At 47.8% G+C, this 115,343-nt stretch carries 93 protein-coding genes, 1 riboswitch and 1 other annotated feature (1 of these 95 only partly in view); of the genes, 74 read left to right on the forward strand and 19 right to left on the reverse strand.

Annotated features, from left to right (window positions below; all coding sequences use genetic code 11):
* The 4 genes from erpA to sda form a co-directional block, all read left to right on the forward strand.
* Positions 1-211: the 3' portion of an iron-sulfur cluster insertion protein ErpA gene (gene erpA, locus BP97_RS0100545; protein ID WP_269321897.1), read on the forward strand. It extends 167 nt beyond the left edge of the window; 211 of the gene's 378 nt are visible here — the last part of the coding sequence; its start codon lies off the left edge, out of view; its stop codon occupies positions 209-211.
* Positions 212-403: 192 nt separating this feature from the next.
* On the forward strand, positions 404-745 hold the full coding sequence (locus BP97_RS34720; protein WP_036745297.1) for a YolD-like family protein: 342 nt from the start codon (positions 404-406) through the stop codon (positions 743-745).
* A gap of 293 nt (positions 746-1,038) precedes the next feature.
* Positions 1,039-1,329, forward strand: a complete 291-nt coding sequence (locus tag BP97_RS0100555) for a hypothetical protein (RefSeq protein ID WP_028547368.1) — start codon at positions 1,039-1,041, stop codon at positions 1,327-1,329.
* Between the two features lie 264 nt (positions 1,330-1,593).
* Positions 1,594-1,746 carry a sporulation histidine kinase inhibitor Sda gene (gene sda, locus BP97_RS0100560; RefSeq protein ID WP_028547369.1) on the forward strand — a complete coding sequence of 51 codons (153 nt, stop codon included), beginning with the start codon at positions 1,594-1,596 and terminating at the stop codon, positions 1,744-1,746.
* A gap of 37 nt (positions 1,747-1,783) precedes the next feature.
* Here the strand turns inward: sda and BP97_RS34725 are convergent, their stop codons facing one another.
* The gene (locus BP97_RS34725) at positions 1,784-2,773 is read right to left on the reverse strand and encodes an aldo/keto reductase (protein ID WP_051620248.1); all 990 of its coding nucleotides are present in this window, start codon (positions 2,771-2,773) and stop codon (positions 1,784-1,786) included.
* A gap of 267 nt (positions 2,774-3,040) precedes the next feature.
* Here BP97_RS34725 and BP97_RS0100570 point away from each other — a divergent pair, with 267 nt between their 5' ends.
* Both BP97_RS0100570 and BP97_RS0100575 read left to right on the forward strand, forming a co-directional pair.
* Positions 3,041-4,153, forward strand: a complete 1,113-nt coding sequence (locus tag BP97_RS0100570) for a Gfo/Idh/MocA family protein (RefSeq protein WP_028547370.1) — start codon at positions 3,041-3,043, stop codon at positions 4,151-4,153.
* 16 nt (positions 4,154-4,169) lie between these two features.
* Positions 4,170-4,478: a Dabb family protein gene (locus BP97_RS0100575; protein WP_028547371.1), complete on the forward strand. Its 309-nt coding sequence runs from the start codon at positions 4,170-4,172 to the stop codon at positions 4,476-4,478.
* Between the two features lie 74 nt (positions 4,479-4,552).
* Here BP97_RS0100575 and BP97_RS0100580 read toward each other — a convergent pair whose 3' ends face one another.
* Positions 4,553-5,539, reverse strand: a complete 987-nt coding sequence (locus BP97_RS0100580; RefSeq protein WP_028547372.1) for an NAD(P)/FAD-dependent oxidoreductase — start codon at positions 5,537-5,539, stop codon at positions 4,553-4,555.
* Between the two features lie 412 nt (positions 5,540-5,951).
* Here BP97_RS0100580 and BP97_RS0100585 point away from each other — a divergent pair, with 412 nt between their 5' ends.
* Together BP97_RS0100585 and BP97_RS0100590 are read left to right on the forward strand one after the other, a co-directional pair.
* The gene (locus BP97_RS0100585) at positions 5,952-7,142 is read left to right on the forward strand and encodes an NAD(P)/FAD-dependent oxidoreductase (protein WP_028547373.1); all 1,191 of its coding nucleotides are present in this window, start codon (positions 5,952-5,954) and stop codon (positions 7,140-7,142) included.
* 2 nt (positions 7,143-7,144) lie between these two features.
* Positions 7,145-7,414: a hypothetical protein gene (locus tag BP97_RS0100590; RefSeq protein WP_028547374.1), complete on the forward strand. Its 270-nt coding sequence runs from the start codon at positions 7,145-7,147 to the stop codon at positions 7,412-7,414.
* Positions 7,415-7,603: 189 nt separating this feature from the next.
* On the opposite strand, the gene hemQ is transcribed toward BP97_RS0100590, so the two are convergent.
* The gene (gene hemQ / locus BP97_RS0100595) at positions 7,604-8,350 is read right to left on the reverse strand and encodes a hydrogen peroxide-dependent heme synthase (protein WP_028547375.1); all 747 of its coding nucleotides are present in this window, start codon (positions 8,348-8,350) and stop codon (positions 7,604-7,606) included.
* Positions 8,351-8,564: 214 nt separating this feature from the next.
* Here hemQ and BP97_RS0100600 point away from each other — a divergent pair, with 214 nt between their 5' ends.
* The 5 genes from BP97_RS0100600 (at position 8,565) to BP97_RS38535 (ending at position 12,295) form a co-directional block, all read left to right on the forward strand.
* Complete coding sequence (locus BP97_RS0100600; protein WP_028547376.1) at positions 8,565-8,849, forward strand: YuiB family protein; 285 nt, start codon at positions 8,565-8,567, stop codon at positions 8,847-8,849.
* A gap of 27 nt (positions 8,850-8,876) precedes the next feature.
* A complete protein-coding gene (locus BP97_RS0100605) occupies positions 8,877-9,074 on the forward strand; it encodes a YwbE family protein (protein WP_028547377.1) in 198 nt (65 codons plus the stop codon).
* 128 nt (positions 9,075-9,202) lie between these two features.
* The gene (locus BP97_RS0100610; protein ID WP_028547378.1) at positions 9,203-10,711 is read left to right on the forward strand and encodes a replication initiation and membrane attachment family protein; all 1,509 of its coding nucleotides are present in this window, start codon (positions 9,203-9,205) and stop codon (positions 10,709-10,711) included.
* 24 nt (positions 10,712-10,735) lie between these two features.
* Entirely contained in the window at positions 10,736-11,686 is a 951-nt protein-coding gene (dnaI, locus tag BP97_RS0100615; protein ID WP_028547379.1) for a primosomal protein DnaI, read from the forward strand.
* Positions 11,687-11,887: 201 nt separating this feature from the next.
* Positions 11,888-12,295 carry an ester cyclase gene (locus BP97_RS38535; protein WP_051620249.1) on the forward strand — a complete coding sequence of 136 codons (408 nt, stop codon included), beginning with the start codon at positions 11,888-11,890 and terminating at the stop codon, positions 12,293-12,295.
* A 71-nt stretch (positions 12,296-12,366) separates the two neighbouring features.
* On the opposite strand, the gene BP97_RS40050 is transcribed toward BP97_RS38535, so the two are convergent.
* Positions 12,367-12,513 carry a YqzM family protein gene (locus tag BP97_RS40050; protein ID WP_156043104.1) on the reverse strand — a complete coding sequence of 49 codons (147 nt, stop codon included), beginning with the start codon at positions 12,511-12,513 and terminating at the stop codon, positions 12,367-12,369.
* 256 nt (positions 12,514-12,769) lie between these two features.
* Here BP97_RS40050 and trxA point away from each other — a divergent pair, with 256 nt between their 5' ends.
* Both trxA and uvrC read left to right on the forward strand, forming a co-directional pair.
* A complete protein-coding gene (trxA, locus tag BP97_RS0100630) occupies positions 12,770-13,087 on the forward strand; it encodes a thioredoxin (RefSeq protein ID WP_028547380.1) in 318 nt (105 codons plus the stop codon).
* A 140-nt stretch (positions 13,088-13,227) separates the two neighbouring features.
* The gene (uvrC, locus tag BP97_RS0100635; protein WP_051620310.1) at positions 13,228-15,204 is read left to right on the forward strand and encodes an excinuclease ABC subunit UvrC; all 1,977 of its coding nucleotides are present in this window, start codon (positions 13,228-13,230) and stop codon (positions 15,202-15,204) included.
* 53 nt (positions 15,205-15,257) lie between these two features.
* Here the strand turns inward: uvrC and BP97_RS0100640 are convergent, their stop codons facing one another.
* Positions 15,258-16,907 (reverse strand): CPBP family intramembrane glutamic endopeptidase, encoded by a 1,650-nt coding sequence (locus BP97_RS0100640; RefSeq protein WP_028547382.1) that lies wholly within the window; start codon positions 16,905-16,907, stop codon positions 15,258-15,260.
* A gap of 259 nt (positions 16,908-17,166) precedes the next feature.
* Positions 17,167-17,316, forward strand: a riboswitch (cyclic di-AMP (ydaO/yuaA leader).
* Between the two features lie 64 nt (positions 17,317-17,380).
* On the opposite strand from BP97_RS0100640, the gene BP97_RS0100645 reads away from it, so the two are divergent.
* From BP97_RS0100645 to BP97_RS34735, 3 genes are read left to right on the forward strand one after another with little or no spacing between them, the layout of a single operon-like run.
* Entirely contained in the window at positions 17,381-18,733 is a 1,353-nt protein-coding gene (locus BP97_RS0100645; RefSeq protein WP_028547383.1) for a TrkH family potassium uptake protein, read from the forward strand.
* Between the two features lie 14 nt (positions 18,734-18,747).
* Complete coding sequence (locus BP97_RS0100650; RefSeq protein ID WP_028547384.1) at positions 18,748-19,410, forward strand: potassium channel family protein; 663 nt, start codon at positions 18,748-18,750, stop codon at positions 19,408-19,410.
* 51 nt (positions 19,411-19,461) lie between these two features.
* Complete coding sequence (locus tag BP97_RS34735; protein ID WP_051620250.1) at positions 19,462-20,736, forward strand: cation:proton antiporter; 1,275 nt, start codon at positions 19,462-19,464, stop codon at positions 20,734-20,736.
* Here the strand turns inward: BP97_RS34735 and BP97_RS0100660 are convergent.
* Complete coding sequence (locus tag BP97_RS0100660) at positions 20,720-21,616, reverse strand: LysR family transcriptional regulator (RefSeq protein WP_028547385.1); 897 nt, start codon at positions 21,614-21,616, stop codon at positions 20,720-20,722. The two genes, BP97_RS34735 and BP97_RS0100660, sit on opposite strands and share 17 nt — an antisense overlap.
* Positions 21,617-21,914: 298 nt before the next feature.
* Here BP97_RS0100660 and BP97_RS0100665 point away from each other — a divergent pair, with 298 nt between their 5' ends.
* From BP97_RS0100665 to BP97_RS0100685, 5 genes are all read left to right on the forward strand, one after another.
* A complete protein-coding gene (locus BP97_RS0100665; protein WP_028547386.1) occupies positions 21,915-22,565 on the forward strand; it encodes a succinate dehydrogenase cytochrome b558 subunit in 651 nt (216 codons plus the stop codon).
* A 16-nt stretch (positions 22,566-22,581) separates the two neighbouring features.
* Complete coding sequence (gene sdhA, locus BP97_RS0100670) at positions 22,582-24,339, forward strand: succinate dehydrogenase flavoprotein subunit (protein WP_028547387.1); 1,758 nt, start codon at positions 22,582-22,584, stop codon at positions 24,337-24,339.
* A 2-nt stretch (positions 24,340-24,341) separates the two neighbouring features.
* Positions 24,342-25,106: a succinate dehydrogenase iron-sulfur subunit gene (sdhB, locus tag BP97_RS0100675; RefSeq protein WP_028547388.1), complete on the forward strand. Its 765-nt coding sequence runs from the start codon at positions 24,342-24,344 to the stop codon at positions 25,104-25,106.
* Between the two features lie 174 nt (positions 25,107-25,280).
* The gene (locus BP97_RS0100680; protein WP_028547389.1) at positions 25,281-26,333 is read left to right on the forward strand and encodes a LacI family DNA-binding transcriptional regulator; all 1,053 of its coding nucleotides are present in this window, start codon (positions 25,281-25,283) and stop codon (positions 26,331-26,333) included.
* A 57-nt stretch (positions 26,334-26,390) separates the two neighbouring features.
* Positions 26,391-27,521, forward strand: a complete 1,131-nt coding sequence (locus tag BP97_RS0100685; protein ID WP_036745298.1) for a glycoside hydrolase family 88 protein — start codon at positions 26,391-26,393, stop codon at positions 27,519-27,521.
* A gap of 124 nt (positions 27,522-27,645) precedes the next feature.
* Here BP97_RS0100685 and BP97_RS0100690 read toward each other — a convergent pair whose 3' ends face one another.
* A complete protein-coding gene (locus BP97_RS0100690; RefSeq protein ID WP_028547391.1) occupies positions 27,646-28,608 on the reverse strand; it encodes a cation diffusion facilitator family transporter in 963 nt (320 codons plus the stop codon).
* Positions 28,609-29,331: 723 nt separating this feature from the next.
* Here BP97_RS0100690 and BP97_RS0100695 point away from each other — a divergent pair.
* From BP97_RS0100695 to BP97_RS0100755, 12 genes are all read left to right on the forward strand, one after another.
* Positions 29,332-30,219: an ABC transporter permease gene (locus BP97_RS0100695; protein WP_081823893.1), complete on the forward strand. Its 888-nt coding sequence runs from the start codon at positions 29,332-29,334 to the stop codon at positions 30,217-30,219.
* 43 nt (positions 30,220-30,262) lie between these two features.
* Positions 30,263-31,138, forward strand: coding sequence for a carbohydrate ABC transporter permease (locus BP97_RS0100700; RefSeq protein ID WP_028547393.1), 876 nt, complete (start codon positions 30,263-30,265; stop codon positions 31,136-31,138).
* Positions 31,139-31,167: 29 nt separating this feature from the next.
* Positions 31,168-32,718 (forward strand): extracellular solute-binding protein, encoded by a 1,551-nt coding sequence (locus tag BP97_RS0100705; RefSeq protein ID WP_028547394.1) that lies wholly within the window; start codon positions 31,168-31,170, stop codon positions 32,716-32,718.
* 144 nt (positions 32,719-32,862) lie between these two features.
* On the forward strand, positions 32,863-33,942 hold the full coding sequence (locus BP97_RS0100710) for a PD40 domain-containing protein (RefSeq protein ID WP_028547395.1): 1,080 nt from the start codon (positions 32,863-32,865) through the stop codon (positions 33,940-33,942).
* Positions 33,943-33,987: 45 nt separating this feature from the next.
* On the forward strand, positions 33,988-35,016 hold the full coding sequence (locus BP97_RS0100715; protein WP_028547396.1) for a Gfo/Idh/MocA family protein: 1,029 nt from the start codon (positions 33,988-33,990) through the stop codon (positions 35,014-35,016).
* Positions 35,017-35,025: 9 nt separating this feature from the next.
* Positions 35,026-36,018 carry a Gfo/Idh/MocA family protein gene (locus BP97_RS0100720; protein ID WP_028547397.1) on the forward strand — a complete coding sequence of 331 codons (993 nt, stop codon included), beginning with the start codon at positions 35,026-35,028 and terminating at the stop codon, positions 36,016-36,018.
* Positions 36,019-36,020: 2 nt separating this feature from the next.
* Positions 36,021-37,067 (forward strand): oligogalacturonate lyase family protein, encoded by a 1,047-nt coding sequence (locus BP97_RS0100725; RefSeq protein WP_028547398.1) that lies wholly within the window; start codon positions 36,021-36,023, stop codon positions 37,065-37,067.
* A 76-nt stretch (positions 37,068-37,143) separates the two neighbouring features.
* Positions 37,144-39,468 (forward strand): AraC family transcriptional regulator, encoded by a 2,325-nt coding sequence (locus BP97_RS0100730; RefSeq protein ID WP_028547399.1) that lies wholly within the window; start codon positions 37,144-37,146, stop codon positions 39,466-39,468.
* Between the two features lie 82 nt (positions 39,469-39,550).
* Positions 39,551-42,784 (forward strand): alpha-mannosidase, encoded by a 3,234-nt coding sequence (locus tag BP97_RS0100735; protein ID WP_028547400.1) that lies wholly within the window; start codon positions 39,551-39,553, stop codon positions 42,782-42,784.
* Positions 42,785-43,123: 339 nt separating this feature from the next.
* Positions 43,124-48,925, forward strand: coding sequence for a pectate lyase family protein (locus BP97_RS40880; RefSeq protein WP_231506179.1), 5,802 nt, complete (start codon positions 43,124-43,126; stop codon positions 48,923-48,925).
* 106 nt (positions 48,926-49,031) lie between these two features.
* Entirely contained in the window at positions 49,032-50,852 is a 1,821-nt protein-coding gene (locus tag BP97_RS38540) for an S-layer homology domain-containing protein (protein ID WP_197035391.1), read from the forward strand.
* Between the two features lie 78 nt (positions 50,853-50,930).
* Positions 50,931-52,643, forward strand: coding sequence for a dockerin type I domain-containing protein (locus BP97_RS0100755; RefSeq protein WP_028547401.1), 1,713 nt, complete (start codon positions 50,931-50,933; stop codon positions 52,641-52,643).
* A 36-nt stretch (positions 52,644-52,679) separates the two neighbouring features.
* On the opposite strand, the gene BP97_RS0100760 is transcribed toward BP97_RS0100755, so the two are convergent.
* Positions 52,680-53,285: a pentapeptide repeat-containing protein gene (locus tag BP97_RS0100760; protein ID WP_028547402.1), complete on the reverse strand. Its 606-nt coding sequence runs from the start codon at positions 53,283-53,285 to the stop codon at positions 52,680-52,682.
* 183 nt (positions 53,286-53,468) lie between these two features.
* Here BP97_RS0100760 and BP97_RS0100765 point away from each other — a divergent pair, with 183 nt between their 5' ends.
* Positions 53,469-54,200 carry a DUF1906 domain-containing protein gene (locus tag BP97_RS0100765; RefSeq protein WP_028547403.1) on the forward strand — a complete coding sequence of 244 codons (732 nt, stop codon included), beginning with the start codon at positions 53,469-53,471 and terminating at the stop codon, positions 54,198-54,200.
* A gap of 57 nt (positions 54,201-54,257) precedes the next feature.
* Here BP97_RS0100765 and BP97_RS0100770 read toward each other — a convergent pair whose 3' ends face one another.
* On the reverse strand, positions 54,258-54,458 hold the full coding sequence (locus BP97_RS0100770; RefSeq protein ID WP_028547404.1) for a hypothetical protein: 201 nt from the start codon (positions 54,456-54,458) through the stop codon (positions 54,258-54,260).
* 317 nt (positions 54,459-54,775) lie between these two features.
* On the opposite strand from BP97_RS0100770, the gene BP97_RS0100775 reads away from it, so the two are divergent.
* Positions 54,776-55,966, forward strand: a complete 1,191-nt coding sequence (locus BP97_RS0100775) for an MFS transporter (protein ID WP_028547405.1) — start codon at positions 54,776-54,778, stop codon at positions 55,964-55,966.
* 189 nt (positions 55,967-56,155) lie between these two features.
* Positions 56,156-57,382, forward strand: coding sequence for an RtcB family protein (locus tag BP97_RS0100780; RefSeq protein WP_028547406.1), 1,227 nt, complete (start codon positions 56,156-56,158; stop codon positions 57,380-57,382).
* Between the two features lie 139 nt (positions 57,383-57,521).
* Here the strand turns inward: BP97_RS0100780 and pdxK are convergent, their stop codons facing one another.
* The gene (gene pdxK, locus BP97_RS0100785) at positions 57,522-58,331 is read right to left on the reverse strand and encodes a pyridoxine/pyridoxal/pyridoxamine kinase (RefSeq protein WP_028547407.1); all 810 of its coding nucleotides are present in this window, start codon (positions 58,329-58,331) and stop codon (positions 57,522-57,524) included.
* Between the two features lie 320 nt (positions 58,332-58,651).
* On the opposite strand from pdxK, the gene BP97_RS0100790 reads away from it, so the two are divergent.
* From BP97_RS0100790 to BP97_RS0100800, 3 genes are read left to right on the forward strand one after another with little or no spacing between them, the layout of a single operon-like run.
* Positions 58,652-59,680 (forward strand): Gfo/Idh/MocA family protein, encoded by a 1,029-nt coding sequence (locus tag BP97_RS0100790; RefSeq protein WP_028547408.1) that lies wholly within the window; start codon positions 58,652-58,654, stop codon positions 59,678-59,680.
* A 31-nt stretch (positions 59,681-59,711) separates the two neighbouring features.
* Complete coding sequence (locus BP97_RS0100795) at positions 59,712-60,626, forward strand: Gfo/Idh/MocA family protein (RefSeq protein WP_028547409.1); 915 nt, start codon at positions 59,712-59,714, stop codon at positions 60,624-60,626.
* Positions 60,627-60,660: 34 nt separating this feature from the next.
* Positions 60,661-61,548 (forward strand): sugar phosphate isomerase/epimerase family protein, encoded by an 888-nt coding sequence (locus BP97_RS0100800; RefSeq protein ID WP_028547410.1) that lies wholly within the window; start codon positions 60,661-60,663, stop codon positions 61,546-61,548.
* A 60-nt stretch (positions 61,549-61,608) separates the two neighbouring features.
* Here BP97_RS0100800 and BP97_RS0100805 read toward each other — a convergent pair whose 3' ends face one another.
* The gene (locus BP97_RS0100805; protein WP_028547411.1) at positions 61,609-63,891 is read right to left on the reverse strand and encodes a helix-turn-helix domain-containing protein; all 2,283 of its coding nucleotides are present in this window, start codon (positions 63,889-63,891) and stop codon (positions 61,609-61,611) included.
* Between the two features lie 255 nt (positions 63,892-64,146).
* Here BP97_RS0100805 and BP97_RS0100810 point away from each other — a divergent pair, with 255 nt between their 5' ends.
* The 4 genes from BP97_RS0100810 (at position 64,147) to BP97_RS0100825 (ending at position 69,883) form a co-directional block, all read left to right on the forward strand.
* On the forward strand, positions 64,147-65,058 hold the full coding sequence (locus BP97_RS0100810; RefSeq protein ID WP_028547412.1) for an ABC transporter permease: 912 nt from the start codon (positions 64,147-64,149) through the stop codon (positions 65,056-65,058).
* A gap of 15 nt (positions 65,059-65,073) precedes the next feature.
* The gene (locus BP97_RS0100815; RefSeq protein WP_028547413.1) at positions 65,074-65,940 is read left to right on the forward strand and encodes a carbohydrate ABC transporter permease; all 867 of its coding nucleotides are present in this window, start codon (positions 65,074-65,076) and stop codon (positions 65,938-65,940) included.
* A 52-nt stretch (positions 65,941-65,992) separates the two neighbouring features.
* Positions 65,993-67,543: an extracellular solute-binding protein gene (locus tag BP97_RS0100820; RefSeq protein ID WP_028547414.1), complete on the forward strand. Its 1,551-nt coding sequence runs from the start codon at positions 65,993-65,995 to the stop codon at positions 67,541-67,543.
* Between the two features lie 72 nt (positions 67,544-67,615).
* Positions 67,616-69,883, forward strand: coding sequence for an Ig-like domain-containing protein (locus tag BP97_RS0100825; RefSeq protein WP_051620252.1), 2,268 nt, complete (start codon positions 67,616-67,618; stop codon positions 69,881-69,883).
* A gap of 120 nt (positions 69,884-70,003) precedes the next feature.
* On the opposite strand, the gene BP97_RS0100830 is transcribed toward BP97_RS0100825, so the two are convergent.
* Both BP97_RS0100830 and BP97_RS0100835 read right to left on the reverse strand, forming a co-directional pair.
* A complete protein-coding gene (locus BP97_RS0100830; RefSeq protein WP_028547416.1) occupies positions 70,004-70,489 on the reverse strand; it encodes a hypothetical protein in 486 nt (161 codons plus the stop codon).
* Between the two features lie 67 nt (positions 70,490-70,556).
* A complete protein-coding gene (locus BP97_RS0100835; RefSeq protein WP_028547417.1) occupies positions 70,557-71,210 on the reverse strand; it encodes a TetR/AcrR family transcriptional regulator in 654 nt (217 codons plus the stop codon).
* 410 nt (positions 71,211-71,620) lie between these two features.
* Here BP97_RS0100835 and BP97_RS34755 point away from each other — a divergent pair, with 410 nt between their 5' ends.
* From BP97_RS34755 to BP97_RS0100860, 4 genes are all read left to right on the forward strand, one after another.
* A complete protein-coding gene (locus BP97_RS34755; protein ID WP_064745651.1) occupies positions 71,621-72,352 on the forward strand; it encodes an EAL domain-containing protein in 732 nt (243 codons plus the stop codon).
* Positions 72,353-72,364: 12 nt separating this feature from the next.
* Positions 72,365-72,718, forward strand: a complete 354-nt coding sequence (locus BP97_RS0100850) for a hypothetical protein (RefSeq protein ID WP_028547418.1) — start codon at positions 72,365-72,367, stop codon at positions 72,716-72,718.
* A gap of 14 nt (positions 72,719-72,732) precedes the next feature.
* The gene (locus tag BP97_RS0100855; protein ID WP_156043106.1) at positions 72,733-73,506 is read left to right on the forward strand and encodes a diguanylate cyclase domain-containing protein; all 774 of its coding nucleotides are present in this window, start codon (positions 72,733-72,735) and stop codon (positions 73,504-73,506) included.
* A gap of 187 nt (positions 73,507-73,693) precedes the next feature.
* Positions 73,694-75,205, forward strand: coding sequence for a sulfatase family protein (locus BP97_RS0100860; protein WP_028547420.1), 1,512 nt, complete (start codon positions 73,694-73,696; stop codon positions 75,203-75,205).
* Here BP97_RS0100860 and BP97_RS0100865 read toward each other — a convergent pair.
* Positions 75,202-76,059: an AraC family transcriptional regulator gene (locus BP97_RS0100865; protein WP_028547421.1), complete on the reverse strand. Its 858-nt coding sequence runs from the start codon at positions 76,057-76,059 to the stop codon at positions 75,202-75,204. The genes BP97_RS0100860 and BP97_RS0100865 overlap by 4 nt on opposite strands.
* A 210-nt stretch (positions 76,060-76,269) precedes the next feature.
* Here BP97_RS0100865 and BP97_RS0100870 point away from each other — a divergent pair, with 210 nt between their 5' ends.
* The 9 genes from BP97_RS0100870 (at position 76,270) to BP97_RS0100910 (ending at position 88,729) form a co-directional block, all read left to right on the forward strand.
* The gene (locus tag BP97_RS0100870; RefSeq protein WP_028547422.1) at positions 76,270-77,448 is read left to right on the forward strand and encodes an ROK family transcriptional regulator; all 1,179 of its coding nucleotides are present in this window, start codon (positions 76,270-76,272) and stop codon (positions 77,446-77,448) included.
* A gap of 282 nt (positions 77,449-77,730) precedes the next feature.
* Entirely contained in the window at positions 77,731-78,864 is a 1,134-nt protein-coding gene (locus BP97_RS0100875) for an extracellular solute-binding protein (protein WP_028547423.1), read from the forward strand.
* Between the two features lie 182 nt (positions 78,865-79,046).
* Positions 79,047-80,129: an ABC transporter ATP-binding protein gene (locus BP97_RS0100880; protein ID WP_028547424.1), complete on the forward strand. Its 1,083-nt coding sequence runs from the start codon at positions 79,047-79,049 to the stop codon at positions 80,127-80,129.
* Between the two features lie 16 nt (positions 80,130-80,145).
* Positions 80,146-81,876: an ABC transporter permease gene (locus tag BP97_RS0100885; protein ID WP_028547425.1), complete on the forward strand. Its 1,731-nt coding sequence runs from the start codon at positions 80,146-80,148 to the stop codon at positions 81,874-81,876.
* Between the two features lie 173 nt (positions 81,877-82,049).
* Positions 82,050-84,596 carry an NEW3 domain-containing protein gene (locus BP97_RS0100890; RefSeq protein WP_028547426.1) on the forward strand — a complete coding sequence of 849 codons (2,547 nt, stop codon included), beginning with the start codon at positions 82,050-82,052 and terminating at the stop codon, positions 84,594-84,596.
* Positions 84,597-84,679: 83 nt separating this feature from the next.
* Entirely contained in the window at positions 84,680-85,456 is a 777-nt protein-coding gene (locus tag BP97_RS0100895; RefSeq protein ID WP_028547427.1) for a creatininase family protein, read from the forward strand.
* Entirely contained in the window at positions 85,443-86,951 is a 1,509-nt protein-coding gene (gene argH, locus BP97_RS0100900; protein ID WP_028547428.1) for an argininosuccinate lyase, read from the forward strand. The genes BP97_RS0100895 and argH overlap by 14 nt, the downstream gene beginning before the upstream one ends.
* The gene (locus BP97_RS0100905; RefSeq protein ID WP_028547429.1) at positions 86,951-87,949 is read left to right on the forward strand and encodes an N-acetylglucosamine kinase; all 999 of its coding nucleotides are present in this window, start codon (positions 86,951-86,953) and stop codon (positions 87,947-87,949) included. Before argH ends, BP97_RS0100905 begins: the two co-directional genes overlap by 1 nt.
* 30 nt (positions 87,950-87,979) lie before the next feature.
* The gene (locus BP97_RS0100910) at positions 87,980-88,729 is read left to right on the forward strand and encodes a PIG-L deacetylase family protein (RefSeq protein ID WP_028547430.1); all 750 of its coding nucleotides are present in this window, start codon (positions 87,980-87,982) and stop codon (positions 88,727-88,729) included.
* Between the two features lie 82 nt (positions 88,730-88,811).
* On the opposite strand, the gene BP97_RS38545 is transcribed toward BP97_RS0100910, so the two are convergent.
* Positions 88,812-91,835 carry a fibronectin type III domain-containing protein gene (locus BP97_RS38545; protein WP_028547431.1) on the reverse strand — a complete coding sequence of 1,008 codons (3,024 nt, stop codon included), beginning with the start codon at positions 91,833-91,835 and terminating at the stop codon, positions 88,812-88,814.
* A gap of 321 nt (positions 91,836-92,156) precedes the next feature.
* On the opposite strand from BP97_RS38545, the gene BP97_RS0100920 reads away from it, so the two are divergent.
* From BP97_RS0100920 to BP97_RS0100965, 10 genes are all read left to right on the forward strand, one after another.
* Complete coding sequence (locus BP97_RS0100920) at positions 92,157-92,570, forward strand: BlaI/MecI/CopY family transcriptional regulator (RefSeq protein WP_028547432.1); 414 nt, start codon at positions 92,157-92,159, stop codon at positions 92,568-92,570.
* Between the two features lie 3 nt (positions 92,571-92,573).
* Entirely contained in the window at positions 92,574-93,443 is an 870-nt protein-coding gene (locus BP97_RS0100925) for a M56 family metallopeptidase (RefSeq protein WP_036745300.1), read from the forward strand.
* A 239-nt stretch (positions 93,444-93,682) separates the two neighbouring features.
* Positions 93,683-94,393: a DsbA family protein gene (locus BP97_RS0100930; protein ID WP_051620254.1), complete on the forward strand. Its 711-nt coding sequence runs from the start codon at positions 93,683-93,685 to the stop codon at positions 94,391-94,393.
* 8 nt (positions 94,394-94,401) lie between these two features.
* Entirely contained in the window at positions 94,402-94,842 is a 441-nt protein-coding gene (locus BP97_RS0100935) for a disulfide oxidoreductase (protein WP_036745301.1), read from the forward strand.
* Positions 94,843-95,182: 340 nt separating this feature from the next.
* A complete protein-coding gene (locus BP97_RS0100940) occupies positions 95,183-97,414 on the forward strand; it encodes a heavy metal translocating P-type ATPase (RefSeq protein WP_028547436.1) in 2,232 nt (743 codons plus the stop codon).
* Between the two features lie 212 nt (positions 97,415-97,626).
* Positions 97,627-97,830 (forward strand): winged helix-turn-helix transcriptional regulator, encoded by a 204-nt coding sequence (locus BP97_RS0100945; protein WP_028547437.1) that lies wholly within the window; start codon positions 97,627-97,629, stop codon positions 97,828-97,830.
* Between the two features lie 129 nt (positions 97,831-97,959).
* The gene (locus BP97_RS0100950) at positions 97,960-98,433 is read left to right on the forward strand and encodes a hypothetical protein (protein ID WP_028547438.1); all 474 of its coding nucleotides are present in this window, start codon (positions 97,960-97,962) and stop codon (positions 98,431-98,433) included.
* A gap of 247 nt (positions 98,434-98,680) precedes the next feature.
* Positions 98,681-99,388, forward strand: coding sequence for a metal ABC transporter ATP-binding protein (locus tag BP97_RS0100955; protein WP_028547439.1), 708 nt, complete (start codon positions 98,681-98,683; stop codon positions 99,386-99,388).
* Complete coding sequence (locus BP97_RS34765) at positions 99,334-100,224, forward strand: metal ABC transporter permease (protein WP_064745643.1); 891 nt, start codon at positions 99,334-99,336, stop codon at positions 100,222-100,224. The genes BP97_RS0100955 and BP97_RS34765 overlap by 55 nt, the downstream gene beginning before the upstream one ends.
* A 23-nt stretch (positions 100,225-100,247) precedes the next feature.
* Entirely contained in the window at positions 100,248-101,288 is a 1,041-nt protein-coding gene (locus BP97_RS0100965) for a metal ABC transporter substrate-binding protein (RefSeq protein ID WP_028547440.1), read from the forward strand.
* Positions 101,289-101,415: 127 nt separating this feature from the next.
* Here BP97_RS0100965 and serS read toward each other — a convergent pair whose 3' ends face one another.
* Positions 101,416-102,726, reverse strand: a complete 1,311-nt coding sequence (gene serS / locus BP97_RS0100970) for a serine--tRNA ligase (RefSeq protein WP_028547441.1) — start codon at positions 102,724-102,726, stop codon at positions 101,416-101,418.
* A gap of 394 nt (positions 102,727-103,120) precedes the next feature.
* Here serS and BP97_RS34770 point away from each other — a divergent pair, with 394 nt between their 5' ends.
* The 3 genes from BP97_RS34770 (at position 103,121) to murC (ending at position 108,717) form a co-directional block, all read left to right on the forward strand.
* On the forward strand, positions 103,121-105,427 hold the full coding sequence (locus BP97_RS34770; protein WP_036745302.1) for a glycoside hydrolase family 95 protein: 2,307 nt from the start codon (positions 103,121-103,123) through the stop codon (positions 105,425-105,427).
* 327 nt (positions 105,428-105,754) lie between these two features.
* Entirely contained in the window at positions 105,755-107,098 is a 1,344-nt protein-coding gene (locus BP97_RS0100980; protein ID WP_028547442.1) for an ArsB/NhaD family transporter, read from the forward strand.
* Between the two features lie 323 nt (positions 107,099-107,421).
* Entirely contained in the window at positions 107,422-108,717 is a 1,296-nt protein-coding gene (murC, locus tag BP97_RS0100985) for a UDP-N-acetylmuramate--L-alanine ligase (protein ID WP_028547443.1), read from the forward strand.
* Positions 108,718-108,793: 76 nt separating this feature from the next.
* Here the strand turns inward: murC and BP97_RS0100990 are convergent, their stop codons facing one another.
* A complete protein-coding gene (locus BP97_RS0100990; protein WP_028547444.1) occupies positions 108,794-109,735 on the reverse strand; it encodes an aldo/keto reductase family protein in 942 nt (313 codons plus the stop codon).
* A 302-nt stretch (positions 109,736-110,037) separates the two neighbouring features.
* Between BP97_RS0100990 and BP97_RS0100995 the strand changes: the two genes are divergently transcribed.
* Positions 110,038-110,232, forward strand: coding sequence for a CDGSH iron-sulfur domain-containing protein (locus BP97_RS0100995; RefSeq protein ID WP_028547445.1), 195 nt, complete (start codon positions 110,038-110,040; stop codon positions 110,230-110,232).
* A gap of 56 nt (positions 110,233-110,288) precedes the next feature.
* Here the strand turns inward: BP97_RS0100995 and BP97_RS0101000 are convergent, their stop codons facing one another.
* Complete coding sequence (locus BP97_RS0101000; protein ID WP_081823862.1) at positions 110,289-111,233, reverse strand: DNA-3-methyladenine glycosylase family protein; 945 nt, start codon at positions 111,231-111,233, stop codon at positions 110,289-110,291.
* A gap of 143 nt (positions 111,234-111,376) precedes the next feature.
* Here BP97_RS0101000 and BP97_RS0101005 point away from each other — a divergent pair, with 143 nt between their 5' ends.
* Both BP97_RS0101005 and BP97_RS0101010 read left to right on the forward strand, forming a co-directional pair.
* The gene (locus BP97_RS0101005; protein ID WP_028547447.1) at positions 111,377-111,922 is read left to right on the forward strand and encodes a bifunctional transcriptional activator/DNA repair enzyme AdaA; all 546 of its coding nucleotides are present in this window, start codon (positions 111,377-111,379) and stop codon (positions 111,920-111,922) included.
* 96 nt (positions 111,923-112,018) lie between these two features.
* Positions 112,019-112,234: a binding site (T-box leader), on the forward strand.
* A 72-nt stretch (positions 112,235-112,306) separates the two neighbouring features.
* Complete coding sequence (locus BP97_RS0101010) at positions 112,307-114,166, forward strand: arginine--tRNA ligase (RefSeq protein WP_028547448.1); 1,860 nt, start codon at positions 112,307-112,309, stop codon at positions 114,164-114,166.
* 30 nt (positions 114,167-114,196) lie between these two features.
* Here BP97_RS0101010 and ald read toward each other — a convergent pair whose 3' ends face one another.
* The gene (ald, locus tag BP97_RS0101015; protein WP_028547449.1) at positions 114,197-115,333 is read right to left on the reverse strand and encodes an alanine dehydrogenase; all 1,137 of its coding nucleotides are present in this window, start codon (positions 115,331-115,333) and stop codon (positions 114,197-114,199) included.
* Between the last annotated feature and the right edge of the window lie 10 nt (positions 115,334-115,343).

The following is a 115,343-nucleotide window of genomic DNA, read 5'->3' on the forward strand; positions in this document are numbered from 1 at the left end:
CTTTGAAATCAACGGCTTGAAAGTCGTTGTTGACGCCGACAGCTCCAAATATTTATATGGCGTAGAGATTGACTTCAAGGAATCCGGTATGGGCGGCGGCTTCACCATCGATAACCCTAACGCGGTAGCAAGCTGCGGCTGCGGTTCTTCCTTTAAAGTGAAGGACGAAGAGGGCGCTCCGGAGAAATGCGACGATAAGGTAGAAGCTTAATAGAGTTTTGGTATTTTAAGCTGTTGGATGACAGCCTCCTCTACGGATCTGCCGAAGAGGAGGCTTTTTATTTTTCTATCGAATAAACATCGACGGGTGAAAGGGCTGGAAAGGACTTTACGTTAACATTTGCTTTTATACTTGGTTAACTCTATAATAATAGAACAAATGTTCTTATTTAGAGGTGAGGTAATGAAAGCAAACAACCAATTTCTCAAACTCGATGACCCTACATACATAAATAAACAGCAGTATAAAAGAAAACGTCCCGAGAAAGATGAACGGGCACTGGAATCGCTCATACGAACTTTAGCGGTAGCTATTTTTACCGAGAGGCAAAATGTAGTGACTGTCTGGAGTGAATACGAAGACCAGACGTTTCGAGGCAAAATAACCGAGTTGGACAAGGTGCATAGAACGATCCGAATCGAGAATGAGGAAGAGTACACCTGGATTCAATTTGACGATGTCATTGATATTGAGATTATTACAAGCGACTTAACGGCTGAAGGAGCATACCCCTTCGGAGTATAATGGCAATATTTCGAGTTGCTTCATTGGTTTCTCGGCATTCTGTGAACCTCATCATGAGGTTCTTTTTCGTAGGATCAACATTTCCCGATAACAAAAGCGGCTGAAGCCTGCGTAAGGCGTCGTTTTTTCTCTTTTGTAAGAAGTTCTCGTCAAGCTTTGGAGCATTCCAGAAAACAATACAAAATTTTTACTTTTTGACTTCAAATTTCGAGTACCTTTTTACTTCAGATACTTTATAATCCAACGTATCAGCCATAATACGATGAAAATTCATCAGGAATAGGGAGATGCGGATGACCTTTATCAATCACATTAATTTAGCCAATACAAATGGGAATGTCTATTGCTGCCTGCGCAATAAGGTTGTGAGATTGAATGAATCTCAAATTACGGACTATTGCAGCGGCTGCAAGATGAATAGAGGGGCAGAACAAGGAAAGAGCGTTCAATGTTACTGGAACGACGTTCGGGATATCGCTAATCCGCACATTGTTGTTGACCCACAACTGGAGTTTCTTAGTATGCAAAATAGAAAGCTTAAGATAGAGCTTCCTTGGGGTCATGCCGGAAATGCGCTTGCATAACAAATATGCAGCAAAAAAGGCAGTCTTTCTGATAAGGAAAGACTGCTTTTTCCATTTTTTGAATTAATTTTTTTTATCAGTGTGAGGGTGGATAACCTGTGAATAACCTTGTCCACACTATTCACCCCATAATCATACAGGATTTTACACTTATTAACAGTGTACGCACAGGTTATACACAAAAAGCTGTGGATATTAGAACGCTTGTTCTATTTTTCTGGGCATGATACTATAATTTTACTTTAACGAAGTTAGGTGATCTAAATGAGATTGATGAGCAATGAGATTTTAATCGATTCGTACTTCAAGGCACTGAACTTGCAGCTAGAACAGGAGTTTGTCGAATTGTTGTTGGAAGAGATCAGACGTCGTCAGCTTAATTTGGAATACTTTCATAGAGAAGCTCAGGTCAATTGACCTGGCTCTTTTTTTTGTCGAGTTAGGGCGATCCATCTCACTTCGAATCGGAAGATGAGGTGATATTTCTCAGCTCCTCGAAGGCCTCCCTGTCCAACACCACGTCGCCGGCTGCGCAGGAGTCGTCAAGCTGGTCAGCGGTTTTACAGCCGGATATCGGGAATACCGGGAAAGGATGAGCAAGCATATACCCAAGAGCTACTTGAGACATTGTCAGATGAAGCCGCTCCGCAATGCTCTTAACCGACATCAATTTACGAAGGTTGTCTTCGTTGCACAGCTTCCATACTTTTTTATTCTCCGCGGTTGGCTCCTGCAGCATTTCAATAGTATAGCGCCCACTGAAAAAGCCGTTTGCCTGAGCATTGTAAGGGATAGCAGGCAATCCTGTACGTTCATGATATGCCAGCTCCTTATCGTCCATGGTCACCATTGTAGGATCATTACCTGGCCGATAGGAGGCCAAACTCCATTTGGTTTGGCTCGCTGCAAAGCCCTGCAAGCCGTTGGCCCTGGCATACTGCTGAGCGGCTTCTATTCGTTCCGAGCGCCAATTGGAGCATCCGAAGTACCGGATTTTTCCCTGACGGACATATTCATTCAACACATTGATAATTTCATCAACTGGTTGCTGAGGATCATCCCTGTGCAGCCAATACAGATCAATATAATCCGTTTGCAAATTCTGTAAGCTCTGCTCAAGATCGTAAGCGATATCCTCCTTGAACAAACGAGCGATATGCATGGTATCTAAATCAGGGTGAGCCCCTTTAGTAGCTAGGATGATGCGACTTCGGTTATTTCGCTGTTTCATCCACTGGCCAATGACTTTCTCGCTTCGGCTTCGCTCTCCGGGCACCCAATCACTATAAACCTTGGCTGTGTCCAGAAAATTGCCTCCATACTCCAAAAAACGGTCCATAAGCGCATAAGAATCCTGATGATTAATCGTCTCGCCGAAACTGGACGTGCCTAAGCAAATGACAGAAGGCGACAATTCCGTATCGGGAATGTTTCTAGTTTTCATTGATATGAACCTCCCATGCAGCATTTTTTTCTAGTCTATTAAACTGTAGGATACTACCCGTAATTATAAGGAAACCTAGTCGCTATTGTAAGCAGTTACATTTAGTTGTATTAGTATACATAGAGTAAGGAGCTACTTAACTAAACGAAACTAAGTATCCTAATGGTCAGTCATTTTCACCCTGTGGAATGTGGCTTATAATGGGACGAGATATCAAAAATGCAGTATGAATTAGATGCGTTGTCATTTATTGAAGGAGGACATGATATGAAACCAATCAGATTAGGGATGGTAGGGAGCGGGGATATTAGCAACCGCTTTTTCGAACAAACGGCTCGGTTGGAACAGGTCTCTTTCGTAGCAACCTGCGCAAAGCATTTAGACAATGCCGAGAAAAAAGCCAAGAAGTACGATGTGGCTCGTTGGTATGACGATTATATTCAAATGATGGATAGTGAGGAGCTGGATGCGGTTGTCGTCACGACTCCACACTCTATACATGCGGAAGTTGTCTTGGCAGCGCTGGAAAGAGGTCTTCATGTCCTGAATGAGAAGCCGATGGCGACTAGCTTTGAGGATTGCAAGAAAATGGTCGAGCTGGCCGAGACAAACAATAAAATATTGATGAATTTACCTTATGACCTTAATCCAAGCTTCATTTCGGCCATTCCGTATGTGAGCGAAGCGGTAATAGGTAAAATTACGGGAGCGGAAGCTCAGCTTAACATACCCGGACCAGGCCGAGATAACTGGTACTATAAGAAAGAGATTTCCCATGGTGGAGCCATTCTCGATTGCATGGTGTATCCCGTAAGTCGGCTGATCTCCATGCTCGGACCGGCGATAAGCGTCATGGCTGAAGTAAATACGATTATTCCTAACCGAATAGTTAACGGCGGCAAGCCTATTCAAAGTGATGTAGATGATAACGCTACGGTCATTCTGACGTTCGCCTCGGGCCAACATGCTACTATTCGGACGCTGTGGGGTACCTCTTTCAAGCAAAATAATACATTGATTTACGGCCGCAAAGGTACGGTAGCGATCAACGATGGCGGATTTCCGCTCGTAATTCACTCTCCCCAAGCACCGATTGAGGGTGCAGAACCAGTTACATGGCGTGGCTATTCGGACTGCTATGCACCGAAGCTGCTGCCATCGCTTAGCTCGGAACAGGACATTATGAGCCATTTTGTTCACAGTCTCCGTACAGGGGAACAGCCAAAGCCTTCAGGGCGACTTCAGCTTCACGTGCATGAAATATTGTTCGCCGCTTATCGCTCGGCCGAAACAGGACAGCGCTGTTTGCTAACGACCACTTTTGAGCCTTGGAATAAGCTGGATCAGGGTATCTTTGATACCAAGAGTGATTTTATATAAGAGAGGAATGGACAATATGAGTGAGCAACGCGTTCGACATATGGTTATATTCTGCCTTCGGCATGATAGTGGATCTCCAGAATCGGAGACATTTCTACACGATGGTCGAGCGATTCTTACTGCAATCCCGCAGGTGGAATGTTTTGAAGTACTAAGGCAGGTGAGTCCCAAGAATGACTACGATTTTGGCTTCTCTATGGAATTTGCCAATCAATCGGCCTATGAGGCGTATAACGAGCATCCAGCTCATGGCCGTTTCGTTCGGGAGCGTTGGGAAACGGAAGTGACGAGGTTTCTTGAAATTGATTTAGAAGTTATGAACTAAGACCAATAAGAGATTTGTAAAAAGACGCTTCTCGCTGACTAAGTCAACGAAGAAGCGTCTTTTTAACGTAAATGCTATAGTTTCATGTTACTACTGTGTCCAGGAGACAATTTCGCATTCGGATCAATGTATACCTTAGCATTGTTGATCGCTGTCGGAGCTTCACCGAAGCCTACGGCAATAAGCTTCAGCTTGCCAGGGTACGTTGTGATGTCACCGGCAGCGAAAATACCTGGAATGCTGGTTTCCATACGTGAATCAACTATGATAGATCCGTTATCGATTTCAAAGCCCCACTCTGCAATTGGACCGAGGGACGAGATGAAGCCGAAGTTAACGATAACCGCATCAACGTCCAGATCGAATGTTTCGCCGGACTTGCAATCCGCAAGCGTTGATTTTGTGATGGTATCTTCACCATGAAGGGCCGTAATTTCTTTAGGTGTAAGCACTTCAACCTTGGAATTCATCAAATTCTCAACACTATGCTCATGCGCGCGGAACTTGTCTCTACGATGAATCAAAGTTACTTTCTCAGCAATAGGCTCGAGCATAAGCGCCCAGTCTACAGCGGAGTCACCGCCCCCGCTGATGAGAACCTTTTGGCCTGCGAACTTGTTCAAGTCACTGACAAAGTAGTGCAGATTTTTTTTCTCGTATTTAGCTGCTTCAGCTAGCTCAAGACGTCTTGGCTCAAATGCGCCGACGCCTCCGGTAATAATAACGGCTTTGGATAGATGAACGCCTTTATCCGTCGTAACTTCAAACAATCGTTCGTCTTTCTTTTCAACCTTTAGCACTTTTTCTTCCAAATGGATATCGATAGGGAAATGCTGCATTTGCCGATCCAAATTGTTGACCAGCTCTTGGGCTGTCACCTTCGGAAATCCGGCAACATCATAAATATGTTTCTCAGGGTACAAAGCAGCCAACTGACCACCCAGTTGAGGCATGCTTTCGATAATTTTTACGGACGCTTGACGCATACCGCCGTAAAAAGCGGCGAACATACCGGCCGGACCGCCACCTACAATAATGATATCAACAACTTCGTTTTGCATAGTTCGTTAACACCTCCGGGGCATATTAACAATCGAATTATATTATAAAAATTTATGGAAAGAAAGTGAAACTGTTCCAGTTGATATGCGTAAAAAAAATAATGATAGTAATAAACCTTATTTAGCAGGGACTCAAGATGAGAGGGACACGTGCTAATACCTTATGTAGTCTCGGTTTATTCCGTTATTTTTAATCAAATAATACTTGCTATTTGTCAATATAAATTATATTATGTCTTGAGAAACTGAATATGGCTTACTGTAAATAAAGAACAAAAATGTGTTTGTTTTCAAGGTTTTCTTTGAAATCAAGGTGTGGAAATCGAATTTTAGTTTACTTTGTGTAATTTTTCACAATCATTTTTGTACTATCATACAATACAGAAAATAACGTGATGGAAGGGATTAAACCATGAGTCGAATACCAAGAATAGTCATTTTGGGAGCAGGATACGGCGGCATCGTAACGGCTATTCGCTTACAGAAGGAATTAAATTATAACGAAGCTGACGTTACGTTGGTTAACAAACATGACTACCATTACATTACGACCCATCTGCACATGCCGGCTGCAGGAACGGATAATCCGGAGAACGCACGGGTCAATATTCTTAAGCTGATCGACGAGTTCAAAATTGATTTTGTCAAATCGACCGTCGTACAGATCCGACCTCATGAAAAGAAAGTAATTCTGGAGGAAGGAACGTTGTCTTACGATTATCTGGTTATCGGCTTGGGCGGTGAGCCTGAAACCTTCGGTATTCCAGGATTGAAAGAATATGCGTTAAGCATCCGCAGTATCAACAGCGTTCGTTTTATCCGTGAACATATTGAATATCAATTTGCTAAGTTCAAGCGGGAGCCTTCCCGTACGGACTATTTGACTTTTGTAGTGGGCGGCGCAGGGTTCACCGGAATCGAATTTGTAGGAGAACTAGCTGACCGTCTTCCGCAGCTTTGCAAGGAATATGACGTAGATCCTTCATTGGTCAAAATTTATAACATTGAAGCGGCACCTACGGCACTGCCAGGGTTTGATCCAGAATTGGTGGAGTATGCAATGAAAGTGCTTGAGAATAAGGGCGTTACTTTCAAAATTGCGACAGCCATTAAAGAATGCACACCGGAGGGCGTACTGCTAGCTACAGGCGAAGAGATTAAATCGACAACCGTAGTTTGGACCGGTGGTATTCGCGGTAATCATATGCTGGATGAAGCGGGCTTCGAGACGATGCGCGGACGCATTAAAGTCGATGAGCAGCTTCGTGCTCCGGGCTACGACCATATTTATGTCCTTGGTGACTGTTCTATTGTAATGAATCCCGAAGGGCGTCCATACCCGCCTACAGCGCAAATTTCCATGCAGCAAGCCGACGTATGTGCTCACAATCTGGTAGCTTCCATACGTGGAGAGCAGCTTAAAAGCTTTGAATACCAAAGCAAAGGAACCGTTGCATCCTTGGGACGCGGCGAGGCTATAGGTATCGTTGGCTCACGCAAAATTAAAGGTGGAGCAGCAGCTGTTATGAAAAAGATCGTTGATATGCGTTACTTGTATATTATCGGCGGCATTCCACTAGTATTGAAGAAAGGTCGATTCTAAACATGAGGCACTGCAGCGTACAGGTACGCGGATTGCTGACACGGGACGAACTCGATCGCTATAATGCTCTCATGGAAGTGGGGCATTTTCTCGAGACCCAAACCCGTTACGATTTGGTATATACAGTGCAAAAGGAAATCGATACGCTAATCATCCCTGCTATCGAACGGCTGAAGGAGAAATCCCGTCAGCGCGATCGCGATACGGAAGCATATTTGGCTCAAAAAGCCGGGGCTGCCGTTGGGTTCGACGATGATGAAGATGATGACTAATATATAAAACAACTCACCCTGAGGCTTAAATCAATACGATTTGCCAGCAGGGTGTTTTTATTAGGGTGGGACCTTGGGAACGCGGCTTGTATGATAGGGTAAGAAGGACCCCATACACTATTAAAGAAAGAAAACGAGCCGCCGGATTCGTAATCCGGTGGCTCGTTGTTGTTTAAAAGGCGGGCCTGCTTACAGCTTAAGCATAGCTTCCATCTTGGTACGGTCTAGCAAATTGCCGACATAGAAGTCGCCGAATTCGCCAAAGCGTGCGCTGGTTTCATCAAAACGCATTTCATGAACGATTTTCTTGAATTGCAAGGCGTCGTCTGCAAACAGAGTAACGCCCCATTCCCAGTCGTCCAAACCGATGGAGCCGGAAATGATTTGTTTGATTTTACCCGCATAGTTGCGGCCGATCATACCGTGGGCACGCATGAAATTGCGACGCTCTTCCGTGGAGAGCATGTACCAGTTATCGTTGCCTTCACGGCGTTTATCCATCGGATAGAAGCACACATGCTTAGCTTTAGGAAGAATCGGTTTCAAGCGGGCCAGGATATCTGGATCCTGCATCGGATCAACGCCCGGTTTAGCCATGTAGCCGCCAAGCTCAACGATCGAAACATAGGAGTAAGTTGGAACTGTCACTTGAGCAAACAAAGTTTTGTTGAAAGCAGTCTCCAGCTCGTTCAGCTCTTCCAGTGTTTCACGCAGATGCATGAACATGAAGTCGGCTTTTTGTCCTACGATGCTGTAGAAAGCGGTGCTGCCGAGCTTCTGGTCTTCTGTGCTTTGATATTGTGCCAGCAAGCTGTACAATTCGTCCTCGGCACGGTTTCTTTCCTGGTTCGTCAAGCTTTTCCATGCAGTCCAATCAATGGCACGAAAATCGTGCAGAACGTACCAGCCTTCCAATGTGTTTACCAAATCGCTCATGGGGTACACTCCTTTATATGTAAAATATTTCGTTAACAACTTGTTTCATTGTATCGAAATCAAACCTAAAGGGCAAATGAATGCAGCGGTTTTGAACAGAAAGCAGACTCAAAAGAAGTCTCATGTTCATGAAGCGTTCACTTTACCAGACGACAAATTTTATATAAAATAAACATAACTATATCTAATGTTTTGATTAAAGGAGTTGGCCGACTTGCTGCAGTTGATCATCGTAACGGTACTGTTGTTCGTGTTATTTTTCGGACTCGGTTTTATATTGAACATGCTGATGAAAACAACGTGGTTCCCTATTTACGGATACATTGCTCTCGTTATTGGTCTGGTTATTTACTGGGGTTGGGAAACAGGATCGCTGACGACTAATCTTTCTGAATATTCATTCGCGGATTATATCCCGGCTATCGGCGGTTTAATTGGTGCCATATTGAGTGGCTCGACGATTAAATCGCTTCGTGAAAAAGGCTTTAGAATGTTTTAAAAATCACCATAGAAAGGTGTGCTGCTAATGAACGGCCAGCTACGCAAAGACGTGATACCAGGCATCAAGGTTCAAATCGTTCAAAAGCAGGATCAACGTACGGGGAAGCTCACATCGGGCATAGTAAAAGATATTTTGACCAATTCTCCAAGCCATCCGCATGGAATTAAGGTTCGACTTACGGACGGAACCGTCGGCAGGGTCAAAGAAATCAACGCGGAATAATTTCGTGAAAAACATGGTGGCGGAAGCATCCGTTTACCATGTTTTTTTCTTTTCTACTCATCGCGCAGCTGTCGATTTATGTGGTAAAATGGAGGTTAATACGTTAGACCAAAGATGGGATTGAGTAAATGCGGATTACGAATTTGCTGCACTTTTCGGAGTATCATCGTTATTATGTTATACGTGATTTTTCATTAAGCAGCTTGGATTTGAAGATGTTATCGACCATCTATCAGCCTATGGTCGGCGCGTTCGCGATAAGTCTGTATCATACGCTGTTTCAGCAGCTGCCTGCCGACAAGGTAGGGTGCTCCTTGATGGAGCAGCAGCGCAAGCTGTTCTTGGCGTTAGAGCTGGAGGGCGGAGAGCGGGGACGCAAGTTTTTCATCGAACAAACGTCCAAGCTGGAGGCGATAGGGCTGTTGAGAACGAACCGGAGGTTCGTTGAGGCATCGGATGATTATGTGTACGAATACACGCTGTATGCTCCACTTTCGCCAAATGAGTTTTTCAAAAACCAGCATCTGACGCTGCTTTTACGCGATAAGGTTGGTAAATATATGGTATTTTCGTTGAAGGATGAGCTTGTGCTTCCGGATCTGGACGAGCTGAGACAAGCTAACTCGGAAAATTTGTCGGTACCGTTCTATGAGCTGTTCCGCTTGAATACCCAAGTTGTAGATTACGAGCTGGAGCAGGCCTTGTTCGAATCGGCTGCCTCTAAGCCTGCGGAGAGACCGGAGGTCGTCATTAAAGGATTCCAGTATTCGGATATTATTATGCATTTTCCGAGAGGGTCTGTGAATCGGGCGTATGTGGAGAGGCTCAAGTACGAGCCTGAGCAAATGGCCAAAATTAATTTTGTAGCCAAGAAATACGGTTTGTATTTAACGGACATGTGCCGGTTGCTGGATGAGGACGGCGTGTTTGACCCGGATGGAGAAGTTGCCCTAGAAGTGCTTCAGCATAAAGCGAACGCCGTGTTTCGTCAGGATAAGAAGCGCACCGAGGAACGCACACGCTATATGGCTCGTGTTGAGCAGGGACGGGCAGCAGCGTCAGCGGAATCGGCAGTACCGTCTGAAGAAGCAGGGGACAAGGCGGTCGAGATGGAATTTTATCTGGAGGTACCGGATATATTCCAAGGAGAATGCAACCAGCATCAATATAATTACATTTTGCGAAATGAGCCTTACACATTTCTTTTGGAAAAGATTTTCTCCAAAGGAACAGTTCCGGACGGCTTGCTGGATACTTTATCCAAGGTGGATCTGAACTACCGGTTAAGTGAAGAGGTAATCAACGTTCTCATTCATTATTTATATGTAAACAAACGTTCCTGGTCCAAGGCATCCATTGAGTTCAGTGTTACGGATATGCTGGCGAAGCAGGTTGGCACATACGAACAGGCTGTACAGTATATTCGAGAGCAGAACAAGTATAAGGAAACCAAATCATCGCGTGGAGGAACAAGACCGGCTGCTGCGTCAGGCAACCAGCGTGGTGGCGTACGTGGAGGCAAGCAGAAGCCGCAGCTTCCAGTTGTGGGAGACAATCCGGTAACGGCGAACCAGCGTACGGCAGAGGAACGAGAAGCAATGCGCCGCAGAGCACAAATGCTCGACGGCAAGCTATAAGACGGGGAAGGGGTGCAGCATGGCATGGAATCACTCGGCGAAATGTTGAGGTCGTTGCCTAATCCTAAATACCGCCAGCAGGCGGAAGAGAAGATCAAGCAGATCATGGCTGATCCATTGGTGCAAAAGTTTCGCGCCAAATATCCGATGCTCGATGACTACACGATAAAGATCAATATGAACCGACTGTATCAATATGTGACCGAGCATAACACATGCTCCCGCTGCCCGGGGCTGGACAAATGTCCGAATGATTTCACAGGACACTATACGATGCTGTCCGTAGAGGAATCTGACAAAGGACCTCGGCTGTACGACTATAAAGTATCCTGCAAAAAGTTTGTGTCCCAGCAATCGCAGGACGCGATTCGAAGCCGTATTCGCAGCTTCTATGTAGACGAGCAGGCGCTTTCTCAAGGATATTCGTCAACTGAAATTTTTGATAAAGATCCGAACCGGGAGGAAGCGGTCGACCTGTTGATCAGCTATATTTTGCAGACGAAGCAGGAAGGGCTGCAGAAGAAGGGCTTATATTTGGCTGGCAGCTTCGGAACCGGCAAAACGTTTCTTATGTGCTACATGCTTCATGAGCTGGCGAAGAGCGGGTATACAGGAGCAATCGTCTACATGCCTGATTTTGCCGAGGATTTAAAGGCGATGTTCCAGGACCCAATGAAGCTAAAGGAAACGATTGATGTTCTAAAGGAAACGGATCTGTTGGTGTTTGACGATATTGGGGCTGAGAATTTGAACCCGTGGTTACGCGATCACGTCATGGGGGCCATATTGAATTACCGGATGAACAGGAAGCCTACTTTTTTCACATCGAACCATGATCTAAAAGCACTGGAGCAGCATTTTAGCTTCACCAGCAAGGATGGGGACGAGGAATTCAAAGGGCGGAGAATTATGGATCGTATCCGGCCTTTTGTCGATGTCGTCCTGGTTAATGGATATAACAAGCGCGGCAGTTAAATAGAAGTGAAGAACCGGTCTTGTCGGCATCAGCTGCAGATCGGTTTTTTTGTTGTGTAAAAAAGGATGTTTTTGGAAGTTTGTTGAATATGTAGCAGAGAGGAAGTATCAAGCTAAAGATATTTATTGTCCTGTCAAAATGGTCCATTAATGGGTAATTAATAACTAGGATTCTAATGGTCAAAATAGGGGAGGGAGCGTATGACGGATAAAGGCGATCAAGTCATTCAAAAGTACATAGAAGCTTGGAACCGGCATGATGAGGATGAGTTAATCAGACTTTTTATTGAGGGCGGGAGCTATCAGGACAGCGCTACAGGTGTCCCCTTGATAGGTAAGGCGATAGGCATGTATGCCAAAAGCTTGTGGATGGCCTTTCCTGACCTGCGCTTTGAACCTGGCAGATTGGGCGTTCAGCCGGAGGGAATAGCGTTTACCGAGTGGGTGATGAGTGGGACAAACCAAGGTCCATTTAATGGATTTCCGTCTACGGGAAATCGATTCTCCATTGAAGGTGTAGATATATTTACGATTCAAGAAGATAAAATTGCTTCATTGAGAGGTTATTTCAATGTATATCACCTCATGCAGCAGTTAGAAATGCTCTAAGAGTAACTATAATTTGAAATAAAAAAGCCTGCCCCGCTGCTTCAGCAGCAGGACAGACCTTTGATAACCTCTTAGCGTGTCATAACCTGAATAACAGTTGCGACTACAGCAATCAGCAGAAGAACACCGAAAAATGCGCCGAATGCGAGTGCAACGTCCAGAAAGTCGTTGGTGGGTTCTTCCATAACGTGAAGTTCTGGGTGTTTTGGATCGCTCATTATTGATTTCCTCCTTAAGAGTTTCCGTAGGAAAGTCTTGTGCATAGTCCTAATTACGAATAGTATACCCAAAATCGAAGATAATTGTAAAGCATGTGAAAGTGACAATTATGCGACGTTTTTTCAAATTTGATATGGATTTACTATCGACAGATGGAAACAGATGGAGGGTGTGATGAGCGGTTGAAAATGGGGGGCATTGTGGTATACTTTACATGTTGACAACATTTTATCCGGTGGAAGGAGAAGACATACAATGGCTATCGTTAATGTAACGGACCAATCTTTCAAGAATGAAGTTGAAGGATCCGGTACGGTTCTTGTTGATTTCTGGGCCCCTTGGTGTGGACCTTGTAAAATGATCGCGCCTGTATTGGAAGAGCTTGATCAAGAAATGGGGGACAGCGTGAAAATCGCTAAAGTGAACGTGGATGACAATCCGGAGTCCGCTTCCCGTTTCGGAGTCATGAGCATTCCTACATTGATCGTGTTCAAAGATGGACAACCGGTAGATAAAGTAGTAGGTTTCCAATCGAAGGACGCTTTGAAAAACGTTGTAACTCGCAATCAATAATCAGTTTCTAACGAAAACTGTTAATGAGAAAAAGCTCTTTTTCTGCTATGCTGAAAAAGAGCTTTTTTGTTGCTAATTTAAGAATGGATACGCCCGTCATGTTCATGGGAGTTGGCTGTTGGAAAGGGGTTATGAATGCGATGACGATGCAAGAAGAGGAGCAGGAGCGCAAACGGCGAACGGAAGCGATCCGCAACAAGCTGGCGCTTTTACCGGAGAAGCCCGGCTGTTACTTGATGAAGAATAAAGAAGATAAGGTGATCTATGTCGGTAAGGCCAAGGTGCTTCGTAACCGGGTCCGTTCTTATTTCACGGGGAGCCACAGCGCCAAAACGCAAGCCCTGGTGAACGAAATAGCTGACTTTGAATATATCGTAACGGGAAGTAATGTCGAGGCACTTATTCTTGAATGTAATTTGATCAAAAAATATTATCCGCGTTATAACGTACTGCTAAAGGACGATAAGTCATTTCCGTATATCAAAATTACAAACGAGAAGCATCCGCGGCTCGAGGTCACTCGCAAGGTGTTCAAGGATAAGGGCAAATATTTCGGACCTTACCCGAACGCATTTGCCGCTCAGCAGACCAAGAAGCTGCTCGACCGTCTGTATCCGCTTCGCAAATGCAAGACGCTGCCGGACCGTGTATGCTTGTATTATCATCTTGGCCAGTGCGTAGCACCGTGCGAGTATGAAGTGGCCCAAGAAGAGTATGATCGTATGGTACAGGAGATCTCGCGCTTTTTGAATGGCGGTCACGATGAGATTAAGCAGGATTTGACCCGCAAAATGCATGAGGCGGCAGAAGAGCTTAACTTCGAGCGGGCCAAAGAGCTGCGCGATCATATTGTCCATATTGATGCCGTAATGGAGAAGCAGAAGATTACGACCAACGATGTTGTGGACCGTGACGTGTTCGGCTATGCCGTAGATAAGGGCTGGATGTGCGTGCAAATTTTGTACATGCGTCAGGGGAAACTAATCGAGCGACGAGCGTCAATGTTCCCTTACTATGGGGAAGAGTACGAGGATTTTGTTTCGTTCGTTACCCAGTATTACAGCGACAACCCTGCGCTGCCACGGGAGGTCTTCCTCCCAGGAGAGCCGGAACAAGAGGGTGAGCAGGAGGAAACGACTGCAGACGTTTCTTCTGAAGTCTTGGTAGATGAGGACATCAGCGTGCATGCCGAAAGCTTGAAAACAGACGTTAAGGAAGCTCTGGAGAGCTGGCTTAAGGTGAAGGTTCATATCCCACAGCGCGGCTTGAAGAAAAATATGGTTCATATGGCCTGTGACAATGCCCGTGTAGGTCTGGAGGAGAAGTTCCGGCTTATTGAGAGAGATGAGCAGCGTACGGTCAAAGCAGTAGAAAATCTAGGGGAATGGATTGGCACGGGGGTCATTCACCGGATTGAGGCATTCGATAACTCGAATATACAGGGTTCCGATCCAGTATCAGCCATGGTTGTGTTCACAGACGGCAAACCGGATCGCAAGGAATACCGCAAATATAAAATCCGTACGGTTCAAGGTCCAGACGACTATGAAACGATGCGAGAGGTTGTACGACGGAGATATGAAAGGGTACTTAAGGATAACCTGCCTATGCCCGATCTTGTCGTTATTGACGGAGGTAAAGGTCAAATATCAGCTGCTGTTGATGTGCTTGAGAACGAGCTTGGACTCTATATTCCTGTCTGCGGACTGGTCAAGGACGCCAAGCATAGAACCGCAGAGCTGATGATGGGAGATCCGCCAGAGATCGTACCTCTGCCTAGAGACAGCCAAGAGTTTTATTTGCTGCAAAGAATCCAGGACGAGGTGCATCGATTTGCGATCACTTTCCATCGCGAAACACGTGCGAAGTCAATGATCGTCTCCACGCTCGATTCAATTCCAGGGATCGGAGAGAAGCGCCGCAAGGCGCTGCTGAAGCATTTTGGCTCGCTAAAAAAAATAAAAGAAGCCGGTGTAGACGAATTCCGGCCTCTTGGAATCGGGGAAAAGCTAGCTACTCAAATATTGCGTTCGCTAAACGGTGAAGCAGAGGGAGAGTCCTCTCAGGCCGATCAACTGAACGAGATAGATGAACAATCGATTAATTCAACCGAATAATTCAGGCTACGGGCAGCTAATTAGCTTGCAATAGCATGAAAACCAGGGGGAGTCTAATGATCCGGATTCAGGATCGGCGGATTCCCCTTTATTTTCGCATGGAGCCAAGCGACAGCTAAGCCTATTAGGCCAGGGAAGAGAATATAGAATATACCTGCTGTAATTAGCGGAGTGCTGTTCATATCAAACAGCGACAGGCCCATGAGTATGCTATCCATCGATGCGTGGGCGAAGAGTACGGTCATCAAGCCGTATTTCAAAAAGGCATAACCGAAGATGATTCCGATAATCGTTACTTCGACAAAACGCGTATAGACTGGATAGATAGGATACTGGGTGTGGCTGAGCGCCCATATCATGCTTGGCAGCAGCACAGCTAGGAATCGGTTCCTCACCAGCTTCAGGAAGAAGGCGATGCCGAATAAACGGTAAATGGCTTCTTCGGAAATGGCCGCGGCCCATGCCATCAAAGGAAATAGAGCTGGCCAAGTCATGTTCAGTACAGAGTCAGCAGGATCATTGACAGCCCATACGTCAAAGTATTCTCCTGCAATGAAAAACAAGGTTTGCTGAACAGCCAATATAAAAATACAGAGCAGATAGCCTCGAATCATCGATGTTCGCACATGAGAGGCGAAGGAGGCATCCTTCCAGACAGGCCATGTAATCCAGCCCTGGCGCTGCCACATATGCCGGCCTGCTTGAAAAGAGAAGTAAACGCTGACCGCCATAATCGCAATCACGATATTAAGAAACCAAACGTTAAACATCGCTTCCCATTGGGAGGGACCGCTTGAGTGCATAGTTCGGAAAGCAGGAATCATATTAAAATTGTTGCCGATGTAAATACCGAGAAATAGCACAGTCAAAAAGAGCCCGCGACGAAAGGTCAATTCTTTCCTGTATCGGATGACAATGAATAAAGCTGAAGCGGCCATGATTAGGGAAGCTACAAGGCTTATTCGTGTCATTTTGGAGGCGTTATCGTTTTGCTGTTCCTTCCAGTCGGTGAACGAAGAGGGGATCGCAAAATACGAACGGAACGATACGGCCTTTCCGCTATCTACGGTCACACTTAGGCGCAGCTTGGCGTCTCCGATTTGTTTATTATTGCTTTCATAGATAAAACCGGTGCCACGTGTAGCGGTTTTTTGCTCTTCTGCTGGAGGTGCTTGATTGATCATGGTGAGTTCGGACAGCACATAACTCTGATCCTTCAATGTTTTTTCCGCTATAGACTTCGAATCCACGGCTCCTGTTGAGACAGTCTCCTTCTTGGCAGAAGGGGCAGTGTACGCATTCCAGCCCATGATACTCAGGTTTGCAAAGTTAACGTCCACATAGTAGGTGATAAGCTTGGAGCTATCATTAATCTCCACTTCGTAATAATCGATCGGATAGGCGGTGAACTGTTTAACATAATCATCGAGCAGCTTCTCCTTCTGCAGATAGCCGCTTCTATCGGAATGCGACTGAAACAGAGTGCCGGTACGGTAATCAGAGGACAGCCCGAAACGCTCCTGAACAAAACGAACGGCTGCATCCGCTGCCTGCTGCTTTGTAATAGAGGGAAGCGTTGATTCCGCCTCCTGCCCTGAAGGCTCGTCCTGCAGCCATGAAGCTGCGATAGCTATGGATACATACAGGATAATGCCAATTACTGCTAACTTTACAAGAGAAAAATCCACTTGACGTTTTACCATGAAATGTCTCCTTACTTTGGATTAGAAGCTTACACATAAAATATAAATTTGTGAGGATATGTCATTGTATTCATTAAACTTAGCATACATGCCCAGCCAAAATCCAATGAAATTAAGAGCAAGGAGGGGAAAATCGTCGAAAAGCAGAGCGACAGCTCCACCTGCTTCATGACAAGTATTCTAATAATCCGATTATTACTTGTTTTCGAGCAAAAGCGACTTTGTGATTACAAGCAAAGAACATTATAATTCATATCAATTGAATAAAAAGCCGAATTTCTTTTTGAAAACGGGGGAACCATTTGTAGTAAGGGGTGAATTCGATTCCATTTATCGCGAGATGGAATTGATAGGGTACCTGTGCGTCCGAATCCGTCAGCTAACCTCGTAGGCTTTGTTACAGGAACCTATACAAGGCATTGGGTTTCCAGTGTCTTTTTTTGTTGTCTGAAAATCGAAAACTGAGGTGAATGATGAAGCCCGTAACGAAGAGATTTCAACTTACGCCGCCACAAATATTAGTTATCGGCTTTGCAGCAATTATTCTGGTCGGAGCAACGCTGCTGTCCTTGCCTATCGCTTCGGCGACAGGCCGTCCTTTGGATTTCTTGGATGCATTGTTTACGGCAACTTCCGCAACCTGTGTTACGGGGCTGGTTGTTGTGGACACAGGAACCTTTTTCACGAAATTCGGACAAATCGTTATTATCCTGCTGATTCAAATCGGCGGTCTTGGCTTTATGACGATGGCAACGTTATTTGCCTTCGCCTTGAAAAAAAGAATTTCGTTAAAAGAGCGGTTAATTTTGCAGGAGGCAATGAATCAGGGAAGCATGGAAGGGATCGTTCGTCTGATTCGTAAGGTTATTCGCTACTCCTTAACGATCGAGCTGGTTGCTGCGGTTATTTTCTCCATTCGATGGTCGCTCGACCTGGGACCTGCGAAAGGAATTTATTTTGGCATCTGGCATGCCATATCGTTCTTCAACAATGCAGGCTTTGACTTGTTCGGGTCTGTGTACGGTCCATTCACGAGCCTCACCTCGTATGTCAATGATCCTGTAGTGAATGTCGTTACTATGGGCCTTATTATTTTAGGCGGCCTGGGCTTTGTGGTTATGGCTGATGTGATGGATTATAAGAAGCATCGACGGCTGTCGCTTCATTCCAAAGTGGTGTTGAGCGCAACAGGGCTACTCGTAGTAGTCGGTGCCTTGGTTATCTTCATATTTGAATTTAGTAATGCCAAAACGTTAGGCTCCTTAACTTGGGGCGGGAAAATTTGGGGGGCATTCTTCCAGTCCGTCACCCCTAGGACGGCAGGGGCCAATACAGTGGATTTGGGAAGCTTGCGGCAGGCGACACAGTTCTTCATGATTATCTTGATGTTCATCGGCGCATCACCGGGCTCGACGGGGGGCGGTATCAAGACGACTACCTTCACCACGCTGATTGGTGCGATGATAGCCATGGTACGAGGAAAAGAAGACATCGTTCTGTTCCATTACCGTCTGGGTAAAGACCGCATTCTGAAAGCTATAACATTAACGATGATCGCCTTGTTTATGGTTATTTTCGTAGCGATGATCTTATCCACAACGGAGAACCATCCGTTCCTGATGATCTTATTCGAGGTCACCTCCGCCTTCGGCACTGTGGGCTTGACCATGGGAATGACCACGGATTTAACCGATATCGGTAAAATATTGATTGCTTTAATGATGTTTGCAGGCCGTTTAGGTCCATTGACGCTAGCATATGCTCTCGGGCCAAAAACGGAAAAAGAACTATATAGATACCCGGAAGGGAAAATTACCATCGGATAGGGGAAAACTAAGAAATGAAACGTAGTCAGTATGTAGTAATTGGACTTGGGAGATTCGGATCGAGTTTGGCTAAGGAGCTCGTAGAGCTCGGATATGAGGTGCTCGGCATCGATAAGGACGAAGAGGCTGTAGAGGAAATGAGCGATGTGCTGACGCACGTCGTGGTAGCAGATTCTACGGATGAAGATGTGCTGCGTTCGCTCGGTATCCGGAATTTCGACTGTGCGGTTGTTTCCATAGGAGACGATATTCAATCGAGTATTTTGACAGCTATATTGCTTAAAGACATTGGTGTAAAAATGGTCGTAACGAAGGCGCTCTCCGAGCTTCACGGGAAAGTGCTTAACAAAATCGGAGTAGACAGGGTTATTTTCCCGGAGCGGGATATGGGGATCCGGGTAGCGCACCAGTTGGTCTCCCCGAACCTGCTTGATTACATCGAGCTGTCCAAGGATTACACGATCGCGGAGCTGTCAGTGCCTAAACGGTTGTCTGGCCGTACGCTCAAGGAGCTTGATCCACGGGCGAAATACGGGTGCAGCGTTGTGGCGATCAATAAGAAGCATGGGGTTATTATTGCCCCGACGGCTGTGGATACGTTAGATGAACAAGATATTATGGTTATAATAGGAACAAACGAGCAAATTGATTTGTTCGAGAGCGAAGTAATCCGATAGCCGACCTAATGGAGAAGCTGCTCATCTGGGGCAAATGGAGTGAAAGGTAGAATGGCAAACGACGTCACGGAAATAGTCCATCATATATTGCTATTGTTAATATTAATTCTTACAGTAGGAATGATTTTCGGAAGAATTGCAGGGAAATTAAAGCTGCCCGACGTCGCTTTGTTTCTCATTGCAGGCATCATCGTAGGACAAGGATTGCATTGGGTGTCCGAGACTAGCAGCTCGTTGACGAATCAGTTCATTCTAACTATCGGCTCCGTACTGATTTTGTTTGATGGAGGACGGAATATACGGCTGTCAGGACTCAAGAAGGTGTGGTTAACCGTCACTCTCTTGAGTGTGCCCGGCGTATTAATTACTTGCGGAGTCGTCGCCATCGCGGCTCATTGGTTTCTAGGCATTCCATTGCTGTATGCCATCCTACTCGGTGCCATAATATCTTCTACCGATCCAGCTACCTTGATACCCGTCTTCAAGCAGGTGACGATCCGCCCAAAGGTTAGAGAGACCGTAGAAAGCGAGTCGGCGTTTAATGATGCAACGGGTTCGATCCTAACGTTTACTGTGCTGGCTATCGTTACAGGGAGCCAGTCATTCTCCATTGCGGCTAGTGTGAAGGAGTTTTTAGTTACGGCAGTAGGCGGTATCGTCGTTGGAGCGGTGATTGGAATAGTGTTGGCCTTCATAACCGCTCATTTGAAGCTCGGATGGTTCCGTGACTATGCTACAATAGCTCTTGTCGTAACGGCTCTGGGTTCCTATTGGGTAGGAGACTCACTGCATGTCAGCGGTTTTATGGCAACCTTTGCGGCTGGCCTTGTGTGGGGCAACTCGGATGTGTTCAAGCTGGATATGAACGATAAGCTGCATGAAATGGGACATTTCAGTGAAAACATGACGGTGATCATGCGAATGCTGATCTTCATTCTGCTGGGGAGCCAGGTTAATTTTCAAGTGATCTGGGCGCATTTGTGGCCAAGTTTGGCTATCATCGCTGTATTTATGCTAATTGCCAGACCCTTGGCCGTGCTGGTCTGCACACTTCCTGACCGCAGAGCCAAGTGGAGCTGGAGAGAGATCGTGTTCATGTTCTGGGTTCGTGAGACGGGGGTTATCCCGGCTGCACTGTCAGGCATGGTGGCCGGGCTAGGAGTACAGCACGCCGATGTAATCTCTTCCGTTACATTCTTGGCCGTACTCTTAACTATTTTGCTGCAGGCAGGAACAACCGCCTTTGTCGCCAAGAAGCTCGGTATCGACGAAAAGAAGGAAACCGCCGCCGAACGGTTGAATCCCGACCCTAAACCGGCTGTCTGAAAAATTCCTTGGCCTTCTCTATAAAACGTTCTGCTGAAGGATGATGGACGACCTCTTCTGTGAATAGCAGGGAGGTCGTTCTTGTCATTTGCTCTAATGAAGGAATGAAACGGACGACCAGCTCGTTATCTTTGACCAGGTTGCTTCGCAGGTATGATTCCGGCAGCAAAGTCGCTGTCTTGCAGGTGGATACAAGACGGATGATCGCCTCGAATGAGTCAATCTCCATCTTAACGTCCGGTTGGATTGCATAACGATGAAACATTTCATCCATTAATATGCGATACCAGGTTCCGCGAGAAAATAAGATCATAGGCAGCTCGTGCAGATCGCTGATTTCAATGGAAGCTTTATCTACAAAAGGATGTCCAAGCGGCAGGACGAGGCATAGATGATCATCAAACAAAGGCACGCATTTTAGCCCGGGATGCTCGATCTTGGAAGCGACCAGACCGATATCCACTTTCCGTTCTTTTACCATAGGGACGATTTCGTGCGTTTTGCCTGTGACTGCCTTAATGTCGGTATTCGGATAATTCTTGGTATAGATCGTAATTAGATCCGGTAGTGTGGACTGGAGCGTTGTCAGGCTGGCACCAATAATGATGCTGGCTGGCTTAATGGTTGTTTTGAATTCCTCGATGGAGCGCATCAGCTTTCTTTCGAGATGCCGCTGCTCGATAGCGTGTTCGTAAACGATTTGGCCTGCCCGAGTAATTTCCAGGCGTTTGCCTTTGCGGATGAAAAGATCTACCTCGAGCTCTTCTTCCAGCCTCATGATTTTACGAGAAAGGGCGGGCTGGGATATATTGAGCACTTGAGATGCTTTGTTCAAACTCTCCAGCTCGACAACCTTGGCGAAAATATCGATATTTTCCAGCAAAAAAATCCCTTCTTTCGAAAAAATGGTTCATATTGTGATTAAGTTTATAGCATATGTCAAAAATGAATAAGAGTATATAAATAATCAGCACTTCCATTATAAGCGATAATGGAGTACTATGGTGTATGTCACTGATCGTTCACATTTTTTCAACAGGACTGCATAAAAATTTGTCGATTCATGGAAAATAGGCGTAGCGAATCATGTTGACGCTTGTTTCTTGCGGGAGTACAATGGAAAATGGTTTGTCAAGATGTGAACAATCTACATACTTTTGAGGGGGGAAAGGATTTCAATGTTTCGTAATTCGTATTTTTCACGCAAGCTGCATTCATTGCTTGGTGTAATCCCGGTCGGCTTCTTTCTGATCGAGCACCTTCTGACGAACTACTCGGCAACTAAAGGCCCTGAGAAGTTCATGGAACATGTGAATTGGCTGCATGATCTGCCTTTAATGCTGCTTTTAGAAATTGTAGGGATCTGGCTTCCGCTGTTGTATCATGCCGTATACGGTTTGTATGTCGCTTACACAGCGCGGAATAACGTATCCAACTATGGTTATTTCCGTAACCAAATGTTTTTCTTGCAAAGGGTTACTGGTGTAATCACTTTCTTGTTCGTCGCTTTTCACTTTTTCCAAACACGTCTTCAAATCACTTTGGGCTTGCCGCAAGATGAAATCGGAATCCAAATGCATAACATCGCTTCCAATTCTGTATTCTTCGTGATCTACTGTATTGGGATTGTGTCCGCGGTATTCCATTTCAGCAATGGTATGTGGTCGTTCCTAGTTAGCTGGGGTATTACGATCGGTCCACGGGCGCAACGGGTATCCACCGTTATCTGGATGGTTGTTTTCGTTGTTATGTCGATCATGTTTATCATGTCTCTGAGCGCGTTTGTTAATCCGGAATTCCAAAGCGTGCCGCAGATGACTAAAGGTTAAGGAGGAGTGAACAACAATGGCTAATCAAAAAGTTATCGTAGTCGGTGGAGGTTTGGCCGGGTTAATGGCTACCATTAAAGCCGCAGAAGCCGGGGTTCACGTAAGCCTGTTCTCTTTGGTTCCTGTGAAACGTTCCCACTCTGTTTGCGCACAAGGCGGTATTAACGGAGCGGTGAATACGAAAGGTGAAGGTGACTCCACTTGGGAGCACTTTGACGATACAGTTTACGGCGGAGACTTTCTTGCGAACCAACCGCCAGTAAAAGCAATGTGTGACGCAGCACCGGGTATTATCCACTTGATGGACCGGATGGGCGTTATGTTTAACCGTACGCCGGAAGGCTTGCTTGATTTCCGTCGTTTTGGGGGAACACAATATCACCGTACGGCATTTGCAGGCGCAACAACAGGTCAACAATTGCTGTACGCATTGGATGAGCAAGTACGCCGTTGGGAAACCGCCGGTCTTGTTACGAAGTACGAGCATTATGAGTTCCTTGGTGCGGTAATTGATGACGACGGCGTTTGCCGTGGCGTGTCTGCTCAAGATCTTCGCAGCATGGAAGTTTTGACATTCGGTGCCGATGCGGTTATTCTTGCATCCGGTGGTCCTGGTATCATCTTCGGTAAAACAACGAACTCCGTTATTAACACAGGAACGGCAGCAAGTGCGGTTTACCAGCAAGGCGTTAACTATGCAAATGGTGAGTTCATTCAAATCCACCCTACAGCGATTCCTGGCGATGACAAGCTGCGCTTGATGTCTGAATCTGCTCGTGGTGAAGGCGGTCGTATTTGGACTTATAAAGACGGTAAGCCTTGGTACTTCCTTGAGGAAAAATATCCTGCATACGGAAACCTTGTGCCTCGGGATATCGCGACTCGTGAAATTTTCGCAGTCTGCGTTGACCAGAAGCTTGGTATTAATGGCGAAAACATGGTTTACCTTGACCTTTCCCATAAAGATCCGCATGAATTGGATGTTAAATTAGGCGGTATTATCGAGATCTATGAGAAATTTATGGGCGACGATCCGCGTAAAATTCCAATGAAAATTTTCCCAGCCGTTCACTATTCGATGGGCGGAATGTGGGTTGACTTTAACCAAATGACCAATATCCCTGGTTTGTTCGCCTGTGGTGAGTGCGAGTATCAATACCACGGTGCTAACCGTCTGGGAGCGAACTCGCTGTTGTCTGCGATCTACGGCGGTATGATTACAGGTCCTAAAGCTATTGAATATATTAAAGGCTTGAACAAGCATGTAGATGATATTTCCTCTTCCATCTTCGACCGTGAGAAGAAAAAGCAAACCGACAAATACGAAGGCTTGCTGAAAATGGAAGGCAAAGAAAATGCTTACGTGCTTCATAAAGAGCTTGGCGAGTGGATGACTAACAACATGACGGTTGTTCGTTACAACAAGAAGCTGGAAGAAACCATTGCCAAAATCAACGAATTGAAACAGCGTTACCGCAATATCAGCATGACGGATACGGCTCGTTGGAACAACCAAGGCGTAGCGTTCACACGTCAGCTGTGGAACATGCTGGAGCTGTCCCATGCGATGACTTTGGGTGCTTTGCTGCGTAACGAGAGCCGTGGCGCGCACTATAAGCCAGATTTCCCTGAGCGTAACGACGAAGACTTCTTGAAAACGACAAAAGCCAAATGGACACCAGATGGCCCGACTATCGAATGGGAAGATGTAGACGTATCGCTCATCAAGCCGCGTAAACGCGACTACTCGACTGACAAGAAGGGAGGACATTAATCATGGCAGAAACGAATACGACCAACAAAAAGGTTAAATTCATCGTCACCCGTCAAGATTCGCCAGAGAGCAAGCCTTATACCGAGGAGTTTGAAGTCCCGTATCGCCCTAACATGAACGTCATCAGTGCTTTGATGGAAGTGCAGCGGAATCCGGTTAATGCTAACGGCGGCAAAACGACGCCGGTATGTTGGGAATCGAACTGCTTGGAGGAAGTATGCGGCGCATGTTCGATGGTCATTAACGGCAAGCCGCGCCAAGCTTGCTCTGCACTTATAGACAAGCTGGAACAGCCGGTTCGTATCGCGCCAATGAGCACATTCCCTGTTGTTCGTGACTTGGTTATTAACCGTGAGCGTATGTTCTCCGCTTTGAAACGTGTTAAAGCTTGGATTCCTATCGATGGTACTTACGATTTGGGTCCTGGACCACGTATGGCGGAATCCAAACGTCAATGGGCTTACGAGCTGTCCAAATGTATGACCTGTGGCGTTTGTCTGGAATCTTGTCCAAACGTAAACGATAAAACAACGTTTATCGGACCAGCAGCCGTTTCTCAAGTGCGTTTGTTCAATGCTCATCCAACAGGTGAGATGAATGCAGCTGAGCGTCTGCAAACCCTGATGGAAGATGGCGGTATCGAGGGCTGCGGTAACTCGCAGAACTGTGTGCGCTCTTGTCCTAAAGGCATTCCATTGACAACTTCAATTGCTGCAATGAACTTGGATACTACAAAGCAATTGTTCAAAAACTGGCTTGGTATGTAGTCTTATTGTTTATTCATAGGGAGCCCTCTGATGAGCTTATCGCTCATTGGGGGGCTTTTTTCGTATGGGAAGGCGGCAATAGAAAAAAGGGATTGACGGGAAGATATTTATTGAATACAATTTATTTAAACGTTTTAATTGAAACGTTTAAATAACAATTAAAGGAAGTAAGCTATGAGCAAACACCGTTCCGTTACGATCGTAGACATAGCAGAAGCCGCCGGGGTTTCCATAGCCACGGTATCCAATGTATTGAACCGCCGAAAGGTGCCGATGTCAGAGGAAACGATCCGTAAGGTGGAGAAAACCGCCGAGGAGCTGGGGTACCGCCGGAATGTAATGGCTGCCAGCTTGAGCCGCAAAAAGTCCTATGAGCTTGGTTTAATAGTACCGGGCTTCATCGGTTATTACGGGCTATTTGCAGAGGAGATGGAGCGTACAGCGCATAAGTTCGGCTACCATATGTCTGTCTTTTCCGCGGGGGGGTACGATCCTGACATGGAGAAACGGCATCTGGAGGTGCTTCTGCAGCGTAGGGTAGACGGATTGTTCTGTCATGGTCTTGCGATGTCTACGGAAACGACTAGACAAATTGTTAGCGATGGTACGCCTCTTGTCTTGTTCAATGGCTGGAATTGGCCGGAAGATATTGCTGTAGGCGCTGTCAATCTGGATTTTGCCGAAGGCTGCAGGATGGCGGTCAAACATTTATTAGAGCAGGGCTGCCGCTCGCTGTTTTATTTGGAAAGAGCAAGAGCTCATGAGACGAATAACCAGCGCTTATTAGGGTTTAGAGAAGGAGTTGCCCAAGCAGAAGGTAACATTCCCTCCTATGTCCTTGAAGCGGACAAGCAGCCTATGCAGGAACTTGTGCGGATGACAAAGGAAATGAGTGGGAGCGAGGGGCCAGTAGGCATTGTTGCTTTCGACGATTTGGTAGCGCTTCGTTTCATGTCGGCAGCTATTGAGCAAGGAATTCGGGTACCGGTGGAGTATAAGATTCACGGAATCAATAACGACATCATCGCTTCCTCTTGTTATCCGCAGCTGACAACTCTCGATATTCCATACAGTCAGCAAGCTCAATTGGCGATCCGTCTCATGCTTCGCCAGCTTGGAGAAGAAGAGAAGCTTGAGCGGGAGCCGCAGCTGCCAGATCACGACGGTCACGAAATCAAAATTCCATTAACTCCTATTGTACGAAAGTCTACCGTAACAAAGCTTTAGGTTCATCATCGAAACTGTTGATAACAACGAAGAAAATGATTATGAGGAGAGATCAGAATGAGTATGTGGCAGCAAGCTATTGAAGATGCAGTTCAAAAAACCAGAGCGAATATTGAGAAGTATAACGGTCAATTCCCGCATGTCAGCAAAGACGGGCATTACTTACTTAATGATAATACCGATTGGACTGACGGCTTCTGGTCGGGGATCTTGTGGCTGTGCTATGAATATTCAGGTGATCCTGCATTTAAGGAAGCGGCTGAGAAAACAGTAGCGAGCTTCCGCGAACGGATGGATGCTAAAAGTCATATCGATCATCATGATATCGGTTTCCTATACTCTTTGTCTTCTAAAGCACAATGGATCATTGAACGCGATGAAGCGGCCAAACAGCTTACAATCGAAGCTGCGGATTGGCTGATGACTCGCTGGAGAGAGGAAGGTCAGTTCATTCAAGCTTGGGGACCTAAAGATGATCCTCAAAACGGCGGAAGAATCATTATCGACTGCATGATGAATTTGCCGCTTCTGTACTGGGCTTATGAGCAAACGGGCGATGAGAAATATAGAGACGTTGCGATTAAGCATGCTGACAAATCTCGCAGGTTTTTGGTGCGTGGAGACGATTCTTCTTACCATACGTTCTACTTCAATCCGGAGAATGGCGAGGCGATTCGTGGCGGCACGCATCAAGGCTATCAGGACGGTTCCACTTGGACGCGCGGTCAAGCCTGGGGCGTGTATGGATTTGCACTTTCTTACTACTATACGAAAAATCCGTTATACCTTGAAACCTCGAAAAGAATGGCTCGCTATTTCTTGGAAAGACTTCCTGAGGATGATGTTGTGTACTGGGATTTCAACGTTCCGATTCATGAAGGAACCGAACGGGACAGCTCTGCTTCAGCCATTACGGCTGCAGGGATAATTGAATTATTATCGCATTTGGATGCGGATGATGAGGATCGTAAGTTCTTGGAAGAAGGACTGGAGCGTTCCTTGAAGGGACTTATCAAAGGTTATGCAACTATCGGGCAGCCGGACGCCGAAGGCTTCCTGGAGCACGGTTCATACCATGTCCGCGGCAACAATGCGCCGGATGATTATATGATCTGGGGCGACTACTACTATCTGGAAGCGTTGGTACGCTTGGAAAAAGGAATTAAAGGCTACTGGTACGAAAGATAGTGCTGCAAGGTTGATAAAATAACAGCATAAGCAGGAATAAAAACAGCACCCTCGCTCTGAGCGTGAAGCGTAAGCTTCATTCAAAGAATGAGGGTGCTGCTGCTTAAATGAAAGTCGCGTGATTTTATGTGTGCACAAGCTTACTCTTTTCTTCCTCTTGATGCCGTAAAAATTCTTTGCCATATTCTCCATGAGGATGAATATTGGCATTTTCCATCTGAATCGTGGAATGCTCGATGCCGTATTTTTCTTTTAAAGTTTCGTTTATGGCCAATATAATGCAGAACGGTTGTATTTTATTATCGATAAACACGTGAGCGGTCAAGGAATAATGATCAGAGGAAATGGCCCAGAAGTGCATTTCATGCACGTCTTCAACGCCCTCCACATTGGCGATATCATTTCGGATTTCATCCAGATTGAATCGATCCGGTACGGATTCCATTAGAATCAAATAGGATTCTTTGATAATTTTCCAGCCGCCGGTAAAGATGATACCGCCAATGACAACGCTGATCAGCGGGTCAAACCATTGGAAGCCAGTAAAATATATGAGCGTTGCAGAGATGATAACACCCACAGAGCTGAGCAAATCCCCGATAAAGTGCCACAGGGCACTCTGGACGTTCAAATTCTCTTCTTCCTTCATGCTGCGGCTTAATACGACAGTCAGCACCACATTGACCACAAGACCAATGGAAGAGATAATGAGCATAAGCTTAAAATCAATCGCTTCGGGATGCAAGAATCGGCGAACTCCTTCGACGAAAATACCTATGGCAATAATTGCGAGAGCTAGTCCGTTCAGGAAGGAAGCTATAATTTCAAAACGTAAATAGCCGAATGTAAACCGGGCATTAGGAGGGCGAGTGGCCAAATAAATGGCTACCATGCTGAGTCCTAGCGCTAACACATCGGATATCATATGGGCCGAGTCGGATAATAGAGCGAGCGAGTTGGAGAGAATACCTCCGATAATTTCCACGATCGTAAAAAACAAAGTTAGGATGAGTGTTACCCATAGCGTTTTCTTCGATTTGGATTGTTCTTTTACATGATGTAGATGATGGTAATCGTACTCTTTCATCTATGTTCACCTGCCTAAGTTTAAAATTTATTATGTTCGGATTATACGTCAAGTCCGGAATTTTGGCAAATACTTTAATTGAGAGCGTTTATCGTTGATTTGAGAGCTATTATCATCGTTTTGAGAAGTTTTTTCATTGTTTTGATAGCTTTTCTCAATTAAGTGTTAAATATAGATAGTAAGCGTTTTCTTATTTGTTACACAACTGAAATAATTCTGTTATCGTTTTAACATGTTTCTTGTGTATTATAATAACCAAGACCCCCTTTTTAATATAAACACTTCAAGACCTGGCCCCGTTGGCTGGGTCTCTTTTTTTTGTTCAGCACGAAATAACCTTTCGACGGTAGGGATAACGGATGTTCGTTATCAACTGCCTTCCAGGCTTTTCTAAATTGGCCCGCCATCATGGCGGGCTCTTTATATTCTCTAGAGCTTGGAATCTACCCCGTTGATGGATTCCTTATTTGTCTGCAGAGTACAGCCTGGGCTTCTTCAACATGCTATCAGGTCGGTAAATGAGCACTATCTCATGAAATGATTATCGATTAGCAGGGGTGGCGATCTAGCCTAGGATTATCATCAGGTTGGTTGAAGATTATAGACTGAACATCGAGATGCGAACTATGATAGGCATGGAAAGGTGAAGGAAAGGGGGTGGTACAAATCGAATCCAATGTTAAAGCAGCGGCAGTTAAACCAGTCGGTATTGAGTTAAGAAGAATGATCGGAAAAAATATTTGGCTATACATAATGCTGCTGCCCGGACTGATCTACTTTTTACTGTTTAAGTATCTACCCATGTGGGATTTATTGATCGCTTTTCAGGACTATCAACCAGCACTTGGTTTTTGGGGCAGCCGATGGGTTGGGATGGAGCATTTCTCCCGATTTTTCTCGGATCCGATCTTCTGGGATTTATTTCGCAACACAGCCATTCTAGCTGTTTACAACATCGTGCTGTTCTTCCCACTGCCAATCATTGTAGCTCTGATGTTAAATGAGCTTCGCATTCAATGGTTTAAGCGCACAGTGCAAACGTTCATTTATATCCCGCACTTTTTTTCGATTGTTGTGGTTGTCGGGATATCGTATGTGATGTTTACGACGGAAGGCGGCATTGTCAACGAAGCGGTTGCCGGGATTGGGGCAGAGAAGATCAATTTCCTTACGGCACCGGAATGGTTTAGACCGATGGTAACGCTGCAGGTGATCTGGAAAGAGACGGGGTACGGTACGATCATCTTTTTGGCAGCGCTTGCAGGAGTAGATCCTTCCTTGTACGAAGCGTCCAAAATTGACGGTGCCAGCCGTTGGCACCAGCTTTGGTATATCACGATGCCAGCTATTAAAAGCACGATTGTCATTCTTTTAATTCTGAGGCTTGGGCATTTTCTGGACACCGGCTTTGAACAAATGCTGCTTATGATCAATGCCTTAAATCGTGAGGTAGGTGAGGTGTTCGATACTTATGTTTACACCAACGGGATAACACAGGGGCAATTCAGTTATTCAACTACGGTAGGGCTGTTTAAATCGGTAGTCGGGCTGATCTTGGTCGTTGCGGCGAACTATATCGCTCGCAAAGCGGGGGAGGAAGGCGTGTATTAACAGTATTGAGTCCGTAATCGCTGCAGGAAAGGGGTGACCGGAGTTGCACAAACGCTCCATATCAGGCACGATATTTGATATCGGCAACTATGCTTTACTGACATTGCTTGCTTTGTTAACGTTATTTCCGTTTCTTCATATTTTGGCAGGATCGCTTGCTTCAGCAACCGAAGTACTGCAGAGCAAATTCATTCTGTTCCCAAAGCAGTTCTCGCTTGAAGCGTACCGCTTTATTTTCTCCGAGAATACATTGCTTCGTAGCTTGCTGACTACGGTGTTTATTACGATTGTCGGCACATTTATCAATATGCTGATGACTTTAATGATGGCGTATCCATTGTCGCGTAACGTTAAGGGCAAACGGGTGATCATGCTGTTGGTCGTATTCACCCTTCTATTCAGTGGCGGCATCATTCCAAGCTTCCTGGTCGTCAAATCGTTGGGGCTGTTGAACTCGTATTGGTCCTTGTGGCTTCCTGGAGCTATTAACTCCTTTTATATGATTATTCTGATCAACTTTTTCAAGCAGCTCCCGGTGGAGTATGAAGAATCTGCAAAAATAGATGGCTGCAACGATCCTACCCTTTTGTGGAAAATCGTCATGCCGCTATCACTGCCGGCGATTGCAACGTTCTCCTTGTTTTATGCGGTATCGCACTGGAATACGTTTTTTAGTGCGCTGCTCTATATTAACGATTCCCACAAATGGCCTATTCAAATTTTACTGCGTCAAATTGTCATCATGTCCTCGGGAGGGATCGGCGATGCAAGCTTTGCATCGGAGGCCGCTTATGTCATCCCGCCCCAAACCGTCAAAATGGCCGTTATTATTGTAGCTACACTTCCCATCATCCTGGTCTATCCATTTTTGCAAAAGCACTTTGCTCAAGGTGTCCTGTTAGGGTCTATAAAAGGATAATATATGAGGAATAGAAAGGAAGAGCCGCAATGAAAAAAGCTCATGCCGTCGTTTGTTCATTCGTTACGCTTTCGATGTTGATTGCAGGCTGCAGTGGAAGTCAGGGGAAGCCGGAAGGAGGAGCAGCGAGCTCATCCCCCGCACCATCGGCACCCGCAGCGACCGACGCGAAGCAGCCTCCTTTAAAGCTAAGCATCATGGCTACTTATTACACACCTCAACCGCCTACCGCTCAAAATGATATTTGGAAAAAACTTCAGGAAATTACCAATACACAGATTGAAATGACCTGGGTGCCGCGCTCGGCCTATGACGATAAGGTCAGCGTTTCCATCGCATCAAACGACCTGCCTAAAGTGCTGCTGGCGCTAAACTCCTCAGCACCCCCATTGGTCAATGCCATCAAATCGGGGATGTTCTGGGAAATCGGGCCTTATCTGAAGGATTACAAAAACTTGAGCGCCCTGAGCAAGCTGCAATTTGAGAGCACCAAGATCCAAGGAAAAACCTACAGCCTGTACCGATCTAGGCCGCTTGCGCGATTTGGTGTCACGTACCGGCAGGATTGGCTGGAAAATTTGAATCTGAAAGAACCGAAAACGCCTGAGGATATTTACAACGTAATGAAAGCGTTTACGCAAAATGACCCGGACAAAAATGGCAAAGACGATACTTACGGTGTACTTGCCTTCAAGGACGGGCAGGGTTATTTGATCCCGCATATCGCTTCATGGTTTGGCGCTCCGAATGATTGGAAGGAAGAGAACGGTCAATTCACGCCGGCTTTTATGACCAATGAATATTTGGATGCGTTGAAGTTCATTAAGCGGTTGTACGATGAGAAGCTGATGAATCAGGACTTTGTCGTGACGGAAGAGCAGCAAATGAATGCTTTGTATAATCAGGGCAAAGCAGGCATTAATCTGGGATTGTTTGACGATGTCGGTAAAAGTCAGCTGGAGCTGAGAAAGATTAATCCGCAAGCGAAGGTAGGCATACTCGATACGATAAACGGCGCGAAAGGTCAAAGACTTTGGGCTCAGCCGGGCTATACGGGTGTGTTCCTGTTCCCTAAATCTTCCGTAAAAACAGAAGCGGAGCTGAAAGCTATCTTGGCTTACTTCGACAGACTGCAGGAGCCGGATGCTGTGAATTTGCTGACATGGGGTCTCGAAGGCAAGCAATACAAGTTGGTGAATGGAAAAGTGGAAAAGATGATTGGTGATGATGCTTTTAATACCGATACGCTTGGCCTGGGCGAGCTGCGAATTGATGATGGCTCGAAGGAGCTGGGGATCACAGGTGAAGATCCACTGACTACCAAAGGAAAGAAGGCTATTGCTGACAACGTGAAAATTGCTGTAGTCAATCCGGCGCTTCCTTTATACTTTGAATCCGCGACCTGGAGCCAGAAGAGCAATGACCTAAAGAAAATCGTTTCGGATGGTGCGGTCAAATTTATTATGGGCAAAATTGATGAAGCAGGTTGGAAGAAAGTGCAGGACGATTGGAAGAAAGCGGGCGGAGATAAAGTGCTGACGGAATTCGCTGAAATTTTTGCCAAATCCAAAAATAAATAAGCGGGCGGGCTGCTGCTGGAACAAAATGGTGCTTTTCCGTACACAGAGCAGCATGGACGAGGGAGAGCGGCGTGAAATAGGCCGCTGCTCCTCTTTAGATCACGACGAGGCTTAGACATAAAATGAATGGCGGGAGTGTTAATTTTGAATAGAGGACGTAGTTATTCATTTGAAAGACGATTTTTTCGAGATGCAGGAACAGGCGCAGAGACCGTACAGCTCACCTCATTCCCCTGCGTCAATATTAAACTGTATTTTCATGTCAATGCCTTTACTCCGGATTCTCAAACGCTTGTTTTTCAGACGTGTGCTCTTTCGAGCCGAGACTCGAAAGTAGATATTTTTAAGGTTCAAATCGATGGAACAGGTCTAACTCAGCTAACGGATGATGCTGAAGCCGGCAGTCCTGTCGTATCGCCTGACGGTCGGTGGTTGTATTACGTTTGCCACGGTGAGCTTCGCCAAGTATCCATGAGCGATTATAGTGTGGATACAGTAGGTTATATCGACGGTATTCAGCCTTCAACCGGACTGAGCTCCAACACGGCTGGCACTACAATTAACGCGAGCATGAGCAGCGACGGGCGTGTGTACTTTACGGATGCAACGCTTAAGAACGGGAGAAGAGCTATCCTCAGATATACGACGGATGGAAAAGCAGCGGCGATTATTTATGAATCCGATTCTATTACCCATACCCAGTGCGAGCCAGCTGAAGCCAAAATTGTAGCATTTCAGCATGGACCTGATGATAAGAATAGAAATATATGGCTTATCAACGAAGATGGTACGAATCCAAGGCCTTTGGACTTACCTTTTGGCAATGGGCATTGGATGTGGCTGGGTAATACCGGCAAAATTATGAGTAATCTTGAAAAACAGTGTCACGGAATTGCCGTAATGGGGGAAGGGGATGAGGCACCGGAGCTCATTGCAACAGGGGAGCATTTCTGGCACGCTGCCAGCAGTCGTGATGGCCAATGGATGGTATCCGACACAAGCTGGCCCGACAACGGGATTCAGCTGATTCATGTAGGCACCAAGAAATATGCGACATTATGCTACCCGGAAAGCTCTAACTCCCATCCGCAGTGGTCTCACCCGCATCCTTCGTTCAGTCCTGACGGCAGCTATGTCGTCTACAATTCGGATAGAAGCGGAACGCCTCATATTTACTTGGTCAAAATTCCCGCTCACCTGAAGGAAGAGCTGCAGACGGTGTAAAGGTCCTAAGCTTGAAAAATAATTAGGCGGCAGGTGACCGGTAGTATGGAGAGAATGAATATCGGCATTGTAGGATTAAGGTTTGGTTCGACTGTCATTGAGGAGCTGCTTGCGGGGAAGGGAGGAGACTACTTCCGGTTACATGCAGTCTGTGATACGGATGCTTCCAAGGCTGACCACTGTGCTCTGAAGTATGGCGTGAAGCCCTATCATTCCATCGACGAGCTGCTTGAAGATCAGGATGTTCATGTGATCGGATTGTTCACGCCTCCGGCAGGCAGAGCGGAGCTCATAGATCGAATCATTTGCTCCGGCAAGGATGTTATGACTACAAAGCCGTTTGAGTTGGACCCTCAGAAGGCCTGGGACATTTTGAATAAAGCCAGGGACATGAAGCGGGTGGTTCATCTGAACTCACCGGGTCCAGTAGGCCATGATATGCTCCAATACATTAAAGCATGGGTAGAGAAGTACGATCTGGGCATTCCTGTGGGCTGCCGTTCGGATATCTGGGTTAATTACCGCGAGCAGCCAGATGGCGGGTGGTACGATGATCCAGAGCGATGCCCGGTTGCTCCCATATTCAGGCTTGGCATCTACATTATTAACGATATGATCAGACTGCTCGGTCCCGCACATAAAGTATCTGCTATGAGCTCACGTCTGCTAACCGGGAGGCCTACGGTCGATAATTCGCAGGTAAGCATTCTGTTTAAGAATGGCGCACTAGCCAACATATTCGGAAGCTTTTGCGTAGATGATTCTCAACGATATAAAGGGCCGCTGATTTTGAACTATGAACACGGCACTTTTTATTGCGATGTCATGCCTGTGAAGGACGGTGAAGCGGTCAAACTGCTTCTGGTCACAAGAGATCGGTCAAACGGTGAAAGAAGGACGGAGGAAATTCAGGTTACTGGTGATTCAGGCCGTTATCAGTGGGATGTATTTTATGAATCAGTCCAGAAGAGGCAGGTCAATGAAGAGGAGTATATCCGGGATATAGTGGAGGGGCTTAAGGTTATCGAGGCGATGAGAAGATCGGACCAATCCGGTAAGGTTGAGGTCGTATAGGGAGGAAGTATGACAATCAGATTCGGTCTCTACGGAAACAATGGGGGACATCAGATTCATCGAGAGCTGAACCTTCATCCGGACGCCAAAGTCGCTGCGGTTGCTGCCATGGACAGAGAGTGGTTAATGAAGGAGCAGCAGCAAGATACGGAAATACGATATTACGATACGCTGGAGGACATGATTGCCGACGATAGGGTCGAGGTCATATCGCTATGCTCACCGCGAAGAGAAGCTCAAGCTGATGAGGCCATTCTTTGTATGTCCAAGGGAAAGCATGTTTACGCCGAAAAGCCTTGCGCTATGAGCGAGGCGGATCTGGACCGGATACTGGGGAAGATGCATGAAACCGGATGCCAGTTTCGGGAAATGGCGGGAACGGGCCTTCAACAACCGTATCTTGCTATGCGCCGATTGATCCAATCGGGAGGGATCGGTGATGTAATACAAGTATTTGCTCAAAAATCGTACCCCTATCACGAAGGACGTCCGCAGGATGAAGCGATAGACGGCGGATTAATCGGGCAAAACGGAATTCATGCCGTCAGGTTCGTGGAGCATGTCGCCTGCACAGCCATCCAAAACATATTTGCTATTGAAACGAAGACAGGCAATCCTTGTAGCGATGGAGACCTTCATATGGCTGCCAGTATGATGATGGAGCTAGAGAACGGCGGTGTGGCAGTCATTGTTGCGAATTACCTGAATCCGTTGGGCTTTGGCAGCTGGGGCAATGAGCACTTGCGGATTTTTGGCAGCAAGGGCTTTATGGAAAGTGTGGACGGCGGCTCTCGCACGAGACTAGTCATAGGAAATGACGATTTAGGTCCTATAGATACATCCGAGCCGGAGGTAAGCCACTTGGACTCATTTATTTCAAGCTTGCTGGGTAGAGCCGTAATGCCCATATCTTTGGAGGATGAACTGCATTGTACAAGAATGGTAATCAGAGCGAAGCAAGCTGCAAGAGAATATAGACTAACGAGGCAGAGGAGAGTGTAGAGATGGCAAGAGGACAGGAATATCCATCTGAAAGGCAATTTTTTGTAGATGACAAAACAGGAGTCAACATTACGAAATTAACGGCTTTCCCAACCGTCAACTCCAAATTTTATTTTCATATCAATGCGTTCACACCGGATTCCAAGACGCTGGTTTTCAAATCGTACCGGTATGCTCAGCGTGATTCAGAGGTGGATGTATTCAAAGTAAACACAGACGGGCGGGGAATGGTACAGCTGACAGACAGTCCGAACGTGAGGGGAGCTATCGTATCGTACGACGGTGAATGGCTGTACTACGTCACCGACGGACAATTCCGCAGGGTATCCATGAAAACATACGAAGAGGATACGATCAGCTATTTAGATGCCCTGACCTCGGATGCCGAGTGCGCGAGTATGACCTACGATGATCAATTTTATTATGTAGAAGCCACTTTGAAAAACGGGAATCGAGGCATCGCGAGATTTTCGACGGATGGCAAGGAAGCTGAAGTAATTTTTGAGCATCCCGATATCACTCATACCCAATGCGAGCCGACAGAGGGAAAGGTCATTGCGTTCCAGTACGGACCGGATAAGCATAATCGCAACATTTGGCTTATAGACCGTGACGGCAGCAACCTGCGTCCCCTGGAGCTGCCTTACGGCAACGGACATTGGATGTGGCTCGGCGGAAGCAAGCGGATCATGAGTAACTTAGAGAAGGAGTATCAAGGCATTGCTGTGATGGCTGAGCTGGAGGAAGCTCCAGAGATGTTCGTGAACGGGGAGCATTATTGGCACGGGTCATGCAGCATGGATGGGCAATGGATGGTATCCGATACGAACTGGCCCGACCATGGTATTCACATTTTGAACACTTCCACGAAGAAACACAGAGTCTTATGCTATCCTAACAGCTCGTCATGTCATCCTCAGTGGACGCATCCTCATCCTTCCTTCAGTCCGGATGGCAAAATGGTCGTATACAATTCGGACGTATCCGGTATTCCTAACGTGTATTTGGCGCACATACCGGATGAGTTGCTTGCGGAGCTTGCCCAGTAATTCTAATCTGAGCTTGAGATAATGAATGGGAAGGTCCTTTCCAATCTGCGATTGATGGGTGAGTTGGAGGTGAACGATGAAAAACCGCCGTTTTAATTACTTCAAACGATTGTTTTTGTTCTGCATCCTGATCGGTTTTATTCCTGTTATCACATTGGGTACTTTCTCTTACACGAAGTCTTCTCAGCTTTTGTTAGACAAGGCGCATCGAAGCGATATGGGAATGGTCGAGCAAACACAGCTTCGTTTTGAACAAAAGCTCAAAATGGTGGACAACGCGCAAGCACAAATAACCAACTCACCTTTAGTCATCGATGCAATGGAGCAAGAGCTTTGGCGTGAAGACTATTTAGTTTACGACAAATTAATGCAGTCACTGTACCGGCTCCAGCTGTATGAGTTCGGTTTATCGGATGTTTATCTAGTCAATTTTAAAAAGAATTGGATACTAAGCAGTTCCGGCAAACAATCCTTGCAGGAAAGCGAGCTGCAGCCCATTTTCTCCGAGTATGCCAGCAGCGGGAAGCTGTTTTTTTGGACGGTATTTCAGTCGCCTTTTGTGGAAAAGCAAAGCCCGAGATTATGGAATATGGCCATTGTCAAAACGATTCCTATCAACTCTTTTACTCCATTAGGACTTTTTGTTGCTGTATTGCCAAGTCAGGAGCTGAATAAAATGATCCCCAAAGGCAGTGAACCGGGCGAAATGTATGTGCTGGATGAGCAGTACCGGATTATCGCGGCACGGAATGCGGAGCTGGTAGGACGAGACATGTCCGGGGAAGCGTTCTTGGATACGATCAAGGGAAGCAATCAGGAGTTAGGCCAATTCCAATCCGATGATAACCATTATGGGATCACTTATCGTAAATCGAATTATAACGGATGGATCTACGTCAATAGAACGAATATTGATGAGATTACGAAAGAATCGAGAGGCATAGGCTGGGTTACCATAACGATAAGCTTGGCTGTGCTGCTTCTTATCTTTATTTTATCTTTTGAAGGAACTCGCCGGCTTTACGGTCCGGTTCGCAAGCTGTACGACCTTGTTCTGAAATCTCCCGACATGCCCCGTTATTCTGCAAAAAGTGATGAGTTTTATTGGATTGAAAAAAACATGCACGTGTTAATGGGGAAGGAAAGTCATATGCGGCAGCAGCTGCGGGATTTTTTTGTGCATAAGCTGCTGCAAGGGGCCGTAAGCTACAAGGAAATTGCGGACCGGATTGTAGCTAAAGAGCTGGTGAGCTGGAACCAGCTGCGGATCATTTGCGTACGCATCGATACGCTGGAAGGCACGAACTATACGGATCGGGACCGCGACCTGCTTCTTTTTGCCATTAACAATATGGCAGGGGAGTTGATTCCAAAGCAGCTTAGGCTCAATCCAGTCGTGATCAACGACGTTCAGATCACTGTAATTGGGAGCTATGCCAATGCTGGTCATCCTGGCAATTTTAAAACCGAAGCGTACGAATGGGCATCAGCGATACAGCAATCTGTCGATAAGTACTTGCATTTAAGCATCAGCATGGGAATAAGCCCCTTGTTCCTAACATTGAGCGATGCGCTCAAAGCGTTCAAGGAAGCGAAGGAAGCACTGTCCTACGGTATACGACTTGGGCAGCAATCCATCCTGTTTCTTGATGACATGCATCCTGAAGTCATGGAACAGCCTGTTACGTATCCGCAGCAAATCGTGAGTGAGCTCATCGACCACATCAAGCTGTTGGATGAGCCCAAATGCTATCAGCTATTGGATGAGTTTATGGCCATTGTGACACGAAAAGCGATCAGTCAACAGGAGTTTCAACTGGTCCTGCTGCGGCTGCTGGTCGACTTGACGAAGTTCATTCAGGAGCTGGGCGGTACCATGAACAACTTGATTCCACAGCATAAATCGATGGTGAACGAAATCTTGGATTTGAAATCAAGCAAAGAAATTACGGGTTGGCTGCAATCGACCTTGATACGCCCGCTTATAGCTTATATCGAATACCGCAGGGAGTCTTTATACATGAAAATATCGGATCATATGCTTGCGATCATTCATCAGGAGTATGATTCTCTGCTGACTCTGGAGATTTGTGCTGCCAAGCTGAATTATCATCCGGAGTATATCAGCCGCGTATTCCGCAAGGAAACTGGGTTTATGTTCAGCGAATATTTATCCCGGCATCGGCTGCATATGGGGAAGAAGCTGCTGGTGGAAACGGATATGACCGTAACCGAGATTTCGGAAAAACTGATGTACAATAAACCACAAAATTTTATTCGTTATTTCCGTAAGCTGGAGGGAATGACACCGGGACAATTTCGTGAATTACGGCATACGGATAAAACAAAGCTTATGGGAACAGAGACTAAACCTGCTGGAGAAAATCAGTACCTTAGTTAGGAAGAGGACTATCATGCACTATTTACTTAATGAATAAGTTATAAAAGCGACCAAAACAAGATGTACTAATGGAGGTGTTCTGATGCTGTTAGCATATGAGAAACTGGCAAGAAGACTGCGCGAATTCGATAAATTTCGGTATAACCACGAGAGAGCCATTCCGAAATACAGCTTCTGGATTGATGAGCAAGCGGAAGTCGCTGCCCTTCCACCGGAAGATGCCGAATGGCGCGAAATATCGATAGGAGAACGATGGGGAGGCTGGGACGTCACGGCTTGGCTCAAAACGGAAGTTGTTCTTCCTGCGGAGTGGGAGGGTAGAGCTGTGCTCGGCTTGTTTGATTTTGGCAAAACGGGCGATGGGCATAACTGGGGGTTTGAGTCGCTGCTCTATCTTAATGGCTCACCATTTCAAGGCGTCGGCACGAATCATAAGGAAGTTTTTTTCCCAAAGGAACTAATTGGTCAGAAGGTCGAGCTGTTGTTTAAAGTATGGAGCGGACTAAGCGGCGGACGGGGGCGAGTCGAGCAATGGCATCAGCTGCAAAAATCGTCTTTAGCCGTATTAGAAACTGAGGCTGACGATCTGTATTTTACAGGTACTGCTGCACTACAAACGGTGAAACTGCTCCACGAAAGCAGATGGGAACGACAAGCTATTCTCAAGGCTCTGGACCGCGCTTTCTTATTAATCCAATACCGATACCCGGGAAGCGCTGCTTTCTATGAGAGTGTGAGCGAAGCGAACCACAGGCTGAAGGATGAATTGGAGCAAATTCCGAAGCTGCACGAAGTAACCGTCCGCTGCATTGGCCATACCCATATCGACGTCGCTTGGCTGTGGCGCCTGAAGCATACACGAGAGAAGGCGGCCCGTTCGTTCTCCACCGTACTGCGTTTAATGGAGCAGTTTCCCGAGTATACGTTTTTGCAAACGCAGCCCCAACTGTACGATGATCTCGAACGGGATTATCCGGAACTTTTCGCCCGCATCAAAGAGCGCGTGAAGGAAGGTCGCTGGGAAGCAGCTGGAGCGATGTGGCTGGAATCGGACTGCAATATACCGTCAGGGGAATCCCTTGTGCGTCAGCTGATGTACGGCATGCGTTACTTTGAGCAGACGTTCGGCGTACAGTGCGAATACTTATGGCTGCCGGACGTGTTCGGCTACAGCTGGGCACTGCCGCAAATATTGAAAAAAAGCGGATTGCGTTATTTCATGACAACGAAAATCAGCTGGAACGTCTACAATCGATTCCCGCACGATACGTTTTATTGGCGTGGCATCGATGGGAGCGAGATCTTAACGCACTATATTACAACACCGGACCCTGGTATGAAAGAAGATGCTTTCCCTAAGTCTTATACCTACAATGGTCAAGTACTGCCGGAGACTGTGAACGGCATTTGGAACAATTATCGTGATAAAGAGGTTAATGACGAGCTGCTGCTCTCCTTCGGATGGGGAGATGGCGGTGGCGGACCGACGAGGACGATGCTGGAAATGCGCAGAAGGCTCGAGCAAATGCCGGGACTTCCGAAGGTGACGACGGGACGAGCGGATAGCTTTTTCCGTCAGTTGGAGCAAAGAGTGAAGGAGACGGACCGTTACGTTCATCGCTGGGACGGCGAATTGTATTTGGAGCTGCACCGAGGAACCTATACCTCCCAAGCGTATGTGAAAAAGATGAATCGGCACATGGAAAACAAGCTGCGCGATGCGGAAATCGTCTCCACTTTTATAGGAACGGCTGCAGGGTTTGGAGCTTATCCCAAAAAACAGCTAGACGAGAGCTGGAAAATCGTGCTGCGTAATCAGTTTCATGATATACTACCAGGCTCCTCTATTCCTGAGGTGTATGAGGATTGTCATGTAGAGTACGCAGAAGCGGAGCGGCTGGCGGATCAATCGCTCCAAGGGAGCTTGGAGAGCCTGGCTGCGGGCATTCAAAGTCGCAATGACCCGGGCTGGTTCATCGTCAACACACTGCCATGGGAGCGGGATGAGCTGATTGAGCTGCCTTGGGAGGAAAGCTATGCAGGCAAACAGTTCCTGGATAGCGCGGGCAATAAGCTGTTGGCAGTACGTGTAGAGGGAGGGGCACAGGGAGATACGCTGCGGATAAGGGTCAAGTCGATTCCCTCCATGGGATACACCACCTTTCATGTGGCGGAAAGATCAAGTGAGGAGAACCATGAGAATCAAAGCTCTACGAACGTACCGTCGGAGAAGCCAATGACCATAGATCTTGGCAGTCGGAGTGCGGCGACACCATTTTATGAAATCGAGTGGAATGCCGCTGGACAGCTGAGCAGGCTGTACGACAAACGAAGCCAGCGTGAATTGATCGCTGATGGAGAGGTTGCCAATCACTTCGACGTGCACGAGGATAAGCCTACGGCTCATGATAACTGGGAGATCGATATTTTTTACTATGAAAAGCAGTATGCGATCACAGATTTGCAATCGATGGAGGTTATTGAACATAACTCGCTGCAATCGGTCATTCGTTGTGTATGGCATTATGGAGAAACGGTGATAAAGCAAGATATGACGTTATATGCGGATAATCCAAGAATCGATTTCTCCACATGGGTCGATTGGCAGGAGAGAGAGCAGCTGCTGAAGGTTGCTTTCCCGGTCCGCGTTCGCGCAGCGGCGGCCACGCATGAAATCCAGTTTGGCAATGTGCAGCGTCCTACCCATTGGAACACGAGCTGGGACTTCGCCCGATTTGAAACGTGCGCGCACCGTTGGATCGACTTGTCCGAGCGGGGATGCGGCATCAGCTTATTGAATGATTGCAAGTACGGTCATGATGTGCGGGATCACGTGATGCGGCTAACGCTGATCAAATCGTCCAATATGCCAGATCCAACTTGCGACCTCGGCGAGCATACGTTTACTTATTCACTGCTGCCACATGAAGGAGATTGGTTCGGCGCAGGGACGGTACAGCAAGCACATCGTTTGAACATCCCCGTTACCGTAATGGCATTGCCTAATCAGGGGAAAAGCGGAAAGGAGGCACTTCCAGCTGAGCTCAGCTTTATTAGCTGCAGCGGTGATCATGTTGTTATCGATACTATTAAACGAGCGGAGGACTCGGACGACTGGATCGTTCGCTGTTACGAGTATGCGGGAAAACGGGGCGAGGTCGGCTTTACAACGCATTTTACGCTCGGGCAGGTAGAGGAAGTCAATCTGCTTGAACGAGAAGGACAAAGAGTGGAACATCAAGACCAACATTTCCGAGCTTTTTTCACACCATACGAATTGAAAACATTTCGAATCCGGGTAGCCAAGAAGGAATAGGATGTTGAAGTGCTTGTCCAAAGGAACTTAAGCCTTTATAGGCTGTGGGTTCCTTTTTTCTATTTTAATTTTGATTAATAAACGGTACGAAGGATAATCATTTGTTCAGCATGTACGGAAGACGGCTGCATTTTTGGTAAATATTTCATAGATGTAACCTAATGATTATTCGAAATATAGTAGCATTTAACTGAAATCGGTCAAGTTGTGCAGCTACAAGATACTTGAAGAGCGTATGAGGGGGTGTTGGCGGCTTGTTGCTATGGTGTTAGAAACAGTGTTAGAAGGTCCAAAAAATGAGCAATACGCAAATCATTTATTACTTAATGGGGGTACAGGATGAAAGTAAAGCGACTACTTAGCATCATGTTGACTGCTGCGATGGCTTTGAATTTATTGCAGCTTGGCTCCGTTTCATTAATTAAAACAACATTCGCTGCAGACGGGGATTTTATTACAACGAATATCGCAAATGACGATTACGAAGCGCTCTCAGGGCGAGCAGGATTGGAAGCGGAAGGCTATACTATCAGCCCTAGTCCGGGGACGGCTACCAATGATGTCGGCATTATCGGGGCAGGAGATATAGCCAACGCTGCGATTAACAATGACAAGACCGGGAAGCTGCTGCATATGCTGGATTCGGGTACAGGAACGACCAAATTCATTCGGGTGCTGCCTTCCAAGGCTACGGGAATAGTGACGGTGGAGTTCGATTGGCGCTCAGATAAGAACGGGGCGGATGCAACCAACTACCGCGTTATGAGGGTTGAGAATAGTAGCGGACAAGCTTTGGTGGAGCTTCGTCTAAGCGATTCCGGAGTTAATATATCCCAATACGTAAGCGGTTCCAATAAAAAGGTTGTCCCTAATTATGAAAAGGATAGATGGTATCATTTCAAAATTGAAATCGATACAAATGCGCAAAAAGCGGAATCATTCGTGCGCACGAGCCCAACAGGCACTTACACCTCGGCAGGGCAATGGGGCTTCACGGAAGCAGCAGCGCCTGCAGAAGTAGCGCAGCTTCAGGCTTATACGGCAGGTACGCAAACCTCCAGCATGTACTATGATAATTTGCAGGTATACACCAAGATTTCTCGGCCTTCCGCGCCGGCTGGAGTGGCTGCAGCTGCGGGTAACGGACAAGTAGACTTGTCGTGGAACGCAATCAGCGGCATGAGCTATACGGTCAAACGTTCTCTGACGAGTGGAGGCTCTTATACGGAAATCGCCACTGGGTTGAATGGTGCGGCTTACCAAGACAAGGGAGTCACTAATGGTGTGACCTATTATTATGTCGTCACCGCCTCAATGAACGGGCTTGTTAGTGCGGATTCGAACGAAGCTGCGGCTACTCCGCAAGCTCCACAAGCGCCTGCTCAGCCTAGCGGGGTAACGGCAGCTCCTGAGAACGGACAGGTAAGCTTGTCCTGGAATGCTGTTACCGGAGCTGAGAGCTATATAGTCAAATATGGTACGGTAAGCGGTGGACCTTATACGGATATTGCAGGTGTTACAGCTAACGCCTATACGATAAAAGGCTTGACCAACAATAAGGCCTATTTCTTTGTCGTTGCTGCCGTGAATGAAGTAGGCCAGAGCGGCAATTCGGTTGAAGTGACGGCTGTACCGGTCCAGTCTCCTCCGCCTTCAGCTCCTGCTGGGCTAAAGGCTACAGCTGGACAAGGTCAAGTGACATTGTTCTGGAATGCCGTTAACGGGGCCGCGAGCTACAACGTGAAACGGAGTACGGATGGATCAAGTTTCACCACCATTGCTTCGGGAGTTACAACGAACAGCTACGTAAATACAGGCCTTACCAACAACACGCAATACTATTACGCTGTAACGGCTGTGAACAGCAATGGAGAGAGCGTTCCATCCGCTTCAGTTACTGCAACGCCAGTCGAGTCGCCTCCGGTTGAGCAGTATAATCTCACAGGCTTTTCGAGCGGCAATACGGGTGGCGGCAGCATTCCGGAGACGGACGCCAAATATATTAAAGTGTACAACGCCTTGGATTTCGCTAAAGCGATCAATCGCAAGAACGGCTATAAGGTCGTCGAGATTATGAACGATTTGAACTTGGGCTGGAATGAGATCCCGGCTGAAGCCAAGACGGCGGCAGGTTCCTTGTTCGTGGCTAATATTGCACCGAAAACCCATCCGGTTCTACTGGAGACAGGCGTTAGTAAGATCTACATTGATACCGTCAACAATATGACGATCTTTTCGGCTAACGGGGCCAAAATCAAGCATGCCGGCTTCACGGTCAAGCACAGCTCCAATCTTATTTTCCGCAATTTGGAGTTTGATGAACTGTGGGAGTGGGACGAGCTGTCCAAGGGCGATTATGATAAAAATGATTGGGACTTCATGACAGTAGAGGACGATTCCAAGGTATGGATCGACCATTGTACCTTTAATAAATCGTATGATGGTGGAATTGATGTCAAGCAGGGTTCATCCGGCGTGACGATTTCATGGTCACTGTTCAAGGGCGATGACAGAAGCGCGAATAGCTGGGTCACACAGCAAATTAACTTCCTGGAACAAAATCCGTCAAGCTACACGATGTATAAATTTCTGCGGGATCAAGGCCTGAGCACCGATGATATTATCGCTGTATCAGCAGGCCAAAAGAAACAACACTTAGTAGGGGCGACAGAATTTGATTCCAAGAACCCGAACCTCCAGGTTACGTTGCATCATAACTATTACAAGGATATGCAGGATCGGATGCCTCGTCTAAGAGGAGGAAATGTACACGCTTACAACATAGTGATGGATAGCGCTGGGAACTGGGAAGCCAAAAAGCGGATTTCAGACGCGCAAGCGGCTGCTATTTCCTCCAAAGGCTATCATTTCGGTATAACGAGCAACGGTGCTATTTCTACTGAGGGCGGTGCAGTCCTCGTCGAGAATTCTCACATCATCGACGTGTTCTATCCGATGAGGAATAACCAGGTCGATCCAGTGAAGTCACAATACACCGGCAAAATTTTAGCTAAAAATACGATCTACTCCATGGATGGCAAGGTGTTTCAAGGGGACAGCAATACCCCGGACAGCCCGATGACTCCGGTTCCAGCCCCTCCGTTGGAATTTTCGTGGAGCGGAATGACGGATCTGCCATACAGCTACACAGCGGACGATCCTTCCACTCTGATCTCTCGTCTGACAGGCAATGAGGGAGCAGGTGCAGGTCAACTGCTGTGGTCTAAAGAGAACTGGATGCTTACCTCCGGCTATTCATCAGGTGGCGGAAGCGTACAGATTCCTGCAGCGGTTGGAGGTGTTAAAGCAACGACGACGAAGAACGGACAAATTACGCTGCAATGGAATTCGGTTAGTGGCGCGTCCAGCTATAGTGTTAAGCGCAGCACGGTAGATGGAAGTGGATATCAGACCATAGCTGCCACAGCGGGGCTTAATTATACAGATACCACTGTAACATTGGGAACGACTTACTATTACGTAATTTCAGCTTCTAATGCAGCTGGAGAAGGTGTGAACTCACCTCAAGTAAGCGCAGTTCCCGTAATCGTAGTTGATCTACCTTCTGCACCTGGTTCTATCAGCGCAAGTGCAGGCGATTCCAAGGTTCAACTTGCCTGGGTGGCGGTATCGGGTGCAGATTCCTACAATGTTAAGCGAAGCACGAGCGTAAGCGGCCCTTTCACCGGGATTGCTACGAATGTTACAGCTACGACACACACAGATAACAACGTTACGAACGGAACTACTTATTACTATGTCGTAACAGCCAGCAATACAGCCGGTGAGAGCGTGAGCTCCACTGTAGTAAGCGCCACCCCGGCGCAAGTAACGGTGCCGAATCCGGTTGAAGGAGATATCATCGTATCCCCGGATGGCCAGGATAGCAATGCGGGCACGGTAGAAAGTCCCATGTCACTGACTGCCGCTTTGACGAAAATCGGTGCAGGCAAAACCGTCTACTTACGCGGAGGCATTTACAGCTATTCCGCTCCGGTTACTATCGAGCGTAATAACAGCGGTACTGCGGATGCCAGGAAAAAGCTTGTTGCCTACGGCTCGGAGAAGCCGGTTATGGATTTCTCGGCAGAAGCATTCGATTCGACCATGCGGGGCTTGCAAATATTCGGAAGCTATTGGTTTGTGTATGGCATCGAAGTGAAGGGTGCCGGAGATAACGGGATCTTTATCGGCGGCAATTATAACCGTATCGAGAATGTGGAGACCCATCACAATAAAGATACCGGTTTGCAAATTAGCCGTTACAGCTCCACTGTCGGCAGAGAAGAGTGGCCGAGCTACAACGAGATCATCAATGTGTATTCCCATGATAACTTTGATCCCGATAACGGAGAGGATGCGGACGGCTTTGCCGCTAAGCTGACGATCGGTCCGGGCAACGTATTCGATGGCTGCATAGCCGCTTACAATACCGACGACGGTTGGGATCTTTACACGAAGACGGACACGGGAGCGACGTATCCCGTCATTATCCGGAACAGCATCTCTCATCATAACGGTCAAACCTCAGAAGGCAGTACGACGACAGACAGCGATGGGAATGGATTCAAGCTTGGCGGTGAGAAAATCAAAGTCGATCACATCGTGGAAAATAGCATCGCTTACCAGAACAAAAAGCACGGATTCACGTTTAACAGCAATCCGGGCACCATCCATTTAACCAATAATACATCCTGGGCTAATGGCGAATCGAACTTTGCTTTTGATTCAGGAACGCATGTGTTTACGAATAACTTGTCTTATCAAGGCACAGCCAGCGACAAAACGTCTGGAACGGATGTGGACAGCTCTAACGTATGGTGGAAGAACAAGAAAAGCACCAATGCCAAAGGATTGCTTGCGAGTAATGAGGATTTCGTTAGTCTGACCCCAACGGTCACACGCAATGCGGATGGCTCTCCAAACGTGGGCAGCTTTCTTAAACTAGCGGCCAACAGCGATATGAAAGGCGCTGGAACGCCTAGCGGTACGGATATTGGTGCTAAAGGCAATACGCCTGCACCTCCTCAAGTGCCAGCTGCTCCAACCGGTTTGACGGCTGCTGCAGGAGACAAGCAGATTGCTTTGACTTGGAACCCGGTAAGCGGTGCGGCGAGCTACTCATTGAAGCGAAGCTTGTCTAGCGAAGGAAGCTACACGACAATTGCAAGTCAATTGACTGGAACGTCTTATATGGATCAGGACTTGATAAATGGCGTCGCCTATTATTACGTCATTACGGCTAATAATGCCGCAGGTGAAAGCAGCGCTTCGAATCAAGCGAGTGCCACGCCGAGCTCTTCGCCATCGACTGTTCCTACAGTGAAGCTGAACGGAATCCAGCAGGTTGAGTACGGGAAGCCGTTGACCCTTCAATATGAGCTGAGTGGTGTGAACGTTTCTAATGCGATTTATGCGCAGGACTTAACGTTCCAATATGATGACAGCGTTCTTGAGTTTGTGTCGGCGAAGCCTTCCAAGGAGAACTTGTCCATCGTAAGAGTGAAGCAGGATGTACCGGGTGAAGTGCGAATCATCGCAGTTAGTATGGGGCAGGCCGGAGCCGTTAACTCAGACGGTCCCGTATTGCAGCTGATTTGGCAGGCCAAAGCGTTAGGTCAGCCTGCTTCAACAGCTGTATCCACCAAGCTAGTCCAGCTTGCAAACAGCAGCGGCCAGATTGTACAGCCAAACAGCGCTTCTATCCAGATTCATGTAGGTGGAGTGAATTCGAATGAATTGCAGAAAGCGATCAACAACGCTAAAGCCTTGCATGATTCGGCAGTAGAAGGCATGCATGCGGGATATTACCCGGCAGGCTCTAAAGCTATCTTGCAGTCTGCGATCGACTCAGCTAATGCGATTCTGAGCAATTCGGCTGCGACGCAGCAGATGCTGGATAGCGCAGCTGCTGAACTGAACAAGGCGATAGAGGCATTCGAAGCGAAGAAATATGCTCCAGTTGACGGAGATCTCAATGATGACTTGATCGTTAATATTGGCGATTTGGCGATTATTGCGGGGAAATATGGAATGAAATCCGACAGCCAGGAATGGAATCAATATGAGCACTTGGATTTCAATCATGACGGAACTATTGATATTACGGATCTCGTTCATGTAGCGAACTTGATTGAATAGCAGCAGGACTTGAAGCGGGAGAGGCGTGAGGTCAGAGCCTTTCAAAGAGGAAGGTATCAAGCAAACGCTTTTCTCCCGATTTTCTAAGATAGAAAGGATGGACTCGGTGAACAGACTTCTACGTTGTTGGATCTTCTTGCTCATGCTGGTGTTGGTGTGGCCGGTCCTGCCGGAAGAGATCCGTGCGGGTACGGCTTCAGATTTTTCATTGGAAGCAGGCTCGAGTACGAGTGAACTAAATGGGGATATAACCCTAACTTTAAAAGGCAGAAGTATGGTCGATTTGTATGGTTACGAAGCCGTAATTGAATTTGACGAATCTAAGCTGCAGTTTAAAGAGATTGAGAACACAATGCCTGGCAGCGGATTTTCAATGGGGCCGATTATTAAGAGCAGTAGCTTAACCTTTGCTTATACAAAGGTAGGCAAAGGGGTTGGGGGAGAAAGCGGCATTGTAAATCTTAGCCGTATAACGTTCAAGGCAGCAGCTCCCGGCACTGCTTCGATAAAGCTGGTGAGTGTGAAAGCGGTCTCTTCACAAGAGATTGAGAACAAATGGACCGGTGCCAACTCGGTAGCCGTTGTCATTGGCAGTGACGGGAGCAATCCATCGAATCCAGGCACTGGCGGCAGCGGTAGACGCGGTGGAGGGAGTGCGGCAGTCAGTCAGCCTCAAGTGCAGAGCAGCAGCGACGGAGTCCGCGTTCTTGCTAACAATACAACACAGCGGATAAATGCAGACGGGAGGTCAGTAGCTGTCGTTACTCTAACGGCGGATACTATTGCCAATGCGATAGAGGCGCTCAAGGCTAATCCTGCGGCTATGAACAAAATAATTATTGAAGCTAGCAGCCAACAAGATGTAGTTCAGGTAGACCTTCCTGCTCTTGCACTAATTGATCTCATACGTCTATTTAGTAATGCCTCTCTATCCATCCATTACAATGAAGCTGTATATGATTTGCCATTACTGGTATTGGACCTGAAGAAATGGGCGGATTCTCTCCAGGCGGAGTTGAAGGATGTAAAGATCAGTATCGTTATTGAAAAAGTAGGCGGGGCAACAGCACAACAATTGACGGCTAGCGCTCGTGAAAACGGCTTTAGGCTGTTAACTGAAGGGTTCGATTTTACCATTATGGCTGAGAGTGGCGGAAGAACGATAACCGCCAATGAGTTCGGCAGTACGTATGTTTCACGAAGTATTGAAGTTGCATCCGTATTAGATAGCGGAAAATCAACAGGCGTACTGTTTGATCCAGCTACAGGTGTTATGAAGTTTGTTCCTACGACGTTCAAAACCTCTGGAGAAAAAACCACAGCGACAATGAGAAGGCCTGGTAACAGCATATACGCTCTAGTTGAGCACTCCAAAACATTTGCCGATATGAGCGGGCATTGGGCTAGACAGGATATTGAATTGCTGGCCTCCAAACTCATAGTTTCCGGTCGGACGGATAGCGATTTCGTGCCGGAAGAAACCATTACGCGAGCTGAATTCGCTGCGCTGCTCGTTCGGGGGCTTGGTTTGACCGAGACGGAGTTCACTTCATTCCACGATGTGTCCACCAAGGATTGGTTTGCGGGAGCGGTAGGAGCAGCAATCAAAGCGGGACTTGCGGATGGGATATCGGACGACAAATTTGCCCCTTATGAGAACATCACTCGAGAACAAATGGCAACCATGATGAGTCGTGCCATGAAAGCAGCAGGTAAGCTCCCAACGGCTGATCTCAAGTCACTTGAAGCATTCGAAGACCGCATTTCGATAAGTACATGGGCGCGGGAATCTGCGGCTCAATCCATTGCAGCAGGCATTATGAAAGGCAAGTCGTCCTCTGCCTTCGATCCAGGTGCATCAGCGACACGTGCAGAGGCTGTGGTCGTACTAAAACGAATGCTCCAATATGAACAATTTATAAATTAAAGGAAAATGTTTGCCGCTCATTTTTAGCTGAAGTGAGCGGTGAACGGCACATTTTGCCGGCAGGGGGAATGGAATTTTATGAAGGGCATTTTCAACAAGAATTTGCTGCGCCTTATGGTTGCCTTTTTGGTCATGTTGCAGCTGGGAGTTCTGGCGGCAATGCCAACGGCTTTGGCAAATACGCTGCCCGCCAGTTGGACGGCCACTACGATGAACGGGGCAATGAGCTCCAGTTCGACTGCTTTTGTCAGTCAAGAGAGTGTGAACTACAGTCAAGGAGTCTTTGATATTGCGGCTCGCCGGGGGAAAATGCAAAGTACAGCGCAAGGCGGAGACACGGTCTATTTCGTTTATGTGCCCGTAGAAGGCGACTTTACGATGACGGCGAGAGTAGTATCGGTTGGCATCGAGCCGGGCTCCTCAACGATGAATACGGAAAATCGTGCGATGCTGATGGTCAAGGACGGGGTTTCAAATGACTCGGACTCATTCTCCGTCATCTATAGGCCGATAGCGGTGTCACCGACCGTTACAGGCACAGTTACATCATACAAGCGCTTTGGTTCCTCATCAGGAACTGGATCCAGCGCAAGCGGTACTTTTAATGCTCCGATCTATTTGAAGCTGGAAAAGGCGGGAAACATCTACAGAGGCTCCTATTCAGCAGATGGTATGAGTTATACTCAGTACTACACTCAGACGGATACTGCGAACACGTTGTCTTCCTCGTCTCTTAATGTAGGCTTGGCTGTCACGGCAGCAACGGTTCAGTTCGATAATGTTACTATCACTAAGTCTTCATCCGATTTCCTTAATGCACCTGCAAATTTGTTGGCCCATGCGGGAGACGGATCGGTTGGACTTTCTTGGGATACGGTTACAGGAGCAACTTATTATAAAGTGAAGCGCTCAACCCAATCGGGAGGGTCATTTGCAACGGTTGCTGGCAATGTATATTCCTCTTCCTACACGGATTCGAATGTCATCAATGGTATAACGTATTATTATGTTATCACAGCAGCTAACGATAAGCTCGAGAGCGCTCCATCCCTACAGGCAAGTGCCAAACCGGAAGCGGCTAGTCTACCTGTAAGTTCAATTTCAGTTAGTTCCGCGAGCGGAAATGAGATTACAGTTCAGAGCGGCACCTTGCAAATGCAGGCAGCTGTATTGCCGAATAATGCTACAAACCGTACAGTATCCTGGAGCGTGTATGAATCAGATGGGGTAACACTTACTGATAAAGCAGCGATCGGCAGTACTGGCTTGCTGCAAGCGGTGAAGGATGGTACTGTGAAGGTCGTTGCCAGAGCTTTGGATGGCTCTAATGTCCAAGGAAGCGCTGTGGTGACTATTTCGGGTCAGACCCCATCGATTAACAGGTCTGTTTTGCAGAGTGCTATTACAGATGCTCAGACTGCATATAACGATTCCCTGGAAGGTACTGATGCAGGTCAGTATCCTAAGGGGGCCAAGGCGTTGCTATTATCAGCGATCAGTGCGGCACAAGCTGTTTTGGAGGATGTACAAGCGACCCAAGAACAGATCGATCGGTTGTCTAATGATCTAATCCAAGCGCTGCAAACGTTCCACGATTCTGTCTTGTCTCCAAAAAATGGCGATGTAGATGGAAACGGAGTTATAGATATTGGAGATCTCGGTATTGTTTCAGGTGTGTACGGCTCGACAACAGGTAGCGCTGACTGGAATTCCGCAAAGCGTGCGGATATGAACCAAGATAACACTATTGATTGGCTGGATATAGATTATGTAGCCCAACGGATTCCATAATGGTTAGAAGGGAGAAGAAGCTTAATTCTTCTCCCTTTATTCCACCTTGGCTCCGTAAGACCGCAGAAAAGCAATAGCTTGTCCCGTATCCATTCGGGCCCCCTTCACATCAAACGATTTGAAATTCACCCCATCGAGTATGGCTCCTCTTAAATCCGCGCCTTGAAGACGCACTTTGCCAAGCTGTGCCCGCGTCAGGTCAGCCTCCCGAAGATCGCATTTCTCCAGATTGCATTCGTATAAATCCGCTTCTACAAAACGAATTCCACGCAGCGACTGCTTGCTCAGATTACTATGACGAAGGCTCGTATAGGACCAATCGCCACGCAACAAAGTAATACCGTCAAGGTTACATTCGGAAAAATCAGATCCCACCATTTTGCACTCCTCAAATTTGGCGACAAACAGATTAGCTCCCGTAAACCGGCAGTTAGTAAAAGCCGAACCATTGTGAACCGAAGCGTTAAGCTGAGCGCCGGTAAAATCGCAATCTGTAAATTGGCAGCCTACTGACCACATTTCCTCTAGAAGGGTGCTTTTAAATCTGCATCGGGTAAAAGTACAGTTGCGGAGCTCACCCTCTCGCAAATCTTTATGGCTGAAGTCAATTTCCGTATATTGCTGATCTATGTATTGATACACTTCACACACCTCTTTTGATTTTTACTACTATTATGAACCTCCCCTACATCATCGGCAAGAGTGAGCTTCCGAGACGCCCGATTCCTTATAGTAGGGCTTTCGAAGGAGGACTATGCGACTCTTTGTGCATATTTTGTACTATAAGAGCTGCGCCAAGCAGCCTATGAAGGGAGCAGATATGATATGGCCAAAGGATTCGATTGCGCGACACCGCTGACGGATAGTACGGCCGCGGCATTTAAACAAGATGGCTATGTGTTTGTGGCTCGCTATCTCGTTCCACCCAGTTGGAAGGCGTTGACCACGAAGGAAGTTAAATCGATTTGCGATGCAGGATTGCAAATCGTTTCTGTATTTGAAACGACTGCGGACCGGGCGTTAGGAGGGAGAAGCGCGGGCTTGAAGGATGGCGCAACGGCGTTGGCTTTAGCAGCACAGATGGGTCAGCTGGAGGGAAGCACCATTTATTTTGCCGTGGATTTTGACGCCACTCCAGCTCAGATGTCTACAGTCATCGCATATATTAAGGGGGCAAGCGACGCTACTCCAGGGTACAACACAGGAGTATACGGATCGTATGCAGTCGTAGAAGCAGTATATAGTGCAGGAGCTTGCTCCCGCTTTTGGCAAACCTATGCTTGGAGTGGAGGCAAGAAGTCCACGGTCGCTAACATTTATCAATATTTGAACGATATCGTTGTGAACGGGATTGGCATCGATCTGAATGATTCTTATGGACAAGAAGGCTGGTGGAGTACGGTTCCTGCTAATTATATGCTGAGTGCTGGCGATGCTAATAAGCTCATCGGATTTATGAAGGCGGGCTACGCGGCGACAAATGACGCTGATGGGAAAGAGGATTTTCATCGATTAGCAAACGAGCTGCGCAAGGCGTCTGGGCAGCAGGAGGAGTAGTGCCATACAATAAAAAAATCCCTGTGGCAACAGGACCACCGGGAGCTCACGTCAACATTATAAGGGCGGCTTGCGGAAACGGGCACTGCCCGCGGTACGCAATTGCTTTTTGCCAACAAAAATCATAACAGTAATAGAAAATGCTATAAGAAGACAGCCTTCAAAAAATGAGATATGACCGTCGTTTGCCCACAATAAGGTTAAAAATAGCAGTATCCACATGTTGACGTAAATGTATTCGTATAACAACCTCGGCATAAAATCCACCCTCTTTTCCTTGACTTATTTCACTATGCGCTGATGAGTGGGATAAAGCTTTCTTTCATTATAATTTTAAAGGAAAGCGTTGTGAAATGAAAGACACAGTAACTATTTGTCAATTTTTTGCACGATTGTTAAGGTAGGCAGGTTCTTTTTGTATATTATGAAGCGGTTGCAATTATGGGAACACGGAGTCGAAAAAAATTGCCCATCATCCGGCAGAACACTGGCGCGGGTTTACAGAAGGGGATGAGGGTGATACGATGAACGGTGTAAAGAAATGAATCATAAGGTCGTCAACTACGGAGGCTATTATGGCTATTTGGAAACGAAATTTATGGCTCCTGTGGGTCGGATGCTTTATAACGTCAGCTAGTTTTTCAATGGTTGTTCCTTTTCTGCCGCTGTTTCTGCTGCATATCGGCGTCAGCCAGCATATTGAATTGTGGTCGGGGCTGTTGTTCAGCTCCGCGTTTTTTGCAGGAGCTATCTCTGCACCCTATTGGGGTGCTCTTGGGGATAAATATGGGCGGAAGCCTATGATTATTCGTGCGGGCTTTGTCCTTTTTGTCATTTACATACTGACATCTCTGGTAACGAATCCTTATCAGCTGCTGGTACTACGGCTGTTACAAGGTCTATTGAGCGGATTTATTCCCGGTTCCATAGCGCTGGTCGGTACGAATACACCGGAGAAGCATGTAGGGTATGCACTATCTTTAATGTCGACATCTACAGCTACCGGTAGTATTATGGGTCCGCTGCTTGGAGGGATAATATCCAAAATTTTTGACAGCAGGGTGGCTTTCGCAAGTGCAGGCGTATTCGTTTTATTAAGCACATTGCTGGTCTTGTTCTGGGTAACGGAGGAAAAATTCGTCCCAAGCAAGGATCGTTCATCCATTTTGGCATCGATGAAGATGGCGGCTAGTAACAGGCCCTTCGTGACGGTATTGCTGTTGACGCTACTCACGCAGTTCTCTGTAATGACGATAGAACCAGTGTTACCTTTGTATATCGTGCAAATCGGCGGCTCGGCCAAGGACGCATCGCTGCTCGCCGGCATTGTGTTCTCACTTGTAGGAATTGCGAGCATTTTGTTTGCGCCGAGGTGGGGTAAGTTAGCGGACAAAATCGGCTTTCATAAAATATTGGTTATTGGCCTGCTTGTCGGTGGACTTGGGAATTTGGCGCAAATCCTGTTCCATGGTATTTGGGGCTTCTCCATAGTACGGTTTGTTTATGGAGCCTTCTTCTGTGCGGTATTCCCTGCTTTGAATGGGCTTGTCGTCCGGTCTACTCCAACCGATTTTCGCGGACGAGCCTTTGGTCTTAACCAGACGGCCAATCAGCTCGGGGGCATGCTGGGACCGCTGGTTGGTGGTGCAATAAGCGGAGTGTTCTCGATTCACAGCGTCTTCTGGGTTACCGGTATTTTGCTGCTGTTTGCCGGAGCACTGGCTAATGTATCGCTAAAAAGCAAGCCTTCTACTCAGCAAGGTTAAAAGCGTAAGCTGAATAAGAAAAAATCCCTGGTTTTCAGGGATTTTTTCTTATTATTACTCCATATGTGGTTGTTCCTCGTAATACTTTTGCCATGTTCAATAAAGGGAAGCTGTGGGAAAATGAATGCAAACATAACAAGGTGAAGCTGGTATGCAACAGTTCGTAATTTTACAAGGAGTTGAGCAAGAATGGCTTATCAAACGATAGACGGGGTAAGAGTATGGGGGAATCCGGATCCAGGAGCTTTGGCACAGGCCAAAACCTGCGCTGAGCATGGGGATGTTGTACAGGCGCTCATGATGGCGGATCATCATAAGGGCTATAGTCAGCCTATCGGAGGTGTTGTTGCTTACGATGGACAAATCTCCCCTTCAGGCGTCGGGTATGATATCGGCTGCGGCAATAAAGCAGTGAGAACGAACCTAATGGCGGCCGATGTTAAGCCTCGCTTGAGACAAGTGATGGATGAGATCGCACGAAAAATATCTTTTGGCGTTGGACGTGTCAACAATGAAAGAGTCGATCACGAGCTGTTCGACGATCCGGATTGGTCCGTCTATATGGCAGTGGGGCGCCAGGAGCATGACAAGCTGAAGGCGTTAGCCCGTGACCAGCTAGGAACAGTAGGCAGCGGAAATCATTACGTAGATTTGTTTGAGGATATCCAAACAGGCCGCCTATGGATAGGCAATCATTTCGGCAGTCGAGGCTTCGGACATAAAACGGCCAGTGGGTTTATGAATTTGTCGGGAGGCCGGGAATTCTTGGGTAAAGCGCCTGGAGAGAACATGGATCAGCCGCCGATATTGCTCGACATGGACAGTGAACTTGGTGAGATGTATTACCGTGCTATGAAGCTTGCGGGTCAGTATGCTTACGCTGGCAGGGACTATGTGATCCGTCAGGTACTGTCTGTCGTTGGAGCCGAAGCAGAATTTGAGGTTCATAACCATCATAATTTTGCGTGGAAAGAACAGCACGAGGGAAAGGATACGATCGTCGTGCGAAAAGGCGCGACGCCGTCAGCTCCTCGACAGCTTGGTTTTATTGGCGGAAGCATGGGCGACATCTCCGTCATAGTACGGGGGAAAGATACGCAGGAGAACCGCGAGTCGTTCTACAGTACTGTTCACGGCGCGGGAAGAATTATGAGCCGAACGCAAGCTGCTGGCAAAATGAACTGGAAAACACGAAGCCGATCGGGTGGTCAAATATCTCCTGTACAGATGCAGGAGGCGGTAAAAAGCTTCGGTGTCGAGCTGCGCGGAGCAGGAACGGATGAAAGTCCGTTCGTATATCGTAAGCTGCAGGATGTGCTGGATGCGCACGCAGAAACGATTGAAGTTCTGCATGTGCTGAAGCCGATTGGCGTCTGCATGGCGGGAGCGGATGAGTTCGATCCGTATAAGGATTAACAGGAGTTGCTCTCAAAATCTTCTTCTTGACCCAGCATAAAAGCCCTGACAGCTGTTTGCTCTTAAATAAGAGGAAACAAACGGTCAGGGCTTTTTCATGTAATTGAAAGGGCTAGGAAAGCAGCCTTTCTCATACAGTTTATTGATACTTTCTGTAAGCGGAATGCATCGTTGGACCAACAAAGGAATTGATCGGGAAGCCGTGCTGAATCGCGCTCATAATGAAAGCTTTGGCTGTGGAGACGGCTTGCTTCACGTCGCTGCCTTTGGCCAATTCGGCGGTAATAGCTGCGGAATAAGTGCAGCCTGCTCCGTGCGTATAGGTTGTAGCAATTTTTTCCGATTCGTAGAGCTCAAAGGTTTGACCATCATAGAGCAAATCGATAGCTGTCGGATGATCGAGCTTTGCTCCGCCTTTGATCAGTACGTATTTGGCGCCGGAAGCGTGAATCGTTTGGGCGGCGTCCTTCATGTCATCCAACGTTTTGATTGGAGCGCGGTCAGCGAGCTGAGCGGCTTCGAATAGGTTCGGTGTAACTACATCAGCCACCGGTACAAGCAGTTCCCTCAGGGCAACGGTTGTTTCCGGGTGAAGAGCTTCATCGTTACCTTTGCATACCATAACCGGATCGATAACAATGCGGCTTAAGCCCTGCTTCTTGATCGTATGGGTTACCAGCTCGATAATTTCGACAGAACCGAGCATACCGGTCTTCAGTGCATCGACACCGATGCCGCCGAGTACGGTTTGAAGTTGTGCTTCGATCGTAGGCAGTGCCACAGGATGAACGCCGTGATGCCAGTTGTTGGCCGGGTCCATTGTAACAATAGTCGTCAGTACGGTCATCCCATAGACGTCTCTTTCTTGGAAGGTCTTCAAATCGGCTTGAATTCCAGCGCCCCCGCTTGTATCCGAACCGGCAATCGTTAAAGCTTTGTGCATACTCATAGTGCTTCTCTCCTTATAGCTGTCTGCATAAAAAATAGTCGGTGAGCCTTCGCCCTGAGGGCGTAAGCTTAACCATACCTTGGTATTCTTTATCCTATCACTTTACACGGAATTTTCAATGGAAAAACGCGAATATTCATTTTATAGGAATCATCGTCAATGTTTCCGATACCCTGAATCCTGAGGTTAAAACGGAAAAACCGACGATAGGCGGGGGCTTTTTCCTTCGTTATGATAGCTGAGAAAGAGTCCATGCTGGTCAGCTTGGGGTGAAGATACAGAGTCGTTAAAAAGAACTGAAACAGGAGAGGGGATTTACAATGTCAGGAAAAATCAAGTTTGCGATCATTGGGGCAGGGGTTATTGCGCCATTGCATGCAAGAGCGATTCAACTTCATCCGGATGCGGAGCTAGTTGCTATTGTGGATAGCGTAGTGGAAAAAGCGCAAAAGCTGGCTAAAGAGTACAGCGTACCTTTTGTATATGACCATATCGAACAACTGCTGCAGCAGTGTGAGGTAGATGCTGTCTGCATTTGCCTGCCGAGCGGACTTCACAGTGAAGTAACGATTACTGCGGCCGAGGCAGGCAAGCATATCCTTTGCGAAAAGCCGTTGGATATTACGCTGGAAAGCATGGATGCCATGATTACGGCATGCCGCGACAATAACGTCAAGCTTGCTACCGTGTTTCAAAAAAGAACGACCGAGCTGGCGATTCAAACGCGGCAAGCGGTGCAGGAAGGCAAGCTGGGCAAGCTTGTGCTGGGGGATGCCTATTTGAAGTACTACCGGAGTCCTGAATATTACAAAAGCGCCGATTGGCGGGGAACTTGGGAGGTGGACGGAGGCGGAGCCTTGATGAATCAAGGTGTTCATGGTGTAGACATCATCCGTTGGATTATGGGAGATGTAGAAAGTGTATTCGCATACGCAGCTCCGCTCGTTCGTGATATCGAGGTCGAGGATACGGCGGTTGCGGTTGTACGCTATAAAAATGGTGCGTTCGGCGTTATTCAGGGAACGACGTCAGTCAACCCTGGACAGGAGCCAAAGTTCGAAATCCATGGCGAGCACGGCTCTATCATTTATTCGGATAGCGGCATAAAGCTGTGGAAGACAGTGGACGGCACTGAGCCTCCTGTATTGAGCTCCGACCGCAAGGCGGAGGGCAGCGATAATCCGCAGGCGATCTCCGAAGACGGCCATTTTATTCTGGTTGACGACTTGATCCATGCCATTCGTGAAGACCGGGAGCCATTGATCTCCGGGATAGAGGCGCGCAAGTCGGTGGAGTTGATCTTGGCGATCTACGAATCGGCAAGGACAGGTAGGGAAGTTAAGCTGTAAATCATAGGAAATGGGAAACGGAGATGCTCTTATGGATAATACAAAAAAGATAAACATCGGGATGATTGGGTTAGATACGAGTCATGCACCCGCATTTGCAGAGCTGCTCAACGATCCGAGGCATCCGTATCATATTGCCGGTTCGCCGGTAACGGTCGCTTATCCGGGCGGCTCTCCGGATTTCGAGCTGAGCTATTCGCGGGTCGGCGGGTTTACGGCCAAGCTCCGGGACGACCTGGGCGTTCAGATTGTCGAAACGATCAAGGAGGTCGCTGAACGAAGCGATGCCATCATGCTTCTCTCGGTGGATGGGCGCGTCCACCTGGAGCAGTTCAAGAAATTGGCGGCTTACGGCAAGCCGGTATTCATCGACAAGCCGTTCGCTGTCAGTAGCGCGGATGCCGTAGCGATGGCGAAGATTGCCAGCGAGCACAGTATACCGCTGATGAGCTGCTCGTCCGTCCGCTATGCGCAAGGGCTTAGTGAAGCGACTGCCGACGATGCGAAGGGGGGCATTATCGGGGCCGACTGCTACGGCCCGATGGAGCTGCAGCCGACCCAGCCCGGGCTGTTCTGGTACGGCATTCATACGGCGGATATGCTGTACGCTGTGATGGGAAGAGGTTGCAAAGAAGTGAAGGCCTTCACGAATGACGATCACGATGAGATCGTTGGGGTATGGGAAGATGGGAGAATAGGCACGATTCGCGGCAACCGAAGAGGCAACCGGACGTTCGGCGCGCTCGTCCACAGGGAGAAGGCAAGTCAGTTCGTCGATGTATATGCTCATCCGAAGCCATATTACGCCAGTATGCTGGAAGCGATCCTGGCTATGTTCCGTTCGGGAGCGGCTCCTATCGATATGAAGGAGACGCTGGAAGTCATCCGATTCATCGAGGCGGCTAACGAAAGCAGGCGAACAGGCACTGTCGTACAACTGGGCTAATCGAGCGGCATACAATGCATAAGGAGCTGAGTAAATGATGAAGATTCCGTTTCGATTAGGCATAATAACCGACGAAGTATCACAGCGAATGGAAGATTCCATCGCGCTAGCAAGGGAATTCGGGCTTACGGCACTGGAGCTGCGATCTGTGGACGGCCTGCAGCTCCATCTGCTTGGGTCTGAACGGCTGGAGGAGCTGCACCGCCAGATTCAGGCCGCAGGCTTGCACGTATGCGCGTTGTCGACACCGGTGTTTAAATGCCATCTGGATAATCCTGAGGAAGTAGCACAGAGCAAGGCGATATTGATTCGGGATTTAGAAATAGCGCAGCTCTTTGGAGCGCGAATGATACGAGGCTTCAGCTTCTGGGCGAAGGAGGAGGGGACGTTCGATGAGGTCTTCCCGGATATCGTCCAGGAGCTACAAAGCATCGTGCCGCTGCTGGAGGAAGCGCAAGTCACCTTCATGCTGGAGTTTGATCCAGCTGTCAACGCCACTAACGGAGCCAAGGTAGCTCGCCTGGTGGAGGCGGTAGATTCTTCATACGTCAAGGCTCTCTATGATCCAGGCAACGATATATGGGACCCCGCCGGAGAGATTCCTTATCCTGACGGGTACAGGTATCTTAAGGAGCATCTGTGTCATATTCATCTCAAGGACGCCGTCCGACAAGGTGATAAGATCGAGGCGGTGCCTATAGGCACAGGTCAGGTCGATTATAAGGGGCTGCTTGCCAAGCTTCTGGAGGATGAGTACCAAGGATATCTGATGGTGGAGACTCACTATCGTCTGCAATCTACGTTGACTGAGGAACAGTTGAAACGGCCTTCCGGTTACTCCTTCTCCGAGGGAGGAGAGGAAGCTTCCAGACATTGCCTCGAGCATTTGTTCAGCCTGCTGAAGGAAATCACCTCAACATAAAAAGCCTCCGCATGAAAGGAAGCAGTGTTAGATGCTGCAGCCTTACTTGCGGAGACTTTTTTATTCAACCGACAACCTCGAAGCATATTTCTTGCGATATTCCCCAGGAGTAATCCCCGAATACCGTTTGAACATTCGGATGAATGAATTGGCGTTCTGATAGCCTACATGAGCCGCCACGTCCTGAATTTTCAGCTCCAGATTGTCCAACAGCAGCTTCGCTCGCTGAATGCGGAGATCATTCAAATAGTCGCTGAAGTTCATGCCTGTTTTTTCCTTGAAATACGTGGATAAATAACCAGGCGTAATGTTCAGCTTATCAGCCATCAGATCTAGGTTAATGTCCTCGTGCAGATGGGCGTCCAGATAGTCGATGACGAAGCGGGTGATAGGGTCCTGGTCCTCCGTATGATCGCGGACCCGTTGAATGGCCGGCTGCAGCAGCGTAACGAACCATTGTTGAAACTGCTCCGAGCTGTAAAATTCGCTTAACGCATGGAAGGAAGGTTTAACCATGCTGCTGCGCTGTCCGTGAAGGTTCAGCTTCTGGAGTGACTTCTCCATCTGCAGAGCGATTTCCTTGGCGAACTGCCAGTAAGCCTCCGCAGAGGATCCCCGCTTACTCAACTGCTCCAGATGCTTGGCAATCCATACATAGACGGCTTCTTGATTTCCGCTCATGAGTCTAGTATGAAACTCCTCTTCCATCAGTACAGTGAAAGGATAAGGCTCAGGAATAGGCTGTATCCCGTGGATTACCTGTGTTTCATTAATCAGCTTCCTTTGCTTGATCGCCTGTGTCATTTCTTCATAGGCGGTCGTAAATGCCGAAGAGGCCGGGTACAAGGGGCTGACAGCTATTGTGACCAAATAAAGATCGTGTTCGATATCGAACATGTTTTTCAAATAATCAATAGGCTGGTTTACGCTCTCCGGCTCTGTATCTGTAGTGAAGACAAGTGACAGCACAAGATTGTGCTCCATTTGGAAAGTCACTGACTCTGCAAACGATCTAAGCAGTACACTGTCGATATATTCGCGAATGTAATAGGTTCCTTTTTCTTGATCAATATCAAGCTCCGTGTACGGCTCCTTGAAATGGATTTCGAAAAGCAGAATCATGAACGGCATGCTCGTATCGGCCATTTCTCTTAATTCATCCAGGTTCATATGAATGTTTTTGAGCTTGTTGGTTAACGCGTATTTGCGAAGCAGTGAAGTCTTCTGAGCCAAATCCTGCGTCATGCTTTTGTTCGTTTGCATCATCTGATTCACCTTGTGGCTGATCAGGTCGAATTCGCGAATAGGTCCGTGTTTTGACTGCTTCTCTCCGGTATCCCACGCTTGCATCGAATCGATAATTTTGCGTAATGGGGTATGAAGACTCCGGCTGAACAGGGCAGATGCAGCAATGCTTATAAGAGCCACGACAACCAGCAACGAGATGAGGATAGTATTTAAACGGATCAGCTGCAAAGAAATCGATTCGGTCGGAACCATGCTGACATAAGTAAATCCGGTTTCTTGCCCTTTACGGAAAAAATAATAATAGTGCCCTTTCATCATGGGCTGTCCTGAGGTATCAAAGGCGGATAATGGCTCGATCGGCACATTGGGCGTTGACGTATAGATCGGCTGGCCGTCTGAGTTCAATATGTAGAAATGCTGATCGGAAGCGATATTGTGAATTTGAAACAGCTTCTGGGCGTCGAGCATGACAATCAAATACATATCGTTGTACGGCAAGGGCTTCATCAGCATAGGAAGGAGCAGTCCTTTGTTCGTCTCGATACCGGCCGATTTCTCCGTAAATCGGGAGGCAGGAAACACACGGAATCCGATGCGTTCATCGAACTGACGGTTCCAGAACGACAGCGGGTAGTCCGGACTCCGGTAAAATTTGCCGAACATGTCTTCCGCACTGCTGGTGCCGTCTTTTTCAACGACATAAGCGTCATTCTTGAAATATAGGATAACGTTCTCGAACTGCAGAAACGGGTTCGCATATAACGTTTTCAGCTCGGCTTTGATATCTTCAATGCTCGCGTAGCCGTTATTCTCCTTGACCTTCCTTAATATATTAAGGCTTGTTATCCACCGATCGTTCTGGTTCAGCCCCAACACCATATTTTTCGATAAGCGAAAATGGTTCTCGTACCCTTCCACAGTATGGTTAATACTCAGTTCGTTGTACTTCACGATCTCGTCGTGAATTTTATTTTTTAAATAGATGGAGGTTACGAAGTTGAAGCTTACGAGAAGAAGGATTACGACAAGGAAGCCGGTTAGCATTTTGCTAAAAAGGGATTTCGGTTTGATCGATCTGGGGACAAATTCGGCCATTCTGCTTCCAACCCTTCGTCGCTGTAGTCACCTCAATGAAAACGGACGTATCCAGGTGCGAGTACCTCTATCATACGTTGTTTTTTCCTTCTGGAACAATATGCACTTTTTCCACTTCATGCACATGGCTGCGGCTGATCAAGAAAAAGCGGATCGGATCAATAACATGCAGATTTATTTCCGGCCCATAGGTCGATTATGATTGCCCTACAAGCAGCTTGAACTGCCAACCGCTAGAAGCAAGGGGGTGTATGGATGACAACGGTATCCTTTTCCAAAACATGGCGCAAAAGCAAATATCTCTGGCTGCTCTTCCTGCCATGTCTGCTGTATTTTATTCTTTTTCGTTACGCCCCGATGTTCGGGCTCGTCATTACGTTCAAAAACTACAATACGTTCAAGGGCATCATGGCAAGCGAATGGGTCGGGCTCAAGTATTACCGGATGTTTCTGGAGAACCCGGATTTTTTCCTGCTAATGCGCAACACGTTCCTGCTGGGAGCTTATAAACTGCTGTTCAGCTTCCCGGCTCCGATCGCGCTGGCGCTTTTGCTTAACGAAGTGAGAACCGTTCTATTCAAAAAATTCGTGCAGACGGTCAGTTATTTGCCGCATTTCATTTCAAATGTGATCGTGGCGAGCATGGTTATTATGTTTTTATCACCTACCGGCGGGCTGGTCAACCAGATGATCAAAGCTCTCGGCTTTCAACCGGTCAACTTCATGATGGAGCCCGGTATGTTTCGCACGGTATACGTCATTTCGGAAATATGGCAGCATATCGGCTGGGAGACGATCATTTATTTGGCGGCTTTGACGGCGGTCGACCCTCAGCTCTATGAGGCGGCGGGCATAGATGGAGCGAACCGCTGGAGAAAGCTATGGCATGTAACCCTCCCAGGCATCGCACCAGCGATTATCATCGTGTTCATTCTGAATGTCGGTAAGGTTCTGGAAATCGGTTTTGAGAAAGTGTTCCTCATGTACAATCCGGCGACCTACGGCACTGCAGATATTATCAGTACCTACGTCTACAGAGTGGGGCTTGAACAGGGGAATTTCAGCTATGCCGCAGCCATTGATTTGTTCATGGGCATCATCAGTCTGATCTTCATTTGGTCGGCCAACACCATTAGCCGCAGGGTGGGAGAAACAAGTCTGTGGTAAAGGGGGGAGTGAGTATTGAGAGAGAAAATCGGATTGTTTACTATCGTGAATACCATCATTTTACTTGGTGTTATCGCCATTACGCTTTATCCGTTTGTCTACATGCTGTCGGTATCTTTGAGCCAGGACATCTATGTCATGAAGGGGGAAGTGACTCTTTGGCCGAAAGGGATTAATCTGAAGATGTATAAGCTGGTGTTTGATGATCCGAAAATCTGGCTGGCTTACAAAAATACGATCGTCTACGTCGTCCTGGGGACGCTGATCTCCGTCGTCGTCACTTCCATGGGGGCGTACGCTTTATCGCGCAAAGATATGGGCTATCATAAGTTTCTTACACTTTTCATTGTGTTTACGATGTTTTTTAGCGGGGGAATGATCCCGACGTTTCTCGTCGTCCGTTCGCTAGGTCTTATGGATACGGTATGGGGCATGGTGCTGCCTGGTGCGGTGAACACCTGGAATCTGATTTTGATGCGGACATTTTTCAGTGGTATTCCGAAGGAGCTGGAGGATTCCGGCCGTGTGGACGGCTTGACCGATATCGGCATCTTCTTCCGCATTGTCATCCCACTGTCGCAGGCGGTGTTCGCCACGATCGCTTTGTTCTATGCCGTTGCGATGTGGAATAACTTCATGCTTCCGCTGCTGTACCTGCGCAATCCGGATTTGTTCCCGCTGCAGGTGCTGCTTCGCAATCTGGTGCTGGCCGGAAGCGTCAGCTCGGGTGCAGTTACAGGCATTGGCGGCGACAATATGGTGGTCGAGGATTCGCTTAAATTTGCCACGATAATGGTCTCAACATTGCCGATTTTGCTCGTATATCCGTTCGTTCAAAAATATTTCGTCAAGGGCGCGATGATCGGCGCCGTTAAAGGCTAGTTATTCACCGAACTTCCAGAGGGACAATGAGAATAAGAAGGAGAGGGTCTTCATGAACAAAATGGCATTGGTATCGCTCGCTTCCGTCATGGCGTTATCGGTTATGGCCGGCTGCAGCGGGAATGAGGGGAAGGAAGCGGGAGAGGCTTCAAAGGACGGACCGACTGGGACACCAACTAAGAAGACGTTCACGGCGCTGCTTGACAATAATGCTACATTTCCATACAGCAAGGATTGGCCCATATGGAAGTGGCTCGAAGAGAAGACGGGGGTTACGCTGCAGGTGCAGACTCCGTCTGGCAAGCTGAACGATACGCTCAATTTGACCATTGCATCGAACAATTTGCCCGATCTGATGAGTATGCCGAGCCGCAGGGATTCCGACCGATTCGGGCAGCAGGGTGCACTCGTGAATATTTTCGACTATCTCGATCAGATGCCTAATCTGAAAAAGTGGATTGATAAGTACCCGGATGAAGCGAAAGCGATGATCTCGGCAGATGGCAAAATGTACATGTTCCCGAACCAGGGCTTTGGGGAAACGAATCGCATGATCTGGCTGTATCGCGAAGACATATTCAAGAAGAATGGCCTGACTCCGCCCAAAACTTATGAAGAGCTGTACCAAACTATGAAGAAGTTAAAGCAGGCTTACCCTGACAGCTATCCACTGTCTCTTCGCTTTGGACAGATTCCCGATGAGATGTACACCAATCTTTCCACCAATTATGGAACTGGCGAAGACGCCTATTACGATTTCGACAAAAAGGAATGGCGATACGGCCCGATTGAGGATAATTACAAGGCGATGGTTGAGATGTGGCACAAGTTTTATGCCGAAGGCCTTATTCCTCCAGATTTCCTGTCCATTCAGACGAAGCAGTGGCAGGACACGATGTCTACCGATAAAGCGTTCATTACGATCGACTATATCAGCCGTGTCGATTTCTTCAACAATGCTATGAAAAAAGAAAGACCTGACTACAATATGCAGTTTATGGCTCCTCCTGCCGGTTTGAATGGCGGTAAGCAGCTTAATCCCTATTTTCATTATTTGGACGGTGGGTTAACGGTGGCTTCCACATCCAAAAATATTAAAGCTGTAATGGCTTTCATGGATTTCTTCTATACTGAAGATGGCAGGACGCTGACAAGCTGGGGCAAGGAAGGTGAAACCTACGTAACGGAAAATGGTCAAAAGAAATTCAAGCCCGAATTCACCGATGTAACAGAAATGCGCAAAAAGACCGGCCTCCAATCCAGTAGAGGAACGTACACTTGGATCGATTACAATGCTCATCTGTCCTTATTCTCTACAGATTTGCAAAACGCGTACAAGGAAGCGGCTAAATACGATCCTCAGGCGATGCAGCCGAGACCATCGTTCACCGAGAAGGAGAACGAGGTACTATCTGTGACTGGTCAGGCGCTTAAGAAGCACCGGGAGGAAAGCTTTGCCAAGTTCGTGCTCGGAACAAGGAGTATGAGCGAGTGGGGCAAATACGTGGAAGAAATGAATAATTTGGGCGTGCAAAAGCTGGTCGACACATACAAGGCAGCTTACAAACGAGTGGAGAGCACTCAGCTGAAGGCTAATCCGTAGACAAGAAGAACAGAGAACGGTTCTCCTGAACGATTGGGAGAACCGTCAAACATATCAAGGGAGGCTAATGAGATGTTAAGCAGAATAAGCGCCTGTAGTCGCTTCGTCATCGCAGCATGTCTGTCATTCCTGATTATAGTTTCTTCTATGGTAGCCCCGGCCGCCTCCGCATTGGCGGCTTCTTCAATCACTATCGATACCCCGGCGTCAGGCGGAAGCCTCACATGGCCGAAAATGGTGCTGACTGGCACCTACACGGGCTTATACGACATTAAGCTCAGCATTAATGGCGAGTCCCAGGTCAGCGTAACAGTGGATGACCCGGATGCTGATGATGCGGGGACATGGCGCTATGAATTGGACACGCGAGATTATAGCGGCATCGTAAGGCTCCGCGCCAGCGGGTCCGATGTTCAAACACGCTACGGCGTCTGGAGCCAAACGCTGGAGCTGCAGGCTGACCCTTCCAGAGGGGCAGCTCCGCAGGTTGCTATAGTGAGCCCGGTGGAAGGGAACGCCGTAAGCGGAACAGTACCTGTCACCGTAGCGGTGTATGGCGACATGCCGGTGCTAAGCGTTCAGGTGCGTGTGAACGGCGGGCCGTGGCAGCATGCGATCCGTCATGGAAAGCAGTATGTGTTTTCATGGAACACGAAGGGGCTCGGGGACGTAACGAGCAGCATTGAGGCGAAGGCGACGGATGTGAGAGGTCGCACTGGCTTCAGCAGTACTATCTACGCGACGGTGGGGCGAGGCACTCATGAGCAGATAACAGTCAAGCCGCAGGATCGGGCAATGTGGATCTGGGAGCCGGAAGCTTATCGGCTGCTGCTGAATCCAGGCTCCAGGACGGTGTTGGATGCTTTCGCCAAGGACACGGCGACCTTCGGCTCGGAGCCGGTTACTACAATGTACTTGGCGGTTGGGCCGATGGCGGATATGGATATATTGGCGGATGAACCCGGTAAGTTGAGAAGCTTCATCGCTTGGGCACACAGCCAGGGTTATCAGGTGTACGCCTGTATCTCCGGCGGCACAACACCACCTTATATGGGCGCTTATACGATCTATCATGACAAAGCCGTTCGGGAAATGGAGAGAGTGCTGAACTACAATATCGCCTCCTCCCGCAATGAGCGATTCGATGGAGTGAACGTCGATATTGAGCCGTATATTTCTCCTGATTTCAAGGATGAATATCCCTCTTTGCAGCTTCAATATTTGGATATGCTTAAGAAAATGATAGATCGCCGCAATGCAACCGGATTGAACCTGCCCTTTGGACCTGCAATCCCCAAATGGTTCGATTCGTCAGCTCAGGCACAGGATATCATTTGGAATGGAAGCTCAAAATGGCTGTCTCAGCACGTGCAGGATATGGCCGACTACATTTCGATTATGGATTACCGCGACACAGCGGATGGATCTGCGGGAATTATCGCCGGAGCGCAGGGCGAGATCGATTATGCGGACGCGATTGGCAAGCCTCATTCGGTCGTCATCGCGGTCGAATCACTGGATATTGCGAATAGCGGCGACCCAGAGACGATCACATTCCGTGAGGAAGGGCGCACCGTCATGGAGGCGGAGCTGGATAAAGTGTACGCCGCATACGGCGGCAGAGCTTCATTCGGAGGGATTGCGATGCATCATTATGATTCTCTCCGCTCCCTGCCGTCCTATTGGGGGCCGGGCAGCGTCACTTGGCAGCCGCCGGCTGATACGAAGGAGCCTTCCGCCATTCGCGGCCTCCTGAAGGTTCAGGCGGTCGATTACCAGCGCGCTGAGCTTTCCTACGGCATGGCGAGCGATGACACAGACATCGACCGGTATGTGATCTACCGGGGGGCGACGCCTTGGTTTACGCCAGGTCCCGACTTGGTGGCGGGTGAGTCCAGGTCGCTCACCTTTCGTGACACTGGATTGCTGCCGGACACGGTCTATTATTACAAAGTAGCTGCGCGCGATGTGCAGGGAAAGATCGGTCCGGCAACAGGTCCGATGCTCATCAAGACGAAGACTACGGCTTTGAAGCCGATGATACTTACAGGGATGAGCATGACTATGAAGGGTACGGCTGCATCGGTTACGATGCAGGTTGTAGATAAGAATACAAGGCTGCCGCTGGCGGATGCCTTGGTCGAGGGACGTTTTCAGTTCGCAGGAGGCAAGTATACTGGAGGAAGAACCGATGCGAACGGAATGATTACGCTCATTTCGGAGGCAATCCCAATAGGCAGACTGGTCGGCTTCGAGCCGAGGCGGGTTACCTCTTCAGGATATTATTGGGCTCAGGCCTATGATGAGCCTCATACCGTAAGTTTGAATCCGCTTCGGTAAAAAGAGAGGAGCGTTTGGACAACATAAAGCTCTAGCAAGGAAACAGCGGCATCTCAGGACTAAGTAAGATGAAGTCCTGGATTGCCGCTGTTTTTTAACCGAATCATTAACTTGAATTTATTAGTGTATCAGTTGAACAAATGTCTCTGAATTAGAACGGATATAACCGCTAATCCGTTCTATACTAACCGGAAGCATGCTTTGAAATCTTGAGAAAAGAGGGGGGACACGCTTTAGAAGTTCCGTATTGTCAATGAGGCGGCTCTCCTTATTTTGAGCATTTAGAACCATGCCTGTTTCTTCAAGGAGCTCGATCAATGAGTCTTCACCGAAGAATCGCAGACCGCCAATGACTCCAGTCCAATAACTAGGTTCTTTAATCAAGTAGGAGATCCAGTAATAATACTCATCTGCAGAATTCTGTGCAGGATACAATAATCTGAACATAACCATGGCCTGTTGTCCGCTATTGAGCTGCGAAACAAGCTGAGTCTTCTCAGACAGATCACTTCGGCGAAGCTGTACAATTGTTGGTTCCGTGCACCTCAAAAAAAGCTCCGTATGACTTAATGATTCAAACTCCTGTCGTTCCATTTCCACTAACATAGCATCACCCTCCTAATGCTATATTATTTTTAATTGATTCGTAAGTCAATTATAAAAGTAAAAAAATTTACTGAGGTTTAAATAAAGCTACAGACGACTCGACCACTTGATCTAGAACCTTTGTCAGCTGTTCCTTCAATTCGGTTTCAGATACGCCTTGAACGGTTAGCTCCTGCCGCATTTGATCCAAGTAGTGCATCCCTTGAGACACTGAGCCCCAGAATTGCATAGCCATGAGACCAGCGTCGCCTTGCTGAATGGTGCTTTGGGTAATTCCTTTTTCAATGGCTTGGGTCATCGGTTGCATAAAGCCTTTTACCCACGTAAAGGGAGAAAATTCTTCTTGAGTATACAAGTGATGCAAATCTAAACTAATCCGCGTGTAGAAGCGGGGGATTGCCGGATTATCCAAGACGCGTTCACATACGATTCGAGTATAACTTTTAAACAGCTCCAAGTCAGGCTGGTCTCGATCAAAGGAAGATTTCGTAAATCGTTCAGACTCTTCCATCATATACTCGTATAGCTCACGGAACAGTGTCTTTTTGTTTTTGAAATAATAAAAAATGAGCCCGTGGGCAAGTCCCGCCTGAGCCGCTATATCTCCCATTTCAGATGCTGCGTAGCCTTTATCGGCATAAACGCTAACAGCTGCTTGCAAAATTTCTTGTTTGCGCTGCTTTCGAATTTCTTCATTTTGTTCTTTGGTACGAGGAGACATGTCTTATTCACCTCTTTATTTTGACTTTTTTGGCACAGCGCGAGCCGTGTATTTCCAAGCCTATCATATAAATCAGCATAAGAATACAATTATGGGCCAAGGAAAGTCAATAAGGCAGTTGAGTGAGACGAATGTTAAGATTCCTTTGACAAGAATGCGGATTTGAGGAGCAGACTATCGACCTGTTTCTTGTATTCTTCAATAGGCATTAGGAACTAGTGCTTCATAAATGAAAATTTTGTCTTTTTTAGGGCGATTTAACCTAACAATTGTAAAAATATTGTCGATTTATGTATACAATAGCTAGCTTTGCTCGAAGAATTCATTTAGAATTGAATAATGTGTTTGTAAAATTATACAATTATACAGCTCTATGAAGGACCTTTAATAGGAAGAAAGGAATATTGACAATGCAAGACTTAAAATTCGGTTACACGTTCTCGCATGTATATCAACCTATTGTCTATATGAAAAATAGAGAGGTACTAGGATTCGAAGCACTTATTCGAAGCAATAGAGGAAATCCAGAGCAGTTGTTCGAAAGGGCGCGTCAAGATAATAAATTGTTCGATTTGGATACACAGTCGGTTCTCGGGGCAGTAGGACAGTGCAATGGAATCTTGTCTACAGTTAGGAAGAGTCAACTCTTCGTTAACATATATCCTTCCACGCTTCTACATCCAGACTTTACTTCCTTTTTGGATTTGCTGCTTCAACAGCGTACGAACCACGAATTGGACATTGTGTTTGAAATCAATGAAGCGATTGAAGAGTTTGATACTTGGAAGGAACTGCTTGACCAAGACATATTGAAGCTGCTCCAAAAAAAAGCAATCCTCATCGCTTTCGATGACGTTGGAGAAGGAGCTATTTCTTTAAAGCAATTGGTAGACTTTGAGCCTGACTATATCAAATTGTCCAAATATTTTACCAGCGGATTAGAGCATTCTAGAGGTAAACAGAAAGTCATCAAAATGCTGGCCGATTTTTGCGGCGAACCGTCCAAACTCATTGTTGAAGGTATCGAGAATGAGCGGCAATTCGAAATTCTGGAGCAGCTGGGTGTTGTTTATGGTCAGGGCTACCTGTTTGCCAAGCCTCAGCCTTTAGAAAATCTAATGTTCGCCAAATCCATTTTGTAAAGGGAGTTTACCATGAGCAATAAATTGAACTACTCTCGCAAAGCAAGCTTATCTATGAAATTAACTGAATTTGAAGTGCCTCCGATGCAAGATTTGCTAATTATAGGCAGAGGGGCTCCTATAGGTCCGGAAGCGGTAAGGAGAATGGCAGAAGCCTTGTCACCAGAGCAATTTTCAGTACTTAAAGTAGATCACCCTAAGGTGGAAGCGGTTTTATTAAGAAAATCACTGCTTGAAATGCTGGATAGACAAATGCTTTTGGAAATCATATTAGGTGAGGCCGACCGTCTTATCAACGAATCAATGGTGTTAAAGGCGGAGCTAAACATTACGATATCCATTCAGCGGGAGGTTGAGCTTCAGTGAAGGTGGGGCAGATCATGTCGGAAAAAGTATGCTGCATTTCTTCCGGCAAAAGTGTGAAATATGCTGCATCCCTGATGAATGAGCAAAAGATTGGTTCGTTGGTCGTTGTCGACGAGGAGGAAGTTGTAGGGATCATTACTTCCCGGGACATTCGGTCTGCGCACCCTAATCGGATTGTTGCCGATGCGATGACACATAATCCATTAGTTATTTCAGAGACAGCCTTTATTGGGAACGCCCTGTATGCGATGGAGCAGCACCATGTGGAACGTCTTATCGTTAAGGACGGCAATGAGATGAAAGGCATAATAACCCGGGAAAGACTTCGCAGTACGATTGGGAGCTATATTGATCAGTCAACCCACTTATACCGTTCCAAATACATAGAATATATTTATGATTATCTAGCGAATGAGGAAACACCTTTCTACTTGTTGTTTATTGATTTGAACGATTTTGGCAGCGTGAACAAAAAGTTCGGACATGCCGTCGGCGACGATTTGCTGATTCAATTTTCCGTATTGCTGAAAGAAGCGGCTCATGAGCAGGATTATGTATGCCGATACGGCGGGGATGAGTTCGTTATTATTACGACAAGGAAGTTCTCGGAGGTTCAGGAGCTTGTTGATCGGTTGTCACAGCCCATGTGCATGGATTCTCTGGATTCTTTCTCTATATCTGCAGCTATCGGTTTCTTAAGCGGGTATGATGACAACGGGAATGCATTGTCTTATCGGGAATGTCTCAGCAGAGCCAGCTTACAGTCCACGGAGAAAAAACAAAAATGACTTCTACCTATACAGCACAATCGGAGACTCGTTAAATCACTCTTGGAGAGGGATTCGACGGGTCTCTTTGATGTAGGAATGAAGGGGAGCAGACAAAATGACAATAGGATGATCCGACGAAATGCCATTTTCCAAGCGAGCCGTGAAAGGTATGATAGTGTAAAACAGGCAGAGGAGAGGGCAAGGCATGAAAAAAAAGAACATTCTGCTCATTACCAGCGATCAGCAGCATTGGAATACGATAGGGGCGCTAAATTCTGAAATTCAAACTCCGAATTTGGATAGACTCGTTTCAGAGGGAACGATGTTTACACGTGCCTATTGTCCAAATCCTACTTGTACTCCAACAAGGGCTTCGATAATAACAGGAATGTATCCGAGCCAGCATGGAGCGTGGACGCTTGGAACCAAGCTGCTGGAGGATCGCCACACGGTTGGTGAAGATTTCATTGCTCACGGATACCGGACAGCGTTGGTAGGCAAAGCGCACTTTCAGCCACTCAAGGGAACGGAGCAGTATCGTTCTTTGGAAGCGTATCCGATATTGCAGGAGCTGGACTACTGGCGGGAATTTCAAGAGAACTTTTATGGCTTCGATCATGTGGAGCTTGCACGCAATCATACGAATGAAGCGCATGTCGGACAGCATTACGCTCTATGGATGGAAGAAGAAGGCTGCACAGAATGGCGAGATTATTTTCTGCCTCCGACAGGCAATATGGATAGATCGATTAGGCATACATGGCCGATTCCTGAGAAATACCACTACGATAAATGGATAGCCGACAGGACGAACAAACTGCTGGAGCAGTATAAGGAGAATGACGAGAGCTTCTTCCTGTGGGCGAGCTTCTTCGATCCTCACCCGGATTATTTGGTTCCAGAGCCATGGGACAAGATGTACGACCCGGAGAAGCTGACGCTGCCTCAGGCGGTGCCAGGAGAGCATGACAACAACCCTCCGCATTTCAAGCTGACGCAGGAGGTGAAAGCGGATTTCTCTGCGTGGATGGAATCGGGCTTTAGCATTCACGGCTACCATTCGCATCTGCGGTATACCGAGCAGGAGCAGCGGCGCAACATGGCGACCTATTATGGCATGGTATCCCTAATGGACAAGTACATCGGGCGTATTCTGGATAAGCTCGATGAGTTGGGGCTTGCGGATGATACTATCGTCGTTTTTACGACGGATCATGGTCATATGTTTGGCCATCACGGCATGCATTTCAAGGGAGGCTTCCACTATGAAGACTTGATCAAGCTTCCGTTCATCGTTCGCTACCCGGGGAAGGTGCCTGCGGGACATACGTCATCGGCCATGCAATCACTGGTAGATTTGGCACCGACGTTTCTTACCTTAACGGGTATTCCAGTTCCTCACGCAATGACCGGAGTCGATCAAAGCGCCGTCTGGCTTGGTGAACAAAGCTCCGCACGCGACCACGTGCTGTGCGAGTTTCATCATGAGCCGACCACTATTCATCAGAAAACATTAGTGACGGAGAGATACAAAATTACGATCTACTACAACCAGACCTATGGTGAAATTTTTGATTTGGTCGAGGACCCGCAGGAGCTGTACAACCGTTGGGACGATCCGCAGTTTGCACAGCTGAAGAGCGAGCTGCTGCTCCGGTACGCTTGGGCTGAGCTCGGCAAAGAATCGCTGCCGATGCCGCGGATTGCACAAGCTTAAGCTGGCGGCAAATCGTTAGGGCTATGCCGATAAGCGCTAGGGGAAATGCCGTAGTAATTTTTGAAAGCTCTTGTGAATGAGTACAGGTCAGGGTAGCCTAACGTCAGCGCAATTTCGGTAACGGCTAGCGAAGTCACACGAAGCAGCTGGGCGCCTTTGTCCATTCGCAGCTTCTGTAAATACTGCATAGGGGAGACACCTGTTTTTTTGGTGAATTGGGCGGAGTAATACGTCCGGTTCACTCCCGCAAAGCGTGCCAGCTCTTCAATCTTCAAATGCTCGGTGTAATGAAGCTGCAAATATTCGATGCTCTTGCTCAGCCACTCCTGATCCGATTGCATGATGGGGGCAGCATTAATCTGTGTTAGCCGGTCGAACAACCGGTATAGCTCACTAAGCTCTGTGAGTTCATTGGAGTGAGGCTGCATTTGCAGGATCAGGATTCGATGCAAAATGCCCTTGACCTTCGTATCAATGCATTTTTCCAAGTACGGCACAGATTTAGTAAGGGTCAGCAGATGAATAGCCTCAGGTACCTGGCTGCCTTCTAGGGCGAGCCATATTAATCGCAGCGGCTTAGCCGTGGAACGTATGCTGTACATGTAGGAGGTATAAGGGAAGAGACAGAAGAGGTCGCCTTTTTTCAGCACGACTTGCTTCTCATCGTATTCAAACGTCAGCTCGCCCTCAAGAATAAAGTGGAGGCTATGGCATTCAATGATTTTGGGTCCTATTCGGTAGCAGGGCTTGGCTTCATTTCGTCCCGCACGGACAATCCACATACCGCCTTTTTGCTGTAAGGGAGAGGGGAGCTTGAGCCATATATCGGCGAATTCATTGGCAAATTCCTGCATAGAAGCTGAACCTCCGTTAGTTTCTTATGATTAGCATACTACCAGACAAAATGACAATCAATCAAATTAACTTTCAAGCAGAACGTCCGATTTTGATCGGGCGTTTTTTTCGTTTAGGCCCGGTCATAAGGCTTGATTCGGGTGCATAGATTAGGATCAAAGTCAGCCTTTGTTAATTATTTTAACTAATGAAGGGGGTGAACGTTACCATTGTTCGGTCGGGGGCAGACAGGGAATACCAAGCTGGTCAAACAGCTCAATCGGGAAGGCATCCTTCATCAACTGAAAGAAAAAGCGCCGTTATCGAGAGCGGATTTGGCCAAATTGACAGAATTGAGCCGACCGTGCGTATCTGCGTTGGTGGATGAAATGATTCATGAAGGATTGATTCATGAGGTTGGGGTCGGGCAGTCCAGAGGTGGGCGAAAGCCGATTTTGCTGGAATACAATTCACAAGCCTTTGGCGTGGTTGGAGCTGTATTTGAAGGAAGCACGATTCAGCTGGCTATTGCTGATTTGAAAGGCGAAGTACGGTTCCAATACAAAACGCGGTTTACGCAGCCATTGGACGGGGAAATGGCAATCGAAGGTGTGGAACGTGGGCTGGCTGTGCTCTTGGAGCAAAGCGGCTTTGACAAAAGCAGACTGCTCGGTATCGGTCTAGGCTTGCCAGGCATTACCCAGCGAAGGGATGGCACAGTGAGCTATGCCCCGAGTACGGGATGGATGGGACTGCCGGTGCAGAAGGAAATCGAGGAACGGTTAGGTCTACCGGTTATTATCGATAACGATGTGAACTTAATGACTTTAGGGGAGTTTTACAAGGGTGCAGGTGTGGGCTGCTCCAACTTGGTATTCATATATGTCGGTACTGGAATCGGTGCTGGCATAATGATTGACGGGCAAAGCTACCGGGGCGCGATGGAAGCAAGCGGCGAGATCGGCTATATGATGATCGGACCAATAGGCAAACGGGGGCGCGGGGAGTTCGGTGTATTCGAGAACAATTACTCGGTACCCGCTATACGGAAGAAAGCCCGCTTGGTCCTTCCAGATGCGGATGAAAGCAGTATGAGCATTATGAAGCAGCTTATCGAGCAGGCTCATCAAGGAAAAGCCGGTGCACGAGGACTGCTCGATGATGTTTACCGGCATTGGGCATATGGAATCGCGAATATTGCCAGCTTAATGGACCCTCAGCTGCTCATTTTGAGCGGTGAAATGGTCCATATAGGGGAAGAGGGAGTTCAAGCGATACTGCGGCTGCTTTCGGAATGGATCCCTTTTGTGCCTCGAATCAAGATGGCTTCCTTGGGCGATCAAGCGGGTATTATCGGAGCTGTCCATTGTGCTTTGGAAGCTTTTCCTTCAAGACTAAAAGGAAAATAAAAAAAGTACTGTTAGAAAAACTTGCGAAAGTGTTTTCGGCAGCGGAGAAAACTGCTTCAAAAAATAGGATTGGAGGTAGGTGGGGTGTCCTCTAGAGGACCGATAACAACAGCGGTTGGAAGGGGATACCCCACCGAGTACCATATCATGTATTTATTTTTGTAATTAGGGCTTCTCAACAGTCCTGCGATTACGAAGCAAGTTTTTCCTACCGAAAAACTCTAAGTGAATGCTTACGAAGCCAGTTTTTCCTACAGAAAAACTCTAAGGAGGAATCATCGCATGAAACAATGGTTGGGCAAAAGAGGTTCATGGTTAACCAGCTTGGCTCTCAGCATCGTCATGCTGGGGACAACAGCTTGCAGCGGCGGGGCAGCGCCGACGGCTACCCAGAAGCCTACGGCGGAAGCGCCGAAGGCGACGGAGGCACCTAAACCGAGCGCCACGCCGAAGCCGCCGGAGAAGCAAAAACTCGTCATTTATACGGCAAGAGATAAAAATGTCGTCGACGAGATAATCCCTAAATTCAAAGAGAAAAATCCGAATATCGATGTCGAGGTTCTCACTATGGGAGCCCAACAAATATTGGAACGGGTACGCGCGGAGAAAGCGAACTCTCAAGCTGACTTCTGGTGGGGCGGAACGCAATCTGCTTTGATGACGGCGGCGAATGAGGGATTGCTCGAAAGCGTCAAGCCAAGCTTTGCGGATAAAGTGCCGGCGTTATATAAAGATGCTCAGGACCGCTGGTACGGAGAAATGCTGCTTCCTGAAGTCATTATGTACAACTCCAAAGCGCTGAAAAAAGAAGACGCCCCTAAAGATTGGGACGATCTGCTGGATGCCAAATACAAAGGAAAAATCATCATTCGGGGCGTGTTGGCTTCCGGAACGATGAGAACGATTTACTCTGCCATGATTTTCCGTCAGGATGCCGCTGACCCGAAAAAAGGCTACGACTGGCTGAAAAAGCTGGATGTGAACACGAAGGAGTACGCACAGGATCCTACGAACCTGTATCTGAAGCTGGCGAGGGAAGAAGGCACACTGTCGCTGTGGAACCTGCAGGACATTATGATTCAAAAAGAGCTTCAAAAGCAGCCGTTCGATTTCATCTATCCGGCGAGCGGAGCTCCGATTCTTGTAGATGGTGTCGGTGTCGTCAAAGGCGCCAAAAATATGGATGCAGCCAAGAAATTCTATGAATTCCTCTTCGATTCCAAGCTTCGCGTCGAGCTGGCAGAGAAATTGTACCAAATTCCTACTCGTACGGACATCAGCAAAGATACGCTTCCTGCATGGCTGAAGGGTGTGGAACTGAAGCCTATGAATCTGGATTGGACGATCATGGCGAACAAAGAAATGGATTGGATGCAATATTGGGATGAGAACATCAAAGGCAAAGGCGCTAAATAAGAAAGCTGTTTGTTAAGAGCAGCAACTCAAAGCTCTAGAGTGTAAGTTCAATCTGCTGGTGGGGGAATTGGAATAATTCTCCCGCCTCAGGTTGGAATGAGCAGGATGAATAATCGACGTTCTCACCTCAGGCAGACGCTTAAGGCACAGCCTGCCTGATCAATAAGGGAGGGGAACCCCGCTTGATAGATGTCACATTGGATCATGTCAGCAAGCAGTTTGGGCAAGTTACAGGCGTTGAAGATATTCATGTTCAGATTAAGCCGGGGGAATTTTTCACATTTCTTGGTCCGAGCGGATGCGGCAAAACGACAACGCTCAGAATGATAGCCGGATTTTATTATCCAAGCGCAGGTCGCATTCTCTTTGGCCAACATAATGTGACGAACTTGCCTCCGAACAAACGGAATACCGGCATGGTGTTTCAAAATTACGCTTTATTTCCTCATATGACCGTTTTTGAGAACATTGCTTTTGGCCTCCAAGTAAGAAAAGTACCGAAGCCCGAATTGGTGCAAAGGGTAGAGCGGGCTCAGCAGCTGGTGCATCTGGAAGGATACGGCCAGCGCCGTATCGATCAACTGTCAGGTGGGCAGCAGCAGCGGGTTGCCTTGGCAAGGGCGCTTGTGATTGAACCGCAAATATTACTGCTCGATGAACCGTTATCCAATCTAGATGCGAAGCTTCGGGAAGAGACGCGTTTGGAAATTAAGCGGCTTCAGCTGGAGCTCGGCATTACCACGATTTATGTGACGCACGATCAGGCGGAGGCTATGGCAATGTCGGATCGGATTATGGTCATGCAGGGCGGCGTCGTCCAGCAGATCGGCAACCCAGAGGAAATATACAATCGACCGCTGAATCGCTTTGTTGCTTCGTTTATCGGAGAATCCAATTTATGGGAGGGCACGGTAGAACGAATCGAAGGGGATGTGGCTTTTGTACGCTTCGGTCCGGATACAGTACTAAGCGGCTTCGTCCATAATGCTTCACCTGCATGCAGGCTGGAGACAGGAGCACGAATTACCGTGTCGATCCGACCTGAATCCGTTATGGAGGCACAGCCTTCAGAGCCACAGGACAACAATATTGTCCGGGGAACGGTGACCATCTCTGAATTTACAGGGGTCAGTGTCAACTATTTGACGCAGATCGGCGAAGCTTCATTTAAGGCAATGTTCGTGAACTTGGGGCACCGGGGTCGGCAGCGTGGAGAAGAAATCTCCTTTCATATTCCGCAATCCAGCATTTATTTCTTAGGTTAAATAGGGGGGACGATTGATGAAGAACGTCAGACCATCCGAATCCCCATCCGTACGCCCATGGACTGCTATAACATCGTCGCGGTATTTCATCTATGTCCTTGTGGCTCCTTTGTTTCTTGTGCTGTTGGCTTATGTGGTGTATCCGTTGTTCCAGACCTTTATTCAAAGTATTGAAGTGAAGGGACAGCTTAGTTTAAAAAACTATGGCAAATTTTTTAGCCTTGAGCATACGTCGAATTTGGAGGCGCTGTGGACCAGTATCTACATTTCGGTGCTAAGCGTCATTACCTGCGCCATTGTGGGAGTAGCCATGGCTTTCCTGTTGGAGCGTTACGAATTCCCTGGGCGTAAAATACTCACTGTGCTGGCGATGGTGCCTATGGCGCTTCCGCCACTGGTCGGAGTACTGTCCTTTACCTTTTTATATGGAGAGAGCGGCATTATACCCCGATCGTTGAAGCTGCTGCTTCAAATGGATCATGTGCCCTTCTCATTAAAAGGTGTCTGGGGAGTGCTGATGGTCCATACGTTCACGATGTATACGTATTTTTACATGACGGCCTCTGCAGCGATCAAAGGATTGGACCCGTCGCTGGAGGAAGCTGCATCCAGCCTTGGAGCAGGGCGGATGTACGTGTGGCGGCGCGTCATACTGCCGATGCTCACTCCGGCGATGGTTGCTTCTTCACTGCTCGTCTTTATGATCTCGATGGCATCCTACACGGCACCGCTAATTTTTGGCATAGAGCGAACGATGACTATGCAAATTTATTTGTCCCGGACCAACGGTAATTTGGATATGGCAGCAACCCAATCCACGATATTAACGATCGTCTCTATCCTGTTTCTCATGATTATGCGGTGGTACCAAAACCTGCGTAATTATCAGAATATGAGCAAGGGCGTCAGCGTTCATCGAACAGAGGTAAAGAGCACTGCCGGTAAATACGTTTCTATGATCCTTTCCTTCATCGGTGTGGTTATTTTGCTGCTTCCTATTCTGGTTCTGGTGCTGATTTCGTTCTCTAAAGATGCGACCTGGACGACGCAAATACTGCCTCCCGAATATACGGCAAATCATTACGTGAAGCTGTTTACGGATAGCAAGACCTGGCGACCGATCGGCAACAGCTTCAAAATGAGCTTCATCGCCACGATTGGGAATGTCATCTTCGGTGTGGCGGCAGCCTATGCTATGGTTCGGATGAAGTTTAGAGGAAAGTCGCTGCTCGACGTGCTTATTATGCTGCCTTGGGCATTGCCCGGTACGGTCGTAGGGGTAAACTTGATCGCTGCATTCAGCCAGCCATCCGTGTTCAGCTTCAACCAGGTGCTGATCGGCAGCTTCTGGATTCTCCCGCTGGCTTATTTTGTCCGGCATCTCCCGTTGGTGTTTCGATCTACCTCCGCTACCTTGATGCAGATGGATGGCTCGGTGGAAGAAGCTGCACGGAACCTAGGTGCATCCTGGTGGTACAGCTTCCGTAGGGTGGTATTTCCAATGGCTTTAAGCGGAGTTCTTGTAGGGACGCTGCTTGCTTTTGTTCAGGGGATAGGAGAGTTCGTTTCTTCCATTCTATTGTTCACCACGAGAACAGCTCCGATTTCAGTTGAAATCTTCCAACGGATGTATTCCTTTGAGTTTGGTACTGCTTGCGCTTATGGAGTTCTCCAAATTTTATTGATCGTAATCGTGCTGTTTATTTCCAGAAAAATTTCGGGGGATACGACAACTACTGCCGTTTAACCCATCGGATGGTTTCAGGATACGCTGCCTGTATAAACAAGAGATCGTGGATGCGCTTTACTTCTGGGGAGCTTGATGTTCGGTCATTTCGTGGGAAACCCACGTGACATATACAGCGGGAACATGGCCAATTCCTGCGGTAAGAACAGTTGAAGACAAAAGGAGGAGTTAGCTTGAGACGAGGGAAGACCACATCAAAATGGTTGGCGACGATTACAAGTGTTGCCGTAGCGGGAGGGTTGCTGTTTCCAGCGACACAGCCTGCTCAAGCAGACCGGGGCGTGCTGGATCTATGGAAGTCGATCAAGCCGTTAACGACGATCGCCAGTGCTATGAATACGGGAGCCCATCCCGATGACGAGCACAGTGCAACGCTGGCTTATCTGTCTTTGGGCAAAGGCGTGAATACGTTCAGTATTATCGCCAACCGGGGTGAAGGCGGACAGAATGAAATTGGCAGCGAGCTAGGTAACGCACTCGGTATCATACGTACCCGTGAGCTTCAGGAAGCATCCAAGGTGACGAACATTACATTAAGCATGCTGAGCGAGGATATTAACGACCCGATCTTTGATTTCGGATTTTCCAAGAGCCCGGATGAAACATTGCAAAAATGGGGCGAGTCCGTAGCCTACGAACGCTTAATCCGCAAAATTCGTGAAGACCGCCCGGATGTCGTCTATCCGTCCTTCCTGAACGAAGATTCGACTCATGGGCATCATAGAGCGATCAATGTTATTACGGTCAAAGCATTTAAGGATGCAGCAGATCCTAATGTGTTTCCTGAGCATTTGCAAAAAGGGCTGCAGCCTTGGCAGGTGAAAAAGCTTTACGTTCCAGGAACGGCTAAGGATTACAGCGTCGTCGTGCCAGTAGGCGAATACAATGAAATTTATGGAGCTTCCTATCTGCAGCTGGGCGAAGAATCTCGCTTTATGCATAAGAGCCAAGGGATGGGCCGCATTTACGATGAAGGACCGATCAGTCCGGACCTTTTCGGCAACTACTACAAGCTCGAATCTGCTGCAGTAAAGACAGCAGCTAAAGAAACCGACTTTTTTGATGGTATCGCCTATACGTATGAAGATTTGGCTAAAGAATTAGACGCCAAAGGTAAGGATCAGAAAATAGCTAAGGATTTGCGTGTCCTGCAAAAGGATTCGGAGCAGGTGATTGCTGCCTATCCAAGGTTTGCTGCCGTAACGAAAGAAGTGCATGCCATGAAAGCGGACCTGCAAACGGCGATTGCGGATTTGAATGCTTCCAACCTGGATAAAGCGACCAAAACGGATCTGATGTATCGTTTGAAGGTGAAGGATGAGCAGCTGAATAAAGCCAGTATGGAAGCGACCTCCGTTGTTGCTAAGGTGAAGCCGGCTACAGGCGAGCTGGTGGCAGGGCAAACGACGAAGGTTACGGTAACAGCGTTTAACGGCGGTAACGTAGAATTGAAAAAAATCAATCTTGCTCTCAATGTGCCTGAAGGCTGGACTGCAAAAGCAGCAGGTGCGGCGAGCTTCGATCGACTGGGCAACAACCAAACGGTCTCGACTACGTACGACGTGACTGTGCCTGCCAATGCAGCCAAGTTCAAACCCTATGCTCCATCGGTGCTGAATGCTAGTGTTGAATATCAGGCATATGACACAGTCACGAAGCTGAAGGTGACGCCGCAAAATACGGTTGCCGTTTTACCGGCCTATTCCATGTCTCTTAATCCTAGTGCAACCGTATTGAATACCCTTAAAACAGAGGATGCCATTCCTGTAAAAGTTACTGTTCGCAACTACACCCCTGGAGCCTCTAAAGCATCGGTATCCTTGAAGGTGCCTGAAGGCTGGACAGTAGAGCCTGAGGTAGAAGAATTAAGCTTCGCCTCCAAGGGAGAGACGAAGTCCGTAGCTTTCTCGGTTAAAGGCTCCTCGACGGTCACGCCAGGCAGCTACACGGTGTCGGCTGTTGCACAAAACGGCAGTGTAGTGAGTACGGAGGGAGCTCAGGTCATTGAATACCCTCATATCGGCAAAACGTATATGGTACAGCCTGCCGAATTGAAAATTCAAGCGTTTGAGCTGGCGGTGCCGGAAAATCTGAAGGTCGGCTACGTGTCCAGCGGTTTCGATAATATCGATCAATATTTAAGCCAGCTCGGCGTTCACGTAGAGAAGCTGGAAGCCAAGGATATCCAATATGGCGACTTGTCGAAGTATGACACTATCGTACTCGGTATTCGCGCTTACGCATTCCGTCCTGAATTAATTCCGAGCAATCAACGCCTGCTTAGCTACGTGGAGAACGGAGGCAATCTGGTCGTACAATATCATAAGCCTGAGGACAAATGGACACCGGATCTCGCCCCTTATCCGATTACTATAGGAGCTCCATTAATTCAATGGCGGGTCACGGATGAAAGCTCCAAAGTCACGATGCTAGCCCCAGATCACCCAATGTTCAATTATCCGAACCAAATTACCGATGCCGATTGGGATCAGTGGATTCAAGACCGTTCCGCCTACAACCCTTCCCAATGGGGTAAAGAGTATACAGAGCTGATATCTAACGGAGACCCTGGCGAAAAAGAATTTACAGGTACGTTCCTGACAGCCCCATACGGTAAAGGCGTTTACACATACAGCTCGATCGTATGGTATCGCGAAATTCCAAGTCTGGTTCCTGGTTCCATCCGTATGTTCGTCAATATGATCAGTCAAAAGCAATAAGTTGCCATTGCAGCCGGAGAACGCTTGAATCCGTTCAGCGTTCTCCGGGTTTTCTAAACCGATACGGGAGTTGAATACACCTTATGCAAGCTATACATGTTCATGGACGGGATATCGATCAGGTGAAGAAGCAGGCACGATTCGCTGTACTGCCTCTAGGATCTGTGGAATATCACGGTCCTCACTCGCCGTTGGGTACGGATATTGTCTTGGCAGATGGTTTCGCCGAGCGGATCGATGCAGCCCTAGAGCCGTTACTGTATCCTGTCATTCCTTATACGGCTTGCCCGGGGAAAACCCGTCACTATCCTGGTACGATCTCGATAAGGCCGTCTGTGTTTATCGACTACGTGACGGATATCGTAGAAGGCATATGTGAATTGGGGATTCGGAATATCGTGCTGTTGAATGCTCATGATGCCAATATGGGACCGTCCCGAACTGTTGCGGAGGCAGTGACCGGCAAATATGTTGACGCTCGTTTTCTGCTCATTAACTGGTGGCAAATGGTGCCGTTGGAAAGTGCAGAGCGCAAGGGGATTTTTCAAGGAACGACTGGAAGAGGTCATGGAGGTCCTTATGAAATGTCAGCAGTAAAAGCGTTTCGGCCTGACTTGGTCCATGTGCAGGAATCGGACTTGTCTTTAAGTGCAAGTCAGCCCTTATCGTCTCTGCCGTACGTTCTTGTAGAGGGATCACCGCAAGGATGGGATGGTTACACGGGGGATATTCGGCAAACCTCGCTGGAAGCGGGTCAATGGATCGTAGAGGAAGCGGCTGTAAACATGAATCAGCTGTTGAAGAACTGGTTGGGAACGACAAAAGGGAATGGAGAGGATGAGCAGCATGGGTTATCGTGATGAGTTGATCAAAGCGGAGGGAGCTTCATTTCCAGGTAAAACGTATGCCGAGGTTGTTTTGGAGCCGGCCTTCAATGAAGCGAAGAAGCAGTTGCTCGATCCTATGATGGCGATCAACAAAGCTCATTTGATCATGCTATCGGAGAAGCTGCTCATTACGGAGGAGCAGGCTAAGCGAATCGCACAGGCTATCAGCGCTTTGGATCTGGAGGCGCTCAGGAGCTCAAGCTACACCGGTCAGTTTGAGGATTTGTTCTTTCAAGTAGAGCATCAGCTGCTTGAGCAAGCAGGTGATATAGCCGGTAATCTGCATTTGGCCAGAAGCCGCAACGATATGGGAATCGCGATTTATCGTATGGTCTTAAGAGAAAAGCTCTCTGTCATGCTAAGCTCGGCTCTGCATTTAAAGGAGCATCTACTGGCTTTTGCCGAGGAGCACGTTGATACCGTCATGATTGGCTATACCCACACGCAGCAAGCCCAGCCGACTACGATGGCGCATTATATGATGGCTGTCGTCGATTCCTTGAGCCGGGACATTCGCAGACTGACGGCAGCGTATACGAACTGCAACCGCAGCAGCATGGGGGCTGCAGCCTTAACGACATCGGGCTTTGCTATCAGCCGGGAACGGATGATGGAGCTGCTTGCATTCGACGAGCTGATCGATAATTCATACGATGCTATTGGCGGGGCTGATTATTTAGGGGAAGTAGCGTCAGCGGTTCAATTAGCAGCTATCAACTTAGGACGAGTCGTCCAGGATTTGCTGCTATGGTGCACTCAAGAATTTGCCGTATTAAAGGTTGGAGCGCCCTATGTCCAGATAAGCTCGATCATGCCGCAAAAACGGAATCCGGTATCTCTTGAGCATATGCGGGCCCTGTTGTCCAGCTGTGCTGGAAATGCGGGTACAGTGCTCACAATGATTCACAACACCCCGTTCGGGGACATTGTGGACACGGAGGATGATATGCAGCCCTATGCATGGAAGAGCTTGGACATGATGGACAATATCTATCGTTTGCTCGCAGCTGTAATGGGGACGATGGATGTGAATAAGGAAGTGCTTAGGAAGCGAACCGAAGGAAGCTTTGCAACGGTTACAGAGCTTGCCGATACACTGGTAAGAACGGATGGTCTCTCCTTCCGCAAAGCGCATCACATCGTAACCGGTGTCGTGCATAACGCACTAGCATCTGGATTATCGGCCAACGAAATTACTTTGAAGCTGGTCAATGATGTAGCTTTGGACATAATCGGAAGACAAGTATCGTTGAACGAGAAAGCTTTGAATCAGGCACTGGACCCTGTGCATTTTGTCACGATCCGGGACCTTCCGGGAGGTCCAAGTCCCAAGGAAATTAGACGAATGATCGAGCTTCGCAAGCAGCAGCATGTTTCCCATGTCCAGTGGCTGCAGCAGGTCGATGGTGCAAGGCAGCGTGCACAGCAATATTTGGATGAAACGATACAAAGGTGGAGCGGAACCTGATGGCGCGCTTACACATTCCTCTGCTGGCTGTCGACGGAGGCGGAACTAAATGTTTAGCTGTTCTTATGGATACCAAGGGGACTTTGCTTGGACAAGGAAGAGCGGGTTCCTGCAATTATCAAGGAGTGGGAAGGGAGGCAGCGATAAAGGAATTGACGTTAGGCATCCAATCAGCGATCTCAGACCTGTCAGAGCGAAACGGTACCCTTGAGGAGCTGACAGGAATTGATATCGAATGCGCAGTTATCGGCATTGCCGGATTGGACACGGCATATGATAGAAGCATCATCCTGGAGCTGGTACGCAAGGCGCTAGAACCTTTACCTCTTCATGTACGTCAGCTGGTTGTCGAGAATGATGGATTTGCCGCATTGGCCGGGGCGACGGACGGAAGCCCGGGTGTTCTTGTCATCGCCGGTACCGGCTCCATAGTCTTCGGGATCAATGATGAAGGCCTAACGGCAAGAGCAGGAGGCTGGGGGCACCGCGTCGGGGATGAGGGCAGTGGATATTGGATTGGCAAGCAAGCTATTATGGCGGCGTTAAGAGCTTACGATGGCAGAGGCGAAGCTACTCAGTTAGGCGATTGGATCGTACCGCATCTAGGCTTGCGGGATGAGGAGGAGCTCTTCAACTGGACCTATGGATCGGATTATGCCGTGGAAAAAGTGGGCGAGCTTTCCCGATTGGTCAGCCAGGCGGCAGCTGCCGGAGATGATCGAGCCAAGCACATTCTGGCTATGGCTGCCGAGGAGCTATTTCAAGGCATCAGGGCCGTGGTAGATCGGCTTGGCATGAAGCACAAACCGTTTCAGCTTATTTTGCAAGGAGGTGTATTGCAAAATGACGGCCTTGTCCGTCAAATGCTGACTCACAAATTTGAAAACCTAGCTCCTTTTGCAAGGCTTGATCATGCGCGAGGTGAACCGATTAATGGAGTTACAGCTATGGGCTTGTCTTTACTGAATTCCGCAGCCCGCAAGGAGGCGGAAAGCTAGCTATTATTAAAGGCGGGGAGCTGAAGAAGAATGAAGAAACAATGGTTGTTCGTCTACGCCCATCCTGACGATGAATCATTTGCAGCCGGAGGAACCATTGCCAAAGCCCATCATTATGGCTATGAGGTGTCCTTGATTTGCGCCACATCGGGCTGCAAGGGTAGATCCGGAGCGTTCCAATTCAGCTGCCGTGAAGAATTAGCCAAGCATCGAGAAGAGGAGTTGCAGAAGGCTTGCTCCTTTCTGGGCGTACACAACCTCATATTGTACCGTCATAAGGACGGTTTCTTGAAGGACCTGGACATCGATCAACTTGCGAGTCAAATCTGCGAAACCTTATTGGAGCTAAAGCCGCAGGTCATCATTTCGTTTCCGCCGGACGGAGTCACGGGACATCCCGATCATATCGCCATATCGAGGGCTACAGAGAAAGCCGTCATGCTGGCGGAAGCCCAGTATCCCCCGGGGGCTTCCCCCCAGTTTTACTATAATTCGATCCCGAATTATTACGATCACTGCCAGGATTCCGGGCCGAAGAACCGGTGCTGCATTACAAGCAAAGTCGATATCAGCCCCTATCGGACGATAAAAGGCCAAGCACTTCAGGCTTATCAAAGCCAGGTGTATTCCGTAAACCGGGCTTATCCCGGTGTTATGCAAGGGGATTACACCGTCATCGGCAACTTTGAATATTACACATTGGCCCGTGCCAATGGTCAGACTATAGAGCCGTCAACGGCAAAGGATTTGGAGCATTTACCGACTTTGGAGTTCCGATAGCCAGTCATGAATAATGCTCCGAGTAATCAAACAGGGAAGCGAGTCTCCAAAAATCATGGAGGCTTGCTTCCCTGTTAGCTGTTTATTTTCCTTTCAATTTCACTTCAATGGTCGTTGGAGCGGATTCTTCATGAAACTGATTGACCGTAGTGACACTAAAATGATGTTTTTTTCCGTTAGGCAGACCGGTAATTTTATACGAGGTCCCATTGATCGGCTGCTTGGTTAACTTCTTGCCATCCTGGTATACGTTATAGCCTATGACGTCGCTTTGGGTACTTGCTTTCCAATGCAATATAGCTTCACGATGCCCCTTATCGGCTTCCAATCCGGCAGGCGGTGCAGGAAGAGGGTGACGGTTTACGGTAAGGGTATAAGTACCGATTGTTTTACCGTCAGCTGCCGTGACATGGACCGAGAATACGTTAGCACCTTCCGTGAGGTTGATGTTAGCAGTCTGATATACAGCTCCGCTAACGGTATAAGTGACATCCGTCACGGTGCCATTGCGCTTAACTGTTATCCCGCTGAGTTTGGATTTGGGGCTTACGAGCGCAGCCTGTAAACGAACACTGCTGACGGAATGAGCGACTTCCTTCACATAGTTCTGGTTTTGCGGATCGAAGCCGGCAACCAGCTCATTGTTCACGGATAAGCTGCTTAATAAAGCGACGTTTTCCGGGACGACTTTGATAACGGATGAAGCCGTCTTTCCATTGTAGTTAGCGCTTATTACAGCCTCTCCAGCTTGAAGTGCTGTTAGTTGCCCATTGGCAGTGACCGCCACTACGGATGGATCGCTGCTTGAGAGCGCGGCTTCGGACGTAACGTCAAACGTTCCTTTCTCACCCAGAAAATGCTGTACCTTCAATGAGCTTGTATGCTGCTCAATCAGAGGAATGGATGGACCTTCAATCGCAATATGATCATATTGTTCCCAAGCCTTCAAATCGACGATTTGCAGACGATCCAGCGGGTAATTGATATCCGGGCGGTAGATGTTAGCTCCAGATTCGTACAAAATGTACAGCTTATTATCGTTGACAAAGTTGCCTTCTGCGGAAGGCGGCATATCCAGGGAATCCTCTATATTCAGACCATCCAGAAACCATACAGGAACGGTTGTATTTTCAATGGTAACTGAAGTATGGGGAGCTTCCGTAACGGACGCCTTATATTTTAAAATATTGCTCTTTGGATTTCCGTTCGTTTGGCTGAGCATCACTTCATCGTCGGTGACGGTTACGCCTTGGATGCGGTCTGTAACGGAATAAATATAATTCGGTATGACCAAGCCATCGCTTGTGAGCTTGCTATCGGTTGGGAGGAGGTCCGTTGCTTCATCCAGCTTATAGCCTACCACCCAAGCGTTGTATACCTTGTTGTCGCGCGCCGTCATTTTTTGAATCGGAGTCGTCAAATAGTTCGGGGAGCTGTAGTAATCGCCGACCCATAAGACTCCGTTCGAATACGATGCGAAGGAGGCTCTCGTGTTCGTCTTAAAGCTGTCAATGAAAGACAGGTTCGCATTGTCAGGACAATCGATCACGTCCTGAAGGGATAAGCGAAGCAGCTCTTTACCGTAAGCGATCCATACATTTTGGTCACTAACCGCAACGCCCCCGGCATGTCCAGTGAAAGGCTGGCCGTTTTTATACAGGTGAATCGTTTTGACGAGCGATCCGCTCTGAAGGTCCACGAGTGTCAAAGTGCTTGCTCTGCGATCGTCGCGGTAGCTGGAGATGATGGCCCAGTTCTTTTCTTTGATATAATGCATGCCCTGGGGAACGAGCCCCTGCAGAAGTCCGGGAACAATCGGTCCTTGCTCGCTGACGTTCAGGAACCGCTGGTAAGCTGACGTATCCCCGACAATCGGGGCTCCGGTTTCTTCCTGTGTCAAAGGCTGGTGCGGCAGAGTCACTGCGACCGGCTGCGATTTGTCCGATTCATTGGCGGATGAATCTACGGCCGATACTTGGAACTTGTATTCGAACCCACCTGACAACGAACCCAGATCAGCAGAATAGGTCGTGGAGGATACCGTGGTTACGTAGGCTCCATTTTTATACACCTTATAAGAAGCAACGTCTGGCTCGCTATTTGGAGACCAGCTCAAATGCACGGAGGCTATGCCGTTAATAGTCGCTGCGGCTCCTGTTGGAGCGGCTGGAGGGATGGCGTCGATGATTTCCGGACGTGGTGTACTTTTCACCACTTCGGAAGGAATGGACATTTGGGTTTCGGTGACCGCAACTACGGAGAATTTATTTTCCGTAAAGTTGGTAAGTCCGGTTACCTTAAAGGAAGTATCTTCGATGACGGTGCTGTCAAGCACGCCGTTCGCGATTACTTGATAACCGATCACATTCGGGTTTTCACTGGCTGTCCAGTACAGCTGCACCGAACGGTCGCCAGGTACGGCGAATAATCCTTTCGGAGGCACGGGAGAAGATTCATCTGGTGCTTGTCCGGCAACGATATGGCCTGGAGTCGGTGTCTGCTGGTTGGCCGTTTTGCGCATAACGATGGTGCCGTCCGTCGGATAGCTGTAAATGACACTTTTATTAAGGACTACGTCGTCGTTGGCACCTGTGCCGTCGCTATACGATACGCTGCTCAGCTTAAAACCCTCGCTGTTGGCTAGAATGAGTGTGCGGGACCCACTATTGGATAAGCCTTGTCCGGAAATCGGATAAAATTGGTCCGGTCGAATATTGGACCCGAAGTTTGCATTGAACGTTTCAACGCTTCCGGACAACCCAGGGGATTGAACCCACAGCACCATCGTATCATGAGGCTGGATGGTCATATCTTTGTCCAAGTTCCATGTGGATGTTGTGTTGTAGATAATTTTGTAGCCTTGCAGAGGGATGGGCGCGCTGCTGTTATTATAAAGCTCTATGTACTCATATCCGTCAACGGAGGTGCCGGAGGAATTGGTTACGTTGCTTGTGTCCTGAACTAGCTCAGTTATGGATATAGGAGGGATGAAGAGCGAATCTGATGCTGCCCATGCCGAAGAATGTCCGACTAAGCCGCTGAGTGGTGCTGCAATCAAAGATAGTGCCAATCCAAAGCTGCTTATCTTTCTTTTTTTTGCATCCATTAGAACTCTCCTTAGAATATAATAGGTTTTCATTGTTGCAAATGTTGCAGCACAAAAAAGACGATAGCCACCCCCCATACAATTCATCTCCTTCAGCAAGGAAGGGAAAAGTTGTAGGATCAGGGTATTCTCATCGTCTCCACCCGTATTCCTCATATTGTTCGTGATTCGACCACAGTATAGCATAAGCACAGTTCCAAGTATATACATCATAAGGCTCAACACAGCCATTTACAAAATGTTAATACAGTGGCCTAAACCGGGGGATTGCTTGACATTTAAAAATATTGTCACTACAATTTGTAGTGAGAGGTGTGGCAATTGAAAATTCATCATTTTAAAACGAACGAAAGCGGTTTGAATCGTTTCTTCGGAACCCTCGAAGCGAAGATAATGGATGTCTTGTGGGAAGGACCTGAGAAGGCCATTAAAGAAGTTCAGCAAAGGCTGGAGCAGGAGAAGGCGGTTAACTTCAATACCGTAATGACGGTGATGAACCGACTGGTGGAGAAAGGGATTTTGCAAAAGCGGATGGAAGGCAGATCGTTCTTGTACCGTCCGGTACTCTCCAAGGAGCAGTTCATCGATACGCAGTCCAAGGAGCTTACCCATGAGCTTATTGAAGAATTTGGGCCGCTGGTCGTCAATCACATGCTGGATGCTTTAGATGAAGCCGATCCGGTATTGATGGAGAAGTTGGAACAAAAAATAAAGCAGCTGAAAAAGGAAACGTAATCCATGTGGGAAAATCGGTGGGAAAATCGATCCAGGTTGATTTTTATATCGGGGATGCTGTTGGCGGGCTTGATGCTTGTCCAAATGGGCATGTACATTATGCACACATTGGCCGGCTGGGAGATCAGGTATAACGTCATTCAGTTATGCCATACGGTTATGAAGTCTCTTGGTATTCAGTGGGTAGGTTATGTTTTGAATGCGATCGTGTTCTATACGTTTTTCATGTCTGTCTGGATAGCGGCGAAACAGCTCTATTTATCCAGAATGTTTAATAATAAGCTGCTGGCCCGCCGTCATGAATTGCTTACGAGAGAGATCAACCAGAGGTTTGCCGGTACGAGTCCAGGGGAGCAGACGATCATCGTCATTGATAATGCCGCTCCATTGGCTTTCGCGATGGGCTTCTTCAAGCCGAGGATTGTATTATCCACTGGGCTGAAGGATTTACTGGACTCGAATGAGCTGGAAGCCGTTGTCCATCATGAGATGTTTCACCGCAAGCATGGAGACCCGCTGAAAACCTTCCTGATGTCGCTCCTCGCCTCCGTCATGTGGTATATTCCGATCTTAAAATCGTTTCATCACAATTATAAGATCGTGAGAGAGGTGCTGGCCGACAATTATGCAATTGATAAGTCAGGGAGCTCCATCCACCTGGGCAGCGCTCTGTTAAAGCTGCTCAAAGGAAAAGCGCCAGCGCCTATGCCGGTTTCGCACGTTTCCTTTAGCGACACTTCGATTAATTTGCGGATTCGCCAGCTGCTTGAGCCGCAAGCCGATTTTCCTTTGAATTGGCCGTTTACCCCGGCGATGATTTCACTGCAGGTGCTTTTTGTTTTATGTTCGATGTTTGTGTTGGTTATGCATTAGACGTCTGTCCTGCTTCCGCTAACAGCAAGATACATAGCTTCGATAGCACCATCTTGTATGGCCGGCTGCAACAGTCATCCAGCATCACCAACAAAATGGTCACTTCAAGTCGCCGTGAGGCGTCTCACTAGGGTCAACACTACATCTTGTAGTACTTGATACTGCAACAAATAGAAACATAATGGGAATACTTAGGCTGTTATAAAGCCGATGACTACGGAAAGAAAGAAGAGATCTCATTGAAGCAAACAACTAAAAAATCCGTTTATAAGGAACTACGCAAGCAAGAAAAAATACAAGAGAAAAAACGGATGCGAATGATCATGTGGATTACGGCCATTTGTGTCATTGCTATCATTGCCATTATTATCGTAGCGCTGCCTAAGCCGGCTCCTGTGCAAATGCCTTATGAAACGATGCCGACGCTCGGCAGCCCTGATGCACCTGTCAAAATCGTAGAGCTGGGCGATTATAAATGCCCGTCCTGCCAAGTGTTCAGTCAGCAGATCGAACCTAAGCTGAAAAAAGATTATATCGACACAGGCATTGCCTCACTTCATTTTATGAACTATACGATCATTAGCCCGGAAGCCGATTCATTGACGTCCGCTCTCGCAGGACAGGCCATTTTCCACCAAAATAACGATGCCTACTGGAAGTATTACGACGCGATATATAAAAACCAGGGCGACGAGAAGAAAATATGGGCGACATCCGATTTTATAACGAATCTGGCACGTAAGGAAAATCTTCAAATCGATTATGATAAGCTTCAGCAGGATATCGCGAACAAAACGTACAAGAAGGAAGTCGACGCACACAATACATTTGCGCGCAGCAATCAAGTGTACAGCACGCCGACCTTATTCATTAACGGGAAAAAGTTCGAAGACGTGTATGACTACAATAAACTTAAGGCCGCTATTGAAAAAGCTCAAAAGGGTGAATAACAGCCACTATGCGATCCTTCAGTAAACGATATGGACTTTATATGGCTTGGGCCGTCTCTTTGGTCGCGGTAGGCGGCAGCCTCTTTTTTAGCGAGGTATTGCGCTATGAGCCCTGCAAGCTGTGCTGGTTTCAGCGCATCTTCATGTACCCTCTCGTCATCCTGCTAGGCATGGCTTGCTATAAAAACGACCGTAGACTGATCCCTTATATTTTGCCGCTGAGCATCGTTGGGGGTATGATTTCCTTATATCATTATTCCGAGCAGAAAATTCCGGGACTTGCCAAGCTGCTGCCCTGCACGGTAGGCGTTCCGTGTAACGAGGATTATATCAATTGGCTCGGCTTCATTACGATTCCTTTGCTTGCGCTGATTGCTTTTATCCTGATCACTTGCTTTTTGTGGCTGGGGAGAGAGAATGGTGGAGAGTCTGAGGAAGAGCTAGACTAATAGTAATAAGAAAAAGAGACTGCTTGCGATCTTTGGTTGTATAGAAACTTGTGCATCAAGAGATTTGCTATATGGGTAGGTGTGGTATGGATAGCGCCCACCTTTGTTATTGGAAATCACCGCTATAAGGCGAATGAGTTGAAAATTTCCCGATAACAACAGCGGCTGGAGGGACGTACCTCACCGGGGAATATTAGCAAAATTTCAAGGGTTGCATGTTTCTCGACCATCCGAGGCCGCTTATGCGGTCTCTTTTTTGCGTGGAGGCATGATTGCTTCAGCCAGTCCATATATTGGTACTGTACAAGCGAGCATCCTTATAAAAGGTGGAGTGAATCGAATGAGTATGACCTCTCCTACGGCAGTCCGACAGGTTGTGTTGAATATATCAGGAATGACGTGCGCAGCCTGCGCCGTTCGCATTGAGAAAGTAATAGGCAAAATGAATGGAGTCGAGCACATTCAAGTGAACTTGGCGCTTCAGCGGGCGTCCATGTCGTTTGCACCGGGCATGATTACGATTCGTCATATTGAGGACAAGATCAAGCAGCTTGGCTACTCAGCCAAGGAGCATAATACGGCGGAGGAGAATCGAAGTCGTACCGATCCGTTTGAAATTGCCAGGACAGGGACGGTTCTGCTTATTTCTTTTATGTTCATGGTACCATTTCTGTGGGCGATGGCAGGTCACCATTCTTGGACTTCCTCTTTGTGGGTGCCGGAGCTCCTACTCAATCCATGGTTCCAGCTGGCGCTTGCGACACCGGTCCAATTCGGGATTGGCCTGCCTTTTTATATTAGGGCCTTCCACGCGATCAAAAACGGCGGAGCCAACATGGATGTACTCATCGTGATGGGGACGTCGGCGGCTTATTTTTACAGTCATTATTTGATGTTTCATTCCTTTTCGGGCCATGCCACAGGCTCAGCTCATCACGGCTCCTTATATTTCGACGCAAGCGTAATGATCATGACTATCGTCTGGTTCGGTAAATGGCTGGAGGCTATATCCAAGCGGCGTACGTTGAAAAGCTTGCACCAGCTTCACCAGCTCCGACCGGAAACGGCTCAGGTACTGAGAGATAACAAGGAGCAGCGCGTTTCTTTGGAGGAGGTATCGGTAGGAGAGTTGGTGCTTGTCCGGCCCGGAGAAAAGATTGCGGTCGACGGTACCATCTTAGAAGGCTATGCATCGATTGATGAATCGATGATCAGTGGCGAAAGCATTCCGGTTGACAAACGAGCTGGAGACCGAGTAATTAGCGGGACGTTGAATCATAACGGGATGCTGAAAATAAAAGCGACCGAGGTAGGCAATGAGACGACGCTCGCCAAAATGATTCAGCTGATGGAAGAGGCGCAAAACTCCAAAGCGCCGATTCAGCGTATGGCGGATAAGATCTCGGGCATCTTTGTCCCTATTATTATCGCTTTGTCGGCGTTGACGTTCGCTGCATGGTATCTCGTCGTTGAGCCGGGAGTGACGGGTGGCGCGTTGGAGAAAGCGATAGCAGTTCTGCTTATAGCATGCCCCTGTGCACTAGGCTTGGCGACACCGACCTCTATTCTGGTCGGATCGGGAAGGGCTGCCCAGCTAGGCATCCTTTTTAAAGAGGGTAAGCACTTGGAGATGCTCCCCGACACACAAGTCATTCTGCTGGACAAAACGGGCACGATTACAATGGGCAAGCCGCATGTGCATGATGTGATGGCTGTAAAAAGATCAGGCGAATCGTTGATGCGGCTGCTTGCGGCCGCAGAGCAGCATTCTGAGCATCCGTTAGCCCGGGCTATCGTGGAGTCTCAAGCAGGACAAAGTAAAGAGGCATTGCCTTTATGTGAACGGTTTGAAGCTTCGGCAGGGAGCGGCATACGCGCAGTGGTGGAGGGACAGACGATCATTGCCGGGAACCGGCATTGGCTTCAGGAGCATGGAATCGGTCCGATTCCGCAATCCGCCCGAATGGAGCGTTGGGAGCAGCAGGGAAGCAATGTTGTGTATGCGGCGGTGGATGGAGAGTGGGCTGGTGCAGTAGCATTGAGCGATCAAATTAAGCCTTCCTCCCGCCAAGCGGTCCAGCAGCTAAAAGCGATGGGCGCAAGTGTCATTATGGTAACCGGCGATCATCCCCGAACAGCTCAGGCTATAGCCAAGCAAGTTGGCATTCGCGAGGTTTACTCAGAAATGCTGCCTGAGCATAAGGCGACTCTAGTTCATGAGTTGAAGCGGCAGGGGAAAAAGGTTGCTATGGTCGGTGACGGCATCAACGATGCCCCTGCTTTGGCAGCCGCGGACACTGGCATTGCCGTTTCTAGAGGGACGGACATTGCCAAAGCGGCAGCGGATATCGTGCTCTTGAAGGGTGATTTGAAAGGCATGGTGCGTGCCATCGGGATCAGCCGTCGGACGATGCAGATCATTCGGCAAAATCTCGTGTTCTCGTTATTTTACAATGCACTGGCGATACCTTTTGCGGTAACCGGTTATTTGGCGCCTTGGGTCGCCTGCACAGCGATGGCTTTCAGCTCGGTCACTGTCATTTGCAATGCGCTGCGCTTGCAGAAGGCTTGAATCACGAGTAACGAGTGGAAAAAGGAAAGGAGCCTATCCGTGGCTGAAGGCTCCTTTTGTACCATTTAATTATAAGATTGCGTCATTCCACACTTTATTAAATATACCTTCCAAAGATACCCCCTTAAAGGTCGAGTCGCTTACGAATGAGTGTAGCATCAGTAATTTACAGATTTCGACAGCGATATGAATCGAGTGACGGGGGCTTGTTCATGAATCTATCTAACTGCCGCGGCTGCGGCAAGCTTCATATGCAAAGCGAGAAGGTGTTATGCGCTGATTGCTTTAAACATCATCTCGAACAAAGCTATCAGGTTAAAAGGTTCCTTCAAGCGAATCCCCGCGCCTCCGCGATAGATCTTGCAAGAGAAATGGGACTTTCATTAAAGCAAGTTAACGAGCTCGTCGGCCGGTAATCTCTTCTTGAGAGATGCCGGTTTTTTTGTATCGAAAAGAAACTTTCTATACTTGTACACGTAATTTATCCATAAACTGAATGGAATGGTTATATTAGTTAAAAGATCAAGAAAGAGCGGAGGGATACATTGAAAATTGTATGGCAATTAGGTGCTGCTATACTTTTGGCAGGTCTTCTGGCTTGTCTTGTTATTCTTCTTGTATACCATGGCATAATTGCAAAATATAAACACGATTTGACAAGCAATACGAGCGCTTTCTTGAATGCTCTCCAATCGCAAGATTATGAAAAGGCTGCAAATCTATACGGAAATTCCTTAGATATTGATAAAATTCGAAAGCTGGATGAAAACCAAGGGTTTCGGCTTCTGTCCTTCGATAACATTTCCTCCAATTATGACGACGGATGCGTCTGTACGGGAAAGGCAGAACTGACTTTTGAAGTAAAAGGGGCGCCGCTGAATGTAACGGCCATTGTGACCACGGGAACGGATTATAAGCCGGGTCAAATCTGCGCCATTACGCCTTCAGGCGTTAAGCGGGGATCGATTCCCGAGCTTTCTGAATGGAACATAGCTGCCTGTGGCAGCGACTCGTTTTAAGGGAAATGTGGTTATTGGACTTAATCAATTAGTTTATTTTTATAAAGCAATGACAGCAGTCCGGGGCTTTTTATGTACCCCAGGGCTGTTTTTTGTTTGGGGAGAAAAGGAATCAACACTTTGTTTAAACGTAAAAAATACTATTTACATTTAGGCGAGTTTCATTTATTATAAACGATGTTATTAGTAATAATTACGAATATAACCTTGTATTCGTTTTGGGGCTGAGAGGAGGGTCTGCTAGGGAATGGAACTGGCATCAATGAAGCAAGTCGTCTTTGGATACTCGGAATATCCTTGTCTGGACAACGTCAATCTCAACATAACAACTGGAGAATTTGTGGCTGTTATCGGTCCGAACGGAGCGGCGAAAACAACGCTGTTGAAGCTTATGCTCGGCTTGGTTAAGCCATGGAGCGGTCAGGTTGAACGGAGAAGGCTTGGTGTTCAAGGTGAAAAGCTCGTTATTGGATATGTACCGCAGCAGATGGCTTCTTTTAACAGCGGCTTTCCCAGTAAAGTGGTCGAATGGGTCCGCTCAGGTAGGTGGAGCAGAAAGCGTTGGTACGAGCGGTTCAACGAACAAGATCACCACATGGTAGAGCAAGCGCTGAGACAGGTTGGACTGTGGAATCAACGGGATGCGAGAATCGGAGAGCTGTCAGGGGGGCAAAAGCAGCGCATGGGGGTGGCAAGGGCTTTGGTGCAGGAGCCGGATCTATTTATCCTTGATGAACCGACAACCGGCATGGATACCGAGAGCCGACAGGCCTTTTATGAGCTGATGCATCGAGAGGTGAAGGATAGCGGAAGATCCATCGTTATGGTCACTCACGGATTAGAGGAAGTACTGCCTAGAATCGATCGCGTTATCGAATTGAAGCGCAAGGAGGGAGGGGATTGGAAATGCTGCACTACGAGTTCATGCAGCGGGCATTTTTGGCCGGTGGCATAGTGTCCGTTCTTGCGTCTGTGCTAGGTGTCTATTTGATGCTTCGCCGGCAGGCATTGATGGCCGATACGTTATCCCACGTTTCCTTGGCCGGTGTCGCTATAGGTGGACTGCTCCATTTGAATCCGGTGATGACGGCTTTTGCTGCTGCTGTGATCGGTGCATGCGGTGTTGAGTATGTTCGAAGATCATTTAGAGCTTTCAGTGAAATATCTATCGCCATTATTATGATAGGCGGATTGGGCTTTGCGGTAGTTACCATGAATATGAACCAAGGTCTTAGCAAAAGCATGAACGCTTATTTGTTCGGTTCCATACTAGCTGTGAATACTGTTGAGCTTTGGTTGATGTTAGGGGTAGCGGCGGCTGGAAGCTTATATTTCTTCTTGCTGCGCAGACCCCTGTATGTCCTGACCTTCGATGAGGAAACAGCGGAAACGAGCGGCGTGCGGGTAAAACTGATCTCCTTTTCATTTAGTGTTGTGTCAGGTATGGCGGTAGCCGTAGCGATGCCGATAGTTGGTGTATTACTGGTGTCTTCGTTAGTTATATTGCCTGCCGCATTAGCGATTCGAATCGCACCGAGCTTTGCGGCTTCGATCGGGGTGTCGATCCTCATTGGGCTTACGGGGGTTAGCGCCGGCCTCACTGCGTCTTACAAGCTGAGCACACCGCCGGGCGGGACGATTGCGCTCGCGCTGCTGCTGTTTTTGATAAGTGGACTATTGCTAAAAAGAGTCTGGCTGTACATAGGAAAGCTTCGCAATAAAAAGCATCCGCAAGGAGTGGAGCAAAAGCCAGAGGAAGAGAAGAGGATAATTACTCAGGGAACTCTATGAGGACAAATCAAAGGAGGATGAAAATGAAATCATTATTTCTTACTAAATTACTAAGCTTGGTGCTCGTGACTGGGATGATAACAGCGGGGTGCGGTGCGGCCGAGCAAGCGGCGGCTCCTAAAACAGACTTAAAGCCGAGTACGGAGTCTAGCTTGCCTGGGAAGGAAGTGTCTTTACAGCAACCGAAGTTGAAGGTGGTGACGAGCTTTTATCCGCTGTATGAGTTTACTCGTCATGTAGCAGGAGACAAAGCGGAGGTCGTTAACCTGATTCCAGGGGGCGTAGAGCCTCACGATTGGGAGCCGACGGCTCAAGACATGAAGATGATACAAGAGGCCCGCGTGTTCGTCTATAATGGTGCAGGCTTGGAGAGCTGGGCAGATAAAGTATTAAGCAGCTTTAATAAGGAAAAAACCACGGTAGTCGAAGCCAGCAAAAATATGGAATTAATAGAGGGAATGGAGCACGATGAAGACGATCATGACCATGATCATGGCAAGGAAGCCGGCGATAAGCATAGCGGCGGGAACGAGCAAGCCCCTGCCGATCCTCATGTATGGCTTGATCCAGTGCTGGCGCAAAAAGAGGTTGAGTCCATACAGGCTGCGCTGGAGCTGGCTGACCCTGCCAATAAAGAGGCTTACAAGACTAACGCTGCGGCGTATATTGCCAAGCTGCAGGAGCTGGACAAGTCTTTCAAAGACGGACTGGCATCCGTCAAACGCAAAGAGTTCGTTACGCAGCACGCAGCCTTTGGCTACATGGCCAAGCGCTACGGCTTGACTCAAGTACCTATTGCAGGGCTTTCGCCGGAGCAGGAGCCGACACCGAGTAAAATGGCGGATATTATCAAGTTCGCCAAGGAGAAGCAGGTAAAGACGATTTTTTTCGAGACGCTGGTTAATCCGAAGGTAGCCGAGACCGTAGCCAAGGAGCTTGGTGCGAAGACGGCTGTGCTGAATCCGATTGAAGGGCTGACCGATGAGGATAAAGCCAAAAATTTGGATTACATCGGTATCATGAGCAATAATCTGGCGGCTCTAATGGCCACGTTGAGTGAATAGTTAATTGTAAATGATCTAAAAAAGATCGATGTTTCTTCTCTCATAGGCGAGGGGAGAAGCATCGATCTTTTGAATTATACTGCCTATCAAAACTAGAAAGGCGTCAGGTTGGCTTCGTCAGCCAAGCTTATACCGATAATGCATTATGAACGGGACCGCCAGGAGGAACGAGCCGCTCCATACCGTTCATGTAGGGCCGTAGAGCGGGAGGAATCCAGATCGAGCCGTCTTCCTCCTGGTGATTCTCAAGCAGCGGAATCAGAATTCGTGGCGATGCTACTGCCGTATTATTCAAGGTATAGCAGTAATGAGGCTTTCCTTGAGCGTCACGATATCGGATATTCGAGCGACGCGCCTGGAAATCGAGCAAGCTCGATGAAGAGTGTGTCTCGCCATAGCTATCTCGGCTTGGCATCCAGCTCTCGATGTCAAATTGCTTGTAGGTTTTCTGCGACATGTCGCCCGTACAGACGGACATGACCCGATAGGGCAGCTTCAACAGCTGCAGCAGCTCCTCCGCATTGCCCGTGATCTCCCGGAGGAGCTCCTCCGAACGGTCAAGGCTTGCTTCGCATAGGATAACCTGCTCGACTTTGGAGAATTGATGTACACGGTATAAGCCGTGCACATCCTTGCTGGCGGAGCCTACTTCGTTGCGGAAGCAGGTGGAGGCTGCGGCTAGCTTAATCGGCTCCGTAACATCAACGGTTTCATTGCTGTAATATGACACCAGCGGCACCTCGGATGTTCCGACAAGCCATCTTTCTTCCTCAGGTACGGCATATACCTGGTCCTCTCCGAGAGGGAAGAAACCGGTCCCGGTCAATGCTTCTGCTCTAGCCATAAGCGGTACCTCTAATGGAAGGAAGCCTTTGTGCATAAGAAGATCCAGAGCGAGCTGTTGCACTGCGCGATGCAGCATAACCCCTGCACCCTTCAAGTAGTAGTTCCGGCTTCCTGCTGTTTTCACGCCCCGGGGAATGTCGATCATATTGTGCAGTTCTCCAAGCGCAACATGGTCTCTCGGCACAAAATCAAAGCGGATGGGAAAGCCGACACGACGGATTTCCACATTGTCCGCATCGGAACGGCCCACCGGTGTATCGGGGGATACGATATTAGGAACCCGAAGCATCAGCTTTTTAAATGCTTGTTCGGCTCCAGCAAGCTCTGCCTCCAGCCGAGCAAGCTCTCCGTTCAATTCCTTGACAGTCTGTTTACATTGATCGGCTTTCTCCATATTTCCTGTTTGCATGAGAAGGTTAATGTCTTGCGACATTTTATTTCTGGCTTGCCTGAGGGGCTCGATTTGCTGCAGCAGACTGCGTTTCTGCCCATCCCACTCCAGCAGCTCGTTGATGGATACCTCCATTCCTTTTTGATCGGCAATCGTTTGCAGTCGTTCTCCGTTCTCTCGGATCCATTTGATGTCCAGCATAGTACCGCGCTCCTTTTCGTAAAAAATACAAAAAGCGCCCTCATCCGTATGGGACGAGGAGCGCTCAGCTCGCGGTGCCACCCAACTTGACCGAACAAACAAGGTTGTTCGATCCTCTTTGGTTCCGCGGTAACGGGCGGGTCCGGTTAGCTTAGGGAGCAGGAGCCCCTTGACGAAAACGCCTCCGAGTTGGATTCTCTTCATAGGCATAATAGACACGATTTAATTTTTACTAGTATAGCTTATTTGTTAGGAAGTAATCAAGTGAAAGATGAAAACGTGAATATTGTCTAAATTGAAGTGTGTTTTGTTCATGGATCGTTCCGCTCCCCCCAATTACAATAGGATAAGTTGTACTTTCATTAATACATTAGTGATTTCGGAGGGATCCATTGTGCAATTCAATGAGCTAAAACAGGAAACAAAGCTGTGGTATCGCAAGCCAGCCAAAAAATGGCTGCAGGCGCTTCCGCTGGGCAGCGGCCGCATAGGCGCAATGGTACATGGAGAAATCAACCGTGAAGTGATCCAGCTTAACGAGGATACTGTATGGACTAGAGGGCCAGCTGACCGCAACAATCCGGACTCGCTGCAAACGATCGATGAGATACGCCGGTTACTTGCTGAAGGTAAAGTGGAAGAGGCGCACGATATCGCTGATATGGGCATGATGGGAGTATCTCGCCGTCAGCCGCCTTACCAAACATTAGGCGAGCTTAATTTGTTTTTTCCAGGACAAAAGGAAAGCATAACAGAGGAATACCGCAGGGAGCTTGATTTGGAAACCGGGATTGCCAAGGTCAGCTATCGAATAGAAGATACCGTCTATACAAGAGAAATTTTTGCCAGTGCAGCGGATCAGGCTTTAGTGGTTCGATTGACGGCAGACCGTCCGAGTCGACTTCGCTTCGGTGCTAATCTGTTCCGCAAGTTTGATGCGGTTACAGAAACGTCTGGAGCAGACACGGTCTGCTTGGACGGGCAGTGTGGGGCATGGGGAACGAAGTTCCACGTTCGATTGAAGGCCGTACTAGAAGGCGGAAGCAGTCGCACATTAGGCGATCATATTTATGTTGAAGGTGCTGATGCCGTCACTTTGGTGCTGACAGTGTCGACGGATTTCCGATTTGAGCAGTATCGCGAACGATGCAATGAGGAGCTGCAGCAGGCAGCGGCCATTCCATACGCATTGCTGCGTGAACGGCACATCGCGGAATACCGTCCATGGTTCGATCGGCTGAAGCTGTCCCTTGCTGACGAAGCTCATGAAGAGCTGACCAAGCTTCCAACGGATGAACGGTTGGCTCGTATGAAGAATGGGGAAGAGGATACGGGACTAACGGAGCTCTACTTTCACTACGGACGTTACTTGTTAATTGCAAGCAGTCGTCCGGGCACCATTCCGGCTAACCTGCAAGGGATATGGAATGATAGCTACGTTCCGTCCTGGGATTCTAAATATACGATTAACATCAATATTCAAATGAATTATTGGCCTGCGGAAGTATGCAACATGACGGAGCTTCATTTCCCATTGTTCGATCATTTGGACCGAATGCTCCCGAACGGTCAGGAGACAGCCCGTGTCCAGTATGGGGCGCGCGGATTTATGTGCCATCACAATACGGATTTGTGGGGAGATACGGCGCCGACCGATTTTGCCCGGGCGGGATTGTGGCAGATGGGTGCCGCATGGCTGTGCTTCCACTTGTGGGAGCATTACACGTTCAGTCTGGATAAAGGATTTTTAGCAGAGCGCGGGTATCCCTTGATGAAGGAAGCCGCCTTGTTCATCCTGGACTTCGTCGTGAAGGATAGCGATGGAAACCTGCATATTGGACCTACCGTATCACCTGAAAATATTTTCCGACTGTCTAATGGTGAAGTAGGAAGAATATGTATGGATCCGGCTATGGACATTCAAATTGCCAAGGGATTGTTCGAGCGCTGCATTGAAGCGGCCGGGATTCTCCAAGTGGACGAAGACCTGCGTCAGCAGTGGAAGGAAGCGAGCGACCTGCTGCCGGAACCGAAGGTCGGACGTTTCGGACAGCTGCAGGAATGGGATGAGGATTATGAAGAACATGATCCCGGGCATCGACATTTATCTCATCTGTTCGGTATTTTCCCCGATCATCAGCTGCTGCGTGACGAGCGGTGGTCGCAAGCGGCACGAGTTGCTCTGGAGCGGCGCTTGAAATACGGCGGTGGCGGTACGGGCTGGAGCCTTGCATGGATTATTAGTCTATGGGCACGCTTCTCGGAAGGGGATCAAGCCAATGAGATGCTCACGAAGCTCCTTCGTGTGAGCACTGCTGACAACCTGCTCGATCTACACCCGCCGCTTATTTTCCAGATCGACGGAAACTTGGGCGCCGTTGCCGGTATAGCTGAAATGCTGATTCAGTCGCATGAAGACTCCATTCGATTGCTGCCGGCTCTGCCTGCCGCGTGGTCTCAAGGGGTTGTCGAAGGACTTCGTGCCCGTGGCGGCTTCGAAGTATCGATGCAATGGGAGCATCTGCATCTGAAGCAGGCTCGGATCGTATCTCTGAAAGGCGGCATCTGCAGATTACAATCTGATCTGCCGTTACAAATTCAACTTAATGGACAATCTGTTGTAATACAGCAAGGGCCGTCCGGGATTATTGAATTTCCGACTCAAGAGGGCGCTGCCTACGACATAAGCGTATTATCATAATAAGAGACACTAGACCAACCTGATAGATAGGTTGGTCTTTTTTTCATGACTCTATAAGTGCCATTAGAAGACAAATATCAATGATTGATAGAAATGGAATTAATAGAAATACAGGCTGGAGCGCAGTACGAGTTATTTACCGGAAACGTATTAATAAACTATCAAAGGAATTTTTGAAGGAAGGTATTTGATACGAGGGGATGAACGGCTATGAAGAAGGTTTGCCTATATTGCTAGATTTGGCAGCTTTAATCGCGGACCGGCAATAGTAGATTGGTTACCGCTGATAGAAGCGGGAACATCAATCCATAAAGGAGAGTGATATGAATGGTTGAGCTAATGGTCCCGATCACAATTCTTGCCTTTCTCTGTACGATTATGTTTATATTTTGGAGGCCTCATGTCAATGAAGCGATTCCGGCTTCCATTGGTGCTGCTTTCGTTCTTCTAAGCGGTAGCGTTACATTAGCCGATTTGGGAAAAATAATGGAGACGATAAGCGGAGCGGCAATTACGATTATAGCAACGATTGTGATGGCAATTGTGCTGGAAAGCTTCGGTTTCTTTCAATGGGCAGCGGAAAAACTGGTGGACAAGGCCAAGGGCTCAGGGATACGGCTTTTTTGGTATATAAACCTGCTGTGCTTTCTCATGACTTTGTTCGTCAATAATGACGGCAGCATTCTTATTACGACACCGATCCTGCTGCTCCTGCTGCAGCATCTCGGCTTGAAAAATCATCAAAAAATACCTTATCTTTTATCCGGGGCTTTGGTAGCTACGGCCTCCAGCGCACCGATTGGAGTAAGCAACATTGTCAATTTGATTGCTCTTAAAATCGTTCATATGGATTTATACATGCATACGGCGATGATGTTCGTTCCCGCTACTTTGGGACTTGTACTGCTCGTCTTGTTGCTGTATCTGGAATTTCATAAAGTATTACCGCGCACATTGCCGGGAGGCACGCGAAAATTTGCTCTCGTCAAAGGCAGTCACCCGCTGCGGGGGGACGATCAGCCGATGACGGTAGAGAAGCGCAACCGATTTATGAGAAATATTTTGATCTTTGTTTTTTGTGTTAGAGTCAGTCTTTTTGCAGCGTCCTATTTCCACGTACCTGTTTCGTTGGCGGCCATTCTTGGATCTGTTATTTTACTGGGCTGGCGCTGGTATCGTCTGAACATTTCTCCAGCGGATATGTTGAAAAAAACGCCGTGGTATATATTCATATTCGCCTTTGGCATGTATGTCATCATCTACGGCTTGAACAACATTGGACTAACTCAGTGGCTTATTGAATTATTGCAGCCGCTAGTTACAGGCAGTCTGCTCCAAGCCAGTGTGATGATGGGCGCTCTGGTATCGATTCTCTCCAATCTGTTCAACAATCATCCTGCCTTGATGGTGGGAACATTGACGTTAACCAACATGGGCCTCGACCCGCTAACGCTAAAAATTTCTTATCTGGCCAGTGTTATTGGCAGTGATGTGGGGTCGCTGCTTCTGCCAATTGGAACATTGGCTACCTTGATGTGGATGCATATTTTAAAAAAGGGCAAAGTTCCGATAACGTGGGGGCAATATTTAAAAGTCACTTCTGTCGTTATCCCCATAACGACGATGTTCACGTTAGTTGTTTTAGCTTATTGGGTTAGTTGGTTTTTTTAAGAATGAGCACGACAAGAGCCTGGAGGCTATCCTGTATCAGGAGGAATAGCCTTCCGGGCATTTAGTTTCTAAATGGGGACCGTTTTGGGGTATAATGGAAATGATGCGTTTGAGGTTCGAATTTCCCGAAGGGGCATACGGCCAGATAGGCGTATGGAGTTACGAATGATATGGGTCAGATAGAAGATTTATTAGAGCAGGAGCAGGAAGGAAAAGTAGTGGTCGCTTAAAGAGTCATAAATAATTATGATCTAGGCGAACGCACAATGAAAAATATTACATATACTGTAGGCATGTGACTAAGTTGTTGCGGAGGGGTAACAATGGCGAACTATCATTTTATCGGAATTAAGGGCAGCGGTATGAGCGCACTGGCGCAGATGCTGCATGATCTTGGGCATGGTATTCAAGGCGAAGATATCGAAGACTATATTTTTACACAGGCCGCTTTGGAATCAAGGCATATTCCGATGTATGCTTTTGGGGCTGCGCCGCTGCCGGCTTCAGAGCTGACGGTAATTGTATCCAATGCGTTTCAGGACGATCACCCTGCGGTTGTCCGATGTAGACGGGCTGGCTATCCTATTCGCCGATACCATCATTTTCTCGGAGAATGGATGAAGAGCTATACAAGTATTGCTATAACCGGCTCACACGGCAAAACGACGACGACCGGGATGATGGCTCATGCACTCGGATCGGTTCGTCCGACCTGCAGTTTAATCGGAGACGGTACGGGTAAAGGGAGTCGGAACGCTAATCTTTTTGTATTCGAAAGCTGTGAGTATAGAAGGCATTTCCTGGCGTATCAGCCGGAAATCGCTGTAATTACGAATATTGATTTCGATCACCCGGATTATTTTGCAGACATTCATGACGTTAGATCGGCATTTGAGGAGATGGCCTCCTTAGTAGGCAGCCGGCTTGTTGCCTGCGGTGACGATGCTCAGGTTCGTCAGCTGCAGACTGCGAAGAAGACGCTGCTTTACGGCTTGGGTGAGCACAATGAGTTAAGAGCCTCGGAACTCGCTGTAGAAGGCGGCGGAGTCGCTTTTACCGTTCATTGGCATCGGACGCAGCTTGGCCGCTTCTGGATTCCTGCTTTTGGCAAACATAACGTTCTTAATGCTTTGGCAGTAATCGGAACGGGGCTGAGCCTTGACCTTGATTTGGAGCAAATCCGCGAGCATATGAGGGGCTTTGCCGGAGTAAAACGGCGGTTCACGGAAAAACAATGGAGAGGCAATGTGCTGATCGATGATTATGCTCATCATCCTTCGGAAATTACGGCTACCTTGGAAGCGGTTAGAAGCAAGTACCCGGAGAAAAAAGTAGTTGGAGTGTTCCAGCCTCACACATTCAGCCGGGTCGAGAAGCTGATGGAGGATTTCGCCGTATCTTTAAGAGGGGCGGACGATGTATTCTTATGCCCGATCTTCGGTTCGGCAAGAGAGGCTGCAGGCAGCGTATCCATTGAGCAGCTGCGTGAACAAATACCTAATGCACAGCTCATATCGGAGCATACCGTAGGTGATCTAACTTCCTATGAAAATAGCGTATTGGTTTTCATGGGGGCCGGAGATATCCAGAAGTATCAGGTATTGTTGGAGAAAATGTAACGCTTTTGCAGTTAGCGGGATATAAAAAAGAGGGTGCCCCAAGTCATGGTAATGGCTCGGGGCACTCTTCGCTTAATTAGGCTTTCAAAATATCTTCGATGGCATTCAGCACATCATCTGTCAATGTAATTCCGCTTGCAGCGCAGTTTTCAACCACCTGCTCAGGACGGCTGGCACCTACAAGTGCGCTCGCTACATTGCTTTGGCGAAGAATCCAGGCAATCGCAAGCTGGGAAACTTTAATGCCAAGCTCATCGGCAATTTTGGAAATTTTCCCCACGCGAATGAGGTTCGTTTCGTTCAGCTGCTTCTCACCCCAGTTTTTGCTTGCAGCACGGCTATCTTGAGGGATTGGTTGACCAAGACGGTATTTACCTGTCAACAGGCCTTGAGCCAATGGCGAGAAGACGACTTGACCGTATCCTTTTTCTTTACCGATAGGAATGATTTCTTTCTCGATGTAGCGATTGAACATGTTATAAACCGGTTGGTTGACGATGATTTTGTCCAACAGCAGCTTGTCCGCGATAGCGTATGCTTCCACGATTTGTGCTGGAGTCCATTCGCTTACGCCGATATACAGCACTTTCCCTTGGGATACGAGATCGTCTAGCGCACGCAGCGTCTCTTCCAATGGAGTTTCTTTATCATAACGATGGCAGTAATAAATATCGATGTAGTCAGCGCCGAGACGCTTCAAGCTTGCATCGCATTGTTCCATAATATGTTTGCGGGACAGGCCGCGGTCGTTAGGGCCTTCACCCATCTTGTTGAACACCTTTGTAGCCAGGACATAGGATTCTCTAGGGTATTGGGACAACGCTTTGCCCATTACTTTTTCGGCTTCGCCGCGCTCGTACATGTTCGCAGTGTCGAAGAAATTGACGCCTAAATCATAAGCCTGCTCAATGGAACGGACGGCATTATCGTCAGCAACATATCCTCCATAGGTTAGCCAGCTTCCTAAGCTGATTTCGCTGACCTTAAGTCCACTGTTGCCTAATCTTCTGTATTGCATCGTAAAAACGCCTCCCAGCATGGTCTTTTTCTTTGCTACCTAGACATTATAAAAATAAACAATCGTTTTGATAAGAGCTGAAAAAGAGTTCATTAACTTACCCCAAGGTACTAGACTTACGTATAGGTTACTTGCTATTTTGGAAAAAAACTGAAAATCACACCATTATTGAGATTATTGCTGAATTTATGATAAGAATGAGTGAATTTTCGCTATTGCGATTGTAGAGATCAGGTTTTAATTCATTTGAAAAAGATAATAAAAGAAATTGTAACAATATTTCGAATTAAGGAGCTGTCAGGATGTCGGATGTAAAAATTACGGTTTCGGATAACGGTCCTTTGATCGTTAACGGGGAAATTCAGCTGCTGGATGGTGCTGGAAATCCATTGACTACCAAAGAAGCGACTTATCTTTGCCGATGTGGTCTGTCCAGCAACAAGCCTTTCTGTAACGGCGCCCATAAGGGGCAGTTTGAAAGTGTAGTAAGAGCGTAGGCATGAAAGGGAAAAAGACAGGCATGCTAGTGTCTGTCTTTTTTTTAGATATGTTCTTAGTAAATTGTTCTCCATAAATAAAAGGTCGCATAGGCTTTCCAATCGCCCCAAGGGGCTGATAGCTGCTTAAGCTCTTCTAGGGACGGTTTGGCTTGCATGTCTAAAAGCTGCTTTATGGCATTATGCAAGCCTACGTCCTCGATTGGAAAAGCGGAAGGCGCTTTTAAACACCGCATGAGTACATAATTGGCGGTCCAAGGTCCGATGCCGCGAATTTGCACAAGCCGCTTCTCGATAGCTTTTGGATCTTGCAGTTGGAGCAGCATTTCTTTGGAGAGCTGCCCCTCCGCAATCAGCTTGGCGACTCCGATGAGATATTCGGCTTTTTTGCCGGTCAGCTGAAGCGGGGTCAGGTCCGCAACCGATAATGCTGCCATCGTCTCGGGGGTTGGAAAAAGCCAAAAGGCTTGTCCGTTCCAAGTGACGGATTGACCGAAAGCTTCGACGACTCTTCTTTTTAATGTATAGGCGAATGCGAGATTAATCTGCTGACCGAGAATCCCCCAGCAAAGAGCCTCGAATAAGTCGGGGATTCCGAGGATGCGGAGGCCGTGAAACTGTTCTACAACGGTGCTGAGCAGAGCATCCTGCTTGGCGATTTGATAGAACGACTCAAGCTGCGTGCTAAGATCGAACCATTCCCACACGTAGCTCGCTGCTGCTGCACGCTCCGATGGACTTGGAAAGTCGGCTTCACCGAGAAAGCGGATTTTCAGGGTATTATCTTCGGTGGAGGTTATTTGTGCAAGTACTTGATTGTTTTCGACAGGGATCAGTTTGTATATCGCATTACCGTCGACATGAAACATACATTCGTTGGACGAACGTTTAAGGTATCCCAGATTATGTTCAAAGCTGAATACGGATGGCGGAGTCATCAGGATATGATCTTCATGATCAGTCCAATGCTCGCCCGGGAGTTGTATGTGATCGGCGTTCATGGCGCCCTCCTATTCATTAAAGCATCGTTCTCTTCTTTTTTATCATAACAAGCAGCTGCTGGCTTTTGGAATCTTGCTCTTCTATTCTGCACCTATTACGTTTTGGGCGCAACAAGGGTATACTGGCAGTGAGGTGAACGCCCGTGAACAACGAAATATGGCAGGCGATAATTAACAATGACGCGTCCTATGACGGGAAGTTTTTTTATGGAGTGGCAACGACCGGCATTTTTTGCAGACCCTCTTGCAAATCAAGGAATCCTAACAAGGAACATGTAAGAATATTCGATAGCGCCGAGCATGCCTTGGCTGAGCAGTTTCGACCGTGCAAGCGATGCAAGCCGGATGGTAAAAGGCTGCCTGATGAGGATTGGGTACAGCACATTGTTCAAACGATAGAGCAGCATTATCATGAGCCGCTTTCTCTTATGCGCTTGGCTGATATGCTTCACGGGAGTCCGTATCATATGCATCGGACGTTCAAACGAATCCGAGGCGTCACTCCGGCCGAATATATTCAACAAATGCGCTTGGAGGATGCCAAAAAGCTGCTGACTGAATCCCATTTACCTATAACCGAAGTCGCCTTACAAGCGGGCTTCTCGAATGCAGCATACTTTGCCACGGTATTTCAAAAAAAGACGGGAAAGTCGCCTTCAGATTTCCGGCATTCATTCGGAAATGAGTAAAGGGTACGGCGAACAGTGACACCGAGAATGTATATAAGGTATAGGTATGTATTGCAAATGATAATAATTAGAGTATAATAATAAAAAATTCAAATCCGAATTTCAATGATCGGGACAGTAGTTAATCGATTTCAGTTGCAGCGAGCCGGGGGGGTGAAAGCCGGTACGAAGTCATTAATGAAGCGGACCCGCGAGATGGCCTTTTGAACCGTAAGTAGGAAGGCCCGGCTGAAGACCGTTATCTTATAAGGTGGTTAAACCCAGGTTTAACAACAAGAGTGGTACCGCGAGCACAAAGTCCTCGTCTCTTAATTGAGACGCGGGCTTTTTTTGTTGCAGCTGTTTTTAAAGTACGGCAACGTACACTGAGGAGGGATAGCGAGGATGCTGAGTCATTTCATGATGGGAAGTCTAGTTAGGTCGTTAAAAGGCCTGTTTGACGAGCTGGGAACAGCATGGGGGGAAGGGGTCAGGTTTACGCTAGAGCAGCCAGCTCAATTGGAGCATGGGGATTATTCGACTAACGTGGCGATGCAGTTGGCTAAGGTGCTGCGCAAACCGCCGATGCAAATTGCAGAGCTGTTGGTCAAGAAGCTGGAGCAGGACGGATTAATGGACCATCTCATTTATAAAATAGAAGTGGCACCGCCCGGGTTCATCAACCTCTTTTTGGATTGGGAGCAATGGGCCAATAAATCATTCACATTGCCGGAGGTAAGCGGGGAGAAGGTTGTCATCGAGCATACTTCGATCAATCCGAACAAATCGGCCCACATCGGACATTTAAGGAACTCATGTATTGGGGATGCCCTGGTGAAGCTGCTCAGGAGAGTGGGATATGAAGTCGAGGTTCACAATTATATTGATGATCTTGGCAACCAATTGGCGGATACGGTCGTCGGGCTGCACAATACGCAGCTTCATAAAAGCCATACCCGCTTCGGCGATTTTTGCTGGGATGTCTATTCTCAGATCAACAAGGACTATGAGAAAAATCCGTTATTGTTGGAACAACGTACTCACGTGCTGCACGCTTTGGAGGAAGGGGATTCAAATACCGCCTGGATGGGGCTGCTGGTAGCGGAGCGGATTGTTCGCGAGCATGTGGAAGAAATGAAACAATTCGGCATCGAGTATGACCTATTGGTTTGGGAAAGCAGCATTGTTAGGGAGGGCTTCTGGTCATCTGCTTTTGACCTGTTGAAGCAAACGCAGCTTTTCTATAAGGAAACCGAAGGAAAGCTGGCCGGTTGCTGGGTACTGAAGCAGACTCAAGACACAGAAGAAACAGAGTCTGAGCATCAAATTGATAAAGTTCTGGTTCGTTCTAATGGCATCTTAACATATACGGCTAAGGATATTGCTTATCATCTTTGGAAATTCGGACTGCTTGACAAAAGCTTCGTCTACAAGCCGTTCGCAGATAAGCTGTGGACGACCTCTACTGCCGGAACGGTAGCGCCTTTCGGCCAGGCGGCGATGGTAATCAATGTCATTGATCATCGGCAGCAGTACCCGCAGGCCATGGTAAAGCAGGCGCTTGAAGCGTTGGGGTTCACGGGCCAAGCAGAAAAGCTGCGCCACGTAAGCTATGGTGTCGTATCGCTTAGTCCAAATGCTGCCGCTGAGCTGCAAATTGACACATCAGACGGGAAATCGTCTTATGCTATGTCCGGCCGTCAAGGCATCGGAATTAAAATAAGCGACTTGCTAAGTCTGATGGAGGACGTGATCGATAGCAAGCGTTCAGATAAAGAGGGATTGTCCAGTAGGGATATTGCTGCCGCTGCCATCAGATATTATTTGCTCCGCTTCAACCTCCAGACGGAAGTTGTTTTCGATCTGCAGCAGGCAACCGAAATATCCGGCAATACCGGTGTTTACTTATTGTACTCCTATGCCCGTGCCTTCCGTGTGTTGAGCAAAGCCGAGCAGGAGCTGAATAGAATTCCGGGGGCTCCATCTTCGTTCCCGACTATGGAAAAGCAGGAATATGCTTTGATAAGACATCTGTCTCACTGGGAGGAGACTCTGTATACGGCGAGCAAGGAGCTGGCTCCGAATATCATTTGCAGCTATGCGCATGAAATGGCTACTTTATTCAATCATTTCTATGCGGCATGCGCCATTCTTAAAGCGGAGGAGGAGAGCAGAGACTTCCGGATTTGGCTTGTATCCCGCTTTAAAGACACATTGGGCGATGCTCTTCAAGTGCTTGGCTTGCCGACTCCGAGCAGAATGTAAAGGGGAGCCAGCGGGCTCCCCATTCATTTCTTATAACGTAAGGACAGCTTGATCGTTCAACACATCCTCAATGCTATGGAATTCGCAGCCATGCGCCTGAGCGACCGCTTTATAGGTGACTTTTCCGTCTATCACGTTAATTCCTTTGGCCAGCTCTTTCTTCTGCAGAGAGGCTTGTCTATAGCCATGATTAGCGATAAGCACGCCGTACGGTGTGGTCACATTAGTCAATGCGATGGTCGAAGTCCGTGCTACAGCGCCAGGCATGTTCGCTACTGCATAATGAACAACGCCGTGCTTTTCATAAGTTGGCTGACTGTGAGTCGTGATCCGGTCAATCGTCTCAATGGACCCTCCTTGATCGATTGCAACGTCAACGATAACAGAACCTTTTTGCATCGTCTTTACCATCTCCTCTGTCACAAGACGGGGGGCACGCGCTCCTGGGATGAGTACGGCTCCGATCAGCAGGTCTGCTTGCCTGACGGCCTCTGCGATGGAATAAGGGGAGGATACTAAGGTTCTTAGCCGTCCTTGGAACTGATCGTCCAAGTGCCGCAGCCGATCGGGATTAATATCCAGCAGCGTCACGTTTGCACCTAATCCGATTGCCATTTTGGCAGCATTGGTGCCGACAATCCCACCGCCGAGAATAACGACCTCTGCGGGTAAGACACCAGGAACTCCTCCTAGCAGAACTCCCTTACCACCTTGAGACTTCTCAAGGAAATGGGCACCGATTTGGATCGAAATGCGTCCGGCTACTTCGCTCATAGGCGTTAGCAGAGGAAGAGAGCCATTATCCAATTGGATTGTTTCATATGCAATAGCAACGATTTTATTATCTATAAGCGCCTGGGTTAGCTCCTTTTCCGGAGCAAGATGCAAATAGGTGTAAATAATCAAGCCTTTCTGGAAATATTCATATTCCTGCTTCAGCGGTTCTTTCACCTTCACTACCATATCTACGGACCATGCTTCCTTTGCGGTAGCAACGATTTTGGCTCCGTGTAAAGCATACTCCTCATCCATAAATCCGCTTCCTAGTCCGGCTCCGCTTTCGACCCACACCTCATGACCGTTTTGGATATAGGAAATGACGCCGGCTGGTGTTACTCCGACTCTGTTCTCGTTATTTTTTAATTCCTTAGGTACTCCGATTATCATATCAATCCAC

The organism is Paenibacillus sp. UNC451MF, from assembly GCF_000686845.1.
In the GTDB taxonomy this organism is placed as follows: Bacteria; Bacillota; Bacilli; order Paenibacillales; family NBRC-103111; genus Paenibacillus_S.

What these genes read in the sequence shown, in the direction of transcription:
- BP97_RS0100795 (WP_028547409.1), top strand. Translation starts at nt 59,712, where the DNA reads ATGGATAATACAAAAAAGATAAACATCGGGATGATTGGGTTAGATACG.
- BP97_RS0100695 (WP_081823893.1), top strand. Translation starts at nt 29,332, where the DNA reads ATGATCGGAAAAAATATTTGGCTATACATAATGCTGCTGCCCGGACTG.
- BP97_RS0100800 (WP_028547410.1), top strand. Translation starts at nt 60,661, where the DNA reads ATGATGAAGATTCCGTTTCGATTAGGCATAATAACCGACGAAGTATCA.
- BP97_RS40050 (WP_156043104.1), bottom strand. Translation starts at nt 12,513, where the DNA reads ATGAGCGATCCAAAACACCCAGAACTTCACGTTATGGAAGAACCCACC.
- BP97_RS0100725 (WP_028547398.1), top strand. Translation starts at nt 36,021, where the DNA reads ATGGCAAGAGGACAGGAATATCCATCTGAAAGGCAATTTTTTGTAGAT.
- trxA (WP_028547380.1), top strand. Translation starts at nt 12,770, where the DNA reads ATGGCTATCGTTAATGTAACGGACCAATCTTTCAAGAATGAAGTTGAA.
- BP97_RS38545 (WP_028547431.1), bottom strand. Translation starts at nt 91,835, where the DNA reads ATGGATGCAAAAAAAAGAAAGATAAGCAGCTTTGGATTGGCACTATCT.
- BP97_RS0100955 (WP_028547439.1), top strand. Translation starts at nt 98,681, where the DNA reads ATGGAACTGGCATCAATGAAGCAAGTCGTCTTTGGATACTCGGAATAT.
- BP97_RS0100755 (WP_028547401.1), top strand. Translation starts at nt 50,931, where the DNA reads ATGAAGGGCATTTTCAACAAGAATTTGCTGCGCCTTATGGTTGCCTTT.
- BP97_RS0100680 (WP_028547389.1), top strand. Translation starts at nt 25,281, where the DNA reads ATGAGCAAACACCGTTCCGTTACGATCGTAGACATAGCAGAAGCCGCC.
- BP97_RS34725 (WP_051620248.1), bottom strand. Translation starts at nt 2,773, where the DNA reads ATGAAAACTAGAAACATTCCCGATACGGAATTGTCGCCTTCTGTCATT.
- dnaI (WP_028547379.1), top strand. Translation starts at nt 10,736, where the DNA reads ATGGAATCACTCGGCGAAATGTTGAGGTCGTTGCCTAATCCTAAATAC.
- BP97_RS0100810 (WP_028547412.1), top strand. Translation starts at nt 64,147, where the DNA reads ATGACAACGGTATCCTTTTCCAAAACATGGCGCAAAAGCAAATATCTC.
- BP97_RS0100860 (WP_028547420.1), top strand. Translation starts at nt 73,694, where the DNA reads ATGAAAAAAAAGAACATTCTGCTCATTACCAGCGATCAGCAGCATTGG.
- BP97_RS0100690 (WP_028547391.1), bottom strand. Translation starts at nt 28,608, where the DNA reads ATGAAAGAGTACGATTACCATCATCTACATCATGTAAAAGAACAATCC.
- BP97_RS0100835 (WP_028547417.1), bottom strand. Translation starts at nt 71,210, where the DNA reads ATGTCTCCTCGTACCAAAGAACAAAATGAAGAAATTCGAAAGCAGCGC.
- BP97_RS0101000 (WP_081823862.1), bottom strand. Translation starts at nt 111,233, where the DNA reads ATGAACGCCGATCACATACAACTCCCGGGCGAGCATTGGACTGATCAT.
- BP97_RS0100770 (WP_028547404.1), bottom strand. Translation starts at nt 54,458, where the DNA reads ATGCCGAGGTTGTTATACGAATACATTTACGTCAACATGTGGATACTG.
- BP97_RS0100645 (WP_028547383.1), top strand. Translation starts at nt 17,381, where the DNA reads ATGAAGCCCGTAACGAAGAGATTTCAACTTACGCCGCCACAAATATTA.
- BP97_RS0100935 (WP_036745301.1), top strand. Translation starts at nt 94,402, where the DNA reads ATGCGATCCTTCAGTAAACGATATGGACTTTATATGGCTTGGGCCGTC.
- BP97_RS0100905 (WP_028547429.1), top strand. Translation starts at nt 86,951, where the DNA reads ATGGCGCGCTTACACATTCCTCTGCTGGCTGTCGACGGAGGCGGAACT.
- BP97_RS0100585 (WP_028547373.1), top strand. Translation starts at nt 5,952, where the DNA reads ATGAGTCGAATACCAAGAATAGTCATTTTGGGAGCAGGATACGGCGGC.
- BP97_RS0100875 (WP_028547423.1), top strand. Translation starts at nt 77,731, where the DNA reads ATGAAACAATGGTTGGGCAAAAGAGGTTCATGGTTAACCAGCTTGGCT.
- BP97_RS0100605 (WP_028547377.1), top strand. Translation starts at nt 8,877, where the DNA reads ATGAACGGCCAGCTACGCAAAGACGTGATACCAGGCATCAAGGTTCAA.
- BP97_RS0100945 (WP_028547437.1), top strand. Translation starts at nt 97,627, where the DNA reads ATGAATCTATCTAACTGCCGCGGCTGCGGCAAGCTTCATATGCAAAGC.
- sda (WP_028547369.1), top strand. Translation starts at nt 1,594, where the DNA reads ATGAGATTGATGAGCAATGAGATTTTAATCGATTCGTACTTCAAGGCA.
- hemQ (WP_028547375.1), bottom strand. Translation starts at nt 8,350, where the DNA reads ATGAGCGATTTGGTAAACACATTGGAAGGCTGGTACGTTCTGCACGAT.
- BP97_RS0100735 (WP_028547400.1), top strand. Translation starts at nt 39,551, where the DNA reads ATGCTGTTAGCATATGAGAAACTGGCAAGAAGACTGCGCGAATTCGAT.
- serS (WP_028547441.1), bottom strand. Translation starts at nt 102,726, where the DNA reads ATGCTGGACATCAAATGGATCCGAGAGAACGGAGAACGACTGCAAACG.
- murC (WP_028547443.1), top strand. Translation starts at nt 107,422, where the DNA reads ATGGCGAACTATCATTTTATCGGAATTAAGGGCAGCGGTATGAGCGCA.
- BP97_RS34755 (WP_064745651.1), top strand. Translation starts at nt 71,621, where the DNA reads ATGCAAGACTTAAAATTCGGTTACACGTTCTCGCATGTATATCAACCT.
- BP97_RS0100855 (WP_156043106.1), top strand. Translation starts at nt 72,733, where the DNA reads ATGTCGGAAAAAGTATGCTGCATTTCTTCCGGCAAAAGTGTGAAATAT.
- argH (WP_028547428.1), top strand. Translation starts at nt 85,443, where the DNA reads ATGGGTTATCGTGATGAGTTGATCAAAGCGGAGGGAGCTTCATTTCCA.
- BP97_RS38535 (WP_051620249.1), top strand. Translation starts at nt 11,888, where the DNA reads ATGACGGATAAAGGCGATCAAGTCATTCAAAAGTACATAGAAGCTTGG.
- BP97_RS34735 (WP_051620250.1), top strand. Translation starts at nt 19,462, where the DNA reads ATGGCAAACGACGTCACGGAAATAGTCCATCATATATTGCTATTGTTA.
- BP97_RS0100570 (WP_028547370.1), top strand. Translation starts at nt 3,041, where the DNA reads ATGAAACCAATCAGATTAGGGATGGTAGGGAGCGGGGATATTAGCAAC.
- BP97_RS0100730 (WP_028547399.1), top strand. Translation starts at nt 37,144, where the DNA reads ATGAAAAACCGCCGTTTTAATTACTTCAAACGATTGTTTTTGTTCTGC.
- BP97_RS0100940 (WP_028547436.1), top strand. Translation starts at nt 95,183, where the DNA reads ATGAGTATGACCTCTCCTACGGCAGTCCGACAGGTTGTGTTGAATATA.
- BP97_RS34720 (WP_036745297.1), top strand. Translation starts at nt 404, where the DNA reads ATGAAAGCAAACAACCAATTTCTCAAACTCGATGACCCTACATACATA.
- BP97_RS0100990 (WP_028547444.1), bottom strand. Translation starts at nt 109,735, where the DNA reads ATGCAATACAGAAGATTAGGCAACAGTGGACTTAAGGTCAGCGAAATC.
- sdhA (WP_028547387.1), top strand. Translation starts at nt 22,582, where the DNA reads ATGGCTAATCAAAAAGTTATCGTAGTCGGTGGAGGTTTGGCCGGGTTA.
- BP97_RS40880 (WP_231506179.1), top strand. Translation starts at nt 43,124, where the DNA reads ATGAAAGTAAAGCGACTACTTAGCATCATGTTGACTGCTGCGATGGCT.
- BP97_RS0100665 (WP_028547386.1), top strand. Translation starts at nt 21,915, where the DNA reads ATGTTTCGTAATTCGTATTTTTCACGCAAGCTGCATTCATTGCTTGGT.
- BP97_RS0100575 (WP_028547371.1), top strand. Translation starts at nt 4,170, where the DNA reads ATGAGTGAGCAACGCGTTCGACATATGGTTATATTCTGCCTTCGGCAT.
- BP97_RS0100805 (WP_028547411.1), bottom strand. Translation starts at nt 63,891, where the DNA reads ATGGCCGAATTTGTCCCCAGATCGATCAAACCGAAATCCCTTTTTAGC.
- sdhB (WP_028547388.1), top strand. Translation starts at nt 24,342, where the DNA reads ATGGCAGAAACGAATACGACCAACAAAAAGGTTAAATTCATCGTCACC.
- BP97_RS0100720 (WP_028547397.1), top strand. Translation starts at nt 35,026, where the DNA reads ATGACAATCAGATTCGGTCTCTACGGAAACAATGGGGGACATCAGATT.
- BP97_RS0100765 (WP_028547403.1), top strand. Translation starts at nt 53,469, where the DNA reads ATGGCCAAAGGATTCGATTGCGCGACACCGCTGACGGATAGTACGGCC.
- BP97_RS0100590 (WP_028547374.1), top strand. Translation starts at nt 7,145, where the DNA reads ATGAGGCACTGCAGCGTACAGGTACGCGGATTGCTGACACGGGACGAA.
- BP97_RS0100610 (WP_028547378.1), top strand. Translation starts at nt 9,203, where the DNA reads ATGCGGATTACGAATTTGCTGCACTTTTCGGAGTATCATCGTTATTAT.
- BP97_RS0100790 (WP_028547408.1), top strand. Translation starts at nt 58,652, where the DNA reads ATGTCAGGAAAAATCAAGTTTGCGATCATTGGGGCAGGGGTTATTGCG.
- BP97_RS0100910 (WP_028547430.1), top strand. Translation starts at nt 87,980, where the DNA reads ATGAAGAAACAATGGTTGTTCGTCTACGCCCATCCTGACGATGAATCA.
- ald (WP_028547449.1), bottom strand. Translation starts at nt 115,333, where the DNA reads ATGATAATCGGAGTACCTAAGGAATTAAAAAATAACGAGAACAGAGTC.
- BP97_RS0100965 (WP_028547440.1), top strand. Translation starts at nt 100,248, where the DNA reads ATGAAATCATTATTTCTTACTAAATTACTAAGCTTGGTGCTCGTGACT.
- BP97_RS0100925 (WP_036745300.1), top strand. Translation starts at nt 92,574, where the DNA reads ATGTGGGAAAATCGGTGGGAAAATCGATCCAGGTTGATTTTTATATCG.
- BP97_RS0100715 (WP_028547396.1), top strand. Translation starts at nt 33,988, where the DNA reads ATGGAGAGAATGAATATCGGCATTGTAGGATTAAGGTTTGGTTCGACT.
- BP97_RS0100980 (WP_028547442.1), top strand. Translation starts at nt 105,755, where the DNA reads ATGGTTGAGCTAATGGTCCCGATCACAATTCTTGCCTTTCTCTGTACG.
- BP97_RS0100705 (WP_028547394.1), top strand. Translation starts at nt 31,168, where the DNA reads ATGAAAAAAGCTCATGCCGTCGTTTGTTCATTCGTTACGCTTTCGATG.
- BP97_RS0100885 (WP_028547425.1), top strand. Translation starts at nt 80,146, where the DNA reads ATGAAGAACGTCAGACCATCCGAATCCCCATCCGTACGCCCATGGACT.
- BP97_RS0100995 (WP_028547445.1), top strand. Translation starts at nt 110,038, where the DNA reads ATGTCGGATGTAAAAATTACGGTTTCGGATAACGGTCCTTTGATCGTT.
- pdxK (WP_028547407.1), bottom strand. Translation starts at nt 58,331, where the DNA reads ATGAGTATGCACAAAGCTTTAACGATTGCCGGTTCGGATACAAGCGGG.
- BP97_RS0100850 (WP_028547418.1), top strand. Translation starts at nt 72,365, where the DNA reads ATGAGCAATAAATTGAACTACTCTCGCAAAGCAAGCTTATCTATGAAA.
- uvrC (WP_051620310.1), top strand. Translation starts at nt 13,228, where the DNA reads ATGACGATGCAAGAAGAGGAGCAGGAGCGCAAACGGCGAACGGAAGCG.
- BP97_RS0100825 (WP_051620252.1), top strand. Translation starts at nt 67,616, where the DNA reads ATGTTAAGCAGAATAAGCGCCTGTAGTCGCTTCGTCATCGCAGCATGT.
- BP97_RS0100830 (WP_028547416.1), bottom strand. Translation starts at nt 70,489, where the DNA reads ATGTTAGTGGAAATGGAACGACAGGAGTTTGAATCATTAAGTCATACG.
- BP97_RS0101010 (WP_028547448.1), top strand. Translation starts at nt 112,307, where the DNA reads ATGCTGAGTCATTTCATGATGGGAAGTCTAGTTAGGTCGTTAAAAGGC.
- BP97_RS0100775 (WP_028547405.1), top strand. Translation starts at nt 54,776, where the DNA reads ATGGCTATTTGGAAACGAAATTTATGGCTCCTGTGGGTCGGATGCTTT.
- BP97_RS0100685 (WP_036745298.1), top strand. Translation starts at nt 26,391, where the DNA reads ATGAGTATGTGGCAGCAAGCTATTGAAGATGCAGTTCAAAAAACCAGA.
- BP97_RS0100865 (WP_028547421.1), bottom strand. Translation starts at nt 76,059, where the DNA reads ATGCAGGAATTTGCCAATGAATTCGCCGATATATGGCTCAAGCTCCCC.
- BP97_RS0100780 (WP_028547406.1), top strand. Translation starts at nt 56,156, where the DNA reads ATGGCTTATCAAACGATAGACGGGGTAAGAGTATGGGGGAATCCGGAT.
- BP97_RS0100650 (WP_028547384.1), top strand. Translation starts at nt 18,748, where the DNA reads ATGAAACGTAGTCAGTATGTAGTAATTGGACTTGGGAGATTCGGATCG.
- BP97_RS0100895 (WP_028547427.1), top strand. Translation starts at nt 84,680, where the DNA reads ATGCAAGCTATACATGTTCATGGACGGGATATCGATCAGGTGAAGAAG.
- BP97_RS0100820 (WP_028547414.1), top strand. Translation starts at nt 65,993, where the DNA reads ATGAACAAAATGGCATTGGTATCGCTCGCTTCCGTCATGGCGTTATCG.
- BP97_RS0100555 (WP_028547368.1), top strand. Translation starts at nt 1,039, where the DNA reads ATGACCTTTATCAATCACATTAATTTAGCCAATACAAATGGGAATGTC.
- BP97_RS0100580 (WP_028547372.1), bottom strand. Translation starts at nt 5,539, where the DNA reads ATGCAAAACGAAGTTGTTGATATCATTATTGTAGGTGGCGGTCCGGCC.
- BP97_RS0100640 (WP_028547382.1), bottom strand. Translation starts at nt 16,907, where the DNA reads ATGGTAAAACGTCAAGTGGATTTTTCTCTTGTAAAGTTAGCAGTAATT.